Here is a 113431-nt window from a genome sequence, read left to right as displayed (position 1 = left end):
GAGATCGCGGAAGCCGAATTGGCCGCGGCCGGACACCAGGCCAAGCCCTCCGGCACCCTGGCGATCACCGCGCCGGTGCTCTTCGGCCAGCTGCACGTGCTGCCCCTGGTGCTGGAATTCCTGGCGCGCCATCCGCAGATGCGCGTCCGCACCCTGTTCCTCGATCGTCAGGTGAATCTGCTGGACGAAGGCCTGGACGTCGCCCTGCGCATCGGCCAGTTGCCGGACTCGGGCTTCACCGCCGTCCAGGTCGGCAGCATGCGCCGGGTAGTCTGCGCCGCTCCGGGCTATCTGCAGGCCCAGGGTACGCCCACCACCCCGGCTGCCTTGCGGGAACATCGCATCCTCGCCTGCCAGAGTGCCTGGGCCTCGGCCGAATGGCGCTTCGCCCGCGGCCAGCGGGTGGTGGTGGATCCCCTGCTGCAGTGCAATACCAACGAGGCCGCCATCACCGCCGCCAAGGCCGGCTGGGGACTGACCCGGGCGCTGCACTACCAGATCGCCCCGGCCCTCGCCGAAGGCGCCCTGCAGCTGGTGCTCGAAGACCACGAGGAGGCGCCGCTCCCGGTGCACCTGGTCTATCCCCAGGGCCGCCAGGCGGCGGCCAAGGTCCGGGCCTTCGTCGAACTGGCGGTGACGGCGCTGCGCGGCAATCCGCTGTTCGGCAACGGCTGAGCGTCCCGCCCGGCTGCCGCACAAACTGCGGTCTCGTCACGCCGAACGCGTTCGGCAGCCGCTGGGAGCGGGCCAATTCGGCATTGGCCACCGCCACCGCTCCCTAGACTCAGGGCCTGACCTGCCACTGGGAGCGCCACCATGCCGCTGCACCTCGATCTGCGTGATCCTCGCCTGTTCAAACAAGCCGCCTATGTCGACGGCCGCTGGATAGGCGCCGATAACGGCGCTACCTTCGCCGTGGACAACCCCGCCACCGGTGCGGTGATCGCCCAGGTCGCCGCGCTGGACGCCGCGGAAACCGCCCGCGCCATCGCCGCCGCGGAGGCGGCCTGGCCGGCCTGGCGCGAGCGACCGGCAGCCGAACGCGCGGCACTGCTGGAACGCTGGCACGCCCTGATGCTGGAACACCAGGATGATCTGGCTCTGCTGATGACCCTGGAACAGGGCAAGCCGCTGGCCGAGGCGCGCGGCGAGATCGCCTATGGCGCCAGCTTCGTCAAATGGTTCGCCGAAGAAGCCCGGCGCAGCTACGGCGATATCCTGCCCGCCCCCGCGCGGGATCGCCGGGTGCTGGTGCTCAAGCAGCCGGTTGGCGTCGCTGCCGCCATCACCCCGTGGAATTTTCCCAATGCCATGATCACCCGCAAGGCCGCACCGGCGCTGGCGGCCGGTTGCCCGGTGCTGATCAAGCCCTCGGACCTCACCCCACTGTCGGCCCTGGCGCTGGCCGAGCTGGCCGATCGAGCCGGTTTTCCGCCGGGGATCTTCAACGTGGTCACCGGCATGCCCACCGGTATCGGTGGCGAGCTGACCGGCAATCCGGCGGTACGCAAGCTGTCCTTTACCGGCTCCACGCGGATCGGCCAGTTGCTGCTGGCGCAGTGCGCCGCCACGGTGAAGCGCACCAGCATGGAGCTGGGTGGCAATGCGCCCTTCATCGTCTTCGACGACGCCGACCTGGACCTGGCCATCGCCGGGGTGCTGCAAAGCAAATTCCGCAACGCCGGCCAGACCTGCGTCTGCGCCAACCGCATCCTGGTGCAGGACGGCATCCATGACCGCTTCGCCGAGCGGCTGGCTGCCGAGGTGGCCAAGTTCAAGGTGGGCAACGGCCTGGAGGCCGGGGTGACCCTGGGCCCGCTGATCAATCGCCTGGCGGTGGACAAGGTCGCCCGCCATGTCGACGACGCCCTGACCCAGGGCGCCAAGGCCCTGTTCGGCGGCCTGCCCAGCGGCCGCGACCCGTTCGTCGCGCCCACGGTGCTGACCGGTTCCACGGCGGACATGCTGCTGGCTCGCGAGGAGACCTTCGGCCCGGTGGCGCCGCTGTTCCGCTTCCGGGACGAAGCCGAGGCCCTGGCCCTGGCCAATGCCACGCCCTATGGCCTGGGCGCCTACTACTACACCCAGGACCTGCGCCGCGCCTGGCGGGTCGGCGAGCGCCTGGAGTTCGGCATGGTGGCGCTCAATACCGGGACCCTGTCGATGGAAGTCGCGCCCTTTGGCGGTGTGAAGCAGTCCGGGCTGGGCCGCGAGGGCTCGCACCTGGGGCTGGACGAGTACCTGGAGGTCAAGGCCTGGCACCTGGGCGGGCTGGACTGATCGTCTCCGGCTCCGGGCAACCGAAAATGCCGCCACTCCCGGGCAAAACAGCCGATCGCGATGCCAGGCCCGGCAACTTCAGCGTTACCGACCCCGGCCTTTGCTTAGGCTGAAAGCCTCGCCCCTGCCTGGAGATAGCTGCATGAATTCCGCTGCCAAAGCCACCGACCGCCTGCTGGGTCTTCGCGAACAGAGCGTGCCGCGCGGCATCATCACCGCCCACCCCGTCGTAGTGGCCCGCGCCCAGGGCAGCGAAGTCTGGGACGTGGACGGTCGCCGCTACCTGGATTTCGTCGGCGGTATCGGCGTACTCAACGTCGGGCACAACCACCCCCGCGTGGTGGAGGCCGTGCGCCGCCAGGTCGGGGAAATCTCCCACGCCAGTTTCCAGGTGATGGCCTACGAGCCCTACCTGGAACTGGCCAGTCGCCTCAACACCCTGATCGGCAACGGCGACGCCTACAAGACGCTGCTGCTCACCTCGGGCGCCGAGGCGGTGGAAAACGCCATCAAGATCGCCCGCGCCCATACCAAACGGCCGGGGGTGATCGCCTTCCGCGGGGGCTTCCACGGCCGCACCCTGCTGGGTGTGACCCTGACCGGCTTCGCCCAGCCCTACAAGCAGAACTTCGGTCCCTTCCCCGGCGACATCCACCACGCGCCCTATCCCGATCCCTTCCGTGGCGTGGATACGCAACAGGCGCTGGCCGGTCTGCGCGAGGTCTTCGCCACCCAGATCGCCCCCGACCAGGTCGCCGCCCTCCTCATCGAGCCGGTGCAGGGCGATGGCGGCTTCCGCCCGGCACCCGTGGAATTCCTCCAGGCGCTGCGCGCCCTCTGCGACCAGCACGGCATCGTGCTGATCGCCGACGAGATCCAGACCGGTTTCGGCCGTACCGGCAGCCTGTTCGCCTTCCAGCAGACCGGCATCCAGCCGGACCTGGTGACGGTGGCCAAGAGCCTGGCCGGCGGCCTGCCGCTCTCCGGCGTGGTCGGCCGCGCGGCCATCATGGACGCGCCGCTGCCCGGCGGCCTCGGCGGTACCTATGGCGGCAACGCCCTGGCCTGCGCCGCCGCCCTGGCGGTGCTGGACGTGTTCGCGGAAGAGGACCTGGTCGCCCGCGGCGTCGCCCTCGGCGAGCAACTGCGCAGCGGTCTGCTCGACCTGCAGCGGCGTCACCCCCGCATCGGCGAGGTGCGCGGTCGCGGCTTCATGCTGGCGGTGGAGATGGTCGGTGCCGATGGTCACAGCCCCGACGCCGGCCTCGCCCAGCAGGTCATCGACGCGGCTCGCCAGGCCGGCCTGCTGGTGATCAAGTGCGGCGTCGAGCGCAACGTCATCCGCTTCCTGGCACCGCTGGTGACCACCGAGGCACAACTGGCCGAAGCCTTGCAGATGTTCGGCCACGCCCTCGCCCAGGCCGGTGCCTGAGGTCGAACGCAACGCCGCCAGGACCCACCGGAGCGGCGCCCAGGGGAAACCGATCATGAGAATAACGCGCTACCAAGCCATTGGCTTTTCCTGCTACGGCACCCTTATCGACCGCGAAGGCGGGATCGTGGAAGCCCTGCGCCCCATCGTGGCGCAGGCCGGACTGAGCACCCATCCCGACTGGCTGCTCGGCAGCTATCACCGCCTGGCCCGCGAGTTGCGCCAGGCGGCTCCGGCCGCCAGCCAGGCCAGCCTGCACCTGCGGATCCATCAGCGCCTGGCGCAGGAGTTGCAGCAGGAGGAAGACCTGGATGCCAGCGTGGCCTTTGGAAACGCCACGGCGTGCTGGCCGGTGTTCGAGGATGCCCCCGGGGCGCTGCAGTACCTGAGCAAGTTCTATCGGTTGGTGCTGCTGGCCTCGCCGGATGACGGCGAAGCGGCAGCGGTCACGGCGCGGTTGCCGGAGGTCTTCGCTGCCGTGGTACCCAACCGGGGCGGTGATCTGCGCCAGGCGCTGGATGCCACCCTCGATACGCTGGGCCTGGCGCGCGAGGACCTGCTACCGGTAAGGGGCAGTGAACCGGACGACCCCTGGAACCCCCTGGTGGATTTTCCCCTGTGTACCTTGCGCCGTGATCGCTCGCGGCCCTGGAACCTTTCGCGGCAGGCCCTGGATGGCACGCGGTGCGAGTACGCGAGTCTCGCCGATCTGGTGCATGCGCATCAGACCGCCCTGCGTGCCTAGCCTGCCGTTCACGACTGCGAGGAACGACGATGGACGCCGCAACGAAACTGGACCGCATCGATATCAACATCCTGGTGCAACTGCAGAAGGACGGCCGGATGACCAACGTCAGCCTCGCCGAAGCCGTGGGGCTCTCGCCCAGCCCCTGCCTGCAGCGCGTCAAGCGGCTGGAGGCGGCCGGCTACATCAGCGGCTACGAGGCCCACGTCAACCTGGCCAAGATCGCCAACTCGGTGACGGTGTTCACCGAAGTCACCCTCTCCGACCACAAGCGCGCCGACTTCGTGAAATTCGAATCCTTCATTCGTGGGGTCGACGAGATCCTCGAATGCCACCTGATCAGCGGCGGCTACGACTACCTGCTGCGCTTCATGTGCAGCAGCATCGGCCACTACCAGGAGCTGATGGAGTCCATCCTCGACCGCAACGTCGGCATCGAGAAGTACTTCAGCTACATCGTCATCAAGTCGCCGGTGGTGAAGAATGCCCTGCCGCTGCGCAGCCTGATCAAGGCGGGCTGAGCCCAGTCGCGCCAACCCTAGGCTGGCGCGGCGGCCAGCCCCTTCAGCGCAGGATGCAATAGAGCTTGCGCACCGTCTCCCGGCTGTCCCAGGCCATCGCGGTGTCCGCCGGCACCAAGACCGCCTCGCCCGCCCTGACCTGACAGGGCGCCTCACCCGCGACCGTCAGGGTCACCGCACCGGCATAGAGCAACATCAGTTCGCAGTGGGGATTGCTCACGGCCTTGCGCGTGTACGCCGTACACTCCCACATCCCCACCCGCAGGGCGCCGCCACCGCTCTCGAACAGGTCGCAGCCGGTGGCGCTGGGCTCTGGGCTCAGCAGCACGCTGGCGGCAGGCGGCGGCGAGGGTTCGCGTGGGGCCGCGGGATCCAGCAGCAGCGGCGCCGCGGGCATGGGGCCTGCGCTGGCACGACCGGGAAAGGCCATGAACAGGCGGCGCAACTCACCGCTGTGACGCCAACGGCAACTCAGGCCACGCGGCAGCACGAAGGCATCACCGGCCGCGAGCTGCAAGGCGCCACCGTTCCATTCGAGCTGCAACTCACCGGCTTCGATGACGCTCACTTCCACCCAGGGATAGTCATCCAGCTGGCAATCGGCAAAATGGCTGACGGCACTGCCCATGACATAGCCCAGCCGTCCATCGTGGTGGTGCAGGTCGCGCCCCGCGGGGAGCGGGTCGTCGTGCAGGGCATGCAGCGCCCAAGGGAGGCGGCGGTCACTGGGCGGCTGGCAATAATGCAGCAGGGGCATGGCGGATCCTCGCGATCAGAGGCGCGGCAAGCGGGCCGCGGACGAGGCCAGTATCGACCGCCGCGGCACCCGGGTTATGGCGTTTCGGGCGGCAGGCAGCACAGAAGCTGCCGTTTTTCGAAGGTGCGGCGCAGTTTCCACCGCACCACCGATCATGGCGGCGACGCCCGAAATTTCAGGACAAACTATCGCCCCGCTACGCCATGCTTGGGCTTTACCGGAGACCTCACCATGACGCTGCTATACAAGGCCGATCCCGCACGGGGCCAGGCGTGGCGACGCCTGTTCAAGGAGCGCGCGCCCGACATCGAATTCCGCCAATGGCCGGAGGTGGGCAACCCCGAAGAGATCCGCTACCTGGCCTGCTGGCAGCCGCCGGAAGACCTGGCCGGGCGCTTTCCCAACCTGGAGGTGCTGTTCGCCACCTCGGCCGGGGTGGACCAGTTCGACCTGAATCTGCTGCCCCCAGAGTTGCCCGTGGTGCGCATGCTCGATCCCGGCATCGTCGCCGGTATGGTGGAATACGCGACGCTCATGGTGCTGGCGCTGCATCGCCAGTTGCCGCTTTACCTCGACCAGCAAGGTGCGGGGCGCTGGCAGGAGCATGCCCTGGTGCCGGCGGCGAACAGACGCATCGGGGTGCTCGGCCTCGGCCAGATCGGCCAGGCGGTGCTGGAGCGGCTCGCCACCTTCGGCTTCCAGCTCTCGGGCTGGTCACGCTCGCCCCGTGAGCTACCCGGTGTACGCTGCCATGCGGGTATGCAGCAACTACCGGCGTTCCTGGCCGATTGCGAGATCCTCATCTGCCTGCTGCCCCTGACCCAGGACACCCGCGGTATTCTCGACGCCCGCCTCTTCGCCGGCTTGCCCCGCGGTGCCAGCCTGATCAATCTCGGCCGTGGCGCCCAGCTGGTGGAGGCCGACCTGCTGGCGGCGCTGGACAGCGGCCAGCTGAGCCAGGCGGTACTGGACGTGCTGGAGCCGGAACCCCCGACCGCCGACCATCCCTTCTGGCAACACCGCCGCGTCTGGCTGACGCCTCACGTGGGTGCCATGACGGTGCCGGAAACGGCGTTCACCGTGCTGCTGGAGAACATCCGGCGCCATCAGCGCGGTCAGCCCATGCGGGGGTTGGTGGATCGCCAGCGGGGGTACTGACGTTCGGCTGCGACGTCGACGCGCCGACTACCGCCGGCGAGGACAGCCCATCAGGAAAGGCCACACCGGTACTACCCAAGACCAAGCTGCCGACTACCTCGGCAGCTTGGTCTCTCCTCGCGGGCTATTTCATCCAGGCATCGACCACGGCTTTGTTGGCCTCGATCCAGATCTTCGCACCCTTTTCCGGGGTATTGGGGCCGTTCTCGTTTATCGTCGCCATCAGCTCTCCCAGCGACTTGTCGTCCATCTTCCATTGTTGCAACCACCGTTCTACCTGGGAATTCTCGGCCTTGAACGTCTGGCTGGCTATCGCATAGATGGAGTCGGTGGTTCCGTAGACCTTTTTCGGATCATCGAGGTAGCGGAGGTCTTTCTTGGCCCATACCCAGTGGGGCTTCCACAACGTCACCACGATCGGCTCCTTGCGTTTCATGGCCCGCTCCAGCGATTGGAGCATGGCCGTTTCCGAGGAGGAAACCAGGTTGTAGTCCAGTTTGTATTCACCTATCGCCTTTTCCGTCAGCCCCATGATTCCAGAGCCGGCCTCTATCCCGAACACGGTAGGTCTGCCATGCCATTCGAATTTTTTCTTCTGGGCATTGAGTTCGTCGATGCTCTTGATATCGACGTAGTCCGGCACCGCCAAACCGAGGTTGGCCTCCTTCAACCATGGACCGATAAGCTGGACATGATCCTTTATGCTGTTGTAAGGCGCACTGTCGGTCGTGGGCAGCCAGACTTCGAAGGTCAAGTCGAGCTTGCCCTGGGCCACGCTGTTATACAGGATCATCTTGCTGGCACTTTGCAGTGATACCTGATAATTCTTCTTTTCCAGAAGAATCTTCCAGAGGTTGGCCACGGCGATGTTTTCCGCCCAGTTGTTGACACCGATCTCGATTTTCCTGGTATCCGCCGAACTGCTGGCAGCGTTGAGGAAGACACACAACCCTAACGCCAGCATCTGAAGTTTTTTCATCATAAGAAGTACACCTGCTTTCACGGTGGCGGCAGCCAGGCATTCGCAGAACGCTGATGTCGATGCCTGGCGAGGGATGAAACGCTCGACGGTCCCGCTGCGATCTCGCTCATTGGATCGCAGCTACCCTCGTCACGAGGCCAGCAGTCGCTTATCGAATGGATAGTCGGACAGCAGTTCGATGCCGTTTTCATGGATATAGACCTGCTCTTCGAGCTTCACCCCTTCGCCGCCCTCGTCGTGGCCGATATAACTTTCCACACAGATAGTCATACCCGCTTCGAACACGCCGTCGTAACCCAGCGCATCTATATCTTCGCGATGCACCACATAGGGGTATTCGCCGGTCATCCCTACCCCGTGGACCAGGGCGAAGTAGCGGTTGGCCTTGTAGTTGTCAGGAATCTTCCAGGCCAGCTCGGCATATTCCTTGAAACTGCGGCCCGCCTTCAGCATTTCCATGTTGGTCTGTACCTGGTCGTAGGCGAGCCGGTACAGGTCCTTCTGCTTTTGCGTCGCGGCCTGCTCACCGCAGAGGAAAGTCCGCGAGAAGTCCGCGTAGTAGCCAAAGCGGCCCACCACATCGGTATCCAGCGCCACCAGGTCACCCGCATTGATGGGGCGGGTACTGCACTCCTGGAACCAGGGATTGGTACGCGGACCTGAGGACAGCAGGCGGGTTTCCACGTAGTCACCGTCGGTCGCGATGACGTGCTGATGCAGGTGCGACCACAGCTCGTTTTCGCTGATGCCCGGCACGAGTTTGCTTTCCATCAGGCGCACGCCGGCCTCGGTAGCCCTCAGGCTGGCGCGGATCATCTTCAGCTCGTTCGGCACCTTGATGCAGCGGGCTCTTTCGAGCGGCTCCTGAGCATCGAAAATGTGATAACCGAGCTTTTGCAATTCGAACGCTGCCGCCGAAGTAGCGCTTTCGATCGCAATACGTTTGTTACCACCGCCGCATTGACGGACCAGCTCATCGATTTCGGCAGCCCATTGAGCGGTGACGTTGGTCAGGAAGCTGTCGCAGAAATAGTAGGATATGGCTTTGGCGGGACGGACTTCATCGACCGTATTGAGCTGTTCCGCCAGATGCAGGCAACCACCGAACTCGAAGACGACCACCGGGCCTTCCGCCGGGATGAAGGCGTAACGTGCCGGATTGCGCGCCGAATACACCTGCATGTTGCGCGAGCCCGTGGCATAGCGCATATGGGTGGGATCGAAGAGCACGCAGGCCGCGTAATCGCGCTTTTTCAGCTCGTTGCGTACCCGTCGCAGGCGGTCGAGTTGTATTTGCTGGATTTCGTCGTACGTCGGTTCACAGTCGGACGGATTGCGGTTTGGGCCGGACAGACTCATGGTGAATTCCTCGCAGGGCAAGTACGGTAGGTTTTATCTAGGAATTTTTAGGCTCTGTACGAAAAGTGCCTACGCTCGGTGATGCTTCGTTGAAAAAGGCTTCGGAATGCTCATTTACCGCTCGTAAACTCCGCTTCCTCAGCCTTTTTCGCCTCGCCTGACCTTCGCTCGACGACTTTTCGTACAGAGCGTAGGGATGAATCAGTCGATCAACTGGTCGCTGCGGACGAGACTGCGCTCGGCTTGCAGATGGGCTTCCGACAGGCGCCCATAGAGCTGTTTGGTACGCTGGGCGCGGCCGATGACGCCGGGCTTTTCGGAATAGGCGAAGATGGCGGTGTTGCGTTCGGTGGCGCCTTCGACCCGGGTTACCCGGTGAACGGAAAAGCGGCCCTTGAATATCTGCAAATCACCGGGGTTGATTTCCAACTCCTTCACTCGGCTAAGATCATCGCCCCGCACTACTTTGCCGACGGCCCCGAGATTTTCCTGAGTACGGGTACGAATCATCGGCGCATATTGAAATAGTCCGCCCGCGTCGGGCTTCTGGGTCATCATGCTGACAATGAATTCGTTGGTATCGAAGTGCCAAGGTTGCTCGGTACCCTGGGGCATGACATTAATTACCAATCCGGCGAAGGGATCGGCGTACTCGTAAATCTCCGGCTCGTCCAAACAGGCGCCAATAAAACGCTTCATCATTGGCGACACATAAAGTCGATGGATAACCGCATCGGGCTGGATCATATCCCGGGTCACGAAACCGCTGGTACGCTCCATGAATGTGCGTCGCGGATCATCTTGGGGCAGCGTCGGATCGTCTTCGGTGAAATAGGCATTCACCTTGCGCACGGAATAAAAGGTCTTGCCCGACAGCGCCTGGCCTTCGGCGCGGGCCTGTTCCAAGGCTTCGGGCCGCAGAAAATCCTTTAGCAAACAACAGCCATCTTCGGCGAGCTCGGCTCGAGCGTGCTCGATCAATGCCTGCAGTTGGACATGGCCCGAATCATGAATGGGATACAGGTCGGTATTGATGATATCGCTGATATCTCCCAGCTCGGCATCGGCAAGACGAAGGCTCATGCAATTCTCCTGGAGCGGTCGGTTAATAGTAGTGAGCGCGGAGTTGATAATTGCGTGGCGGGGGGCTGAAATGGAAATTACAAGTTGCGATAGAATCCATCGGCGGGTGCGATAGTCATGGCGGGTGAACTGGATGGAGCACTACTGAAAGTCTTCGTCGCCATCATCGACTGCAATGGGTTTTCCGCGGCGGCCGAGCGCCTGCATAGAACGCAGTCCACCATCAGCCAAAGTTTGCAGCGTCTGGAAGACATCGTCGGCACGCCGCTGGTACAGCGTAATAGCCGTTCGGTGAGTCTGACGCCCGGCGGCGAGACGTTTCTGATCTACGCGAGACAGATCCTCAAGTTGCATGCGAATGCCGTCAACGCCGTGCGCTTGCCCGACGAGCAGGCCTGCATTCACGTCGGCATCCCTGAGGACTATGCGCAGCTCTACCTACCCGCCGTCTTGAAGGACTTCCGGACGCAATTTCCCCAGGTACGCCCGGACATCTGCTGCGAGCGATCGACGGCGCTGGTCGGTCGTCTACAACGCGGCGAGCTGGACCTGGTATTGGGCGTGCAACACGCCGATCTGCAACCCGGAGAGTACCTCTGCGATGAACCGCTGGTGTGGGTCGTGAAGGACGAGTGGGAGGCAGGAAGACACAGCTCGGTACCGCTGGCGGTCTATGCCGAAGGCTGTGCCTTTCGCGCCAATGCCGTCAGCGCCCTGGCCAAGGCCGGGCGTCCCTGGCACGTGGTTTATACCAGCCAGAGCCCGCGGGGCATCGGAATTGCCATCGAGCAAGGTCAGTCGGTCGGCGTCACGGCAAGGCGTCTGGTGCCGGCGGGTTGGCAGGTGCTCGATGAGTCCCAGGGCTTTCCGCCGATAGAGCCGGCGCAGCTGATGATCTGGCGTTCGAAACAGGGGAAGACCCTTACGGTGGACGCCTTCGTCGACATCCTCCTGTACCAGCTGGAAGGTTCACAGCGGCTGCCCGAGCGCGGCACCGCACCTATCACGGCGGGCCATCCACCCCAGTAGCAACAAGCTGGCCGCCAACGAGCAGACGATCCAGCCATGCACCAGGGCAAACTCCGCGGTCGCCTGTAGTAGCCGTCCGCACAGCCAGTTGGCGACAGCGCTGCCCAGGCCATAGCCGACCATGCTCAGGCTCACCACCTGCAGACTATGGATCGGATTCAGACGGGCGCTGAGATAGGCGGCCATCAAACCCCAGATGGGGAAATAAAATAGCCCGAACAGCCCCGCGGCCAGCAAGGTCAGGTTGATGCTCGGCAGCCACAGTAGCGCCAGCATGGCCAGGCCGAAGGCCGCTATGCTCAGGGTCATTACCTTCAGGGTGCCCAGTCGATCCGCCAGGGAGCCCAGCAGCAGGCCCCCGCCGACACCACTGATGCCAATGAGCGTCCACAGCGATCCGGTGATCTGGGCATCGGCCGCCAGTCGCTCGCTGGCAAAGGCCGAGAGGAAGTTCAAAAAGGGCCCGCTGACGCCGCCGATGAGCGCACTGAGTAGCAGGATATGCAGTGCCACGGGTTGTCTCAGGCAGAGGCTACCCCACTGCGCGAGGATGACCCGTAACGAGGGAGCGCTTTCCCGCGCGCTGTGGTGACCCTGCGGCAAAGAGGCCAGGGTCCAGAACGTCAGCAGGGTGACCATCGCGGTCAAGCCGGCGCAGATGAACCAGAAGTGGGCCAGGGAAATGCCTTGCAAGAGGGCGATCAGCACCCCGTTGACGCAGATCGCGAACGCCGCGCCCGATGAAGCCAAGCCCAATACCCGGCTACGGTAGGCGCCAGGGATCACTTCGCTGGCCAGCGCGGCAATGGCATTCCAGTTGGATACCGCACAGGCGGAGACCAGAGCGAGGCACAGGGCGAAGGGTAGGACCCAGGGTGTGACGACGGCCAGGACCAGCAGCACGGGACTCAGGGCCATCGTCAGGCGGACCATGTTGCGCGGGCTGATCCAGGCCGCCGCGATACCACTGACGATGGACGCCGCCATATAGAACAGCTGCAGCAGCGCCGCGATGAAGGCGGCTTGGCTATAGCTCAGCTGAAAGGCCTGGCGGATATCGGGCAGCAAGGCCGAGTACAGGAAAATGCTGAAGCCATGGGTGGTTGCATTGCAGGCGGTAAAGGTCAAAGCCAGTAAGCCGATCGTTTTCGCGGACGAGCGCACCACAGTTTGCATAGCTAGACCCTGTTAGGCGCAACCTTGTCACCTGGATGCCAGGTTGGGCAGCGCGCATTGCGCGAGCCCGGTTTGTTGGCACTTTATGAGTCTGAATAGGTGTGTTCTAGAAAACCGTCTGCAGATCCCCGTTTGTGATTTTTTGTTAAAGACGGCACTAACAGTTACATGGGTGCGACGTGTGAGGTGGCGAAACCGACGCGAACAAAAGGAGCCGAGCCTCCTTCCAGAAGGCGCAGCCGCCCCTATCTCTGAAACATCACACGTACAGCCTCAGCCCAAGGCCATCCGCAAGCGCCCCAGCAAGGCATCACAGGCGTCGAGCTGGCTCAGTTCGACATACTCGTCCGGCTTGTGCGCCTGCTCGATGCTGCCGGGGCCGCAGACCACCACGGGGGTGTCCAGCCGACGGGCGAAGAGGCCGCCCTCGGTGCCGAAGGCCACCTTGAGCTGGCTGGTGCCCGGCTCGACCAGCGTCTGCAGGAAGCGCACGGCCTCGACACTGGGATGGGTGTCCAGGCCCGGATAGGCATTGACCGTCTCGATCTCGATGGCGGCCTTGGCGGACGTTTGCCGTGCCTCCCTGACCAGACGGTCCGCCGTCTCCTGGAGCGCGGCGACCAAAGTGGCGGGATCATCCGCCGGCAGATGGCGGATCTCGAAATCCAGGGTGCAGAGATTGGGCACGATGTTCAGCGCCTTGCCGCCCTCGATCCGCCCGACATGCAGGGTGGTATAGGGAATGTCGTAGGCCGCGTCGTGGGCGCCCTCTTCCGCCAGGCGCCGCTGGCTGGCGCGCAGGGCGCCGACCAGGTCGCTGGCCAGGTGGATAGCGTTGACGTGCAAGGGCGCCAAGGAGGAATGGCCCTCCTGGCCATGGCAGTGGGCGCGCAGCGCGGCCTTGCCCTTGTGGCCGAGGGCGACCTGCAGGTCGGTGGGTTCGCCGACGATGCAGAGAAAGGGCCGCACCGGCGCCAGTTCTAGCACGTCCAGCAGGCGGCGTACGCCGACGCAACCGATCTCTTCGTCGTGGGACAGGGCCAGTTGCAACGGGCGTTTCAAAGGTGCGCCGCGAGCGGCAGCCAGCAGCGCCACCACCGCGCAGGCGACGAAGCCCTTCATGTCGCAGGCGCCGCGGCCATAGATCCGCCCGTCCTTGAGGGTCCCTTCGAAGGGTGGCAGGGTCCAGGCCTGGCCGGCCACCGGCACTACATCGGTATGGCCGGAAAGCAGCACACCGGGCACGTCGCTCGGACCCACGCTGGCGAAGAGATTGGCCTTGCGCCCGCTCTCGTCGAGCACCAGGCGGCAGGCGATGCCGGCGGCTTCCAAAAGGCCCTGCACATGCTGGATCAGCGCCAGGTTGGAATCGGCGGAAATCGTGGGAAAGCCGATCAGGGTACGCAGCAGGTCCTGGCTGTTCATCCGGCAAGGCTCTCGCGGCGGGCGTGGGCGAAGCGGCCGATGTCGAAGGCCGCCAGGGGCGTCTCGGTACTGCCGGTGGCGATGAGTTCGGCCATGGTGTCGCCCACCCCGGGGCCGAGCTGGAAGCCGGCGCCGCAGAAGCCGAAGGCGTAGTAGAGGCCGTCCACCTGGCTGCTGGGCCCCATGATCGGCAGGTCGTCGGCGATATAGCCCTCCACCCCGCTCCAGGTGCGGATCACATTGACCCGCCCCAGGGCCGGCGCCAGCCGCCGCAGCTGGGTGAGTTGATTGAGCAGGCCATGGGGCTCGGCGCGGGCCAGGCGGGTGTCCAGGTCCGGCCGGGTGCGGAAGCAGCCGCCGAAGATGACGTTGCCGCGCGGGATCTGGCGGAAGTAGATGGTCTCGCTCACCAAGGGCGACGACACCCCCACCGCCTCCTTGAAGGCATAGGGCAAGGGCTCGGTGACGCCCATCTGCGGCCCATGGGTCTCGATGGGCACCGGCTCGCCGAACTGGCTCGACAACCGACTGCCCCAGGCGCCGGCGGTGATCAGCAGGCGCGACGCCTGGAAGCGTCGGCCATCGGCGGCCTGCACCTGGAAATCGGCACCCGGCTTGGACACCTGGGTGATTTCCACCCCTTCCTGTAGCTCGACGCCCTCGCGCACCGCCGCGCGGGCGAAGGCCGGCGCGGCCAGGCGCGGATTGGCGTGGCCGTCGTGGGGTGCGTAGGAGCCCGCCACCACCTCGGGGCCGAGGTAGGGAAATTTCTCGTGCAGGGCCGCGCCTTCGAGCACCTGCAGGTCCAGGGCGGCGGTCTCCGGCGCCCGGGCGTAATCATGCAGCATGGCGATGCGGCCGGGATCGTAGACCACCCGCAGATGACCGCCGGGGATGAACTCCAGGTCGTCACCGATGAGCTCGGGCAGTCGGCCCCAGATGCCCCGGGAGCGGTTGGACAGCGCCACCTGGGTCAGGTAGCGCCCCTGGCGGCGGACGTTGCCGAAATTGGTGCCACTGGCGAAGCGTCCGACCTGGTCGCGCTCCAGCAAGAGTACCGAGAGGCCGCGACGGCGCAGGAAAAAGGCACTGGCGCTACCCATGATGCCAGCACCGACGACGATGACATCCGCCCGATTGGCGACGATCTGACTCATGACGAAACCTCTTCTTCGCAGGCGACGATGCCCAATGGCAAGGGCCGGACCGGTGCCTGGCCGCGCAGGCGGCCGACGGTCTCCACCGGCACCCCGGATTCGGCGGCGATGATCTCGGCCCCGGCCTGGGCGCAATAGCGTCCCTGGCAGCGCCCCATGCCGACCCGGCTGAAGGCCTTGGCGCGGTTGGCTTCGCGGGCACCCTTCTCCCGCACCACGGCGCGCAGTTCACCGGCGGTGATGCCCTCGCAGCGGCAGACCACCGCGCTGTCCGGCAGGCTGGCCATCTGCCTGGCCGGCCAGGGAAAGGCTTCGGCCAGCCCCAGGCGAAAACGCTCCTGCACTGCCAGTGCTTCGCGGCAACGTTCGGCGAGGCCGGTGGGCGGCGTGCGGCCGAGATCGGTCAAGACCGCGCAGGCGGCCAGCCGCCCGGCCAGTTCGGCGCCGTCGGCACCGCGCACCCGGGCGCCATCCCCGGCGGCATAGACGCCCGGGGTGGATGTGCGTCCCACGGCATCCAGCTGCAGCACCCATTGCCCGGTCGCCCGTTCGAATTCGAAGGCGCAGCGGGCCAGGTCCGCCAGCTGGGTTTCCGGGCGCAGGTGATAGCCCAGGCCCAGGGCATCGCCGACCACCTCCTGCCGCAGGCCGCGGGCATCGGCGAAGACTACGCCGCGCACGCCCTGCTCGGCGTCGCCAAGGATTTCCAGCGGGGTGACGCCGAAGTGCAACGGCACCCCGGCGCGCTGGAGCGAGGCCATGAGTTGCACGCCCTTCCAGGCGACACCCGGCCGCGCCAGCAGCTTGGGCGCCGCCAGGGCGCGCAGCCGCAGCGGCGCGGTATCGAGAACCGCGGCCACGGTGGCCCCGGCCTGCTGGTACTGGCTGGCGACCAGGTACAGCAAGGGCCCGCTGCCCAGGAAGATCACCCGCCGGCCGATGGATACCGCCTGGGTTTTGAGGGCGATCTGGGCGCCGCCGAGGGTATAGGTGCCCGCCAGGTTCCAGCCCGGCACCGGCAGCAACCGGTCGCTGGCGCCGGTGCAGAGCACCAGGGCATCGAAGTCCAGGGTGCGCTGGCGGTTACCCTGCACGGTGTAGAGGGTGCGTTCGTGCAGGTGCCAGGCCAGCGTCTCCGGGCGGTAGTCCAGTTGCCCGCGCAGGCGGTCGAAGGTCCGGTGCAGGTCCTCGGCCTTGGTCGCCTCGCTGCCATAGAGGATGGCATAGGGACGCTGGAAGCCGTCGGGCTGGCGGCGATAGATCTGGCCACCGTCGCGGCGGTTCTCGTCGATCACCACGGGGGTGATACCCGCCGCCAGCAGGGTTTCGGCGCAGCGCACGCCGGCCGGCCCGGCACCGACGATGACCACCCGCGGCGCCTTCGAATCAGCGGGTGCTAGGCCAGATTCCATACCGCCTCCGGTTGCGCCGTGAGGATCTGCAGCCCTTCGCGGACCTCGGTGCCGCAGGCGCGCAGGCGCTCGCCCGCGGCGGTCCACACCCAGCAATCCTGGCAGGCGCCCATCAGGCAGAAACCGGCGCGGCGTTCCTCGCCGAACTCGGAGCGCCGCAGCGCCGGGCCATTGGCAAGCAAGGCGACCATCAGGGTATCGCCGGCCAGGGCCGTGACCGGCAGGCCATCGACCGTGAGGCTGACCTGCGACCGACCGGTTTCGGCGAGGCGCTGGAAGCGGGACGTCATGCGCGAACTCCTTGGGTGTGTAGCACGGCGCCGCCTTGCAGGCGTTGCAAGGTCTCGCCGTCGTGGTGACAAAGAATGAGGTTGCCGCCTGGCAGCCGCTGCTGGGGCGGCGCTGCGCGCTCGCAGCGGCCCTCGACACGCACCGGGCAGCGGCGCAGGAAGCTGCACAGCGCACCCGTCGCCTGGGGCTCGGCAGCCAGGGGCACCACCGTGCGGACCGGCTGCTCCTCCAGCCAGCCCTGGCGCAGCGCCGGCACCGAAGCGGTGAGCAGGTCGGTGTAGGGATGCAGCGGCGGATGCTGCAGCGTGGCCGGCGTACCCAGCTCCACCGGCTGACCGGCATAGAGCACCAGCACCTCGTCGCAGAGGCTGCGTACCGTGGAGATGTCGTGGCTTATGAACAGATAGGCCAGCCCCAGCTCGCGGCGCAGTTCCACCAGCAGGTCGAGGATGGCCGCGCCGACCACGGTATCCAGTGCCGAGGTCACCTCGTCGCAGAGGATCAACTCGGGTTCGGCCGCCAGGGCCCGCGCCAGGTTGACCCGCTGCTTCTGGCCACCGGACAGTTCGCCCGGACGCCGGTTGGCGAGACTCGCCGGCAGCTGCACCCGATCGAGCAACTCGCGGACCTTGCGCTGGCGGGTGGCCTTGTCGAAGGCGTGGTAGGTCTGCAGCGGGCGCATCAGGATGCGCTCCACGCTATGCGCCGGATTCAGCGCCGTGTCGGCATTCTGGTAGACCAGCTGCACCCGGCGGAACTGCTCGCGGGTGCGGCCGTCGAGGCCCGGCGGCAAGGGCTCGCCACCCAGTTGCACGCTGCCCCTGGCCGGCGGCAGCAGGCCGGCGATGACCCGCGCCAGGGTCGACTTGCCGGAGCCGGATTCACCGATCACCCCCAGCGCCTGGCCTGGCGCGATGCTCAGATTGATGTGTTCCAGCACCCGATAGCGCGGCAGACCCTCGGCGTTCATGGGCCCGTAGCCGGCCACCAGGTCGCGCACCTCCAACACCGGGGGACGTGTCTCGACCGCCGGCAGGCCGCGCTCGGCCAATGGCTCGGGCTGCGCGGCGGCCAGCAGGCTGCGGGTATAGGGATGGCGGGCACTGGCCAGCAGGCGCTCGGTGCGGCGATTCTCGTACACTTCGCCCCCATTGAGCACCAGGATGCGATCGGCCATCTGGGCTACCACCGCCAGGTCATGGGAGACATAGATGGCGGTCACGCCGCGGTCGCGGACCACCTGCTTGAACACCCGCAGCACCTCGATCTGGGTGGTGACGTCCAGCGCCGTGGTGGGTTCGTCGAGGATCACCAGGGTCGGATCGGTGATCAGCGCCATGGCCGCCATCAGCCGCTGCAGCTGGCCGCCGGACACCTGGTGCGGATAACGCTCGCCGATGTGCTCGGGATCCGGCAGTGCCAGTTCGCGGAACAGCTCCAGGGCGCGTGCCTCGGCTTCGCGCCGCGTCAGCACGCCGTGGATCAGCGCGCTTTCGATGATCTGTTCCATCAGCCGGCGCGACGGATTGAAGGCCGCCGCGGCGCTCTGGGCGATGTAGGCCACGGTCCGCCCGCGCAACTGGCGCAGGCCGGCCGCATCCAGTTCCAGCACCTGGGTGTCGCCGACGCGGATCGAGCCCCCGGCCAGGCGGCAGCCGGCGCGGGCATAGCCCAGCAGCGACAGCGCTATGGTGGTCTTGCCCGAGCCGGACTCGCCGATCAGCGCCAGCACCTCGCCCTTGGCCAGGCTGAAGCCGACGTCCTTGACGATGGGGGTTTCATTGCCGTCTTCGGCCTGGGCGACCACGCGCAGGTCCTTGACCTCTACCAGCGTCGTCATCTCAGCGCCCTCCCCGGCGGCGCGCGCCGAACCGGTCGATGAGCAGGTTGACGCCCACGGTCAGGGTACCGATGGCCAGGGCCGGCATCAGCACCGCCGGGGCGCCATCGGCCAGGCCGCCGATGTTTTCCCGCACCAGCGAACCCAGGTCGGCATTCGGCGGTTGCACGCCGAGGCCGAGAAAGCTCATGCCGCTGAGCAACAGCACGATGTAGACGAACCTCAGGCCCAGGTCGGTGAGCAGCGGCAGGCGCATGTTCGGCAGCATTTCCACCAGCGCGATGTACAGCCGACCCTCGCCACGGGTGCGGGCGACCTGGACGTATTCCAGCTCGGTGAGGTTCATCGCCAGGCTGCGGGCGATGCGATAGCAGCCCGGGCCATAGCCCACCACCGCCATGACCACCAGCAAGGGCACCGAAGAGCCGAAGGCCGAGACCATCACCAGCGCCAGCATCTTGCTCGGCAGGGAGATCAGCGCATCGATCAGCCGCGACAGCGGCTCGTCCACCCAACGCCCGGAGAGCGCGGCGAGCAGGCCGAGGCCGGTGCCCAGGGCGCAGGACAGCACCGCGGCGATCAGCGCCAGGCCCACGGTGAAGCGGGCCCCGTCGAGGATGCGGCTGAGCACGTCGCGGCCCAGGTAGTCGGTCCCCAGCGGATGGGCGACGCTGTAGCTGGCCAGCACCGCGCTATCGCCCAGGGCACCCGGGTCGTAGGGCGCGAGCCAGACGCCGAACACGGCGATGAACAGCCAGAAGGCCACCAGGCTGCCGCCGAGCACGCCGGTCAGCGACCAGCGTGCCGGCCGGCGGCTACGGGGTGGGGACAACTGGGCGTCGAGCGTCTTGCCGTCCACCGGCAGGACGGCGGTGCTGCGCACGGGCGTCACGGGTCGGGTCATAGCGTTCTCAGCCTCGGGTTGGACAGGATGGCGCAGAGGTCGGCCAGGGTCATGAGGACCAGGTAGGCGCTGCAGAACAGCATGGCGCAGGCCTGGATCAGCGGCAGGTCGCGACTGGCGACGCCGTCCACCATCAGCTGGGCGATGCCGGGATAGTTGAAGATGGTCTCGACGATCACCACCCCGCCCATCAGGTAGGAAAGGCTCAGGGCCACAGCGTTGGCGATGGGCCCCACGGCGTTGGGCAAGGCGTGGCGCAGCACGGCGCGCACCGGGCCGACGCCCTTCAGCCGCGCCATCTCCACATAGGGGCTCTGCAGTTGCTCAACCAGGGCTGCGCGGGTCATCCGCGCCATCTGCGCCACGATCACGCAGCACAGGGTCCCCACCGGCAGCGCATAGGCGCGGAGGAAATCCAGGGGACCGGAAATGTCATGGGCGAAGGTCAGCGCCGAGGTCCAGTGCAGGTGCACGGCGAAGACCAGCACCGCCAGGGTCGCCACCAGGAATTCCGGTACCGCGACGATGCCCAGGGTGAAGAGGTTGAGCACCCGGTCCAGCCGCCCGCCCGCGTTCATCGCCGAGGCGATGCCGAGCACCAGGGCCAGCGGCACCGACACCAGGGCGGTCACCCCGGCCAGCATCAGCGAACCGCCGAGGCGATCCCCGATCAGGCTGGTGATGGGCATCTGGCTGGCCAGCGACTGGCCGAGATCACCGTGCAGGAGGCCGGCCAGCCAGTGGAAGTAGCGCACCGGCGCGGGTTGGTCGAGCCCCATCTGGGCGCGCAGGGCCGCCACCTGCTCGGGCAGCGCGAACTGGCCCAGGGCCTGCTGGGCGGCGTCGCCCGGCAACAGCGCGGAGACGAAGAACACCAGCAGCGAGACGATGAACAGGGTCAGCACCCCGCCGCCGAGGCGCCGGGTGATGAGGGAAAACACGGAAAGATCCAAGGTCACCTCCTGCTTGGGCGTGGCGCGGCGAAGGGTCCCTGCTGACGCCTTCGCCACCGGGCGGCGAGCGTCAGGCCTCCAGCCAGACGTGTTCGGCGAACATGTAGCCCATGAATCCCCCGATGGGGATGATGCCGTAGCCGCCGAGCTTGGGCGAATGGGCATCGATAGAGCTGGTGAAGATCGGCAAGCCGATGCCGGAGTGCTGGTGGATCAGCAGCTGCATGTCGGCATACATCTGCTTGCGCTTGGCCAGGTCGGTCTCGCCACGGGACGCCACCAGCAACTGGTCGAACTGCTCGTTCTTCCAGCCCGATTCGTTCCAGGGCGCGTCGGACTTGAAGAACTGCGACAGCAGGATGTTGGCGGTGGGCCGGGCATTGATATTGCCGAAGCCCAGCGGGTCCTTCATCCAGTGGTTATCCCAGTAGCCGTCGGCACTGACCCGGTTGACCATCAGATTGAGGCCCGCCTGGCGCGCGGACTGCTGCAGCACCAGGGCCATCTCGTTGGCGTTGTCGGCGGCGGTGGAGGTCACCAGCGGCATCCGCGCGCCGGCGATGCCGGCCTTCTGGAAGAGGAACTTGGCCTTGTCCGGGTCATAGGGCCGCTGGGGCAGGTCCGCCGCATAGTAAGGCGAGCCCGGCATGATCGGCTGATCGTTGCCGATGGTGCCGTAGCCGAGGAACACCGACTTGAGGATCTGCTCGCGATCGAACAGCAGCTTCATGCCTTCGACCACGTTGGGGTCGTTGAACGGCCGGTTGGGGATGCGCATGATCAGGTCGGTGTAGGCACCCGAGGTGTTGGCCACAACCTTGAGCTTGCCGCTCTGCTTGAGGCGTTCGGCCGAGCGTGGGTCCACCGAGACGGTGAGCTGCACGTCGCCGGCCAGCAGCGCGTTGACCCGCGAGGGCTCGTCGCCGATGCCGATCAGTTCGATCTCGTCCAGGTAGGGCCTGCCGGACTTCCAGTAGTTCTCGTTGCGCACGCCCACGGTGCGCACGCCGGGCTTGAATTCCTTGACCTTGAAGGGGCCCGTGCCGTTGGCGGTGGAGAAGTCCTTGGTGCCGTCGGCGATGATCAGGAACGGCGAGATGGCCAGCACCGCCGGCAATTCGGAATTCGGCGATACCAGGCGGATGCGGACCTCGTCCGCTGCCACCGCGGTGACCTCGGCGAACTGATCGGCCAGCGCCTTGACCTTGGAGCCCACCGCCGGGTCCTTGTGGCGCAGCAGCGAGTAGACGACATCGGCGCTGTCGAAGGTCTTGCCGTTGTGGAACTGCACGCCCTGGCGCAGCTTGATGGTCCAGGTCGTGGCGTCCTGGGTCTCGACGCTGGTGGCCAGGGCCATCTGCGGCTCGAGATGGCTGTCGAACACCGTCAGGCCGTTGTAAAAGAAATACTGGCGCGCATAGTCGCCGGAGAAGGAGCCACGCGCCGGATCGAGGGTGTCGGCGGTGGACGAGCCGGCGGCCGCGGCGCGAATCCGCCCCCCCCGCCGTGGCGTACCGGTACCGGCGTCCTCGGCGGCGAAGGCGCGGCCATCGCTACCCAGCAGGCTGCCCACGCCCGTCGCCATCAGCCCGGCGGCACCCAGCAGGCGCAAGGCGTCGCGCCGTGACAAGCCACGGTGCAAGGCCTCGAAGGCCCGCACGCTCTCGGCTGCACCTATCAGGGGACTTCCAGTCTTTTTCTCGGTCATGTCGGCTCGCTCGTTGGGGGCTCGGTCGCCAGTCCATGCGCCCCTCCCCGGGCGCACGAAGCTGTCCTCGTGGCCGCCCTGTCTGGCGGCCGGTTTCATTACAGCACCGGCCCTGCACCCATTACCGTCGAATTGGCCCTGTGGCGAGATAGAAAAGACCGTTTTGCCCGACCCGCTCAGCATTGTTTGCGGTGTGCTTCGCGACGGCGCACCAGGGCCGCCGATGCCCGGCTTTGGCGCGTCTGGCTGGCGTTTCGCTTGGCCGGCGCAATGCACGGCCAAGGCCCTCCGGGCGTCTGGCCAGGGTGGCCAAGGCGGTCGCCGCAGCAGTTTCTGCCTGGCCCGGACCAACATGCAAAAACCGCCCACCGGGGCGTTTCCGTCTGGCGGAATCCCGGTGGGCGGTTTGCAAGGCGGAGGGCTTAGTGCAGGCAGTCCTGGACCCGGTAATAGAGCCCCACCAGCGGCAGGAACCAGGGCTTGCCAAAGTGGCCGGGAATGGCCGGCCACTCCAGCACCCGCCAGGGATTGGCCTGGTTGCGGCCTTCCAGCACCTCGGCCATCACCCGGCCCATGTGCACCGACATCTGCACGCCGTGGCCGCTGTAGCCCATGGCGTAGAACAGGCCATCCTGCTCGCCGGCCCGGGGCAGGCGGTCGGCGGTCATGTCCACCAGGCCACCCCAGCAATAGTCGATGGGCGCCTGGGCCAGGCCGGGAAACAGCTGGCCTAGCGCGGCGCGCAGCACGGCGCCGCTCTTGGCGTCCTGGCGCGGATCGGACAGGGCGAAGCGTGCCCGCCCGCCGAAGATCAGCCGCTGATCCGGCGTGGTACGGAAATAGTTGCCGATGATGCGGCTGGTCACGTAGGTCCGCCGATTGGGCAGAAGTTCGTCCAGCTGCGCCTTGGGTAGCGGCGCGGTGGCGATGATGAAGCTGCCCACCGAGGCGATGCGCCGGCGAAACCACTGGAAGGGCCCGACTTGGGCATTGCCGGTGGCCACCAGCACCTGGCGGGCGCGCAACTCGCCCCTGGCACTGGTCACCCGGAAGCTGCCATCGGGCAGCCGCCGCAGATCGCTGACCGCCGCTCCTTCGTAGACCTGGGCACCGCGGCGTACCGCGGCCTCGGCCAGGCCAACGCCGAAGCGCCCCATGTGCATCTGGGCGCCATTGCGTTGCAGCAGGCCGCCATGGAAGCCCGCCGACGCGACCTCGGTCCGTACCTGGGCGGGACTGAGCAGCTCCACCTCCGGATCCACCTCCTGGCGAATCAGCTCGCAGGTGCGCGCCAGGCTGTCGTAGTGCTGCGGCTTGGCGGCCAGCTTGAGCTTGCCGGCCTTGAGGAAATCGCAGGCGATGCCCTCCTCGGCGATCACCGCCTCGACGCTGGCCACTGCATCGGCATAGGCCTGGTAGAAGGCCCGGGCGCGCTCGGCGCCGAGGCTGGCGCGCAGAGCCGCGTAGTCCTGGGCGACCCCGGTATTGCAGTGGCCCCCGTTACGGCCGGAGGCTTCGCCGATCACCCGGCCGGCCTCCAGCACCGCCACGCTGGCCCCGCGCTGGCGCAGCGCCACGGCCGCCGACAGCCCGGTGAAGCCGCCACCGATGACGGCGACGTCCACCTCGCCCGCCACCGGACCGGGAGTGCCCCCGGTAAAGCTCGGCGCGGTCGCGAGCCAATAGGATTCGGACGACTCTTGGCCGTGACGCATGGGCGGCGCTCCTGAGCGGGGGTTTATTCGAGACCGACCACGGCGGCCAGGCCGCCGATGTCCTTGATCTCGGTGTTGCTGTAGTAAGGGGTGCTCGGCTCATGACCGCGATTCACGAACACCTTGTGCTTGATGTTCATGTAGTCGGCCGGGATCAGGTCGTAGCGGAAGCTCGAGGAGACGTGCAGCACGTCTTCCGGACCGCAGCCGAGGTTGTCCAGCATGTATTCGAAGGCCTGCAGGCGCGGCTTGTAGGCCTGGCCCTGCTCGGCGGTGAAGACCCGGTGGAAGGGCACGCCCAGCTTGTCGACGTTGGACATGATCTGCTCGTCGGCGGCATTGGAGTAGATCACCAGCGGGATCTTGTCGGCGATCTTGGCCAGGCCCGCGGTCACGTCCGGATGGGGCCCCCAGCTCGGCACCGCCTCGTAGTAGGCATTGGCCTCGGCGTCGGTGAAGGAGATGCCCCAGCGCTTGCAGGTCCGCTCCACCGCCGAATACAGCACCTCCGCATAGGGTTTCCAGGCGCCGAGCACCTCGTCGAAGCGATAGCCGTTGAAGTCCTTGCAGAACTGGTCCATGGCTTCGGCCGGGATGCGGTCGGCGAACATCTCGCGGGCCATGTCGGACATGCGGAATCGGGTCAGGGTGCCGTAGCAGTCGAAGGTGATGTACTTGGGCCGAAAGGCGGTCATGGCAAGGATCCTTTGACGGGGTCGTGGGTGGAGGCCGGAACGCCGGTGGCGTTCCTGGCAAGCATTACAGCATCGGCGGGCCCGGGGGTTGTCCGCTTTCAGGCGCCGCGGGAAACAGAAAAAACCGTTTTGGGGGTGGGGCCCAGCATTGTTTGCGGAAGCCTCAGGAATGCTCCAGATCGATCAGCACGCTCTTGCTGCGCAGGTTGGCCTCGAAGGCCGCGCGGCCCAGGTCCTTGCCGATGCCGGAGCGCTTGTAGCCGCCGGTGGGGATGATCCAGTCGTGGCTGCGGCCGTAGCGATTGACCCAGACGGTGCCGACTTCCAGCGCCCGGGTCAAACGCAGGGCCCGACCCAGATCGGCCGTATGCACCCCGGCCGCCAGACCATAGGTGGGGTGCTCGGCCAGCGCTAGGGCCTCGGCTTCGTCATCGAACACCTGCACAGTCAGCACCGGGCCGAAGATCTCTTCGCGGACCGCGGGATTTTCCGCGTCGACGCCGGCGATCAGGGTCGGCTGATAGTAGGCGCCGCCCAGCCCCTCCTCCAGCGCGCCACCGACCATGAGCTCCGCCCCGGCCGCCTGGCTGCGGGAGACGATGTCGTGGATGCGCTGGCCCTGGCGGTGGGAAATGATCGGCGCCAGCGTCGCCGCGGCCGACCAGGTCGGCCCCGGGCGCAATTCGGCGAAGGCGGCGCGGATGCCCTCCAGCATAGGCTCCAGGACGGCACGCTGCACCAGCAGGCGCGATCCCGACACGCACACCTGGCCAGCGTTGCCGGTGATGGCGGCAGCCACGCTGCGCGCGGTGCGGGCCAGATGCGGCGCATCGGCGAACACCAGCTGCGGGCTCTTGCCACCCAGTTCGAGGGTCACCGGCTTGGGCCCGCTCTGGGCGCAGGCGGTCATGATGGCGCTGCCGGTGCCGGTGGAGCCGGTGAAGGTCACCTTGCCGATCCGCGGGTGTCGACAGAGGGCATCGCCGGTGACCCGACCATCGCCCTGGACCACGCTGAGGATGCCCGACGGCAGCCCGGCCAGGGTGGCGAGTTCGGCCAGACGCAGGATGGAGAACGGGGTCAGCTCCGATGGCTTGATCACCACGGCATTGCCCGCGGCCAGCGCCGGGGCGATCTTCCAGCCGGCCATGCTCAGTGGAAAATTCCACGGGGCGATGGCGCCCACCACGCCATAGGGCTCGGTGATCTGCATACCCAGATGGGAGGTAGCGGTCGCGGCCACCTCGCCGCCGTGCTTGTCGGCGAATTCGGCGAAGAAGCGGATGCCTTCGGCCACATAGGGGATGTCCCAGGCCAGCACGTCGCGCAGCGGGCGGGTCGAGCCCACCGCTTCCAGGGGGCCGAGCACCTCGCCATCAGCTTCCACCAGGTCGGCCCAGCGGCGCATCACCCGGGCGCGTTCGCGTGGCGGGCGGGTCGCCCAGTCGCTGGCCTTCCAGGCGCGCCAGGTGCTCTCCACCACCTCGTCCACCAGGTCGGCCGAGGCGCAGGGCAGCCCGCTTTGCAGCTGACCGTCGGAGGGCCGGAACACCTCCAGCTCGGCCACGGCATCGCGGCTGCGGCCACCGATGAAATGAGCACAACGAACCTTAATATCTCTGGGGTCGAACGAGGCCATGGCGCGCTCCGCTAGGGCTGTGGGCTTGGCCCCATGCTAGGCGCGCGGGTCATCATCTTTTGCCGAACTGGCGCGGACCTTCGGCGCCCCGCGACGGAACGCCCCGCTTCCGGCAACCGAATCTGCCGTCGCTTCTTGCTAGGCTGCTGCCTGAATCTGTCAGTCCCGAACCGGAGCCTTGCCGTGTCCAACGTCACCCTGAGACCCCTGCGCGAAACCGACCTCGCCACCGCCCACCGCCTGTCCCAGGCGCTGCAGTGGCCCCATCGCCTGGAAGACTGGCAATGCCTGTTCCATACCGGCGAAGGCCTGGTGCTGGAGGACGACCAGGGGGTGTTCGGCACCGGTTTCTGCGTGCCCCAGGGCGACTACGCCACCATCGGCCTGGTGATCGTCGCCGACAGCCACCAGGGTCAGGGCCACGGGCGCCGTCTCATGGACGGCCTGCTGCAGCTGGCCGGTAGCCGCACGCCGCTGCTGGTCGCTACCCTGCGCGGTGCCCCGCTCTATCGCAGCCAGGGCTTCGACTCCTACGAACGCATCTTCCAGCACCAGGTGGCGGCCCTGCCGACCCTGGGTGAACGACACCCGCTGGAGAGCCAGATCCGCACCCTGAGCCTGGTGGACGCGCCCCACCTGGAAGCCCTTGCCCAGGCGGCTACCGGGCTGGACCGCACCACCCTGTTGCGGGAGCTGCTGCCGCAGGCCGAGCGCATCGTCGGCCTGGAGCGCGACGGCCAGCTCCGCGGCTTCGCCCTGCTCCGCCCCTATGGCCGCGGTCTCTCGGTCGGCCCGGTGATCGCCGAATCCACCGAGCAGTCCCAGGCGCTCAGCCTGGCGCTGCTGCGCCACGCCGAGGGGCGTTACGTGAGATTCGACGTGACCGGACGCAGTGGTCTCAATCCCTGGCTCAGCGAACTGGGCATCCCCCAGGTCGACGAGGTCGAGCAGATGGCCAAGGGCACCGCCCCGACCGCCCGTGACGGGGTGGATCAGTTCGCCTTGCTGACCCAGGCGCTGGGTTGAACACACCCACGCCCTAGGAGTACCGCTGGATATTGAGCCGAATAGCGGCCAAAATCGGCTCATATAAAGAGCCGATTAGTAGCGATAATCGACTCATCAGCGGAGCGCGCCCATGCAGGACAGGCAGTGGATTTGGCAACACCCGAACTGGCCCGCCTTCGCCTGGAAGGCTGAACCGCTAGCCCCCCTGCTTCGGCGCTGCACGCTGCTCCAGGGGCAATTGCTGGGAATGGCCGGAGTCGTGGGACAGGATGCCGAAGCGCAGAATGCCCTGGACGCCCTCCTGCAGAACGTCCTCACCTCCTCGGCCATCGAGGGCGAGCAGCTCAACGTCGGCTCGCTGAGGTCATCGCTCGCTCGGCGCCTGGGCCTGGCCGACCCAGGCCGCCCAAGCCCACGGAGTGAAGGCCTGGCGGCCCTGTCCCTGGACAGTACGGGCACCTTAGATGCACCCCTGGATCAGGACCGGCTCTGCAAATGGCATCGCTGGTTGTTTGCCGAGGAAGCAGCCTTGCTGGGTAATCAGCCAAGGATCGGCCAGTGGCGCGGCGAGGAGCCCATGCAGGTGGTCTCGGGGCGTCTCGACCAGCCCCGGGTGCACTTCGAAGCCCCACCCCGGGACGGCCTTGAGCGACAGATCGACACATTCCTCGAATGGTTTGCCGTCAGCCGGGACGACGCGAGCCTGGACCCCTTGCTGCGTGCAGGTATCGCCCACCTCTGGTTCGTTACCCTGCACCCCTTCGACGACGGCAACGGCCGCATCACCCGGGCTCTCACCGACCTTGCCCTGGCCCAGGCCGAGGGCCAGGCAAATCGCCTCTATGCCATGTCGGCGAGCATCCTCGAGGACCGCAGCGGTTACTACCAGATCCTGGAGGCCAGCCAGCGCGGCGATCTGGACGTCACCGCTTGGCTGCTCTGGTTTCTCGCGACCTTGGCACGCAGTCTGGAACAGGCCCGGCAGCGCATCGACCGCGTGCTAACCAAGGCGCGCTTCTGGCAGGACCACCGGACGGACGAGTTGTCCCCCGAACAGACCAAGGTCCTGAATCGCCTGCTCGACGGCGGCGAGCGCGGCTTCACGGAGGGCATCAGCGCGGCCCAGTACCAGGCAGTGGCCAAGGTCTCCAAGGCCACGGCGACCCGCCACCTGGCGGATCTGCTGGCCAAGGGCTGCCTGGTGAAACTGCCCGGCGGCGGTCGCAGCACCCGCTATCGGGTCGCCGGCTAACGCCACTCGCACCCGGCGACGCGGTTGCAGCTGGTGCGGCCACGGTCGCCTTGGGAGGTGGAAAAGCGACTGATCACGTTCCAGCCCAGCTGGCGGGTACGGCCTAGCCAGAGGTTGCCGTCGCTGGTCAGGCCGCTGAAGAATTGCAGCCGTCCCAGACGGGTGCTGGTCTGGGCCCAGGACAGGCCCGAGACCGGATCGTAGCCGCGCATCAGGGTGTCGTTGCCCTGCACCGCCACCCCGTACCAGCCACCCCGCCCGTCCTGGCAGCGCAGCACGAAGGCGCTGCGCACGCAGGTGTTGGCGGGGGTGAGACTGGGAATGGCCGCCTGGACGAAAGACGCCGGCATCAGCAGCAGAGCACTGGAAATCAGGCCGGTACGCAGGATGGCAGACGGGATCATCGCGGCAGTCGGTCGGGGGCGGGACGCCCAGCATGAGGCAAATCCTGCGGGCCGGCCAGCCTGACTGCGCTAGAGCGCCTTGGTACCCAGTGCAGGCAGGCCCGGTTCCGCCGCCACGCCACGCTCCGGCGCCTCGGACTCCGGTGCGGGCGTAGCCTTGCCATCCAGCGCGGCCTTGAGCCGCTGCCTGTCCAGCGCCCCGACCCAGCGGGCGATGGCCAGGGTCGCTACGCCATTGCCGATGGTATTGGTGATGGCCCGCGCCTCCGACATGAAGCGATCCACCCCCAGCAGCAAGACCATGCCCGCCACCGGAATGGTGCCGAGGCTGGCCAGGGTTGCCGCGAGGGTGATGAAGCCCGATCCCGTGACCCCGGCCGAGCCCTTGGAAGTGAGCATGAGCACGGCCATGATGATGAGCTGGTCGGTCAGGCTCAGGGGCGTATTGGTGGCCTGGGCGATGAAGGTGGCGGCAGCGGTGTAATAGATGGCCTGGCCATCCGGATTGAAGGTCAGGCCCGAAGGGATGACCATGCCGGCTACCGGCTTGGAACAGCCCGCGTTCTCCATCTTGCGGATCATCTGCGGCAACACCGACTCGGACGAACTGGTACCCAGCACGGTGAACAGTTCTTCCTTGAGGTACTTGAGCAGCTTCCACAGGCTGAAGCCGGCGACGCGGCAGATCGGCCCCAGCACCAGGGCGACGAAAAGAATGCAGGTGAGGTAGAAACAGGCCATCAGCTTGCCCAGCGAGAACAGCGAGCCGAAGCCGTACTTGCCGATGGTGAAGGCGATGGCGCCAAAGGCCCCCAGCGGGGCCAGGCGCATCACGATGTTGACGATGCCGAACATGCCGTGCATCAGGCTATCGAGGGTGCGGATGATCGGCTTGCCCTTGTCGCCACAGCGCGCCAGGGCCACCCCGAGCAGGATGGAGAACAACAGGATCTGCAGGATGTTGCCCTTGGCGAAGGCGTCCCCCAGGGTGTTGGGGATGATCTGCATCATGAAGGCGATGAAGGACTCGTGCTTGGCCGCCTCGGTGTAGCTGGCGATGGCGGAGCTGTCGAGGGTGGCCGGATCGATGTTCATGCCGGCGCCGGGCTTGAAGGTATCGACCACCACCAGGCCGACGATCAGCGCCAGGGTCGAGACCACCTCGAAGTAGAGGAAGGCACGGATGCCCACCCGGCCCAGTTCCCTCATGTCGTTCATCTTGGCGATGCCGGTGACCACGGTGAGGAAGATCACCGGCGCCAGCAGCATCTTGATCAGCTTGATGAAGGCGTCGCCGATGGGTTTGAGCGAGGTGGCGAAATCCGGGTAAAAGACGCCGAGCAAGGCGCCGGCGATGACCGCGATGACGACCTGGACGTAGAGTTTTCCGAGTAGGCGCTTCATGGGATATCCATTGTTGTTCTTGTAATGGAAGCGACCGCGCGGGCGGTCGCCCGTGAACGTGCAGACCCTGGCCACCCGCGCCGCCTGGCCGCGGGTGGCGCCGCCGGTCTAGCGGGCAATTAGCTCCAGCAGGGCGTCGGTGACCTGGCGCGTGGTGGCCGTGCCGCCTAGGTCCGGCGTGTGCAGGCCGCTGGCGGTGACCTCCTCGATGGCACTCATCAGGTGGGCGCTGGCCTCGCGCTCGCCGAGGTGGTCCAGCATCAGCGCCGCGGTCCAGAAGGTGGCGATGGGGTTGGCCACGCCCTTGCCGGTGATGTCGAAGGCCGAGCCGTGGATGGGTTCGAACATCGACGGGAAGCTGCGCTCGGGATTGAGATTGGCGGTGGGCGCGATGCCCAGGCTGCCAGACAGCGCCGCGGCCAGGTCCGAGAGGATATCGGCGTGCAGGTTGGTCGCGACGATCACGTCCAGGTTGCCCGGCTTGAGCACCATGGTGGTGGTCACGGCGTCCACCAGTTCGCGGGTGGTGCGCACGTCCGGATAGTCCTTGGCCACTTCGGCGAACACCTCGTCCCACAGCACCATGCCGTGGCGCTGGGCATTGGACTTGGTCACCAGGGTCAGGTGCTTGGCCGGGCGGCTGCGGGCCAGCTCGAAGGCAAACCTATGGATGCGCTCGACGCCGACACGGGTGAAGGTCGAGACCTCGGTGGCCACCTCGATGGGCAACCCCTGGTGGACCCGCCCGCCGCTGCCGGAATACTCGCCTTCGGAGTTTTCCCGGACGATCACCCAGTCGATGGCCTGGCCGTTGGTGAGCGGACTCTTCACCCCTGGCAGCACCCGCGCTGGACGGACGTTGGCGTATTGGTCGAAGCCTTGGCAGATCGGCAGGCGCAGGCCCCAGAGGGAAATATGGTCCGGCACCTTCTGGCTGCCCACCGCGCCGAAGAAGATGGCGTCGGCCTGCTTGATCTCCTCCAATCCCCCTGCGGGGATGTAGTGGCCATGCTCCAGGTAGTACTCCGAATCCCAGGGGTAGTGGCTGACCTCGAACGCGAAACCGCCCAGGCGCTTGGCCAGGCCCTCGAGGACCTCGAGGCCGGCGGCTATGACTTCGACCCCGATACCGTCTCCGGGAATGGCAGCGATCTTGTAGTTCTTCATGACGTGGCCCTGTGCTCTTGTTCGTTGGGGGAACGCCGGCTGGCAGCGTAGGGCCGAGTATAGGTAGTGAAATCCAGGCTAAGATTCACCTCAAATCATCACATAAGTGAATTGAGGTTAATAATGAGCCGTCCCCAGGACCTCAGCTTCTTCCACCTGCTGGCCCAGCAAGGCAACCTCGCGGCCACGGCGCGCGAGCTGGGTATCACCCCGCCGGCGGTGAGCAAGCGATTGGCCGCCCTGGAACGGCGCCTGGGGGTGCGGCTGGTCAATCGCACCACCCGCTCGCTGGGACTGACGCCCGAGGGCGAACTGTATTTCCGCCATGCCGGACGCATCCTCGGCGACATCGAAGCGGTGGAGGACATGGTTGCCAGCCGCCGTGGCCAGCCCAAGGGACTGCTGCGGGTCAACGCCTCCCTGGGCTTCGGTCGGCGCTACATAGGGCCGGCGCTGGCGGCCTTCATCGACCGCTATCCCGAAGTGGAAACCCAGCTGCTGCTCAGCGACCATCCCATGGAGCTGGCCGCCCATGGCCTGGACCTGGGCATCCGTTTCGGCGTGGCCCCGGATGCCGGCTATCACGCGCGGCGCATCGCCAGCAATCGCCGGCTACTGTGCGCCTCGCCGCTCTACCTGGAACGTCATGGCACCCCGGAGCGGCTGCAGGAGCTGGCCGCGCACAACTGCATCTTCCTGCGCCAGAACGACAGCATTCACGGGGTCTGGGAGTTCCTCGAAGGCTCGCGCACCCGCAGCGTCAAGGTGCGCAGCAACCTGAGCTGCAACGACGGCGAGGTGGCGCTGAACTGGGCCCTGGAAGGCCGCGGTATCCTGCTGCGCGCGGAATGGGACATCGCCCGCTACGTCCGCAGCGGGCGGCTACGCCGGGTGCTGGAAGACGCCCGCCCGCCCTCGGCGGACGTCTATGCGGTCTATTCCGAGCATCATCACCTGTCGGCCAAGGTGCGGCACTTCATCGACTTCCTGGTGGAGCGCTTCCAGCGCATCGACCACCTCGACGACCCGGCCAGCGCGGCGGACTGAGCGCGCTCAGGCCTTGGCCGTTGCCCACAGCCGTCCGATATCCCGCGCGGTACGTTCCAGCAGCACCTCGGCCTGGGTCAGGGCCTCGTCCAGGCTGAGCGGACCCGGCACCAGGCTGAAGGCCGCCGCCAGGCCCTGTTCGTAGAGAGCGTCGTAGCCCTCTCCCAGGGAGCCGGCCACGGCCACCACCGGCACGCCCACTCGCCGGGCCAGGCGCAGCACCCCGGCGGGGGTCTTGCCTCTCAGGGTCTGGCCGTCCAGCCGCCCTTCCCCGGTCAGTGCCAGGTCGGCACCGCGCAGTGCCGCCTCCAGCCCCACCAGCTCGGCCACCACCTCGATGCCCGGGCGGAAGGTCGCCTGGAGAAACGCCAGGGCGGCGAAGCCGACGCCACCGGCCGCGCCGGCACCCGGCTGCCCGCGGACGTCGCGGCCCAGGGTCGTGGCGGTGACCGACGCGAAGTGCCCCAGCGCCTCGTCGAGCTGGCGGACCTGCTCGGCCGAGGCGCCCTTCTGCGGACCGAAGACGTGGCTGGCGCCCTGGGGACCGCAGAGTGGGTTGTCGACGTCGGCGGCGATGATCACGTCCACCGCGGCCAGGCGCGGATGCAGCTGCGCCAGCTCGATCCGCGCCAGCCCGGCGAGGGCGGCGCCACCTGCCGCCAGCGCCTGCCCCTGCCGGTCCAGCAACCCCACGCCCAGGGCCTGGAGCAGACCCGCGCCGCCATCGTTGGTGGCGCTGCCACCGATGGCCAGTACCAGGCGCTCGGCGCCGGCGTCCAGGGCCGCGCGCAGCAACTCGCCGGTGCCGCGGGAAGTGGCGGCCAGCACCTCGCGCCGGGCCCTGGGTACCAGCTCCAGGCCACTGGCACTGGCCATCTCGACGAAGGCGGTGCGCTGCTCGGCCAGCCAGCCCCAGCGGGCGCTCACCGACTCGCCCAGCGGCCCGGTCACCTGCGCCTGGCGCACCTCGCCGCCGGTGGCGGCCAGCACGGCGTCCAGGGTGCCCTCACCGCCGTCGCCCAGCGGGCATTCGATCAGCTCGGCCGCCGGCAAGGCCTGGCGCAGGCCGCGCGCCAGGGCGCGGGCGACGCCTGCGGCGGACAGGCTCTCCTTGAAGGAATCGGGAGCGATGACGATCTTCATGGGCGATTCTCCGTTGTTGTACGCCGAGTGTTTCCCGGATCAGCGAGAACGACAACAGGACATTTGCCCAGCAAGGTGCCATCAAGACTGTGGAATCGCCTAGCTGGCATCCAGCAGCTGAAGTGCGCAATACAGCTCGGCGGCCTCGGCGAAGCGCCGCGGATCGCGGCCCGTCACTGCCTGGATACGTTCCAGCCGATGCCGCAGGCCATTGCGGTGCAGCCCCAGGGCCGCGGCACAGGCCTGGGGGCTGGCATCCTGGGCGAACCAGCTGCGCAGCGTCGCCAGCAGCTGGCCATCGCCATCGGCCTGGCGCAGCCGTTCGAGGGGCTCCAGCAGCCAGGCGCTGTCCGGGCGCCCGGCCTGGCCGTGCAGCCAGGTGGGCAGCGCCAGCTCGTCCAGCATCACCTGGTCGGGTGCCGGTCGCAGACGCCTGGCCACGGCCAGCAGGTCCAGCGCCCGCCGGGTCGTCTCGGCCAGCCCACGCCAGGGACGCGCCTGCGGCACCCAGGCACTGCGCGCCAGTGACCAACCCTGGGCGGGTAGTTCGTCCAGCAGGACCGACGGGGAGAGCGTGCCAGGGCGGTACCAGAGCCACTGGCACTCCTCCCGTGGCAGGCACCAGCTGTCGGCAATGCGCCCCTGTGCCCAGTCGCCAAAGGTCGGCGCTGGCGCGGCGAATTCCAGCAGCAGCACATCCCGCGGCAGCTCCGGCCGCAAGCCGAGCAGGCTGGCGTGGCGACTCAGCTCGGGCGTCGCGGCGGGTGCCAGCAGCTGGCGCAGCAAGGGAGGAGTCATGCCGGCGCTCGCAGACGGCTGGCCGGCCGCCTGTTCGATGAGCATTTCCGCCGTCAGGCGCAGGAGTTCGGCGGGCAAGCGCAGCTGTTCGGCATCCTCGCCGCTCACCCCGAGTACCCCGACCAGCTCACCCTGACGATACAGCGGCAGGTTGATCCCGGCCTGGACGCCCGGCAATCGGGCGGCGGCCGCGGCATCCAGCGCCACCGCCCGGCTTTCGGCGATCACCTGCCGCGCGCCGGCATGGCGGGTGAACAGCCGCGTCGGGTCACCCGAGCCGATGATCAGCCCGGCGGCGTCCATGACGTTCACGTTGCCCGGCAGGATGCGCATGGCGCGCTCGACGATTTCCTGTGCCAGGCGCTGGCTCAGCTCCAAGGCCACCTCCGCGGTTGAAGAGCGCCGGCATGGCGCGTCGTCACCTTAGAGACGTCCCCCGCGCCAGGCAAGCCGGCGTATATGCCAACCCGCTGCCCGAGGAAATCGGCAAGGCCTCTCCGCCTCCCGCGCCGGTCAAAGGCTTCCGCCGGAGGCTTGAAGTCAGCCTTTTGACGGGTCACCAGCAGGCGCTGCGACCGCCCGACCACTGAGCGGAGCTCGGCGACGGACGTTGCCCCGGTCTAGACAGGGGCATCCACTCCGCTGGGTCCTTCCCAAGCTCCATTCGGCTAAAGGATCACCCAGGCTGGCCGTTTGCCATTAAGCTTATTATTTAGCGCGTTTATCATTGGCGCACGGTTTTCCGGTGACCCTTCATGACAGCTCTTTCCTATCGCGACCGCCACCAGGCCCTGAACCATTCCCTGGAACGCTTCTGGGAGGTCGCCAAACCCGTGGTCCAGGCCGCCATGGGTATCCATCTGGTCCTGCTGGTGATCTTCGCCCTCCTCGACCAGACGGCGATGGTCTGGGCCAACGTGGCCAGCGTGGCCCTGTACCTGGGTTGCCTGGCCGCCCTGCGCCAGCGTCGCTACCGCATCGCCAGCCTAACCATGAGCTGCGAAATCGTCGGCCACGCCTGCTTCGCCACCTGGCAACTCGGCTGGGACAGCAACTTCCATTTCTACGTGCTGTGCATCCTGCCGATCATCATCTACAACTACCGCACCGCGCCCCGTCGCCATCTGCTGCTGGTCCTCGGCATCCTGGTCACCCTGGCCGGCGGCTACCTGCTGCATCCACCGGCGACGCTGCCACCGCTGGCGATGAAGCTGTTCGGTACCGGCAACATCATCAGTGCCCTGCTGCTGCTCCTCTATGGCACCGGGGCCTCCTTCTACCACAGCACCCAGATGCAGCTGGACCTGCTGCACTCCGCCAGCCACGACAGCCTCACCAACCTGTACAACCGCCGGCGGATCCTCGACCAGGCCGACCAGGACCAGTGCCTCAGCGGCAGCCTGATCCTGTTCGACATCGATCACTTCAAGCACATCAACGATAGATTCGGCCATGACTGCGGCGACCTGGTACTGCAGCGGATCGCCGACGTCATCCGCCGCGAAGTCCGGCATTCGGACCTCGCGGCGCGCTGGGGCGGCGAAGAATTCCTCGTGCTGCTGCCCCAGGCCCGCACCGAGGTGGCCTGGGGCGTGGCGGAGCGGATCCGCCAGCGCCTGGGCGAGGTGACCCAGTCCCTGGAACGTGGGCCGGCGCGGGTCACGGCGACCCTGGCGGTCTGCGAGATCCGTGATTGCGAAGCCTTCGCCAGCGCCCTGGAACGTGCCGACCAGGCGCTCTACCGCGGCAAGCAGGAAGGCCGCGACCGGGTGATGTTGGCCGCTTGAGCCCTGATCGGCCCGGTCGCGCTAGACCTCGAAGCGTTGCAGGGCGCCATGCAGGTCCGCGGCCAGGCGGGAGAGTTGCTGGCTGCTGGCGCTGGTCTGCTGCGCGCCCGCGGCGGTCTGGGTGGCGGCGTCGCGGATCAGCGTGAGATTGCGGTCGACCGCGGCGGTGGTGGCGGTCTGCTCTTCGGTGGCGGCGGCGATGGCATCGTTGCGCTGGCCGATGGCGGTGATGGCCTGGGTGATGCCCTCCAGCACCTGCCAGGTCGCCTGCGCCTGGTCACGGGTATGGCTGGCCTGCAGGCGACTCTGGTCGAGCGCCGCCACGGTCTTCTCGCTGACCTGCTGCACCCCGTCGATCAGCCCTTCGATCTCCCGGGTGGAATCGCCGGTCCGCCGGGCCAGGCCGCGTACCTCGTCCGCTACCACGGCGAAGCCACGCCCCGCATCCCCCGCGCGGGCTGCCTCGATGGCGGCGTTGAGCGCCAACAGGTTGGTCTGCTCGGCCACGGTACGGATCACGTCGAGCATCTTGCTGATGCCCTTGGACTGCGCGGCCAGGTGGTCCGCCTGGGTGGCGGCCTCGTCGACGTTGCCGACCAGCTGGGTGATGGCGACCAGCGTCTGCTGGACCTGCGCCTGGCCCTGCTTGGCCTGGTCGACGCAGCGGCGCGACTCGGCGGAGGTGGACGTCGCGTGCTCGCATACCGCCTGCACCGCCTGGTTGAGCTGGGTCACCGCGGTGGCCGCCTGCTGGATGTCGGCCGTCTGGCGTTCCAGGTTGCGGCAGCTGTCATCCATCACCGCGCTCATCTGGGTCGAGGCCGAGGCCAGTTGCTCGGACGCATTGCCGGTATGGGCCAACACCTCGCGCAGGTTGCCCTGCATGCGCTCGAGGGCCAGCAGCAGCATGGCCGCTTCGTCGCGACCCCGGGCCTGGATCGCCTTCCGCAGGTCGCCCGCGGCGATGCCGGTGGAAATGTCCAGCGCCTGGCGCAGGGGCTGCACCACGCTGCGGGTCAGTCGCCAGGCCAGCAGCAGCAACAGCACGATGGCGCCGCCGATGGCCGACCAGACGATGGCCCGGGCCTGGGCGAACTGGGTTTCCGCCCGCGCCTTGGCCTGGGCCGCGCCCTGCTTGTTCAGTTCACGTAGCAACTGGACCTGCATGTCCATCAGGTCACCCTGCAGGGTCACCACGGTATCCAGCTGCACCCGCGCCGCCGCGAGCTGTTGCTGCTCGATCAGCTGCACTTCCTGGCGCAGTCCGGCGACGAAGGGCTGGTAGGCACCGTGCAGCGCCTTGACCGAATCGCCTTCGGTGGCCTCGGCGATCACCGGTTCGTAGTCGCGGAACAGTTGATCGGTCTCGTTGACCAGCTGTTCCAGGGTGATCCGGCTCATGGCCACGGCGCCCGGATCCTCGGCGTTGAGCAGGACCACCGACGCCTGATTGCGCAACTTGCCGAGGTTGATCGCCAAGGCGTCGGCGATGGCCATGCTCGGCAGGGAATGCTGCTCCATGATCAGCGCCTGGCGCCGCAGCTGTTGCATCTCCCAGAGGGAAAAGAGGCCGAGTCCGGCCAGCAGCACCGCGGCGAAGGTAAAGGCGCAGAGCATCCGTGGGCCGGTCTTGAGCGATCTAAGCCAGGAACGATCCAGGGAACGGCGTAACGGAGCGAGGAAACGGAGCATGGAGACGTCACTACAGGAAGACGGTCGAGCGGACGAGACTAGGCAGGTAAAATGTCGGCTTGATGACAAAAGGCCAGCGCCAGAAAAAGACCTGGCCATTGCAGTGAGGGTCGCCAGGGGCTAACGTCCGCAGCCTTCACTGAGCCGTCGACCTCCACCACCATGGCCTCCGCTCCACCCAAGGCATCCCCGTTCCAGATCCTGCTGCTCGGCATCGGCCAGATTCTCGTCTGGGGCGGCTCCTTCTTCATTCTCGCCGTACTCGCCGACCCTGTGGTGCAGGAGACCGGTTGGTCCCGCCAGTGGGTCTATGGCGGACTTTCCCTCGGCGTGCTGGTGTCCGGGCTGCTCGCGCCGGCATGCGGGCGGCTGATCGCCCGCCAGGGCGGCCGTACCCTGTTGTCCCTCAGCGGTCTGGGTGTGGCGGCGGGGCTGACCTTGATGGCCAGTGCCCAGCACCTGCCGTTGTTCCTGCTGGCCTGGGTGATCATGGGGATCGGCATGGCCGCCGGGCTCTACGATGCCCTGTTCGCGACCTTGGGTACCTGCTACGGCACCCAGGCCCGTTCGGCGATCACCGGCATCACCCTGGTGTCGGGCTTCTGCACCGCCATCACCTGGCCGATTGCCGCGCTGCTGGTCAACCACCTCGGCTGGCGCGGTGCCTGCCTGGCCTATGCCGCGGTCCTGCTGCTGACGATCTGGCCGCTGTACCGCCACGCCTTGCCCGCGCCGGCCCTCGCTACCCAGACGCCGCGTCCGGTCCAGCCAGCGCCCACGGTCCCGGTCAATCGCACGCTCTATGGGGTGCTGTGCGCCCTCTTCACCCTGGGCGCCGTGCTGATGACGGCGATCTCCATCCAGCTGATCACCCTGCTGCAAAGCCTGGGCTACGGACTGGCGACGGCAGTCGCCCTGAGTGCCTGCCTGGGTCCCAGCCAGGTGGGTTCGCGGCTCATCGACCTGGTCAATCGCAATGGCCATCCGCTCTGGACGGCACTGGCCTCGGTGGTCTGCACGGCGGCCGGGCTGCTGCTGGTGACGCTGGGGCCCAGTGTCGTCTGGGTCACGGTGGTGGGCCTGGTGGTCTTCGGCGCGGGCAACGGCCTGCGGGCGATCATTCGCGGCACCCTGCCGTTGGCGCTCTGGAGTCCGACGGAGTACGCGGCGATCCTCGGCCGCATGGCGCGGCCCGCGCTGCTGGGCCAGGCCGCCACGCCGCTGCTGTGCGGCTATGTGCTGGAGCACCAGGGTCCCCAGGCGGTGCTGGGATTGCTCTGCCTACTGGCCCTGGTCAACGTGGCGCTGGTCGCCTGGCTGTTCAGGGCACTCTTCGGCGGTGGTGCCGCGCGGTCCTGAGCCGCTAGTCGCAGGCGACGGCCATGGGCACCAGGCGCAGTTCGATGCCGGTCCGGCGCAAGGTGAGGATATCGCCCTGGCGCCGCCCGACCTCGTCACCGAGGGTACTGCATAGCGTCTCGTCCAGCAGTCGCGCGTAGGTGCGCGGATCTTCACCCTTGCAGCTGTCGGCGATGTGCAATTCACCCTGCAGCAACTTGCCGGCGGTGCGACCGCTATCGAGATCCACGAGCAGGTAATCCTGGTCGGGTTGGTAGGTGAAGGTCATACGTATTCCCCGGCGGCTGTAGCCATGGGAACCGCCTGGCCGGCGATGGTTCAGGAACTCGCGCCTTCCTCGTCCAGGCGGCTGCGCAGCATCACCAGGGTTTCCCGCAGGTCGTCCAGTCCGGCATCGCCCAGGGCGCAGACCTCGCGGACGCGGCTGTTGACGCCATTGGCCTGTTCGCGCAGGGCGCGGCCGGCCGGGGTGAGTTCGATGGACAGGTTGCGCTCGTCCTCCGCACTGCGCCGACGCGTGACCAGGCCGCCCGCCTCGAGTCGCTTGACCACCGGGGTCAGGGCGCCCGAGTCCTGCCGCAGGCGGTTGGACAATTCCTTTAGGGTGAGGCCATCGTGCTCCCAGAGCACCAGCATGATCAGGTACTGCGGAAAGGTCAGGCCCATGCTTTCCAGTAACGGCTTGTACAGCTGCGTCATGGCGAGCGACGCCGAATACAGGGAAAAGCACAGTTGCTGGTCGAGGAGCAGTGGATCTTTGGCTGTCATGGGGTCTGCCATTGCGAGAGGCGTTAACAAGGTCATCGGTGCCATCGATCCCCCGCCGGCCTAGGGTCGGGGTGATGAGCTGGATTGCCGGAAACATCCGGTAACTGGCACTGGATTCCGATGACACAGGATGCCACAGTGAGCGGCTGGACATAAATAATAAGGGTAATAGCTACATGGCCGTTTCCTCTGCCTCTCCCGTCACCCCGGGGGAGACACCCCTCCCCGCTGCCGCCTCGCCACTGGTGGCCGGAGTCCTCGCCTCCTGCGCCCTCGCCCACCTGATCAACGATCTGATCCAGTCGGTCCTGCCTTCCATCTATCCGCTACTCAAGGATAGCTATGGTCTGACCTTTACCCAGATCGGCCTCATCACCCTGGCCTTCCAGATCACCGCGTCGCTGCTCCAGCCCTGGATCGGCTTCCACACCGACCGCCATCCTAAACCCTATCTGCTGCCCGCCGGCATGGTCTGCACCCTGTTCGGCGTCCTGCTGCTGGCCTTCGTCGGCAGCTTCCCGGCGATCCTCGCTGCCTCGGCTTTGATCGGCGTCGGCTCCTCGACCTTCCATCCCGAGACTTCGAGGGTCGCGCGCCTGGCGTCGGGAGGCCGCTTCGGCCTGGCCCAGTCGACCTTCCAGGTGGGTGGCAACGCCGGTACCGCCATCGGCCCGCTGCTGGCCGCCGCCCTCGTCATTCCCTACGGCCAGACCCACGTCGCCTGGTTCGCGCTGTTCGCGCTGTTCGCCATCGCCGTGCAATACGGGCTGTCCCGCTGGTATCGCCAGCACCTGCGCAGCGCCAAAGGGCGCAAGCCCGCCATGGTGAGCCATGGACTGTCGCCGCGGCGCGTGACCTTCGCCCTGATCGTGCTCGCGCTGCTGGTGTTCTCCAAGTACATCTACATGGCCAGCCTCACCAGCTATTTCACCTTCTACCTGATCGAGCGCTTCGGCCTGTCGGTGGCCAGCTCCCAGCTGCACCTGTTCCTCTTCCTCGGCGCCGTCGCCGCCGGCACCTTCCTGGGCGGCCCCATCGGCGATCGCATCGGCCGCAAGGCGGTCATCTGGTTCTCGATCCTCGGCGCGGCGCCCTTCACCCTGGCCCTGCCCTACGTCGACCTGTTCTGGACCAGCGTGCTCAGCGTCATCATCGGCTTCGTGCTGGCGTCGGCCTTCTCGGCCATCGTGGTCTACGCCCAGGAGCTGGTACCGGGCAACGTCGGCATGATCGCGGGTGTCTTCTTCGGCCTGATGTTCGGCGTCAGCGCCATCGCCGCCGCCGGCCTGGGCAATCTCGCCGACCATCATGGCATCCAGTACGTCTACCAACTCTGTTCCTACATGCCCCTGCTGGGCGTACTGACCGTGCTATTGCCCTCCACCCGCCGCAAGGGCGCCTGAGACCGCCGCCACGGGGTGCCAAGGCGCCCGTGGCGCAGCCTCCCACCAACCGCTACGCTTGCCGCCCCAGAACCCGCCCCGAGCCCCGATGAAGACCCCGCTGCATTACCTGGTCCGCTACCCGTCCGCCAACCTGCTGTTCATCCAGCTGCTCGGCCTGCTGCTCTACCCCTTCGTCGAACAGGAAGAGCATGGCCGCGCCATCATCGGCGCCTTCGGCATCATCGTGCTGGCCACGGCGCTGCGCATGGTACGGCGCAGCCCGACCATCCAGTGGCTGGGCTTCATTCTCGCCGGCTGCATCCTGGTGCTCACGGTGCTGGTGGAATGGCACGGCGACCCGCACCTGGTGGTCTCCCTCGCCGTGCTCGAGGCGATCTTCTACTTCTATGCCGCCGGCAGCCTGATCGCCTACATGATGGAAGACCAGCGCGCGACCACCGACGAACTCTTCGCGGTGGGCGCGACCTTCACCCTGCTGGCCTGGGCCTTCGCCCACGCCTATTCGGCCTGCCAGATCCTGCAGCCGAACAGCTTCACCGCCGCCAACGATCCCCTGGCTGCCCGTACCTGGACGGAGCTGCTCTACGTCAGCTTCGCGATCCTCTCCGGCGTCGGCCTCAGCGACATCTATCCGATCAAGCCCATGGCCCGCTCGTTGGTCATGCTCGGCCAGTTCTCCGGGGTGATGTACATCGCGCTGGTGGTGACCCGCCTGGTCACCCTGACGGTGCGCAGCCGCTAGCCGAACCGCGCCAGGGCGAAGCTGCTCAGGTCGATGTCGCTGCGCCCGGTCGTCACCTGCTGGGCCAGCGCCTCGCCCAGTGCCGCCGAATGCTTGAAGCCATGCCCCGAACAGGCACTGACCACGGTCACGCCTGGCAGCCTCGGGTGGGTATCGACGATGAAGCCGAAATCCGGCGTGACTGTATAGGCACAGACCGCGCTGCGCACCACCCGCGGCGAGAGGCCCGCGACCCACCTGCCTACTTGTTGACTAAACAGCTGGCTCGATTCTTCAGGATGGAGTGATCGGTCAATTTCTATAGGGGTGGTATTATCCAGATACTGCTCGGTAGCGACTTTCACCGCGCCCTCCCCGGGCAGCGGCGGGAAACCGTAGAAGAGGTCACTGTCACCACGGCCGTGAGCCAGGATGAAGCTGGGCGAATCGGCCGGAAACAGCTCGGGCTGGGTCTGCTCGAACCAGTGCAGCGTCTGGCGACAGACGCGCAACAGCCCGGTGAAGGGCGCCCCCAGCAGCTCGGCACTCCACATGCCGGCGGCGACGATCACCCGCTCGGCACGCCAGCTGTCCTGGGCCGAATGCAGGCGCACGCCCTGCCCGGCCTGTTCCAGACGCTCGATGCAGGTGCCGGTGATGATCTGGGCACCATGCGCCTGGGCGGCTTCCAGCTGGGCCTGGATGCAGGCTTCCGGATAGAGGTAGCCGCCCCCGGGTTCGAAATAGCCAAGGGCGTCGTCCCCCACGCGAAACTGCGGGAAGCGCTGGCGAAGGGTGGCACCGTCCCATTCCTCATGGGGGATGCCGTACTGGCGCGCCAGCTCCAGGGTGGTCTGGGTGAAATCCGCGCGGCCGTGATGGGAGGTGGCGGTCGCGGTTGCGTTCATGATCAGCACGCCGCTTTGCTCGAACAGCCTGACGCCCTGCTCGGCTTCCAGCTCCCGCCAGAGCTGCTGGGAGCGGATCGCCAGGGGCACGTAGGCCGCACCCTCGCCCACTGCCTGGCGAGTGATGCGCGTGGCGCCGTGACTGGAGCCCAGCTCATGGGGCGGCTTATATCGGTCGATTCCCGCGACCTTGACGCCGCGCTTGGCCAATTGATGGAGCGTCGCCGCGCCCATGGCGCCCAGCCCCAGAACGATCACCTCGAAGGTCGATTCCGGCACCTTTCTCTCCTCACCGTTGCCCATGGAGCGGGCACTCTAGCAGAGGCACGGAACCGGCCAGCTACTCTCGGCTTCGCGTTATTAGCTCGGCTAGGCAGGAGGTCGAGTGTCGGGCGAAACCCATATAGGGGTGGTATTACCATGGCAGGCTGTAGGCGCAGGGCCGGTCGATCTTCGCCAGTGGCCGGACGGGAGCGCCGGCTTCCGGATGCAGGGGCGCATCCACCGCCTGCCAGGCGAAACGCCGGCCCAGCTCGCGATAGCCCGTGAAGACGAAATGCCCGCTGCGCACCCGATAGGCATGGCGCCTGGCCCGATAGACGCGGGGAATGAGGTACCAGGGCAAGCCCGGCAGGTCGTGGTGAACCAGGTGCAGGGTGTTGTTGAGGAACAGCCAGCGCAACGGCCCGCCGCTTTCGTTGAGCACGCAGCGCTGCGCGGGATCCCGCGCAGGCCGATGCTCGTAGAAGGACCTGACCAGCGCCAGCGCCAGGGCGGGCCAGGCGACGCCCAGCACATAGACCGGCCAGGGCAGGCCCGCAAAATGCTGGATGGCCAGCAGCAGCCCGGCGACCAGACCGAGGTGAAGGCACCAGAGGCGCCCTACGCCCTGCTCGCCGCGCCGCCAGCGGCGAAACTCATGGCTGAGCATGGCCTGCAGGGCCAGCACCGGCCCCAGCAGCACCCGGCCGATCAGGGTCTTGTCCAGCCAGAGCACCCCACGCCCGGCAGGCCCCCTCCTCTCCCAGAGCTCGCCATCGACGTAGCGGCTTTCGGGATCGAGGGCCGGGTCGGTCAGTGTCTCGCGGCGATGGTGAGCCAGGTGGCTGTCGCGATAGAGCGGAAAGGGAAACCAGAGGCCCAGCGGCGGATAGGCGAGGACCGCATTGACCCGCGACGACCCGGTGGGATGGCCATGGATCAGCTCGTGTTGCAGCGACTGGTGGAGTACCACGACCAGCGCCAGCGGTGGCAGCGCCCAATAGCCGAGCACCGGCCAGGCGGCAACCAGGCCCAGCCAGCTCCCATAGACGCCGGCTACCAGCGCCCAGGTCGGCCATTCGCTGCGGGCCGCGAAGGTTCGCGATAGCAATTTCACCTGGCGGCGCTGCCGCGGATCCAGATAGACAGTCACAACCTTGCCCTGACGTTCATCGACATGGCGCGACACTAGGGAAATAAGCGAAGACCGCCAAATACTATTCGGGCATTACCTCATAGCCAGGCGAAAAACCTACTGTTGTTTCGGATACGCAACTGTTTGGCAGCGGGCAGTTGCCGTCTGGAATGTTCGAGATAGAGCGACATCCCATTAAAAAATGTTGCTAATCAACAGCTTAAAAATAGTCTTCGATCAGTCGAACATTACCGGTGTTGCCCAGCAAACACTTCGCCAATGGCTGTCACACAAGCATATGCTTAGTCGCATTGAAGATTAGAAACTTCGCAAAACACACTTCTACACTCCAGCGACTTCTCATCCCGCCCGGAGTGTAGCCATGTCTCTCGTTATCGAACCCCTCACCGGTCGTATCGGCGCGCAGATTTCCGGCGTGAAGCTGTCCGCCGACCTCGACGACGCGACCTTCGCCGCCTTGCATCGGGCACTGCTCGACTACAAGGTCGTGTTCCTGCGTGATCAACATCTGAACGACGACGAGCACGAGGCCTTTTCCCGCCGCTTCGGCGAGCAGGTGCCCCACCCCACCGTGCGCTCGGCCGAGCGCAGCGCGGCCATCCTCAATCTGGATTCACGGCACAGCCGGGCCAACTCCTGGCACACCGATGTGACCTTCGTGGTGGACTACCCGAAGATTTCCATCCTGCGCGGCGTGGTGATCCCGAGCCAGGGCGGCGACACCGTCTGGGCCAATACCGCGGCGGCCTACGCCGATCTGCCCGATCCCCTGAAGGCGCTGGCCGACGGCCTGCGAGCGCTGCACACCAATCTCTACGACTACGCCCCATCGCGCCATGCCGAGGCCAATGGCCTGCGTCGCTATCGCGAGGAATTCACCGCCGAGGTGTACGAGACCGAGCATCCGCTGGTCCGGGTCCATCCGGAAACCGGCGAGCGGGCGCTGGTGCTGGGCCATTTCGTCAAGCAGATCCAGGGCGTCAGTGGCAACGACTCCCGGCAGCTGTTGCGGCTCTTCCAGGACCGGGTCACGGCCCTGGAGAACACCGTGCGCTGGCGCTGGCAGACCGGCGACGTGGTGCTCTGGGACAACCGCGCCACCCAGCACATCGCCGTCGACGACTATGGCAGCGCCGAACGGGTCGTCCGCCGCACCACCATCGCCGGCGAGGTGCCCTTCGGCGTCGACGGCCGCCCCAGCCAGGCCATCAAGCCCACCGCCGAGGCCCGCTCGCCGCGTACCGAAGCCGACAAGAAACACCTGGCCGCCTGACGGCCACGCAAGGAGCCAGACATGGGGAGCTTTCGTACCTGGGGCAGCCGCTTCGTCGCGGCCGTCACCCTGATCGGCACCACCGGTGCCGCCCACGCCGAAGTGCTGCGCATCGGCATCGCCCAGGCCGGGGGTGGCGATCCGCTGACCTTCGGCGGCACCCCGCTCGGGGTGGTCCGTAATCAACAATTGCTGGAAAAGGCGTTCGCCGGCTCTGACACGGAAGTGCAGTGGTTCTTCTTCAAGGGTGCCGGGCCGGCGGTCAATGAAGCCTTGTCGAACCGGCAGATCGACTTCGCCTATCAGGGCGACCTGCCCCAGGTCGTCGCCCGCGCCAACGGCCTCGATACCAAGCTGCTGGCGACCCTGGGGACACGCTCCAACGTCTATGTGGCGGTACCCAAAGGCTCGCCGATCAAGACCATCGCGGACCTGAAGGACAAGCAGGTCGCCATCTTCCGCGGTACCAATGGCCACCTGGTCGCCATCAACGTGCTGGCCGAACAGGGCCTGACCGAGCGTGATCTCAAGGTCATCAACCTGGATACCGGCAGCGCCCAGGCGGCCCTGGCCGCCAAGGGCGTGGACGCCGCCTTCGGCGGTCTGGAGCTGTTCAAGCTGCGCGACCAGGGGCTGGTGGACATCATCTACAGCACCCAGGGCCAGGATCCGCGGCTGACCCGCCAGGTGGCCCTGACGGTACGCGGTGAATACGAACGCGAGCACCCGGCGCAGACGCAGAAAGTGGTGGACGTCCTGGTCCAGGCCGCTCGCTGGGCCTCCGAGGAAAGCAATCGCCAGGCACTGCTGGAGGAATGGGCGAAGTCCGGTGCTCCCCTCAGTTCCTGGCAGGCGGAATACGAAGGGCAGTCGCTGAAGGACCGCAACTCGCCACTGGTCGATACCTTCATCCGCGGTCGCTACCAGGCCGTCGCCGAACAGGCCAAGACGGAGAAGCTGATCCGGCGTCCGGTACAGCTCGACGGCTGGTTCGATACCCGCTACCTCGAGCAGGCCTTGCAGCGGCAGAACCTGCAGCAGTTCTGGATCGCCTATGGCGCCGATGGCCGCACCCCGGGCCCCGTGGCGAGCAGCGGTGGCGTCGCGCCGACGGAGGTCGCCCAGCATGAGTCGCGCTAACGCCCTGCCCTTGCCCGTCACGCCCACCGTCGCCGCCTCCTCATTGCCAGCTTCCCGTACGGCTGCGCGCTCGCGCTGGCGGGAAGCAGCGCTGCCCTGGTTGCTGCCGCTGGCGCTGCTGGGCGTCTGGCAGCTCGGCGTGGTGCAGGGCTGGGTGTCACCCCAGGTCCTGCCGCCCCTGGCCTATGTCTATGACACCCTGGTCGAACTCGGCCACAGCGGCGATCTCTGGCTGAATGCCAGTGCCAGCCTGCAGCGGGTGCTGGTGGGTTTTCTGCTCGGCGCCGGCCTGGGTCTGCTACTCGGCGCGGCGATGGGCCTTTCGCCGCGCCTCAAGGGCCTGCTGCTGCCTACCTTCAACGCCCTGGTGCAGATCCCGGTACTGGGCTGGCTGCCCTTCGCGCTGCTGCTCTTCGGGATCGGCGAGCCACTCAAGTACGTGCTCATCGCCAAGGCCGCCCTGGTCCCCGTGACCCTGGCCACCGTACAGCTCTTCCAGGAGGCGCCGCAGCGCCTGGTGGAGGTCGCGCGGGTCAACGGCTTTTCGCAGCGCCAGATCGTCACCAACGTCATCCTGCCCGCCGGGATACCGGCGCTGTTCACCGGTCTGCGGCTGGGTTTCACCAAGGCCTGGCTGTCGCTGGTGGTAGTGGAGCTGGTGGCGTCCAGCGAGGGCCTCGGCTACCTCATCGTCTACGGCCGGCAGCTGTTCCAGCTTGACCTGGTGATGGCGGCAGTGGTGATCGTCGGCGCCGTCGGCTACGCCATCGACCGCCTGTTCGACACCTTCGAACGCCGCCTGCAGCGCGGCTGGCCAACTGGGGGCAACCGATGACCACCGTTGCCGCACCGACGTGGAGCAGCGCCACCCGGGGTGCCTGGGTGCCCGTTCTCGCACTGGCTGGCTGGGGGCTGTGGGCCGCGCTGGACGAGACGCCTTCGCCGCTGCTGGTCAGCCCGGCGCAGGTAGCGGCAACCGCCTGGGACCTGCTGGCCTCCGGGCAACTCTGGCGCATGCTGGCTGCCAGCCTGGCACGCAACCTCAGCGGCTTCGCCATCGGCACGCTGGGCGGCCTGGTCCTGGGGTATCTGCTCAGTCAGTCGCGGCTGTTCGAGCGCCTGGTCGGGCCGAGCTTCAACACCTTCAAGCAGGTATCGCTGTTCGCCTGGATCCCTCTGATCTCGGTCTGGTTCGGTCTGGGTGACGTGGCCAAGGTGGTCTTCCTCTCGCTCGCCGCCCTGGTGCCGGTCACCGTCCATACCTGCGACGGCCTGCGCGGGGTGCCACCCAGCCTGCTGGAGGTCGCCCGCGTCTATGGCTACAGCCGGCGGCAGACGCTGTGGGAGGTGATGGTGCCCGCCGCCCTGCCCACGCTGTTCACCGGCGTCTATCTCGCCTTGATCTATTCCTGGCTCGCCACCATCGGCGCCGAGTACCTGCTGGTGTCCGGTGAGGGCATCGGCAATGCCCTGATCGACGGCAGCGAGCATTTCCGCATGGATCTGGTGCTGGTCGGCATGCTGGTGATCGGCCTGGTCGGCGGATTGCTCAACCTCTTCACCCGCCGCCTCGAACGGCGCCTGCTGCGGCGCTACGGCCGCTAGTCGCAAGGAGACGTCATGACCCTCGCCATCGACCACGTCAGCAAGGCCTTCGTCGATCCCAGCCGTCCCGCCAGCACCTTCCAGGTCCTGCAGGACATCCGCCTGGACGTCGCTCCCGGCGAATTCATCAGCATCGTCGGCGCCAGTGGCTGTGGCAAGTCCACCCTATTGCGGCTGATCCTCGGCCTCGACGGCGACTATCAGGGCAGCATCCGGCTCGACGGCCAGGCCATCATCGGTACCGGTCTCGAACGCGGCATTGTCTTCCAGGATCACCGCTTGTTTCCCTGGCTCACCGTGGAGCAGAACGTGGCGGTGGGTTTGAAGAATGCCCCGCTCAGCGCAGCGGAAAAGGCCGAGCGGGTCTGGGACCACCTCGTCCTGGTCGGCCTGGAAAGCTTCGCCGCCGCTTATCCGCACCAGCTTTCCGGTGGCATGGCGCAACGCGTCGCCATCGCCCGGGGCCTGGTGAATCGCCCCCGGGTGCTGTTGCTGGACGAGCCCCTCGGCGCCCTGGACGCCCTCACCCGCACCCGCCTGCAGCACGAGTTACAACGGATCTGGCAGCGCGAAGGCACCACCATGCTGCTGGTCACCCACGATGTGGACGAGGCGGTCTTCCTCGGCGACCGGGTGGTCGTGATGGAACCCCATCCGGGGCGCATCCGCCGCATCGTCGAGGTCGACCTGCCGCGCCCCCGGCGCCGCAGCGACGCGGCCTTCATCGCCTTGCGCGATGACGTCCTCGCCGACTTCATCGATCCCATCCTGCTTTGAACCCCAAGCAACCCTGAACCACCAGAAGGAATTCCTTGCGCATGACCGTCATAACCTCAGGCTGGGGCGCCGGCCCATCCACTCGCCACGCCGACCTTTCGGCGCGGTTCCAGCCACTGTTCCAGCGCATTCGCGCCGGCGCCATCGAGCGCGAGGTACAGCGCCGCCTGCCCGTGGAAGAATTGGGCTGGCTCAAGGCAGCCGGCTTCACCGCCCTGCGCCTGCCGGTAGAGCACGGTGGTGCCGGGGTGACGCTGCCGGAATTGTTCGCCTTGCTCATCGAGCTGGGCGAAGCCGATTCGAATCTGGTGCAGGCGCTGCGCGGCCACATGGGCTTCGTCGAGGGACTGCTCAACAGTGACGACGAGGCACGCCGCGCGCTGTGGTTCGGCCGGATCGCCGCGGGTGAGACCCTGGGGCCGGCGTCCAGCGAAGTCGGGGATGCCCGGCGCGCCGAGTTCAGCACCCGCCTGCGCCGGGAAGGCGAGGCCCTGCTGCTGTCCGGCACCAAGTTCTACACCACCGGCTCCCTCTATGCGGACTGGATCGACGTGGGCGCCACCGACGACGCCGGCAACCGGGTCATGGCCACGGTCCGCCGCGATGCGCCCGGGGTGGAGGTGGTGGACGACTGGAACGGTTTCGGCCAGACCCTCACCGCCAGCGGCACCGCCACCTTCACCAACGTGCGGGTGGCGCCGGCGGACGTGGTCGCGGTGGGCGAGCGCTTCCGCTATTCACCGGGGTTCTTCCAGGTGTTCCACCTGGCCAACCTCGCCGGCCTGGGGCGCGCCATGAGCGGCGAAGTCGCGGCGGCGGTGGCCGCCCGCACCCGCACCTTCACCATCGGCAATGCCGACCGGGTGAGCCAGGATCCCCAGGTCCTGGCGGTGGTGGGCCAGGTACGCAGCGCCGCCTACTGCGCCGGCGTCATCACCCTCAAGAACGCCGAGGCACTGCAGCGGGTATACGACCTCAGGTACGCGGACGACCAGGCCGCCGAGGACACCGCCGTGGCGCTCGCCGAGTTGGAGGTCTGCCAGTCGCTGAATGTGGTCACCGACCTCATCATCGACGCCTCCGGTCGCCTGTTCGATGCCCTGGGGGCCTCGGCGACCCTGAAAACCCAAGGGCTGGACCGCTTCTGGCGCAACGCCCGCACCCTCGCCTCCCACAACCCACGCATCTACAAGGATCGTATCGTCGGCGACTTCGCGGTCAACGGCACCCCGCCGCCACCGCAGTGGAAGATCGGGGTGGCGTGAAGGACGCGGGAACTCCTCCAGGTAGGTTGGGCTGAGCACAGCGAAGCCCAACACCGCCAAGCCCCGCCAGTGGGGCCGCCCAGAGCGTCGACGGCCCTGCCCGCTAGATCCAACCTCGCCGGCCTCCCCCTGTCCGAGCCACAGGTTCGCGCATTCGCCTGGAAAAGCCGGAGACCGGGCGACGGCCCGGGCAACGCCGCTATCCCCCTCCCCCGGCGATGCTTTAAGCTCCTGGGCTTTCTCCAGGGAGAGGTGGCATGGACAAGTCACGCAGCAATCGGCAGGTCATGTGGAAGGCGATCAAGGATCCGCGCTTCATTCCGGTCGTCGTCGCGGTGGTATGCATCGTGCTCTTCTTCGTCCTCGGCCTGATGGACGTCCTGGGCGACTGACCGGGTTGGTAGTCTTTCGCAAGCGCATCCCGCGCCTCAGGTGGCCGCGCCCGGTCCCCGGGGCCGATCGCCGAGGATGGTCGCCCGGTGCATCACGCGGCGCTGGGGACGGTAGTCGTCACAGGCGTAGTGCTGGGTGATGCGGTTGTCCCAGAAGGCCAGGTCGCCCGCCTGCCAGTGCCAGCGCACCTGGAATTCCGGCCGCGCCGCGTGGGCGAACAGCAGCTGCAGCAGGGCATCGCTCTCGGCCTCTTCCAGCTCGACGATCCGCGTGGTGAAGCCCGCGCTGACGAAGAGTCCCTTCTGCCCGGTCTCCGGGTGCACCCTGACGACCGGATGGACTACCGGCGGATTGGCCGCCCGCGCCGCATTGAAACGCGCCAGCCCTTCCGCGGTCTGGCCGAAGCGCTCCAGCGGAAAGGACTTGCTCAGGTCGTGCCAGGCGGTCAGCCCGTCCAGCAGCTCGCGCAGCGGGGCCGACAAGGCGGCATAGGCCGCCGAGTTGCTCGCCCACAGGGTGTCGCCGCCATAGGCGGGTACCTGGCGCGCGCTCAGCAACGACCCCAGCGGCGGGGTCTGGATGAAGGTGACATCGGTGTGCCAGAGGGCGTTGTCCCTGAGGTCGTTCAGCTCGGTGTCCAGCACCAGGATTTCCGGCTGCTCCGGGTGCTTGGGATAGATCGGATGGATGTGCAGGTCGCCGAACCGCGCCGCGGCGTCGCGCTGCTGGCGCGGCGTCAGTAGCTGGTCACGGAAGAACAACACCTGGTGCTCCAGCAGCCCCTGCTGCAGGACGGCATGACGGGCGGTGTCCAGCGGCTCGCGCAGGTCCAGGCCATGGACGCGGGCGCCCAGGGCGGGGCTCAGGCGCTCGAAGGTAATGGTCATCCTGGCTCTCCTCAGTTCCAGCCGGCATAGCGCCGCTGCAGCGCGCGCAGGCCGAGTTCGATGGACAGGGCGATGCTGGCGATCAGCAGGATGCCCACCACCACCACGTCGGTGGCCATGAACTGGGCCGCCGATTGCACCATGAAGCCGAGGCCGCGGTTGGCGGCGATCAACTCGGCCGCTACCAGCGTCGACCAGCCCACGCCCAGGGCGATGCGCAGGCCGGTGAGGATGTCGGGCAAGGCGCTGGGCAGGATGACGTGGCGCACCACCTGCACCCGCGTAGCGCCCAGGCAGCGCACCGCCTGGATTCGCGCCCGATCGACGCGGCGCACCCCGCCCACGGTGGCGATCAGCAGGGGCGCGAACAGCGCCAGGTAGATCAGCAGCACCTTGGACAGCTCACCGATGCCGAACCAGATCACCATCAACGGCAGATAGGCCAGCGGTGGGATCGGCCGGTAGAACTCCACCAGCGGATCCAGGGCGGCATTCAGCGTCGGGTTGAGGCCCATGGCGATGCCCAGGGGCACCGCCGTGAGCACCGCCGCCAGCAGCGCGGCGAGCACCCGCAGCAGGCTGGTGCCGAGATGCTGCCAGAGGCTGGCGTCCAGGTAGCCATCGCTGAGCAGGCCCTGCAGCGCGACCAGCAACTGCTCGGGAGATGGCAGGAACAGGGTGTCCACCCAACCGAGGTGGGTCGCGCTCCACCAGAGCGTCGCCACGCCGGCGAGGGTGCCGAAGGCGGCGACGCGGCGGCGATCCAGCCGCGGTACCCGGCTGTCACCGGGCGCTCGGTTCGGCGTGGAGAGGGTTTCAGCGGACATGATCGGGGGTCTCCTGGAGGAAGAGATCGAGCAGCTCCTGGCGCAACTCGGCGAAACGGGGATCGGCCTTGATCTCCCGGACCGGCTCACCGGCCAGATAGCGACGCGCGAAGGGCACGTCGAGGCGACGGACGATGCGTGCGGGCGGACCATCCAGCACCAGCAGGTCGGTTGCCAGGAACAGGGCTTCATCGACGCTGTGGGTGATGAGGAACAGCCCCTTGCCGGTACGCTTCCACACCTCGAGCAGCAGCACTTGCATGCGCTCGCGGGTCAGGGCGTCCAGGGCGCCAAAGGGTTCGTCCAGCAGCAGGAAATCCGGATCCACCGCCAGGGCGCGGGCCAGCCCCAGGCGCTGGCGCTGGCCACCGGACAGTTCCCCGATGGCATGCTCACCGTGCTGGGCCAGACCGACCAGCTCCAGCATCTCCTGTGCCCTGCGCTCGCGCTCGCGGCGCGGCAGGCCCCGCAGGCGCAGGCCGAGGGCGACGTTGTCCCGGGCGTTGAGCCAGGGCATCAGGGCATCATCCTGGAACACCACGCCACGCTCACCGCCGGGTCCCTCCAGGGTGCGGCCGTCGAGGTGCACCCGGCCGCCGTCGAGCGGCTGGAAACCCGCCAGGACATTGAGCAGGCTGGACTTGCCGCAGCCGGAAGGGCCGAGCACCACCACCGCGGCGCCCTTCTCCACCGCCAGATCGAGATCCTGCAGTATCGGCTGGGTCCGGCCGCGACGGACGAAGCCCAGACGGGCCTGTTCCAAGCTAAGTCGACTCATGAGCGGCTCCTGTCGGGAGGGGAAAAAAAGCCCCTCCGAAGAGGGGCGAGTCGTGGCGTGAAGAACGCGGGTTCACTGGGCCTTGCGGACGTACTCGGCGCTCACGTAGGGCGAGTAGTCATCGAGCACCGTGGGAATACGTTTCTGTTCCTTGAGGAATTCGGCCGTGCGGGCGATGGCCTTGGCGGTACCACCGCCGAGCAGGTCCGGGCCGAGCTGGGCCTGGGCAGCCGGGTAACGCGAGCCGGCCAGCAGCTCGGGAATGTCGGCGGCATCCGCACCGGTGAGGCGGGCGATTTTCTTCGCCTGGTCCGACGTGGGGCCCCACTCCTTGCCATGGGCCTGGTAGTCGGCGAAGGCCGCCAGGGTGACCTTGGCGAACTGGCTGACGATCTCGGGATGCTTCTCGGCGAAATCCTTGCGGGCGACCCAGACTTCGAAGGTCGGCGCGCCCCAGGTACCCACCTGGGCGGCATCGGCCAGCACCTTGCCGTTCTTCTTGATCTCGCCCAGCGCCGGCGACCAGACGAAGGCGCCGTCGATATCGCCGCGCCGCCAGGCGGCCGCGATCTCGGTGGGATTGAGGTTGACGATCTTGACGGTGGTCGGATCCACGCCCCAGTGCTTGAGCGCCCCGAGCAGGCTGTAGTGGGAGGTGGAGACGAAGGGCGTGGCGATGGTCTTGCCCACCAGTTGCGCGGGCTGGTCGATGCCACTGCCGTTGCGCACCACCAGGGCTTCGGCGGAATCGATCTGCGCCGAGACGATGAAGGTCACCAGCGGCAACTTGCGCGAGGTGGCGGCGGCCAGCGGACTGGAGCCGAGATTGCCGATCTGGACGTCACCCGACGCCAACGCCGCCACCACCTCGGGACCGCTGTTGAAACGGCGCCAGTCGAGCTTCTGGCCGATGGCCTTTTCGTACAGGCCATCGGCCTGGGCGACCTTGGAGGGATCGACCCCGGTCTGGTAGCCGATCACCAGCTCCTCGGCGGTTGCCTGTCCAGCGAGCGCGGCGACGCCTATCGCCAGCACCAGAGTCTTGATCAGGGATTTCACGCTTGGCCTCCTTGTCGATGAACGCCCGGTAGCGAGCGCTCGGCGCCGGTTGGCGCCTGCTGGAGGCAAAGCTAAACGATCTAAAGATCGGTGAATAAATAACGAAATGGAATCAGCTTAGGCGCGGCGTTCAGCCGGCTCCCGGCCTTGACCGGCGATTGGCTACCGCGGCGGACCCGCCAGGGTGACCCGCCGGATGGCGCCGATAGCGCTCAGCCTTTGCGCTGATTGAGGAAGCGGAAGCAGCCTGCCAGCAGGTCGTCGAACCGCCAGGGCTTGGGCAGGTAGTGGATGTCCGGCGCCCGCTCCGGTTGCAGCTCTTCGAAATAACCCGACGAGACGATGATCGGCAGGCCGGGCAGTTGCTGCTTCACCCGCCGCGCCAGTTCCAGGCCATCGATGGCACCGGGCATGCGGACGTCGGTGATCAGCAGATCCGGCATCGGACGGGCGCTCGCCAGGTATTCCCAGGCTTGGTCCGCGGTACCGAAGGTATGCACCTGGAAGCCTTCACCTTCGAGCACCTCTTCCATCAGCCCGAGCAACATGTTCTCGTCTTCGACGACCACTACCACTGGTTTCATAAATCCGTCTCGATCTCCGCAGGTCCGCCATCTGACTGGACGTATCTCGTTGGGGCGCGAATTCTACCCCTATTCTCACGCGCCCTGCGCAGTTTCCTCTGAGCTTAGACGCGCAATGCGACACCTTGTCCCACCCGGCGACCAGCAGGCACGGGGCGACGTCGAATACCCCTTTTCTCTAGGGGTGGTATTAATCCTGGCGCAGCTTTCCGCTCGATGCGGGGAACCGGGCAGGAGCCGTCCAGTCGGAATTCAGGTATCTCGAAGGGCTTCCCGCGATTCAGGCGCGTCAGCTCTCAGGATCAGGGGAAGCCGTCTGCCGAAGGAGAAAGCGCATGACGGCCATCGATTGGACGGGTTGGCTCGACGCCCCCTGGATTGCCACGCTGATCGCCGCCGCGGTCGCCTTGTTGATCACTGCGATCGCCGTGACCCTGGCCTTCGCCGCCATCCGCCGCCTGGCCAATCCCTTCCTGCTGGCGCGCAACCTGGTGAAGTACGTGGAAAAGCCGGCGCGGCTCGCCGTGCCGCTGGTGGTGTTGCAAGGTGTCTGGAATTCCGCACCCGATGCCCTGCCACTGTTGCGTGCGGTACAGCACCTCACCGGTCTGCTGAGCATCGCCGCCTTCACCTGGCTGGGGCTGCGCGCGGTCAAGGCAGTGGGCGCCACCATCGCCCTGCGCAATCCGGTGGACGTGGCGGACAACCTGCGGGCCCGGCGCATCCAGACGCAGAATCGGGTGCTGGTACGCAGCCTCAGCTTCGTGGTGCTGCTGGTCGGTATCGCGCTGATGCTGATGACCTTCCCGGCGGTTCGCCAGGTCGGCGCCAGCCTGCTGGCCTCGGCCGGGGTTGCCGGCCTGGTCGCCGGTATCGCCGCGCGCCCGGTGCTGGGCAACCTCATCGCCGGCCTGCAGATCGCCGTGACCCAACCGATCCGCCTGGATGACGTGGTCATTGTCGAGGGGGAATGGGGCCGGGTCGAAGAGATCACCGGCACCTACGTAATGGTGCGCATCTGGGACGACCGCCGCCTGGTGGTGCCCCTGCAGTATTTCATCGAGACGCCCTTCCAGAACTGGACGCGCTCCTCCTCCAGCCTGATCGGCTCGGTGTTCATCTGGGTGGACTACTCCCTGCCGCTGGCCCCGCTGCGCACCGAATTGGAACGCGCCTGCGCCGAGGTGCCCCATTTATGGGATGGCCGCGTATGCGTGCTCCAGGTGACCGACGCCTCCAGCGAATCCATCCAGGTTCGGGTGCTGGTCAGCTCCGATGACTCCTCGAAGAACTGGGACCTGCGCTGCTTCGTGCGGGAACGTCTGATCACCTATATCAACCGCGAATTTCCCCTCTGCCTGCCCAAGCTGCGGACCGAACTGGGGCGTCGCGAAGACCTGCCAAAAATACATTCCGACGAAAGGCAAGAGCCGGTCGCCCGGCAGCCAGAAGTTTGATTCTGCGGCCATTTTCTTCGATCTGGTAGCCATCAAGCGATTCATCACCGACTTATTCCTTAGCGCACCAGGAGTGAGCGGTAGCGATCAGGCACGCATCTGGCAATAGGACATAAGCGCGCAACCTTCACGCGGGAAACTTGTGACGTCGTCCAAGAGTCAGTGCGAGAGCAATCTGGAAATCCGCGAAGCAGTTCTCGCCCATCTCCAGACATCTCAGAAGAGGTGACCGGCAAAAAGGCTGTAGCAGCTCGGCTGTAGGCATTTTTGAACCAGGAGCATCGAGCTTCAGGAAAGAAGCAACTAGGTAACCCTCAGTCTCGAACTTGCTGCATTGGGAGCGCACCATGGCAAATGCCGTCGTGGGGAAATTTGGGGCCTTGGAGCCCGTTGAAACTGCCATTCGCACCACCAGATCCAGCTCTCCTCGCAAGCGTACCGACGAGCCCCAGCTGACGCTGAGCTCGGTTGTCGAAAGCCGTAAGCGTATTCTCTTCGTGACGCCGGAAATCTCCGACTTCGTCAAGGCCGGTGGCCTGGGCGAGGTGTCCGGCGCCCTGCCCCGCGCCCTCGCCGCCTCCCACGACGTCCGGGTGTTGATCCCCGGCTACCGCCAGGTCATGGCCGCGATCAAGGATCGCGTGCAGATGGTCGGTCGCATCGCCGCGCGCGCCGCGATGCCGGCCTGCGACATCGGCCGGGTCAATCTGGAAGACGGCCTGGTCGTCTACGTCCTGATCTGCCCGGAACTCTATGAGCGGCCGGGCAACCCCTACGGCGACCTGAACAATGCCGACTGGGCCGACAACCACATCCGCTTCGGCCGTCTGGCCAGTGCCGCGGCCGACTTCGCCCTGGGCGACGCCTCCATCCGCTGGGTGCCGGACCTGCTGCACCTCAACGACTGGCAGACCGGTCTCGCCGCGGGCTATCTGCGCTGGAAGGGTTCCAGCACGCCCTGCCTGACCACCATTCACAACCTGGCCTACCAGGGCTTGTTCCCGGCCTCGGTGCTGGCCGAGCTGGACATCCCCGAGCATGCCTTCCAGATGGAAGGGCTGGAGTTCTGGGGCAAGGTGTCCTTCCTCAAGGCCGGCCTGGTCTACGCCGACCACATCACCACCGTCAGCCATACCTATGCCCAGGAAATCACCACGCCGGAATTCGGCTATGGGCTGGAAGGGCTGCTGCAGGTCAAGGCGCGCCAGGGCAAGCTCACCGGGCTGCTCAATGGCATCGATGACAACTGGAGCGCCTGCAGCGATCCGCACCTGACCCAGAGCTTCGCGGAAGAGGACTGGGACGGCAAGGCGGTCAACGCGGCCCACATCCGCGAGGAATTCGGCCTCGAGCCGTCCAACGGCCCGCTGTTCGCGGTGGTGTCCCGTCTGGTGCAGCAAAAGGGCATCGACCTGACCATCGAGGCCGCCGACCACATTGTCGCCCGTGGCGGTCAGCTGATGATCATCGGTTGCGGCGAGCCGCACATCGAGCGGCAGGTACGCGCGCTGGCGCTGCGTCATCCCGGTCGCGTTAGTGCCCACATCGGCTTCTGCGAGACCGAAGCGCGGCGCATGTACGCCGGTAGCGACTTCCTGCTGATGCCGTCGCGTTTCGAGCCGTGCGGCCTGAGCCAGATGTATGCCCAGCGCTTCGCCTCCCTGCCGATCGCCACCCGCACGGGCGGCCTGGCCGACAGCATCGAAGATGGCACCACCGGCTTCCTGTTCAGCCCATTGTCGCTGGACAACTACCTCAGCGCCATCGACCGTGCCCTGGGGGTTTTCGAGCGCCAGGACCTGCTCAACGCCATGCGTCGCCGGGCCATGCAGGGTCCCTTCTTCTGGTCCGCCTGCGCCAAGCCCTATGCCGAGCTGTACCTCGATCTGCTCCAGGCCACCGCTCAGCAGGAGCGGCACGTCGGCGCCTGACGCCAGACGTGGCTAACAAGCGCTTTTCCCTCGCCAAAAGACCGACGAAAAGCGCTTGTCCCGCTCAACTTTGAGCAACTCTCACCGGTCATAACAGCAACTGCGGCCACCTGGGCCGCAGTGCCTTTTCTGCCGTCCGGTTTCGGGAGTTCTCCATCCATGACTGATATTTCGCGCGACGCAGCCGCGGTGACCGGGGGCTACGCCTGGCAGACCCGTGCCGGTGCCACTCTGGTGAGCAAGGACCGCACCCTGTTCCATTTCTGGGCGCCCAGCGCCGATGCCGTGTCGGTGGCGCTGGAAGGCGGCATGACCCTGCCGCTGGAGCGCCAGGCCGATGGCTGGTTCGCCGTCGAGGCTCAATGTGGTGCCGGTACCCGCTACCGCTACCAGATCGGCGACCTGCTGGTGCCGGATCCGGCCTCCCGCGCCCAGGCCGGCGACGTGCACGAGCCGAGCATCGTCATCGACCCCACCACCTACCACTGGCAGACCGTGGAGTGGAGCGGCCGGCCCTGGCACGAGAGCGTCATCTACGAATTGCACGTCGGCACCCTCGGCGGCTTTTCCGGAGTCGAAAAGCTGGTGCCGCGCCTGGCTGCGCTGGGCATCACCGCCATCGAACTGATGCCGTTGTCCGAATTCCCCGGTGGTCGCAACTGGGGCTACGACGGCGTCCTGCCCTACGCGGTGGAAGCCTCCTACGGCACCCCGGACGACCTCAAGTCGCTGATCGACACCGCCCACGCCCATGGCGTGATGGTCTACCTGGACGTGGTCTACAACCACTTCGGCCCGGACGGCAACTACCTGCATGCCTACGCCGAGCGCTTCTTCCGCGAAGACATCCATACGCCCTGGGGCGCCGCCATCGACTTCCGCCAGGACGCGGTGCGCCGCTACTTCATCGACAACGCCCTGATGTGGCTGATGGAGTACCGCTTCGACGGCCTGAGATTCGACGCCGTGCACGCCATCAACGACAAGGGCTTCCTCGAAGAGATGGCCGAGGAGATCCGCGCCACCGTGGAGTCCGGCCGCCACGTGCACCTGATGCTGGAGAACGAGGACAACACCGCCACCCTGCTCGGCGGCAAGCACTACAACGCCCAGTGGACGGACGATTGGCACAATGTCATCCACCCGCTGCTGACCGGCGAAGACGAAGGCTATTACAAGGACTTCACCCAGGATGCCACCACCAAGCTGGTGCGCTGCCTGGGCGAAGGCTTCATCTACCAGGGTGAACAGACTCGCCATGGCAAGGCGCGCGGAGAACCGAGCGCCGAGCTGCCCGCCTCGGCCTTCATCGTCTTCCTGCAGAACCACGACCAGGTCGGCAACCGGGCCTTCGGCGAACGCCTGACCCGCCTCGCCCCGGAGCCGGCCCTGCGCGCGGCCACCGCCCTGCTGCTGCTCAGCCCCATGATCCCACTGCTGTTCATCGGCGAGGAATGGGGTAGTCGCCAGCCCTTCCTGTTCTTCACCAGCCACAACGACGAACTGGCGGAACTGGTGCGCGACGGACGTCGTAACGAGTTCAAGGATTTCGATTTCTTCACCAGCGAAGAACATCGCCAGCAGATCCCTGACCCGAACGCGCCGAAGACCTTCGAGGATTCCAAGCCCAACTTCGGCGAAGCCGACCAGCCCGACCATGCGGCCTGGCTGGGGCTCTATCGGGAATTGCTGGAGATCCGCCGCAAGGAACTCTTCCCGCGCCTGGAAGGTGCCCGCGCGGCCGGCGCCGAGGCACTGGCCGACCGTGCGGTGCGCGCCCGCTGGACCCTGGCCGATGGCAGTCACCTGACCATCGAACTCAACCTCAGCGAAGAGGCGGTCGCGGTGACCGAGCCATCCGCTGGCGAGCTGCTGCATGGCAGCGCCACCGACGCCCTCGCGCAACGCCAGGACGGGCAGTTGCCCGCCCACACGGCCCTGGTCTGGCTGGAGAAAAAGGCATGAGCGAGGATCGCCTGGAACAGCTGGCCAAGGCGGCCGGCATCGCCATCGAATGGACCGCCTACGATGGCCAACGTCAGCGGGTTAGCCCTGAGGCACTGCGCAACCTGCTCAAGGCCATCGACCTGCCGGCCGACAGCGAAGCCGACATCGACGCCAGTCTGCGCAAGCTGGCCGAGGTCGGCGACAAGCACCACCTGCCACCGCTGATCACCGCGGTGGTGGGCAAGCCGGTGGGAACACCGGATCAGTTCAAGAGCGGCGTGCGCTACCAGGTGCACCTGGAAGACGGCCAGCGCCTCGACGGTACCGTCGATGCCCAGGGCCAGCTCGCCGCCATCGCGGCGCCCGGTTACCACCAGGCGGAGATCGACGGCCAGCGCCTGACCCTGGCCGTGGCACCGGAGCGCTGCTACACCATCGCCGACGCCACGGGCGACGACCAGGCTCGGCTGTGGGGTCTCGCGGTACAGCTCTATAGCTTGAGACGTACCGGTGGTAGCGGCGCGGGGGATCTGCAGGGTCTGGTGCAGTTGGCCAAGGCCGCGGCCGCCAAGGGCGCCGATGCCCTGGCCATCAGTCCGCTGCACGCCATGTTCAGCGCAGATGGCAGTCGCTACAGTCCCTACTCGCCTTCCAGCCGGGTCTTCTTCAACGTGCTCTATGCCGCGCCCGAGCTGGTCTTCGGCGCCGAGCGCGTGCAGCAGGCGATGCAACGTGCCGGCCTGGAGACGGAAGCCGAGCGCCTGGAGCAGCTGGAACTGATCGATTGGCCGGCATTGGCCAGGCTGCGGCTGCGCCTGTTGCGCACCCTGCACCTGGACTTCCGCACCGCCGCCGGCGATCTGCGCGAGCGCTTCGAAGCCTTCCGCCGCGAGGGCGGAGAAGCCCTGGAGAACCACTGCCGCTTCGAGGCCCTGCATGCCTCCTTCACCCAGGGCGAGGCCTCGCCCAGCTGGCAGCATTGGCCGCAGCAGTATCGCGACCCGCGCAACCCGGCCGTGGCCGAATTCGCCGAGCGCCATGCCCAGGACGTGGAGTTCTATGCCTTCACCCAGTGGCTGGCCAGCGAAGGCCTGTCCGCCGCCCAGGCGCAGTGCCGCGACTCCGGGATGCGCATCGGCCTGATCGCCGACATCGCCGTGGGCGCGGACGGCGGTGGCAGCCAGGCCTGGAGTCGCCAGGAAGAGTTGCTGGCCTCGGTGACCGTCGGTTGCCCGCCGGACCTGCTCAACCAGAAGGGCCAGGGCTGGGGCATTTCCGCCTTCTCGCCCACCGGCATGGTCAAGCATGGCTTCCGCGCCTTCATCGAGATGCTCCGGGCCAACTTCGCCCATGCCGGTGGCGTGCGCATCGATCACGTCATGGGCCTGCAACGGCTGTGGCTGGTGCCCGAAGGCGCCTCCCCGGCCGATGGCGCCTATCTCTCCTACCCCATCGACGACCTGCTGCGCCTGGTCGCCCTGGAGTCCTGGCGCCATCGCTGCGTGGTCATGGGCGAAGACCTGGGCACGGTGCCGGAAGGCTTCCGTGAACGCCTGGCCGAGCGCGCCATCATGGGCATGCAGGTGCTGCTGTTCGAGCGCGACGGCAAGGCCTTCAAGCCGGCGGCGCAATGGTCGGACTCCGCCATGGGCATGCCCACCACCCACGACCTGCCGACCCTCACCGGTTGGTGGCAGGGCCGCGACGCCGACTGGCAGGAAGAGCTCGGCCTGCTGCCGGACGGCACTAGCCGCGAAGACCAGCTGACCGAACGCGCCGAGGATCGCCAGCACCTGGCCAAGGTGCTGCACCTGGACGACACCAGCGTCGACAACGTCGAGGCCGCGGTGGACGCCGCCATCGACTTCATCGGCCGCACCCCGGCGCCCCTGATCATCCTGCCGGTGGAGGACGCCCTGGGCCAACTGGAACAGGCCAACCTGCCCGGCACCACCAACGAACACCCCAATTGGCTGCGCCGCTGGGACGCTCCGGCGGACCGCCTGCTGGACGCTGCCACCCCTGACCGTCGCCTAAGCGTGCTGAGCACTGCTCGTAACAACCCGGAGAACACTCGATGAGTCGCTTGCGCGCTACCGTACGCCTGCAGTTCCACAAGGACTTCACCTTCGACGATGCCCTGCCCCTGGTGGCGTACTACGCCAAGCTGGGTATCAGTCATTTCTACGCTTCCCCCATCACCACCGCCCGCGCCGGCTCCGTGCACGGCTACGACGTGGTCGACCCGACCCGGGTCAACCCGGAGCTGGGCGGCGAGGAGGCGCTGCGGCGCCTGGTCGCCCGCCTGCGCGAGCACGGCATGGGCCTGATCGCCGACTTCGTGCCCAACCACACTAACGTGGGCGGCTCGGAGAACGCCTGGTGGCTGGACATCCTCGAATGGGGCCGCCAGAGCCGCTATGCGGGCTTCTACGATATCAACTGGTACGGTCCGGACCCCGATCTGCAGGGCCAGGTGCTGCTGCCCTTCCTGGGCGATGCCTATGGCAACGTGCTGCAGGCCGGTGAACTCAAGCTGGTGTTCGATGCGGAGAAAGGTGCCTTCCGCGTGGAGTACTACGCCCATCACTTCCCGATCAACCCTGGTACCTATGGCCAGATTCTGCGCGAGAGCGACCTGCCGCAGCTGAGCCTGTTCGCCGACGCCTTCTCGGCCCGTGCCAAGGACCTGGACGAAGCCCGCGGCGCCCAGCGCCAGCTGGCGGATGCCGCCAAGGACCCGGCCGTCGCCGCCGCCATCGACAAGGCCATCGCCGCATTCGACGGCAGCCAGGCAGCCAACCAGGAACGCCTGCACGCCCTGCTGGAAAGCCAGCACTACCGCCTGGCCAGCTGGCGCACCGCCTCGGACGACATCAACTGGCGGCGCTTCTTCGACATCACCGAGCTGGGTGGCCTGCGCATGGAGCGCCACGAGGTCTTCGAGGAGACCCATTCGCTGATCTTCCGCCTAATCGGCGAAGGCCTGCTCGACGGCCTGCGCCTGGACCACATCGACGGCCTGGCCAATCCGCGTGCTTACTGCCGCAAGCTGCGCCGCCGCGTCGACGAGCTGTGCGCCAGCCGCAGCGGTGGCGCGCCGGAAGATGGCTTCCCCATCTACATCGAGAAGATCCTCGCCGAAGGCGAACAGCTGCGCGAAGGCTGGGGCATCGACGGCACCACCGGCTACGAATTCATGAACGAGGTCTCGGCGGTCCAGCACGATGCCCGTGGCGAAGCGCCGCTGCGGACGTTCTGGGCGGAGACCACCGGGCGCACCGAGGACTTCCTCGAAGAGGTGCGGGAAGCGCGGCGCCTGGTGCTCACCACGGCGCTGAACAGCGAATTCGAGTCGGCGGTGCATACCTTGCACCTGCTGGCCCAACAGGACTGGCGCACCCGTGACACCAGCCAGGGCGCCATTCGCCGGGTACTGCTGGAGCTGATCGTGCAGTTCAAGGTCTACCGCACCTACGCTGGCGCGGCCGGATTCGTCGGTCACGATGCCCAGTGGTTCGACACCGCCCTGGAGGCGGCGCGGCCCCACGTCAGCGAGGCAGAGCAACCGCTGCTCGAGCAGCTGCGGGCCTGGCTCGGCGGCGAGGCTCCCCGCCACAAGCCGGTGGGTAGCCTGGCCCGTCGCGAGCAGCGCCGCGCCATCACCAAGTTCCAGCAGCTCACCTCGCCGATCGCCGCCAAGGCCGTGGAGGACACCGCCTGCTACCGCTCCGCGCCGCTGCTGTCGCGCAATGACGTGGGCTTCGATCCCCAGCATTTCGCCCAGCCGGTCAGCGCCTTCCACGAGGCCAGCGGCTGGCGTGCCGAGCACTTCCCGCGCAACATGCTGACCACCGCGACCCACGACCACAAGCGTGGCGAGGACACCCGCGCGCGCCTGGCGGTGGTCTCGGAGCGCCCGGACGCCTACATCGCCCAGGTCCGTCGCTGGATGGAACAGGCCGCGCCCCTGCGCGGCGAATGGAACGAGGCACCGGCCCCTACCTCGGGTGATGAACTCATGCTGTACCAGACCCTGCTGGCCAGCTGGCCGCTGGCGCTGGAAGCCGATGACCAGCAGGGCCTGCAAGCCTATCTGGAGCGCCTGCAGCAGTGGCAGGAAAAGGCCCTGCGCGAAGAGAAGCTGGAGTCGGATTGGTGGGCGCCGAACGGCGACTACGAAGCCGCCTGCAAGGCCTTCCTTGAAGGTCTGCTCACCGATGACCAGTATCGCTCGCTGCGCAGCGAGATCATCGCCGCCGTGCGCGAGCTGGCCCCGGCGGGCGCCTTGAATGGCTTGGTCCAGCTGCTGTTGCGCAACACCGCACCCGGCGTCCCGGATCTCTATCAGGGCGGCGAATTCTGGGACTTCAGTCTGGTGGAGCCGGACAACCGCCGTGCGGTGGACTACGCGCCCCGCCAGCGCGCGCTGGAGAACTCCACCTCCGTGTCCGCGGCCCTGGCCGACTGGCAGAGCGGCGAGGTCAAGCAGCAGGTACTGGCCAGCGTGCTGCAGCTGCGCAAGCAGCTGCCCCAGCTGTTCACCGCCGGCCGCTACCTGCCGCTCAGCGTGGTGGGCGCCAAGGCCGACCAGGTCCTCGCCTTCGCGCGGACCTGGGAGCAAGAGGCGGTGATCGTCATCGTCCCGGTGCATGCCTCCGACCTGCTGGCAGACGCCGGCTCTCTCGGTTTTTCTGCGGATGCCTGGCAGGACACCCGGATAAAACTTCCGGAAACCTTGTCCATGTACCGTTTCGGGGAAACTTTTGCCCCCGCATCTGTCCATCACCAGAAGAAAGAGCTTTCTGTCGGCGAGGTTCTGGCACGTTTTCCGCTTGGATTGCTCAGCACACAAGACATCACTCAAGGAGCCGCACCGCAATGACCCAAAAAGACGAACGCATTCAGCAGCTCGCCTATCAGATCTGGGAGTCCGAAGGACGGCCGGCCCACGAACACGACCGCCACTGGGAGCTGGCCACCCGTCTCTACGAAGCCGAGCAGGAAGGCGTGGCGAAGAAGACCGCCACCAAGAAGCCGCGGGCGACCAAGGCCGGCGCTGCTACCGGCAAGGCTGCGGCACCCAAGGCCAGCACCACCGGCAAGACCAAGAGTGGCAGCGAGAAGGCCGCCACCGAAGCCGCGGCTGCCGGTGAGTCGGTGACCGAGAAGGTCGAGTCGGCGGCCAAGAAGGTGGTGTCCAAGGCCAAGCAGGCGGTGAAGCCCAGCGCCAGCAAGCCCGCCGCCAGCAAGGCCTCGGCGAGCAAGGCCCCGGCAAGCAAGGCCAAGCAGGAGGCTACGGTCGAAGCGACTGGCGTAGGTGCAGCGCCGGCCACGCCGAAGAAGCCCCGGGCCTCGCGGGCCAAGGCCACCGCCGCCAAGCCCGCCGCCAGCGAGTGATCTGAGTGTTCGGCCTGGCCGCTCGGCCAGGCCTTCCCCCTGCCGCCCCGTGCGGTCTCTGCGTTACCCCGCCATTTTCTGATTTTTCCTGCAAAAACAACGCTTTGTCGGCTCGCTCCCAGGGCTCGGAACTGCGCTGCGTCGGGCCTTTCATATGCAAGTAGCCGGATCTGTATCGATTCAGCCACCGGCAGGTAATGAGAGCCACCACAGAGCGACTTCCTTCCTAGCTATCCCGAGAGCGTCGAAATGACTTCAACTGATTCCAACAAGCCGTTAACCGAAGCGACCACTTTCATCAGTAAGTCCAAGTCTCGTGTTCGTGAAGGCCTGCCCTACCCACTGGGTGCCACCTGGGACGGCTCCGGCGTGAACTTCGCCATCTTCTCCGCCAACGCCACCAAGGTGGAACTGTGCCTGTTCGACGACGAAGGCAAGGAAGAGATCGAGCGCATCGAACTCCCGGAATTCACCAATGAGATCTGGCACGGCTACCTCCCCGACGCTCGCCCGGGCACCCTCTATGGCTACCGGGTACACGGCCCCTACGAGCCGCAGAACGGCCACCGCTTCAACCACAACAAGCTGCTGATCGATCCCTATGCCAAGCAGATCGTCGGCGAGCTGGAGTGGAACGACGCCCTGTTCGGCTACACCATCGGCCACCCCGATGGCGACCTGTCCTTCGACGAGCGCGACAGCGCGCCCTTCATGCCGCGCTGCCGGGTGATCGACCCCGCCTTCACCTGGGGCAACACCACCCATCCGCGCGTCCCGCGCGATCGCACGGTGTTCTACGAGACCCACGTGCGTGGCTACACCATGCAGCATCCCGCGGTACCCGAGGGCGCCCGCGGCACCTTCTCCGGGCTGCAGGAAAGCGAGGTCATCGACTACATCAAGTCGCTCGGCATCACCTCCGTCGAACTGATGCCGATCCACTACTTCCTGGATGACAACCACCTACTGGAAAAGGGCCTGAGAAACTTCTGGGGCTACAACACCCTGGCCTTCTTCGCCCCGCACTCGCGCTACATGGCCAGCCAGTCCATCGGCGAATTCAAGGTGATGGTCGCGCGCATGCACAATGCCGGCCTCGAGGTGATCCTCGACGTGGTGTACAACCACACCGCCGAAGGTAACGAGATGGGCCCGACCCTCTCGCTGAAGGGCATCGACAATGCCAACTACTACCGCCTGATGCCCGATGATGCGCGCTACTACATCAACGATACCGGCACCGGCAACACCCTGAACATGAGCCATCCCTGCGTGCTGCAGATGGTCACCGACTCGCTGCGCTACTGGGCCACCGAAATGGGCGTGGACGGTTTCCGCTTCGACCTCGCCACCATCCTCGGCCGCGAGCCGGACGGCTTCGACGAAGGCGGCGGCTTCCTCCATGCCTGCCGCCAGGATCCGATCCTGGCCGAGACCAAGCTCATCGCCGAACCCTGGGACTGCGGCCCCGGTGGCTATCAGGTGGGCAACTTCCCGCCCGGCTGGATGGAGTGGAACGACACCTTCCGCGACACCGCCCGTGCCTTCTGGAAGGGTGACGAAGACAAGATCGGCGACTTCGCGAAGATCTTCCTGGGCTCCGGGGACAAGTTCAATCGCCGCGGTCGCAAGCCCTACTCGTCGGTGAATTTCGTGACCGCCCACGATGGCTTCACCCTGGCCGACACCGTGTCGTATAACGACAAGCACAACGAGGCCAACGGCGAAGACAACAACGATGGTCACTCCCACAACCTGTCGTGGAACTGTGGCGCCGAAGGCGAGACCGACGACCCGGAAATCATCGAGCTGCGCTACCGCCAGATGCGCAACCTGCTGGCCACCCTCTTCCTCGCCCAGGGCACGCCGATGCTGCTAGCCGGTGACGAGTTCGCCCGCACCCAGGGCGGCAACAACAACGCCTATTGCCAGGACAGCGAGATCGGCTGGGTCAACTGGGAAATCAGCGAGAAGAGCGCCGAACTGCAGGAGTACGTGCGCAACCTGATCGACCTGCGCCGACGCTATCCGCTGCTGCGTCGCAGCCGCTTCTTCACCGGCGCCTACAACGAGGAGCTGGGCGTCAAGGACGTCACCTGGCTGCAGCCCGGCGGCACCGAGATGGGTGACGAGCAATGGCAGGACGGCAGCAACAAGTGCATGGGCATCCTGCTCGACGGCCGCGCGCAACCAACCGGTATTCGTCGCAAGGGTGCGGATACCTCGCTGCTGATTCTGGTCAATGCTCATTATGACGTGGTGGATTTCACCCTGCCCGAGGTTCCCCAAGGCGAGCATTGGTCCCTGCAACTGGACACCAACCAGCCTGACCTCGACAGCGGCGACATCTTCCAATTCGGAGACACCTATCAGGTCACCGGTCGCTCGGTATTGCTGTTCGAGCTGACCCAGACCAAGCGGAGGAAGCGCCAGGCATGACGACTGCGCAACAGGGTTTTTCGTTCAAGGTCCTGACCATCAACACGCACAAGGGCTTCACGTCCTTCAACCGCAAGTTCATCTTGCCGGAGTTGCGGGAGGCGGTGCGGACGGTGTCGGCCGACATCGTCTTCCTGCAGGAGGTATTGGGTACCCACGAAAAACACCCGTTGCGCTTCGAGAACTGGCCGGCGGCGCCGCAGTACGAGTTCCTGGCCGATTCGATGTGGACCGACTTCGCCTACGGGCGCAATGCGGTCTACCCGGACGGCCATCACGGTAATGCGGTGCTGTCGAAGTTTCCCATCGTCAGCTACGACAACTTCGACATCTCCATCGCCGGGCCGGAAAAACGCGGGATGCTGCATTGCGTCCTGCGGGTTCCCGACCCGCAGGTCGATCTGCACGTCATCTGCGTGCACCTCGGGCTGCGGGAGAAACACCGGCAGATGCAGATGAAGCTGATCTGCGAGCACATCAACTCCCTGCCCAGCGACGCCCCCGTCGTGGTGGCGGGGGATTTCAACGACTGGCGGCAGAAGGCCAACGACATCCTCGGCCAGGGTGCCGGGCTCGAGGAGGTGTTCATGAAGACCGCTGGCCGCTTGCCTAAGACCTTCCCGGCCAAGCGCCCCCTGCTCTGCCTGGATCGCATCTACACGCGCAACGTCAGCGTCGGCCGACCCCAGGTACTGGGCAACCAGCCGTGGTCGCACCTGTCCGACCATGCGCCCCTGGCTGCGGACTTCCACCTATGAACTTCGAATGGCGGGACGGAAACCGCATCGCCTTGCTGGAAAACGGCGAGGACTTCTTTCCACGCGTCTTCGAGGTGATCCGCACCGCCGAGCGCGAGGTCATCATCGAGACCTTCATCCTGTTCTACGACAAGGTCGGCCAGGAGCTGCAACGGGAACTGGTGGCGGCGGCCAAGCGCGGCGTCCGGGTGGACATCACCGTGGATGCCTACGGCTCGCCCGACCTGCCCCGCGAGTTCCTCGACGAGATGGTCCAGGCCGGCGTGCGCTTTCGCTACTACGACCCGCGCCCCCTGGTAATGGGCATGAGGACCAACCTCTTCCGCCGCCTGCACCGCAAGATCGTGGTGGTGGATGGTCGGCTGGGTTTCATCGGCGGCATCAACTACTCCGCCGAGCACCTCGGCGATTTCGGGCCCGAGGCCAAGCAGGACTATGCCGTGGAGGTCGAGGGCCCCATCGTCGACGACATCCACCGCTTCGCCCGCGATGCCATCGACTCGCCCGAGGAGACTCATCGCTGGTGGGGCAAGCGTTCGCAGAAGCCGGCCGACAACCGCAATCCGGGCAATGCCCAGGCGCTGCTGGTGTTCCGCGACAACGACGAACACCGCGCCGATATCGAACAGCACTATCTGGAGATGCTGCGCACCGCCAAGCGCGAGGTGGTGATCGCCAACGCCTATTTCTTCCCGGGCTATCGCCTGCTGCGGGAGATGCGCAATGCGGCGCAACGGGGCGTCCGGGTGGTGCTGATCGTTCAGGGCGAGCCGGACATGGCCATCGTCAAGGTCGGCGCCCAGATGCTCTACAACTACCTGGTCAAGGCCGGCGTCGAGATCTACGAATACTGCCTGAGACCCCTGCATGGCAAGGTGGCGACCATGGACGAGCACTGGTCCACCGTGGGGTCGAGCAACCTTGATCCGCTCAGCCTTTCGCTCAACCTGGAATGCAACCTGATCTTCCACGACCATGCCTTCAACCGTGAATTGCGCGGTCGCCTGGAAAGCCTGATCCAGAATCACTGCGAGCACGTCGACAGCAGCAAGGTGCCCAAGCGCACCTATTGGCACCTGGCGAAGACGATGCTGGTCTTTCACTTCCTGCGCCACTTTCCCGCCTGGGTCGGCTGGCTGCCCGGTCATACCCCCAAGATCGAACTGGTGAGTCCGCCGGTGCAGCCCGAGCTCGAAACCCAGGACCGGGTCGATTCCTCGATTTCAAGGTATCCGCAACGATGAGTAGCCACAGCGACACCCTGGACCACGCCGACGACGAGGCGGACCAGCAGGCCGCCGACCAGCCGCAGAACAAGCACTGGGTCCTCGCCAAGAAGATCCTGACCTGGGTGTTCCTGATCGCGGTGGTGGTGCTGCTGGTGATCTACGCCCGCAAGGTGGACTGGGGCGAGGTCTGGAAGGTCTTCACCGGCTACAAATGGACGACGCTGGCCATGGCCGGCGGCCTGGTGGTGCTGTCCTACATCATGTACGGCTGCTACGACCTCATCGGCCGCGCCTATTGCGGTCACAAGCTGGTCAAGCGCCAGGTGTTCCTGGTGTCCTTCATCTGCTATGCCTTCACCCTGACCCTGAGTACCTGGGTCGGCGGCATCGGCATGAGGTATCGCCTCTATTCGCGGCTGGGGCTGTCCAGCGGCACCATCACCCGGATCTTCTCGCTGAGCATTGCCACCAACTGGCTGGGCTACGTACTGCTGGCGGGCGGCATCTTCGTCAGTGGCGTGGTGGACATGCCACCCAACTGGTTCGTCGGCGATACCACCCTGCGGCTTATCGGCGTCGGCCTGCTGGCGTTCATCGTCTTCTACCTGGCCGTCTGCACCTTCGCCAAGCAGCGCGAGTGGACCGTGCGCAAGCAGCGCCTGGCCCTGCCCTCGCTGCGTATGGCCTGCCTGCAGTTGCTGGTGTCCTCGGTCAACTGGATGGCCATGGCGGCCATCGTCTACCTCTTCCTCGGCCGCCAGGTGGACTACCTGCACGTGCTCGGCGTGCTGCTGCTGTCCAGCATCGCCATGGTCATCGTGCACATTCCCGCCGGGGTCGGCGTGCTGGAGACGGTGTTCATCGCCCTGTTGGCCAACGATGGCCTCTCCCACGGCAAGATCATCGCCGCCCTGCTCGGCTACCGGACACTGTATTTCATCGTCCCGCTGCTGATCGCCGCCGTGCTCTATTTCGCCCTGGAGAGCCGCGCCAAGAAGCTCAAGGTGAGCAACGACCGGCGCGAAGAACGCAAGAAAGGCGAACGCGAGAGCCACGCCGGCTGACCGGCTCAGACGGTCAACGGTTGTTCGGCTGGTGCATGGAGATCAGCCGATAGAACAGCACCCGCCCCCCTTCGCTGGTGGGCCCTTCCCCATCCCGCAGTCGCGCGCCCGCCTTGAAGTAGAGGTGGTGGCTGCTCCAGGCACTGTCCAGTTGCAGGCCCAGGTCGCTAGTACGGGAACCTGACCCATGGGCGCGCACGGTCAGGACGCCCGTGCGCGCCAGCTTGATGTCGTAGCTGAAGCGACTATTGAGCGGCAGGCGCTCCAGCAGGGTCACGTCCTTGGGGCTGTCGCTGGGGCTCTCCCGCAGCCGGGCGAGCAGCGTGCCCTGGGGCGTTTCGCCCTTGCCATCGGTCACGCTCTCGACCCGGTAGACCAGCTGCAGCAGCGCCTGGGAGCCAGTGGCTACCTGGGGCTGATCCTCGATCTGGCTGATGATGACCTCGGGTCGCGAGGGCACCTGCTGCACCGCCACCTCGGCCTGCAGCAGGGCATCGGCCTCGCGGTATTTCCAGGAATAGGCGCTGCCGTCTGGGCGCGTCTCGCGCAGCTCGGTGGCGGGAAACTCATCGGCAGGCTGCGGGGTGCCGGTCACGGGCACCCAGAACAGCAGCGAGCCGCCCTCGCCCCGTGATAGATAGGGGCTGCGGAAGGCGTTGCTGTTGAGTTGGGCGGTCTGTACCTGGGCCGCGGGCTCGGGCACAGGTAGCGTCAGATTCCATTCGGCGAGGTCGATCATGGCGTTCTCGGTGACCAGCGGCCCGACAAGCATCGCCTAAACCGGCGATGCTTGTCAGCGGTCGGCCGCCGCCCTGAACCTTGCGGCTCAGTCCTGTGGCTTGAAGACCAGCAAGCCGAGCGGCGGCAGGGTCAGGCTGACGGAGGCCGGCTGGCCGTGGGCGGCGATCTCCTCGGCGGTCACGCCACCGCCATTGCCCAGGTTCGAGCCGCCATAGCGCTCGGCATCGCTGTTGAAGATTTCCTTCCAGTGACCCAGCGCGGGCACGCCCAGGCGATAGCCCTGACGGGGCACCGGGGTGAAGTTGGCGACCACCAGCAGGGGCCGCTGCTGGGCATCGCGGCGCAACCAGGCGAAGACGCTGTTGCCGTTGTCGTCGCCCACCACCCAGTCGAAGCCCTCGGGCAGGTGGTCACGCTCGTGCAAGGCGGGCTCGTGGCGGTACAGGCGGTTGAGGTCCGCCAGCAACAGTTGCACGCCGCGGTGGGTGCCGTGCTCGAGCAGGAACCAGTCCAGCTCGCGGTCATGGCTCCATTCACGCCACTGGCCGATCTCGCAACCCATGAACAGTAGCTTCTTGCCCGGGTGGGTCCACATGAAGCTGAGGTAGTTGCGCAGGTTGGCGAACTTCTGCCAGACGTCGCCCGGCATCTTTTCGATCAGGGAGCCCTTGCCATGCACCACCTCGTCATGGGAGATGGGCAGCACGAAGCGTTCGGACCAGGCGTACACCAGGCCGAAGGTCATCTGGTGGTGGTGGTACTGGCGATACACCGGGTCTTCTTCCACGTAGTGGAGGGTGTCGTTCATCCAGCCCATGTTCCATTTGAAGTCGAAGCCCAGGCCGCCTTCGCTGACCGGCGCACTGACGCCCGGCCAGGAGGTGGACTCCTCGGCGATCACCAGGGCACCCGGCGCCTCCTCGTGGACCACCTCGTTGAGGTGGCGCAGGAAGGCGATGGTCTCGAGGTTCTCGCGGCCGCCGTGGATGTTGGGGATCCATTCGCCATGCTTGCGCGAATAGTCGCGGTAGAGCATGGATGCCACCGCATCGACGCGCAGGCCGTCGATGTGGAAGTGCTTCAGCCAGTGCATGGCCGACGCCAGCATGAAGCCATGGACCTCGTGGCGCCCCAGGTTGTAGATATAGGTGTTCCAGTCCTGGTGGAAGCCCTCGAAGGGGTGCTCGTATTCGTAGAGCGCGGTGCCGTCGAAGCGCGCCAGGCCGTGTTCGTCGGTTGGGAAATGCGCCGGTACCCAGTCGAGGATCACGCCGATGTCGGCCTGGTGGCAGGCGTCAACGAAGGCGGCGAAGTCGGCCGGGGTGCCAAAGCGCGAGGTCGGCGCGAATTGCCCCAGCGGCTGGTAGCCCCAGGAGCCACTGAAAGGATGCTCCATGATCGGCAACAGCTCGATATGGGTGAAGCCCATCTCGTGGACGTAGGGAATCAGGTGCTCGGCCAGTTCGCGCCAGTTGTACAGCCGCCCCTCGTCCCCGCCCTCGCGGCGCCAGGAGCCGGCATGCAGCTCATAGACCGAAATGGGCGCTTCCACGCCCTGCCGCTCGCGGCGGCGGGCCATCCATTCCTGGTCGTGCCAGCTGAAAGGTTTGTTGTCGGCCACCACCGAGGCGGTACGCGGCGGCAATTCCGCCGCCAGGGCGATGGGATCGGCCTTGAGCGGCAGCACGCCATGCTGGCCGAGGATCTCGTACTTGTAAGAGGTGCCAACCGGCAGGCGCGGCACGAACAGCTCCCAGACACCGCTATTGGCGCGTAGGCGCATGGGCAGGCGGCGCCCGTCCCAGCTGTTGAAGTCGCCCACCACCGAGACCCGGCGGGCATTGGGGGCCCAGACGGCGAAGCGCACGCCGTCCACACCGTCCACCTGGCAGCGCTGGGCGCCGAAGGTCTCGCCGAGGTTGCGATGGCGGCCTTCGTTGAACAGGTAGAGGTCGGTCTCCCCCAGCAGCAGGCCGAAGGAATAGGGATCCTCGGTTTCCTGCACGCCGCTGGGCCAGCGGATCACCAGCTTGTAGGGCGCGGCATAGTCCAGCCGCGCGATGAACAGCCCGGGCACCCGCCCGGGCTGCATCTGGGCCAGCGGCCGACCGCTGACGCGATCGACCAGTTCGACCCCCAGGGCGCTGGGCAGGAAGGCGCGGACGATCAGGCCCTCGCCGTCCGGGTGGGGACCGAGGATGGCGAAGGGATTACCGTGCTCGCCGCGGGCCAGCGACTCGGCCTCGGCGGCGGATAGCCGGGCGTCGTCCAGCGGGGCGACGGCGGCTGGGGTGTGATCGGTCATGCGCGGGCTCCAGACAAGAGGGTCTCGACGATGGCAGCGAGGCCACGTAGCGGGATGTTGATCCAGGTGGGTCGATTGGCAGCCTCATAGCCTATCTCATAGACCGCCTTCTCCAGGCTGTAGAGATCCAGCGCCGCCTGCTCGCCGCGCTCGCCCCACTGGTGGCCGATACCGGCCGCCGCGGCGCGATAGCCTTCCAGGAAGGCGGCATAGGAGGCATTGCGATAGGTCTCTGCCGCCTTGGCACGCAGTTGCAGGTGCTCTTCCGAGGTATCCGCGCCGGCGTTGCTCGACTGGGTGACCATGGCCGCCGCGTAGTCGAAGGACCGCAGCACCCCGGCGACGTCCTTGTGCGGACCGTACTTGCCACGGCGCTCTTCCAGCGACCGCGCCGGCTCGCCTTCGAAGTCGATGAGGATGGCGTCGTCCTGGGCGACCAGCACCTGGCCCAGGTGCAGGTCGCCGTGCACACGGATGCGCAGACCGCCTTCGACATCCGCGGCCAGGGCCTCGATGCGCTTGGCCAGGGCCTCGCGCTTGCCGACCAGGCCCTGCAGCAGCTCCTTGCCAGTGGCGTCGAGCTTGTCGCTCAGGCCTTGCAGGGTGTCCAGGGCACCGTCCACCTGGAGGCGAACGCGATGCGCCAGGTCCTTGGCCGCCTGGGCGTCCACGGTTTCGGGCGCGAAGGCCGCGTCTTCGGTGGGCTGTGCCAGCACCAGGTGCATCTCGCCAAGGCGCTTGCCCAGCACGCCGGCGAAGGCCGCCAGATCGCCCATGGCGGTGAACTCGTTCTCCACGGCGGAAATGCCGCCGCTGAGCAGGTCACGGGTGACGCGATCCAGTCCGTCCAGACTCCAGGTCCAGGCATCGCCCTGGTTGTGAATGTGCTGCTGGACCAGCATCAGCACGTGCGGTGTGCCATCCGCGCCGATGCGCTGGGCCACGGCATGGGTTGCGGCGATGTTGGCGAACCCGGCCTGAGCCAGGTAACGACCCATTTCCACTTCCGGATGGATCCCCGGCGCCACCTTGCGGATCAGCTTGAGCATCAGGTGATCGCCGACGATCAACGAGCTGTTGGACTGCTCGACGCCCAGGTGCTTGATCTCGATGTCCGGATCCAGCGCGAAGTCCTCGGGCTGGTCGTAGACCTCGAAGCTCAGCTCGCCGGAAGGCGAAGCGATCCTGGCGCCCTTGCGGAAGGCGTCGAACACGCCATGCACGAAGCTGGTCAGGGCGAAGGCATCGGTCACCAGGCCCACGCGCCGCACGTGGCGGATGCGCGACAGCGCCAGCTGGGTGGCCAGCGGACTGCAGTGCTGATCTTCCTCGGCAAGGAAGCCCAGGGGCAGCGCATAGCGCTCTTCGCCCTTGGCATTGGTCACCACCACTTCGCTGAACATCACCGGCAGCTTGGGCGTGTTGATCTGGGCCGCATAGTCCAGGCGCACGCTGGTGATGGCTTCGTCCTTGGAACCGAACCAGCGACGCTTGGGCAGGTAGACCGGCAGCACCTCTTCGAAGATGCGGCGCGGCTCGCCCTCCAGCAGTTCCTGCAGGTGGCGCTTGATGACCACCGTCTGGTAGTCGGGCATGGGCGCCGGCGGCTCGGTGTGCCAGGCGGGCATCTGCTCGTTGCCGGCCAGGAAGAACCAATAGAAGCCATAGGGCGGCAGGGTCAGCATGTAGGGCAGTTGGCCGATGGGCGGGAAGGCGCTGCCACCGATCATCTCCACCGGCACCTGGCCGGCGAAGCTGGATAGGTCCAGTTCCACCGCCTGGGCGGCACGCGACACGTTGGCCACGCAGAGAATGGTCTCGTGCTCGCCCTGGGCGTTGGTGAAGTCGCGCAGGTAGGCCAGGATGCGTCTGTTGGTGGGCGACAGCATCTTCAGGGTGCCGCGGCCGAAGGCCTTCTGCTGCTTGCGCACGGCCAGCATGCGCCGGGTCCAGTTGAGCAGCGAATGCGGATCGCGGGACTGGGCCTCGACGTTGATCGCCTGGTAGCCATAGAGCGGATCCATGATCGACGGCAGCACCAGGCTGGCTGGGTCGGCGCGGGAGAAGCCGCCGTTGCGGTCGACCGACCATTGCATCGGGGTGCGCACGCCATCGCGGTCGCCCAGGTGGATGTTGTCGCCCATGCCGATTTCGTCGCCGTAATACATCGTCGGCGTACCGGGCATCGACAGCAGCAGGCTGTTGAGCAGTTCGATCCGACGGCGGTCGCGCTCCAGCAGGGGCGCCAGGCGGCGGCGGATGCCCAGGTTGATGCGCGCGCGGCGATCCGAGGCGTAATAGTTCCAGAGATAGTCCCGCTCGCGGTCGGTCACCATCTCCAGGGTCAGTTCGTCGTGGTTGCGCAGGAAGATCGACCACTGGCAGTTGGCCGGGATCTCCGGGGTCTGGCGCAGGATGTCGGTGATGGGGAAGCGGTCTTCCTGGGCGATGGCCATGTACATGCGCGGCATCAGCGGGAAGTGGAAGGCCATGTGGCACTCGTCGCCATCGCCGAAGTACAGCTGGGTGTCTTCCGGCCACTGGTTGGCCTCGGCCAGCAGCATGCGGTCGGGATAGTTGGCGTCGATCTCGGCACGGATCTCCTTGAGCACCGCGTGGGTCTCGGGCAGGTTCTCGTTGTTGGTGCCGTCGCGTTCCACCAGGTAGGGAATGGCGTCCAGGCGCAGGCCATCGACGCCCATGTCCAGCCAGTACCTCATGATGGAGATCACCGCCTTCATCACCTGGGGATTGTCGAAATTCAGGTCCGGCTGGTGCGAATAGAAGCGGTGCCAGAAGTACTGGCCGGCCACCGGGTCCCAGGTCCAGTTGGACTTCTCGGTATCGAGGAAGATGATGCGGGTGCCATCGTATTTCTGGTCGTCATCGGACCAGACGTAGAAGTTGCGCGCGGCCGAGCCCTTCTTGGCGCGGCGGGCACGCTGGAACCAGGGGTGCTGGTCGGAGGTGTGGTTGATGACCAGCTCGGTGATCACCCGCAGGCCACGGGCATGGGCTTCGGCGATGAAGCGCTTGGCGTCGGCCATGGTGCCGTAGTCGGGGTGGATACCCCGGTATTCGGCGATGTCGTAGCCGTCGTCGCGACGCGGCGAGGGATAGAACGGCAGCAGCCAGATGGTGTTCACGCCCAGGCTGGCGATGTAGTCCAGCTTGTCGATCAGGCCGGGGAAGTCACCGATGCCATCGTTGTTGGAGTCGAAGAACGACTTCACGTGCACCTGGTAGATGACCGCATCCTTGTACCACAGGGGATCGTCGATGAAGGCAGCGGGCTTGCGGGAACGAGCTTTGTTGGGTTTTGCCATGTCGTCGGGTCCTTAACAGGGCGTCTGAATCGGAGACGTATACCGGTCGTCCATGCCGCCCGGTGGTGGTGACGGGTCTCGCATCTGGGCGGGAAAGGCTGTCCCCTCCCGCCCAGGCGCGGCCGCTCTGCAGATAGCGTCAGTGGGCCGGCTGGATGCGCCAGATGCCGAAGGGCATCGAGGGTTCCAGGCGGGTCCACTGGGTCTTGCCGTGCCAGGCCCAGCGGTGGCCGGTCATCAGGTCCTCACCATGGGTGGTGGCGTGATCCTCGAGGCCGAGCTCCCACAGGGGCAGCTCGAAATGGCCTTCCTGGGCATTGAAGGGATCGAGGTTGATGGCGACCAGGATGAAGTTGCCCAGGTCGTCGGTACGCTTGCCGAAGTACAGGATCTGGTCGTTCCAGCAGTTGTAGAACTCCAGGCCCAGATGGGTCTGCAGCGCCGGATTCTGGCGGCGGATACGGTTCAGCTGGGCGATCTCGCCCATGATGTTGCCCGGCGCATAGAAGTCGCGCGGCCGCAGCTCGTACTTCTCCGAGTCCAGATACTCTTCCTTGCCGGGGGTGAGGGGCGCGCCCTCGCAGAGTTCGAAGCCGGCGTACATGCCCCAGAGGCCGGAGCCCATGGTGGCCAGCGCGGCACGGATCAGGAAGCCCGGGCGGCCGCTGGTCTGCAGAAAGGTCGGGTTGATATCCGGGGTGTTGACGAAGAAGTTCGGCCGATAGCAATCACGCAGGGGCGCCTCGTTGAGCTGGGTGAAGTACTCGGTCAGCTCGGCCTTGGTATTGCGCCAGGTGAAGTAGGTGTAGCTCTGGCTGTAGCCGACCTTGCCCAGGCGCGCCATCATCGCCGGCTTGGTGAAGGCCTCGGCAAGGAACATGACGTCGGCATCGCGCCCGCGGATGTCCGCGATCAGCCATTCCCAGAAGGGCAGCGGCTTGGTGTGGGGATTGTCGACGCGGAAGATCTTCACACCCTGCTCCACCCAATGCCAGACCACGTCGCGCAGCGCCAGCCAGAGGTCCGGCACGGCGTCCTTGGCGTAGAAGTCGACGTTGACGATGTCCTGGTACTTCTTCGGCGGATTTTCGGCATAGCGCATGGAGCCGTCCGGACGCCAGGAGAACCAGCCCGGGTGCTCGCTGAGCCAGGGATGATCGGGCGAGCATTGGATGGCGAAGTCCAGGGCGATCTCCAGGCCGTGGTCGGCGGCCGCTGCCACCAGGGCGCGGAAGTCTTCCAGGGTTCCCAGCTCGGGGTGCACGGCATCGTGGCCACCCTCGGGGCTGCCGATGGCATAGGGGCTGCCCGGTTGGTCGGCGCCTGCGCCCAGGGTGTTGTTCTTGCCCTTGCGATGCGCCAGGCCGATCGGGTGGATCGGCGGGAAGTAGAGCACGTCGAAGCCCATGTCGCGTACGCGCGGCAACTCGCCGATCACGTTGCGGAAGGTCCCGTGGCGCTGGGGATCGTCGGTGATGGACCGTGGGAAGAGTTCGTACCAGCTGGCGAATTCGGCGCGCAGCCGTTCAATGTCCAGCGGGTATTCGATGCTATGGGTGAGGTGCTCGTAGGCATCCGCCGGCGCCATGGCCTGGCTCGCGTCGGCCGCCAGTAGCACGGCGACCTTGTCACCCTCGCTGCTCGCCTGGTCCAGGCGCTGCAGCAGCGCCTCCAGCGGACCACGCTGCTCGCCTTCGGCGCGGGACAGCGCCTGTTCAACGTGTATGCGACCTTCCTGCAATTCCAGATGCAGCGGTACGCCCGCGGCGTACTTCTTCTCGATCTCGTACCTGTAGGTACCCCAGACATCCCACCAGGCCTGGACCACGAATTCATAGCGGCCCACCACCGGCGGCGTGAAGCGGCCGCGCCAGAGGTCATTGGTTTCCAGCAGCAGCGGCACCTGTTGCCAGTTCTCATCACCTTCCTGGCGCCAGAGGATGGCCGCGGCCAACTTGTCGTGGCCATCGGCGAAGATCTTGGCGGTGACTTCGACGGCCCGGCCAGCGATGCCCTTGGCGGCGAACTGGCCATTGTCGACAGCCGGGGTCACCGCCTCGATGGCGATGCGCGGCGTCTGGGCGGCAGTGGCGGGATCGAGGGAAAGCGTGGAAAACGAACCGGGGAGATCGGTGTTCGACATCGAGCCTGACTCCATCTTGAGACGCGTGAAAGGCCGCAGCGCCCGAGCGCTACGACCTTGGTCTTGAACCCGCTACTGCCTGGCGTACCGCCGGGGGTGGTCTGGCTGACGGGTCCGAAGCCTTGGCCTGGACCCGGAAACCTGGCCGTTCGAACCCTCTCGGATCGCCCCGGCCGCACCGCTACCGGCGTCGCTCGTGCGGGTCTGTCTGAAAGAGTCTGAACGCTGCCGCTGCGCAAAAGTTCAGCCGCCAAGCAACCGACAGCGCCACGCCAAATCGAATCTTATTCGTTTATTTTCAATTATTTATAATAGATATCTAAAGTTGTTTATCACACGCTCGCCCGTGAGACTTGGAACCTCATCCCAAGTCTCAAGAGCGGCTCACCGCTCCTCCCTCATCGCCTTTTTATTTTATAAATAACCTTACCTAATAATCCTAAGCTACTGTTTTATATCGCTAAGGCGTATAGGGAAGATCGCGCTTGTGCGCGCTGCGGCGATAGGTGTTGAGGATGATCTCCAGCGTTGCCGGGTTCACCGGCTTGCCTTCCAGGAAGTCGTCGATCTCGGCGTAGGTGATGCCAAAGGCATCTTCATCGGCCTTGCCGGGAGACAGGGATTCGAGGTCGGCGGTGGGTACCTTGTGCACCAGCGCATCCGGCGCGCCCAGCCACTCGGCCACGGCTCGCACCCGTCTCTTGTTGAGGCCATGCAGGGGGGTGAGATCGCAGGCACCGTCGCCGAACTTGGTATAGAAGCCCATCAGCGCCTCGGCGGCATGGTCGGTACCTATCACCAGGCCGCGCCGGGCTCCCGCCACGGCGTACTGGGCGATCATGCGCTGACGCGCCTTGATGTTTCCCAGGGTGAAGTCCTCGTGCAGCTCGTCGTCGAAGGCCACCTTGGCCTCGCGTACCGAGGCGAGCATGGCGTCGCTGGCCGGCTTCACATTGACGGTATGGGTCTCGTCGGGCTGGATGAATTGCAACGCCCGCTGGGCGTCCTCTTCGTCCCGCTGCACGCCATAGGGCAGGCGCATGGCGATGAATCTCAGCCGGGCATTGCCGCTCTCCTCCCGCGCCCGCTCCACCGCGAGCTGTGCCAGGCGGCCGGCGGTGGACGAATCCACTCCGCCGCTGATGCCGAGGACGTAGCTCTCCTGGCGACTGCCGAGCAGGTAATCCTTGAGGAACTGGATCCGACGTTCAGCCTCCGCGGCCGGGTCGAAATGCTCGGGCACCTGCAGGGCCTGGATGATCTCGCGCTGCTGGACGTCGGTCATCGGGCGTTCTCCTCGCGTTCGCGTTCAAGACGTTGATGGTAGGGGACCACGCCTGCCAGGCTGTGCCGGGCCGCCGCCAGCTGGACGGCTTCGCGGTCACCGGAAAAGTGTCGGGTTTCAGCATAGAGCACGATGTCGTCGGCCACCCGATAGCCCCAGGCGAAACAGACGGTGCCCTGGGGGATACCGTCGGCACCTCCCGGCCCGGCCAAGCCGGTGTTGGCGATGGCGACCTGGGCCGGGCTGTCGCGCAAGGCTCCGGCAGCCATCTCCCGCGCGACTTCCTCGCTGGTGAGGTTGTAGCGCTCGATGGTCTCCGCCTTCACCCCCAGCAGGCGCTGCTTGGCTTCCGGGGAGTAGACGACGTAACCGGATTCGATGCAGCTGCCGCTGCCCTGCACTTCGGACAGCAGCCCCACGACCTTGCCGGCGGTACAGGATTCCGCCGTGGTCAATTGCAGTTCCTGGGCCTTGAGATAGTCCAGCATGGATTCGATGAGGTTCATGGACGTCTTCCACCACACAGCTTTCACCCCCCTTGGAAGAGCGGTGAATTGGGGAAGTTCTCGCCCCGTCGCAGCGGTTTTCTCCAGGTCGGCCGGGGTGTCGATGTCGAGCTGGATGCCAGCGTCGGCGACCTCCAGCTCTAGCACCGGCGCCTCGCGCAGCAGCCGTTTCGCTCCCTCGTCGCCACCCAGGTCACCCAGCGCAGCGGCAAAATTCCGACCAAAGAGCACGGGATGGCCGCGCCGGCCGGCGTGCATCGGCACGACGATGCGCTCGGCCTGGTAGTGCTCCAGCAACAGCTGCGCCGTGGCGGGCTGCACGAACGGCATGTCCCCCAGGGCCACCAACCACCCCGCGGCACTAGACGTCGCCCGTACCGCGGCGGCCAGGCTGTCGCCAATGCCGGTCGTGGGCAGGCTCAGGACCGGCAGCCCTTCCCGGCGCGCCAATTCCGCGCGCCAGGGGAAATCACTGGAGACCACCGCCAGGCAAGGCAACCCGAGACCGCGCCAGAGGCGAAAGGTCGCCTGCAAGACACCGAGGTCGGAACAGCCCGGGAGTGCCGCCTGCAACTTGTCGCCCCCACCCGCCGCGCGGAACCGGCGACCGGCACCGGCCGCCAGGATGAGGATCTGTACCGGTGCCACCCTCAGGCGACCTGCTCCACGGCCACCAGGGCCCGCTTCTTCTGGGTCAGGGCGATGCCGTTCTTTACCGCCACCACTTCGGCCAGCAAGGACAGGGCAATTTCCGGCGGCGTATGGCTGCCGATGTGCAGGCCGATGGGTCCGTGCAGGCGATTGATGGCCGCCACCGGCACGTCCAGCTGCAGCAGCCGCTCGCGGCGCTTGTCGTTGTTGCGCAGCGAACCCAAGGCACCGACATAGAAGGCAGCGGATTGCAGCGCGGTCAGCAGGGCCAGGTCGTCCAGCCGCGGGTCATGGGTCAGGGCCACCACGGCGGTGCGCTCGTCCGGGCGGATCGCCAGCACGGCATCGTCCGGCATGCCGGGAATGAAGCGCGCCGGGCGGTTCGCCCAGTCCTGGCGGAATTCCTCGCGGGGATCGCAGACCAGCACCTCGAAGTCGAGCATGGCCGCCATGTCGGCGACATACAGCGACAGCTGCCCGGCACCGATCAGCAACAGGCGCCAACGCGGGCCATGCACCAGGCGCAGGCACTGCTCGTCCAGGCTGACGGGCTGGTCCTGGGTCGCCGGCGAGATCCGCACCCGGCCGGTGGCCAGGTCCAGCTCGCGCAGCGCCAGCTCATGGCTCTCGCACCGTTCCAGCAACAGCGCCACCCACTGCCAGTCGTCCACCCGCTCCTGCACCAGGCGCAGGGTACCCCCGCAAGGCAAGCCGAACCGGGCGGCTTCGTCGCCGGAGACGCCATAGGTGATCACCTCGGGGCGCTCGCCCGCGAATTGGCCGGCGTGCAGCCGGGCGATCAGGTCGTCCTCGATGCAGCCGCCGGACACGGAGCCGCAGACCTGGCCGTCGCCGCGCAGCGCCAGCATGGCACCCGGCGGCCGTGGCGAGCTGCCCCAGGTCTGGACCACGGTGAACAGGCTCACCCGGTGTCCCGCCTGACGCCAGGCCACCGTCGTGCGCAAAACTTCTTGATCGACACTGTCCACGCCTCTTCCCCTCTACCCTGCGCCTGCGGCGGCAAAATCGTCGTTCGGGGGTAGAACCCAACAACGGAGCGGGGTTCCCCGGGGCGGAACCCCGTGGATCGCCGGCCTATCCATAGGGGACACCCCTCCTGGAGAACGCCCATGCCCCGCTCGATCTGGAAAGGCGCCGTCAGCTTCGGCCTGGTGCACATCCCCGTCTCGGTCGTCTCGGCGACCCGGCAGTCGGTCATCGACTTCGATTGGCTGGACGACCGCAGCCTGGATCCGGTGGGCTACAAGCGCATCAACAAGACCACCGGCAAGGAAGTGCCCAGCGAGCACATCGTCAAGGGCGTCGAACATGGCAAGGGCCAGTACGTGGTGCTCAGCGACGAGGAGATCCACAACGCGCTGCCCGAGGCCACGCGCACCATCGATATCCTGACCTTCGTCGAGGCACGGGAGATTTCCATCCTGCATTTCGAAAAACCCTACTACCTGGCGCCGGACAAGAACGGCGAGAAGGTCTATGCGCTGCTGCGCGACACCCTGAGCGCCGCCGGCAAGGTCGGCGTGGCCAACGTGGTCATGCATACCAAGCAGCACCTGGCGGTGATCATGCCGCTGGGCGACGCCCTGGTGATGAACACCCTGCGCTGGGCCGACGAGGTGCGCTCCGCCGAAGACGTGGGGCTGGAAGGCCTGGACGCCAAGGTTACCAAGAAGGAAGTGGACATGGCGCAGCGCCTGGTCGAGGACATGACCGAGCAATGGGACCCAAGCCAGTACCACGACACCTTCAAGGACAATGTCATGGCCCTGGTCGAACGCAAGCTCAAGGACGGTAAGCTCGAAGCCGTCGCCGAGGAAACCGCGGACGAAGACAGCGGTGCGGAGGTCATCGACCTCACCGAGCTGCTGCGGCGCAGTCTCGGCGGCAAGCGCAAGGATAAGGAGCCGGAGCCGCCCAAGAGCAAGGGCGCCAGTCGCCGGCGCAGCGCGAGTTCCAGTCGCACCCGTAAGGCCAAGTGAGGAGCGCCGCCATGGCCAGCTCGACCAGCGAGTACAACCGGAAACGCAACTTCGCCATCACCGCCGAGCCCCGCGACGACGACCGTCCGCGCACGCGTAAGGCCAAGGGCGCCCTGGGCTTCGTCATCCAGAAGCACGACGCCCGCCGCCTGCACTACGACTTCCGCCTGGAACTGGAAGGCACCCTCAAGAGCTGGGCGGTGCCCAAGGGCCCCAGCCTCGACCCCGGGGAGAAACGCCTGGCGGTGCAGGTGGAGGATCACCCGCTCGCCTACGGCAGCTTCGAGGGCAACATTCCCGAGGGCCAATACGGTGCGGGCGACGTCATTGTCTGGGACCGCGGCGAGTGGCAGGCCGACGGCGACCCGGCGGCAGGCTATGCCGCCGGCAAGCTCAAGTTCGAACTGCGGGGCGAAAAGCTGCGCGGCCACTGGACCCTGGTGCGTACCCGGCTGCAAGGCCACAGCGACAAGCCCCAGTGGCTGCTGATCAAGGAGCGCGACGACGCGGCCCGGGATACCGCGGACTACGAGGTGACCGCGGCCGAACCCGACAGCGTGCTGAGCGACAAGACCCTGCCCCGCCTGGCCTCTGCCAAGGCCAAGACCCCGGCCACAGCCAAGGCAGCCAAGGCAGCCAAGGCGCCGGCGTCCAAGAGCAGCGCCAAGGCACGCAAGGCCAAGCTGCCCGAGACCCTGGACGTCGAGTTGGCGACCCTGGTCGATGGCCCTCCCGCCGGCGACTGGCTCTACGAGGTGAAATACGACGGCTATCGCCTGCTCGCCCGGCTGGACGGCGACGAAGTCCGCCTCTTCACCCGCAGCGGCAACGACTGGACCGCGCGCCTGCCGGAACAGGCCGCGGCCCTGGCGGCTCTCGGCCTGGACAACGCCTGGCTGGATGGCGAGATCGTGGTGAACGACGCCCGGGGCGTGTCGAGCTTCCAGGCCTTGCAGAACGCCTTCGAAACCGGCAAGGCCACGCGAATCACCTATTACCTCTTCGACCTGCCCTACCTCAATGGCGCGGATCTGCGCGACGTCCCGGTCGAGCAGCGTCGCGAGCTGCTGGGCAAACTCCTGGAAGAACGTAACGACAGTGACCTGCTGCGCTTCTCCGCGGCCTTCGAGGTGCCGGCCGACCACATCCTCGCCAGCGCCTGCGAACTCGGCCTGGAAGGGGTGATCGGCAAGCGCCTCGGCAGTCCCTATCGCTCCCGGCGCAGCAAGGACTGGATCAAGCTCAAGTGCGCCCATCGCCAGGAATTCATCATCGTCGGCTACACCCCGCCCAAGGGTGGCCGCCAGCACCTGGGCGCCCTGCTGGTGGCGTTACATGATGACCAAGGCCAGCTGCATTACGCCGGCAAGGTCGGCACCGGCTTCACCGCGGCGCAGCTCAAGCAGCTGCACGAGCGCTTCCAGCCGCTGATCAGCGACCAGCCACCGGTGGTGGATCCGCCAAAGGGCGCGGCCTACCGCCAGGTGACCTGGCTCAGGCCCGAGCAGCTGTGCGAGATCGCCTATGCCGAGATGACCCAGGATCGCATCGTGCGCCAGGGCGTCTTCCACGGCCTGCGCGAAGACAAGCCGGGCCAGGAGATCGGCCTGGAACAGGCGCAGCCGGCCCAGGCAGCCGAGGCGTCCAGCGCTACCGCCACGCGTAGACCTAGTAGCAAGCAAAGAGACGCCGAGGTGGCCGGCGTCCGCATCAGTCATCCGGAGCGGGTGATAGACGCGGCCAGCGGCGCGCGCAAGCTCGATGTGGCGGGCTATTACGCGGCCGTCGCCGATTGGATCCTGCCGCACCTTGCCGATCGGCCGGTGGCCCTGGTGCGTACCCCGGAAGGCATCGCGGGCGAGCAGATATTCCAAAAGCACAAGCAGACCCTGGCCATCCCCCACATCCGCGAACTCGACCCGGCGCTGGATCCCGGCCATGCGCCGCTGATGGTCATCGACAGTCGCGACGCCCTCATCGGCGCGGCCCAGATGGGTACCGTGGAATTGCACACCTGGAACGCCACCGCCGACCGCATCGAGCGTCCTGATCGTTTCATCCTCGATCTCGACCCCGATCCCGCCCTGCCCTGGTCGCGCATGGTGGAGGCGGCGGAACTCACGCTCACCCTGCTCGACGAACTGGACCTGCAGGCCTTCGTCAAGACCAGCGGCGGCCGTGGCCTGCACTTGGTAGTACCGCTGGATCGCCGCCAGGACTGGGACACCGTCAAGGCCTTCGCCCAGGCGGCGGCCCAGCACCTGGCCAACACCCTGCCCAAGCTGTTCGCCGCCAAGATGGGTGCCCAGAATCGCCAGGGGCGGATCTTCGTCGACTACCTGCGCAACCGCCATGGCGCCACCACGGTTAGCGCCTTCTCCCTGCGCGCCCGTCCGCAGCTGGGTGTTTCCGTACCCGTAGCCCGCGGCGAGCTGGCTGCGCTGGAGCGAAGCGACCAGTGGCGCTTCGACACCCTGCTGCAACGGCTCGAAGGGCTCAAGGACGATCCCTGGCAAGGTTATGCCAAGGTCCGGCAGGGCCTGACGGCAGCCCGCCGCAAGCGACTCGGCGCCCCCTAGGGCGGCGCCTGCCGTCGGCAGCGCAGTGGCGCTGCGAAACCCGGTGTCCTCGCCCGTGGTCTGCACTTACGAGCGTTGTCGTGGACAGCGCCGTCGCCAGCCACGGGATGGAGCCGATGTCGATCGATCTGGATAGCCTTCAGGACACCCTGGACGAGTGGGCCTATGACGAGGTCACTCCCGCACTGCTGCACCAGCGTCTGCAACTGCTCAACCAACGCGGTCTCGACCGCCTGCCCCTGCCTGGCCAGGGGCAGACCCTGGAGCGCTGGCGTGCCCTGGCCAAGGTGGCCAACCACGACCTGGGCCTGGTCAAGCTGTACGAAGGCCATACCGATGCCCTGGCGATCCTCGCCGAGCTGGATGGCTTCAACGCTCTCCCCGACAGCCTCTGGGGCGTCTGGGCCGCCGAGCCGCCGGACGCCCGCCTGCTGGTGAGGTACAGCATCGACAGCATGGTGACCCTGCACGGCCGCAAGTCCTGGTGCTCGGGCGCGGCCCTGGTCAGTCATGCCTTGGTCACGGCCTGGATGGACGACCATCCGATGCTGGTGGCGGTGGAAATGAACCAACCCGGCGTCGAGGTCACCCAGGACGGCTGGCGCGCCATCGGCATGCAGGCCACCGGCAGCGTCGATGTGGTCTTCGACGGTGCCGCCGCTGTGCTGGTCGGCGCCCCTGGGCGCTATCTGCATCGCCCCGGTTTCTGGCACGGCGGTGGCGGTATCGCCGCCTGCTGGTATGGCTCGGCGACGGCCCTGGCCAATACCCTGCGCGCCTATTGCAAGCGCCATCGCGAACCCCATGCCCTGGCCCACCTCGGCCACGTGGACGCTGCCCTGCTCGGCGCCGCCACCGCCCTGCGCCAGGCCGCCGACTGGATCGATCGTAACCCCACCGCCGATGCCCGCTATCCCATCTGCCAGCTCCGCGCGCTGGTCGAGCAATGCGCCGAGATCGTCGTGCGCCACACCGGACGAGCCTTCGGCGCTGCCCCCCTGTGCCGCGACGCCTATTGCGCCCGCCATATGGCGGACCTCCCCGTCTACCTGCGCCAGAGCCACGCCGAGCGCGACCTGGCGGTCCTGGGTGATCTCAATCTGCTGGAGGGTGCCCCTTGGCAACTGTAGGTGATCGTCAGATTCAAGGCGCGGGCACCTCGCCCGAGGCCTGGGCCCAATGGGCCGGCTTCAAGAGCATGCCGACGGTGGCTGCCGCCCAGCTCGTCCCGCCCGGCCAACGGGCCGTGGTCGTCGCCCCGCACCCGGACGACGAGATCCTCGGCTGTGGCGGCCTGCTGTGCCTGCTCGGTGAACTGGGGCGCCGCCTGGCCCTGGTGGCGGTGACCGATGGCGATGGCAGCCATCCGGACTCCAGCCTCTGGCCGGCTAGTCGCCTGCGCAACACCCGGCCCCTGGAAACCCGCGAGGCCCTGCGCCGCTTGCACCTGGAGCGTGCCACGGTTACCCGGCTGGCGATTCCCGATGGCCAGGTGAGCGAGCAGGAAACGCTCCTCCAGCAACGGTTGCTCGATTTCATCACGCCGGATGACGTGGTCTTCGTCACCTGGCGGCTGGACGGCCATCCGGACCATGAGGCGACCGGTCGGGCGGCAGTGAAGGCCTGCCAAGAGCGCGGCGCCCGCTGCATCGAGGTGCCCATCTGGACCTGGCACTGGGCGGCGCCCGGTGATCCCCGGGTGCCCTGGGAGCGCGCCTGCCGGCTGGAGCTGAACGAGGACGTGCTGGCACTCAAGAAGCAGGCAGTGAACGCCTTCGGCAGCCAGCTCAACGCGGACACCAGCACCGGTCAGGGCCCCATCCTGCCGCCCACGGTGGTCGCCCGGCTGACCCGCGCCTGGGAGGTCTACCTGACGTGACGGTCTCCATGAGCTACTTCGACTCCCTCTATGCCAACAATGCCGATCCCTGGGACTACCGTCATCGCTGGTACGAAGCACGCAAGCGCGACCTTACCCTAGCCATGCTGCCCCATCGGCGCTATGCCCGGGGCTATGAGCCGGGCTGCTCCACGGGTGAGCTGTCCCGTCGCCTGGCCGAGCGCTGCGATCGCCTGCTGGTCAGCGACGGCAATGCCTCGGCGGTGGCTACCGCCAGCGCCCGGCTGGCCGACCAGCCACAGGTCGAAGTCCGCCACCTGCTGCTCCCCGCGGCCTGGCCGGAGGGAGCCTTCGACCTCATCGTCATCAGCGAGATCGGCTACTACCTCGGCGAAGCCGGCCTCGCGGCCCTGCTCGACCATGCCTACAGCGCCCTGGCACCGGGCGGGGTCCTGCTCGGCTGCCACTGGCGGCACCCCATCGAGGGCTGCGCCCTGACCGGTGACCAGGTCCACGAGCGCCTCGCCGCCCTGCCCGGCCTGCACCGCCTCAGCCACCTCGAAGAATCCGATTTCCTCCTCACCCTCTGGTCTTCCGACCCCACCTCCGTCGCCCGCCGGGAGCAGCTTCTATGATAGGTGCCGTGATACCTGCCCATAACGAAGAGCAACATGTGGAACGCTGCCTGCAGTCGGTACTGCGCGCCGCCAGGCATCCGGCGTTGCTGGGTGAAGACGTCGAGATCGTCATCGTGCTGGACAGCTGCACCGATGGCACCGCCGATATCGTCCGGCGGCTGCCGGTGACGGCGCTGGAAGTCTGGGCCTGCAACGTGGGACTGACCCGCGCCACCGGGGCCGCCCATCTGATTCAACGCGGCGCGCGCTGGCTCGCCTGCACCGACGCCGACTCCGAAGTGGCGCCGGACTGGTTAGCCGCGCAGCTCGCCTACGGCGCCGATGCGGTTTGCGGGGTGGTCGAGGTGGACGACTGGACGGTGCACTCCCCCGGCCTGAGGGCCCGCTACGAGGCGGCCTACCATGACCGCGAGGGACACCAGCACATCCACGGCGCCAACTTCGGCATCTCCGCCGCGGCCTATCTGCAAGCGGGTGGCTTCCCCGCCATGACGGTGGACGAAGACGTCAGCCTGGTCACGGCGCTCCAGACCCAGGGGGCCCGCATTGCCTGGAGCAACAGTGTCCGGGTGCGGACCAGCTCGCGTCTGGATTGCCGCGCCCGCGGCGGCTTCGGCGACTACCTGAGCCTGCTCGGCGCCACCGCCTGAGGCCTAGACGTCCTGCGCGAAGGTCCCAGGGGTAGTGCCGAACTGCCGGCGGAAGGCGGCGATGAAGGCCGATGGCGAGTTGTAGCCGCAATCCAGGGCCACCTCGGTGACCGAGACTCCCTGCTCCAGCCGCTCCAGGGCGCTGATCAGGCGCAGCCGTTGCCGCCAGCTGCGAAAGGTCAGCTCGGTGTCGCGCAGAAAGGCCCGGCTTAGGGTCTTTTCCGAGGCGCCTACCACCTTCGACCACTGTGCCAGGGTGCGGTCATCCGCGGGGCTGGCCGCCAGCGCCTCGCACAGCTGGCGCAAACGGGCATCCTGCGGCGCCGGCAGCGACAGCCCTACCTCGGGCGCCGCCTGCAGCTGATCCAGCATCACCGACACCAGCCGTCCTTCGGCGCCTTGCTCGTCGTATTCCCGCGCGAAGCCGCTGAAGGTCTTGATCAGCTCGCGGATGAGGCCGCTGACGACCACCACCCGGCAACGCTCCCCGACGTAGGGCGCCGCCTCGGCGCTCACATAGAGGCTGCGCATCTCCGCCTTTGGTGAGGACCGCACCTGGTGCTCCACATCGGCGGCGATCCATACCGCACGCTGGGGCGGCGCCACGTAGCTGCCCTCGGCGGTGGTCACGGTGAGTACACCGCGGATGGCATAGGACAGCTGCCCCCAGGGATGGCGATGCCAGGGGGTCCAGGCAGGTTGCACCAGGGATTCGACGCGGGCATAGAGCCGGCGTGGCAGGCTGGCGAGGGCGGGGACGGAGCGTTCGACCGCACTCTGTCCGTTCGACGACATCATTGGGGCTTTTCGCGTTAGTCGGCTAGATTAGGGAACGATAGCCTTGTGGCTATCCCACGACAACCCGAGAGAGACCATGGCTCGTCCCCGCCTGATGCCCGACAATTTCACCCTGCTGCTGGTGGCCACGGTGATCCTCGCCAGCCTGCTGCCCTGCCGCGGCCTCGCGGCCCAGGTCGCCAACGTGGTGACCAACATCGCCATCGGCCTGCTGTTCTTCCTGCACGGGGCGAAGCTGTCGCGCCAGGCGCTGGTGGCCGGCATCACCCACTGGCGGCTGCACCTGCTGGTGTTCGCCTTCACCTTCATCACCTTCCCGCTGCTAGGGTGGGCCCTGCGGCCGCTGCTGGCGCCCCTGGTCACCCCGGAACTCTACCTGGGCGTGCTGTTCATGTGCGCCCTGCCGGCCACGGTGCAGTCGTCCATCGCCTTCGTCTCCATGGCGCGCGGTAACGTCTCGGCCGCGGTCTGCAGTGCTTCGCTGTCCAGTCTGATCGGTATCTTCCTCACGCCGCTGCTGGTGCGCTTGCTGCTCGATGCCCATGGCGCGTCGGACGGCCAGAGCACCCTCGACGCCATCGTCAAGATCTGCGTCCAGCTGCTGCTGCCCTTCATCGCCGGCCAGTTGCTACGCCCGGTGATTGGCACCTGGGTGGACCGGCACAAGGGCAAGCTGAAGTTCGTCGACCAGGGGTCGATCCTAATGGTGGTCTACACCGCCTTCAGCGCGGCTGTGATCGAAGGCCTCTGGCGGCAGACGCCGATCCTGTCCCTGGTCGGCCTGGTGTTCATCTGCGCCACCCTGCTCACCCTGGTGCTGCTGGCCACCCGCTACAGTGCGCGGCTGCTGGGCATGAGCAAGGAAGACGAGATCACCGTGGTGTTCTGCGGCTCCAAGAAGAGCCTGGCCACCGGCGTGCCCATGGCCAAGGTGCTGTTCGCCGGCAGCACCATGGGGCCGGTGCTGCTGCCGATCATGCTGTTCCACCAGATCCAGCTGATGGTCTGCGCGGTGCTGGCCCAGCGTTACGCCCGGCGCGAGGCGGTCGCCGCCACCCCGGTCGCCGCGCCGCTGGCCAAGTGATACCCGCGCGGACGCGAGCGCGGCGCTAAGGCGCCGCGTCCTCGTGGACCGGCTTGCGCATCGTCACCCATTCCTCCGCCGCCGTGGGGTGGATCCCCAGGGTGTCGTCGAAGCAGGCCTTGGTCGCGCCGGCCTTGAGAGCGATGGCCAGGCACTGGATCTGCTCGCCCGCATCCGGGCCGACCATGTGGCAGCCCAGCACCTGGTCACTGTCGGCATCCACCACCAACTTCATCAGGGTACGCTCGGTGACGTCGGTCAGGCTCAGCTTGGTCGGCCGGAAGCTGCTCTGGAAGATCTTCAGCCGATGGCCGCGCTCTCGCGCCTGCTCCTCGCTCAGGCCGATGCTGGCCAGGTTGGGCAGGCTGAAGACGGCGCTGGCGATGAGGTCGTAATTCAGCGGGCGGTAGCTTTCCGGATCGAACAGATGGCGCGCCAGGGTCATGCCCTCGGCCAGGGCCACCGGGGTCAGCTGTACCCGGCCGATGACATCGCCGATGGCGAAGATCGACGGCTCGGCGGTCTGGAAGGTCTCGCCGACCTCGATGAAGCCGCGTTCGTCCAGGGCGACCGCGGTGTTTTCCAGGCCCAGGTCGTCCAGCATCGGCCGCCGCCCGGTGGCATAGAAGACACAATCGGCTTCCAGGACGCGACCATCCTTCAGGGTCACCTGCAGGGTGCCGTCCGCGGCCTTGTCGATCCGGGCGACGTCGGCATTGAACTGCAGGTCGTGACCGCGCTTCTGCATCTCGTCGCGCAGGTGCTCACGCACGCCCCGGTCGAAGCCGCGCAGGAACAGCTCGCGGCGATACAGCAGGGTGGTCTTGGCGCCAAGGCCCTGGAAGATCGAGGCGAATTCCACGGCGATGTAGCCACCGCCCACCACCACCACCCGCTTGGGCAGCTCCGGCAGGTAGAAGGCCTCGTTCGAGGTGATGGCGTGCTCGCGGCCGGGGAAGTCCGGTACGTCCGGCCAGCCGCCGGTGGCGATGAGGATACGCTCGCAGCGGTAGCGCCGACCCTCGACCTCGACGGTATGGGCATCGAGGATGCGCGCATGGGCTTCCAGCAGGGTGACCCCGCTGTTGACCAGTAGCGCCCGGTAGATGCCGTTCAGGCGGCGGATCTCGTGATCCTTGCTCGCCACCAGGGTGTTCCAGTCGAATGCCGGTACCTCGGCATCCCAGCCATAGCCACGCGCCTGGCGGAATTCGTCGCGGAAGGAAGCGCCGTAGATGAAGTATTTCTTGGGCATGCAGCCCACATTGACGCAGGTGCCACCGAGGTAGCGGCTTTCCGCCACCGCCACCCGGGCACCGAAGTCGGCGGCGAAGCGCGCGGCGCGCACCCCGCCCGAGCCGGCGCCGATCACGAAGAGGTCGAAATCATAGGTCGTCATGGAACACTCTCTTGGTTTCTGCTGGCGCCAGCATAACGCAAGCCGTCGCCCGCCACGGCCGCCGGAAGTCGAACGCCGAAAACGACAAGGCCACCCGTAGGTGGCCTCGTCGACTGTACGAGGGGCTTACAGCGCCTTGTACAGGTTCTCGAAGCAGAAGTTGGTGGCTTCGACGAAGCCTTCCGCGCTACCGCAATCGAAACGCTGGCCCTTGAACTTGTACGCCAGCACGCAACCGTCCTGGGCCTGCTTCATCAGGGCGTCGGTGATCTGGATCTCGCCACCCTTGCCCGGCTCGGTCTGCTCGATCAGGTCGAAGATGTCTGGGGTCAGGATGTAGCGACCGATGATCGCCAGGTTGGAAGGGGCATCTTCCGGCTTGGGCTTCTCGACCATGTTGTTCACGCGGTAGATGTCGTCGCGGATCATCTCGCCGGCGATCACGCCGTACTTGTTGGTCTCGTTGGCCGGGACTTCCTGGATGGCCACAATGGAGCAGCGGAACTGGTTGTAGAGCTTGACCATCTGCTTGAGGACGCTGTCGCCTTCCAGGTTCAGGCAGAGGTCGTCCGCCAGCACCACGGCGAAGGGCTCGTCACCGATCAGCGGGCGGCCGGTCAGGATGGCGTGGCCCAGGCCCTTCATCTCCACCTGGCGGGTGTAGGAGAAGGTGCAGTTGTCGATCAGCTTGCGGATGCCGACCAGGTACTTTTCCTTGTCGGTGTTCTTGATCTGGCTTTCCAGCTCATAGCTGATATCGAAGTGGTCTTCCAGCGAACGCTTGCCACGACCGGTCACGATCCCGATCTGATGCAGGCCCGCCTCCAGCGCTTCCTCCACGGCGTACTGCACCAGAGGCTTGTTCACGATGGGCAGCATTTCCTTGGGCATGGCCTTGGTCGCTGGGAGAAAACGAGTGCCATAGCCGGCTGCCGGAAACAGACATTTGGTGATCATGGGAGTCCTTTGATCTGTACGTGAAGGCAAAACGAACGGCGGTCTATCCAGCCGCTTGTCGCATACAATGCCCGAAGCGCGCGATGCTGGAAATAGCCAGGCATGGGCGCTCAGTGGACGTGCGGATACGACTCCAGGATTACCCTCCGGTTCTGCGCAAAGCGCCAAAGAACTGCTATCGTCCAAAGTTTGGAAACAGCGTCACGACTCCGCGGATAGATCTCGACATGAAGAAATGGATGCTCCCCCTGCTGTGTGTCTCCCTCGCTGGCTGTTCCCTCGGGGGTCAGCACGAGGTCGCGGACAGGGACCCGCTCAGCGCGGAGCAGACCACCCTGCTGCGCCAGAACGACCTCCTGCAGGCCAAGCTGCTGGTCTTGGGCGGTAGCGAAGAACAGCTCAAGCTCGCGGATGCCCTGCTGCTGCGCAACGGCGGCAGCAGCGCCGATGGCGAGGTGGAGTTCTACCGGGCGGTGGTGGCCATCAAGCAGGGCCCCCAGACCGATGACGTGCTGGAACTGCTCCACGCCTCGGCCAGCCGCCGCTATCCCCTGGCCTTCGCCATGCTCTATCGCCTCTACACCGATCCCTTCCTGGTGACCGAGGCCGATCCCATCCAGGCGCAGACCTACAAGAGCGCCTATGCCGATCTCGCGGTGGCCAAGAGCGGCTACCCGTCCTTCGACAAGGCCGTGGAAGTCACCCGTCAACTGGCGCCCTGATCCGTCCTCTCTGGCCGGCGCCTTTGCGTCCGGTCACACTCTGGAACGGGTAAATGAGCAGCCGTTGACCTTTCATTCATCCGAATGATGTCAATTGGCCGCCTGACGGTAGCATCGAGGCTCTCCTGCCCTACCGCCAGAGCCCTTTCCATGTCGACGCTTGGAAAAAACCTGTCACCCGAGCTGGTCGCCGTCCGGACGGTCACCCAGCGTCTCGTCCTGCTGCTGATCGGGTTCTTCGCGCTGGCCATCCTGCTGACGCGGCTGCCCACCTTCATCAATGCTTCCAGTGGCCAGACCTGGGAAATCCGCGGCGGCCAGATTCCGCTGATGCAGAACCCGGCGATGCCCGAACGTAGCGTGGTGGCCAACCGTCAGCTGATCGCCCTGCTGAGGCCGGGTGATCGCATCATCGTCCTGGACAGCGCCCCCTTCCGCCCCTGGAAGAAGGTCATGCTGGTCGGTGAAGACAGCCGGGTCGGCTGGATCCGGGTCACGCCGGCGCTGGGGGCGATCCGTCTGCAGTGACGCCTTGACCGGCGCGGCTCGACAGCAGGCGCATGACCCGGGTCTCGTGCCAGCGATACCAGCACGCCTGGCCCAGCCGCTGCGCCTGCCGATGTTCCGGATGGGCACCCCAGGCCGCCACCGCGGCCTGGTCGGTCCAGTAGGACAGGGTGATGCCCAGGCCATCGGCGCCCCGCACCGATTCCATGCCCAGAAAGCCTGGCTGCGCCTGCGCCAGCTCCACCATTCGCGCAGCCATGGACTCATAGTCGGGATCGTCGTCTGCGCGTTGCGAGATGAAGGCGATCACCACACAGTCCTCGGGCAACTCCGGCGGCTTCATGTCCCCAGGCTACGCGCCGCGCCCACGGCTTCCAGCCAAGCGCGCACCGCCGTGGGGACCCGACCGGCAAGCGCCTCGCGCTCGGGCTGATAGAGGGTGCCGAAATAGCAGGGATGGGTCGTCAGTTCGAAGGCCGCGGGTAGTCCTTCTTCATCCCAGGCGAGTACTCGCCAGCCAGCGGCGAGCAAAGCCGGCAGATAGACGGGATTCACCCCGAAGCGACAGCGATAGGTGGCCTCGACCCATTCGGCGCCGGCCGCCTCCGTCAGGCGCGACCCTGGCAGCAGTCGGAGTTGATTCTGCACCTCGATGCGGGCGCAGCTCAGCGGCGTGAGCACCGCGCAGCTGGCCAGCGGATCGTCTTCACCGTGGGCGGCGTCCGCCCAGCCCAGCGCGGACTGGACGTATTCCAGCAGCGCGTACTGCAGTCCGCCACAGGTCCCCAGAAAGGGAATCCCCTGTTCGCGGGCCGTGCGCAGGGTCGCCAGCACCCCTTCACGATGGCGATAGGGACTCCCGGGCACGCACCAGAGGCCGTCGCAGTCGCCAAGGGCGCCATCGGCCGCTACCGTCGGCAGCCAGCGTGTCCGCAGCGTGACCCCCAGCGCCGTGGCGGCTAGCGCTAGGGCCTGGGGGATGGCTTGGTGGGCCACGATGAAAGGGTCCTGGTCACCCAGGAGCACGAGTTCGTACGACGTCATGACGGACACCTGCAAGCGTGGAAGGTCCGACCGACTCTAGGCCCTTGGGGCCAGGGTTTTAATAGGCGTCGCGGACAGCAGCGCTTGCGTCCCTGCGCTGTCGGTTATGGCCGCCTTGCGCCAGGCGCCAGGAAACGCCCGGTACCGCGACTGTACCGGGCGCCGGCTACCACGCGATCAGGGCGCCGGATTGGGCTGGCCGAGATGGATCGCCTCGATGGCGCCCAGCGTTTCATCGTCGAGCTCCAGCTCGCTGCTCGCCAGGTTGCTTTCCAACTGGGCCAGCGAGGTGGCGCCGATGATGTTGCTGGTCACGAAGGGCCGGCTGGTGACGAAGGCCAGGGCCATCTGCGCCGGATCCAGGCCGCGTTCGCGCGCCAGCTCGACATAGGCCTGGGCGGCCCGCTGCGCCTGGGGATTGCTGTAGCGCTGGAAGCGCTCGAACAGGGTCAGCCGCGCACCGGCCGGACGCGCGCCATCCAGATACTTGCCGGCCAGGACGCCGAACGCCAGCGGCGAATAGGCCAGCAGCCCGACCTGCTCGCGAATGGCCTGCTCGGCCAGCCCGACCTCGAAGCTGCGATTGAGCAGGTTGTAGGGATTCTGGATCGACACCACGCGCGGCCAGCCACGGGTCTCGCTCAGGTGCAGGAATTGCTGCACGCCCCAGGGCGTTTCGTTGGACAGCCCCACATGGCGGACCTTGCCCGACCGCACCAGGTCGTCGAGCGCCTCCAGGGTCTCCTCGATGGGGGTGAAGGCCTTGTCATCGTGCACATAGCCCAGTTGGCCGAAGAAATTGGTCCGTCGATCAGGCCAGTGCAGCTGGTAGAGATCCAGGTAATCGGTGTTCAGCCGCTTGAGACTGGCCTCCAGCGCCGCGGTGAGATTGGCCTTGGTGAAGGCCAGCCCGCCCTCGCGGATGTAGTCCATGTCGCGGCCGGGGCCAGCCGCCTTGCTCGCCAGCACCCAATCGGCGCGATCCCCATGCCGGCGGAAATAATTGCCGATGATGGTCTCGGTGCGGGTATAGGTCCCGGCCCGCGGCGGGACCGGGTACATCTCGGCGGTATCCAGCAGATTGACGCCGGCCGCCTTGGCCGCGCGAATCTGTTCGAAGGCTTCTGCCTCGGTATTCTGCTCGCCCCAGGTCATGGTACCCAGGGAAATGGCGCTCACCTTCAGCTCGGTTCGGCCCAGGGATCGATAGTGCATGGCAAGCCTCTTGGTTGGTGAAAAAGCGCAACGTTAGCAGGACTCCCAAGCGCAGCCCAACTCGTCTGACGATTTGAACTCCCATCCGCTTGACGCTGCCCTCCCCTTGAGGCGACAGCTCAAGCCGCTCTCTCCTAGGGACGATTTCCATCAACCCAAGCGGGTGCCCGTAGCGGACCAGCGTGGCACTCCGGAGTGCACATCATGAAAGCTGTGGTTTACCAGGGCCCGCGCGACGTCGCGGTCAAGAACGTAGCCGATCCCCGCATCGAAAAACCCACCGACGTCATCGTCAGGATCACCACCACCAACATCTGCGGCTCGGACCTGCACATGTACGAAGGGCGCACCAGCTTCGAAAGCGGCCGGGTCTTCGGCCACGAGAACCTCGGCGAGGTGGTGGAGGTCGGCCTCGGCGTCGACCGCATCAAGGTCGGCGACCGGGTCTGCCTGCCCTTCAACATCGGCTGCGGCTTCTGCGAGAACTGCGAGCGCGGCTTGACCGGCTTCTGCCTCACCGCCAACCCGGGTGTAGCCGGCGCGGCCTACGGCTTCGCCGACATGGGCCCCTACCAGGGCGGCCAGGCGGAGTTGCTGCGGGTGCCCTATGCCGACTTCAACTGCCTGGTCCTGCCCGAGGACGCCGCGGAACGCGAAGACGACTACGTGATGCTCTCCGACATCTTCCCCACCGGCTGGCATGCCACCGAACTGGCCGGACTGCGTCCGGGCGAGTCCATCGCCATCTATGGCGCGGGGCCGGTTGGCCTGATGGCCACCCACGCCGCCATGATCCGCGGCGCCTCCGAGGTCTATGTGGTGGACGACCAACCGGATCGCCTGGCCCTGGCGGAAAAGCTCGGGGCCAAGGCCATCCATGCCAAGGAGGCCGATGCGGTGGAGCAGATCCTCAATCTCACCCATGGGCGGGGTACCGACCGTGGCTGCGAGTGCGTCGGCTACCAGTGCTGCGACCACCATGGGCGCGAGGCCAATCACCTCACCATGAACAACCTGGTGGCCTCGACGCGGGCTACCGGCGGTATCGGCGTGGTCGGGGTGTTCGTGCCCCAGGACCCGGGCGGCCAGAACGACTTGGCCAAGCAAGGCAAGATGGCCTTCGATTTCGGCAACTTCTGGTTCAAGGGCCAGCAGATCCGTACCGGCCAGGCCAACGTCAAGAACTACAACCGCGAGCTGGCGCGGCTGATCCACGTCGGTAAGGCGCGACCCTCGCAGATCATCTCCCACCGCCTGAGCCTGGCCGAGGCGCCGGACGCCTATCGGCATTTCGATGCGCGGGACGACGGCTGGACCAAGGTGGTACTCAAGCCGGCCGCCTGAGTCCGTTCAGCCTCACCGGGAGCGCTCCGGGAGGAGCGACTCCCTTCAATGCCCGGACGCTCGCTGGTGAGCAGCGCCCGGTTTAGGCTAGGATGGCGCCGCCCCGGATTCCGGGGCCTGGGTTCCCTCACCCCAGGCACCTCCAAAAAGGCCCTTTCATGCTCGCACCTCGTCCATCCACGCGCCGTACGGCGGTCGCCGCGCTGGTCGCCTTCCACGTCCTGATCATCATCGCCAGCAACTACCTGGTGCAGCTACCCCTGCAGCTGCTCGGCTGGCACACCACCTGGGGCGCCTTCAGCTTCCCCTTCATCTTCCTCGCCACCGACCTCACCGTCCGCCTGATGGGCAAAGCCGCGGCGCGCCAGGTCATCGCGCGGGTGATGATTCCGGCGCTGGTGGCCTCCTACGGCGTCTCCGTGCTGTTCCAGGACGGCAGCTTCCAGGGCTGGGCGGCGCTGGCCGCGCTCAATGTCTTCGTCCTGCGCATCTCCCTGGCCAGCTTCTGCGCCTATGTGCTGGGCCAGTTGCTCGACATCCAGGTCTTCGATCGCCTGCGCCGTTCCCGTCACTGGTGGCTGGCGCCCACCGTCTCGACCCTGTTCGGCAATGCCCTCGACACCCTGGCCTTCTTCGCCGTGGCCTTCTGGCGCAGCCCCAACCCCTTCATGGCGGCCCATTGGCCAGAGATCGCGCTGGTCGACTACGGCGTGAAGCTGACGGTCAGCCTGATCCTCTTCGTACCGCTCTACGGCCTGCTGCTGCGTTCGCTGATACCCCAGGCCTGGGCGCACCGGACCGATCCGGCCTGAGACGAGGATTGCTGGTGGGTACGGCTTCGGCCTAGAGTGACGCCACCCTCACCAGGCCAGGTCCCGCCATGCTCGCCACCGCCCTCGCCCGCTTTCCACGCCTGACGCTGCAGGCCTCCGCCACGCCACTGGACTTCCTGCCACGGCTGTCGGCGGAGCTCGGGCGACCGGTCTATTGCAAACGCGACGACACCACCAGCCTCGCCCTGGGCGGCAACAAGGTGCGCAAGCTGGAGTATCTCGTCGCCGAGGCCCTGGCGGCAGGCGCCGACACCCTGGTAACCGCGGGCGCCATCCAGTCCAACCACGTGCGCCAGACCGCCGCGGTCGCCGCGCAGCAGGGACTCGCCTGCGTCGCCCTGCTGGAGAATCCCCTCGGCACGACCGACCCCGGCTACCTGCAGGGTGGCAATAGATTGCTGCTCGAGCTTTTCGGTGCCCAGGTCATCCCCGTCGCCGCGCTCCAGGATCCGCCCAGCCAGCTGGAGGCCGAGGCCGAGCGCCTGCGCCAGCAGGGACGCACGCCCCGGGTGATCCCCGTCGGAGGTTCCAGCGCCTTGGGCGCCCTCGGCTATGTCCGCGCCGGCATCGAGCTGAATGCGCAACTGGAGGCGCTCGACCTGCACCCGGCCGCCGTCATCCTCGCCTCGGGCAGCGCCGGTACCCAGGCGGGCCTGGATCTCGCCTTCCAGCACCTGCGCCCCGAGGTACCGGTGATAGGCGTCACCGTGTCTCGCCGCAACGCTGACCAGCTGCCGAAGGTGACGCTACTGCGGCAGCAACTGGCCGAGCTGCTCGGCGTGCCGGTCCCCCTGGCGCCACCCCAGCTGCGCGACGCCTACCACGGGCCGCGCTATGGCGAACCCAACCCCGCCACCCTGGCCGCCATCCGCCGCCTGGGCCGGCTGGAAGGCCTGGTGCTGGATCCGGTCTATACCGGCAAGGCCATGGCCGGGCTACTGGACCTGGCGGCCCACGCCGCGTTGCCGCCTGGCCCCCTGGTGTTCCTGCACACCGGCGGCGCCCCGGGCACCTTCGCCTATGGCGACTGGCTAGCCTGACCAGGCCCTGCGCACGGGATGCTGGCATAAGGTCAGCAGTTTTCGAACTAAGGTGGTCTGATCAGACACCTTCATAGTGGCGCACCTCTACCAACAAGGATCACCTCCATGCGTAAACCTCTCTCCCAGCGTCTCTTCCGTAGCGCCGCCCTGCTGCTGGCCCTGGGTCTGGCCCACCAGGCCACCGCCCAGGCCGAGGACCTGCTGCAGACCGTCAAGCAGCGCGGCGAACTGGTCGTCGGCCTGGAGGGCACCTACCCGCCTTTCAGCTTCCAGGACGAACAGGGCCAGTTGACCGGCTTCGAGGTCGACTTCGCCAAGGCGCTTGCCAAGGAGCTGGGCGTGAAGGCGAAGATCGAGCCGGGCAAGTGGGATGGCCTGCTGGCCGCCCTGGAATCCCGGCGCCTGGACGTGGTGATCAACCAGGTGACGATCAGCGACGAGCGCAAGAAGAAGTACGATTTCTCCACCCCCTACACCGTTTCCGGCCTCCAGGCCCTGGTGCGCAAGGATGACGCCGCCACCATCAAGACAGCCGCCGACCTCGCCGGCAAGAAGGTCGGTGTCGGCCTGGGGACCAACTACGAGCAGTGGCTGCGCAAGAACGTCCCCCAGGCGGACGTCCGCACCTACGAAGACGACCCGACCAAGTACCAGGACCTGCGCGTCGGCCGTATCGACGCCATCCTCGTCGACCGCCTGGCCGCCCTGGAACTGCTGGCCAAGACCAAGGACCGCCTGGCCCTCGCCGGCGAGCCCTTCAGTCGCCAGGAATCAGGCATCGCCGAACGCAAGGGTGATCCGGAATTCCACGCTGCCATCGACCAGGCCATCGCCAAGCTGCGCGCCGACGGCACCCTGGCGAAGATCTCGGAGAAGTGGTTCAAGGCCGACGTCACCCAATGAGCGACACGCTACAGCTCCTGCTCGATTCGCTGCCCTTCCTGCTGAAGGGCGCGATCTGGACCGTGGTCCTGAGCCTCGGGGGCATGTTCTTCGGCCTGCTGCTGGGCTTCGGCCTGGCGCTGCTGCGCCGCTCGGCCCATGTCCTGCCGCGCAGCCTCGCGCGGCTGTACATCTCCTTCTTCCGCGGCACTCCGCTACTGGTCCAACTGTTCGTCATCTACTACGGGCTGCCCGAGCTCGGCGTGCAACTCGATCCGCTGCCGGCGGCGCTGATCGGCTTTTCGCTGAACATGGCCGCCTACACGGCCGAGATCATCCGCGCGGCCATCGGCGCCATCGACCGGGGCCAGTGGGAAGCCGCGGCCAGCATCGGCATGACCCCGCTGCAGACCCTGAGGCGCGCCATCCTGCCCCAGGCCCTGCGCATCGCCCTGCCGCCACTGGGCAACAGCTTCATCGCGCTGGTGAAGGACACCTCGCTGGCGGCCACCATCCAGGTGCCGGAGCTGTTCCGCCAGGCCCAGCTGATCACCGCCCGCACCTTCGAGATCTTCAGCCTCTACCTGGCGGCGGCACTGCTCTACTGGATCCTGGCCAGCCTGCTGTCCACGCTGCAGGAACGCCTGGAACGCCACTACGGGCGGCACATCAACGAAAGGGGCTCGTCATGATCGAGGTGCAGGGACTGTCCAAGTCCTTCCAGCGGCAGCCCGTCCTCCAGGCCATCGACCTGGAGGTGGCCCAGGGCGAGGTGGTGGCCATCATCGGTCCGAGCGGCTCCGGCAAGACCACCCTGCTGCGCTGCCTGAACCTGCTGGAAACCCCGGACGCCGGCACCATCCGCCTGGGCGAGCTGCGTATCGACGCGGCCAAGCCGTTGAAAACCCAGCAGGGGGTCATCCGCCAGGTGCGCCAGCGCATGGGCTTCGTCTTCCAGAACTTCAATCTGTTTCCCCATCGCACCGCGCTGGAGAACGTGATCGAGGGGCCCATCGTCGTCCAGGGCGAGGACCGCGCCAGCGCCCTCGCCCACGGTCGCGAGCTGCTGGCCAAGGTCGGCCTGGCCGACAAGGCCGACAGCTATCCGGGGCAGCTGTCCGGCGGCCAGCAGCAGAGGGTCGCCATCGCCCGGGCGCTGGCCATGCGCCCCCAGGCGATCCTCTTCGACGAACCCACCTCGGCGCTGGACCCCGAGCGGGTCGGCGAGGTGCTGGCGACCATTCGCGAGCTGGCCCAGGAGGGGCGCACCCTGCTCATCGTCACCCACGAGATGGCCTTCGCCCGTGACGTCGCCCACCGGGTGCTGTTCATGGACGGCGGCCGCATCGTCGAGCAAGGCAGCGCCGCCGAGGTCTTCAACCAGCCGCGCGAAGAACGAACCCGGCGCTTCCTCGCCAAGTTCGTCCGCGACCAGGCGGCCGACTACTCCTGAGCCAGACCGGCGCAGCCTTGCAGGCTGGCCTGGCTGACGTTGCTGTTGGCCGGGACGCCGTGGGTCAGCCAGACATTGCCACCGATGGTCGAGCCCTGGCCGATGGTGATGCGGCCAAGGATGGTCGCCCCGGCATAGATCACCACGTCGTCCTCGACAATGGGATGGCGCGGGTGACCCTTCTTGAGATTGCCCTCGGCATCGGCCGGGAAGCGCTTGGCGCCCAGGGTGACCGCCTGGTAGATGCGCACCCGGTCGCCGATGATGCAGGTCTCGCCGATGACCACGCCGGTGCCATGGTCGATGAAGAAGCCTTCGCCGATCTGGGCGCCGGGATGGATGTCGATCCCGGTCGCCGAGTGCGCCCGCTCGCTGACCATCCGCGCCAGCAACGGCAGGCCGCTGCGATAGAAGTGATGGGCGATGCGGTGATGGATCATGGCGTAGATGCCCGGATAGCAGAGCAGCACCTCGTCCACGCTGCGCGCGGCCGGGTCGCCCTGGTAGGCGGCGATCACATCGGTGTCCAGCAGGCGCCGCAGGTCCGGGAGCGCCAGGGCGAAGCCCTGCACCAGCTGGCGGGCCTCGTCGGCGCGATTGCTGCCGTTCTCGCCGCGTTGCTTGGCGAAATAGTCGAGTTCCAACCTGGCCTGGATCACCAGGGCGTTGAGCGCGCGCTCCAGCTCGAAACCGACGTAGAAGTCCTCGCTCTCCTGACGCAGCTGATCCGGTCCGAGTCGCAGCGGAAAGAGCGCGCCGCTCAAGGATTCGATCACGCTGGCCATCACGCTGCGCGAGGGCAGCTCACGGCCGCTGAATTCACGGAAGCGCCCATGCGTTTCACGCCAATGGCTGCGTGCGGCATGGAGTTCGCCGACGATACGACTAAGTTGCCAGTCGTTGCCACCCGTGGAGTGCCCGTTGTTGTCGCTCATAAGTCTTCTACCCAGTTGCCAGATCGTCGAGGATAAAGTATCCGCTGCTCTCTGACAGCCCACGCCGCACCGGGCGCGGTAAGCTGTTCGACCTTCGCCAACCCAGGAGCGCCCACCATGATCGCCTCCCCCCTGGTCACCGCCGCCTGGCTGCAGGCGCAACTCGGCCGCGCCGAGCTGCTGATCCTCGATGCCAGCCTCTACCTGCCGAACGAGCCGCAGGTAGCCGACGAGACCTATCGCCAGCAGCACATCCCTGGCGCCCTGCGCTTCGATATCGAGCACTTCTCCGATCCGGATACCTCCCTCCCGCACATGGTCCCCAGCGCGGGGCGCTTCGCCCGGCTCGCCGGCGAACTGGGGCTGACGCCGGACACCCTCGTGGTGGTCTATGACCAGAAGGGGCTGTTCTCCGCCGCCCGTGCCTGGTGGCTGTTCCGGCTGTTCGGTCATGACCAGGTGGTGGTGCTGGATGGCGGCCTGCCACTCTGGCGGGAGCTGGGCCTGCCCCTGGAGGCCGGCGTCAATCGGCGCGAAGCTCAGCCACCCTATCCGACCACCCTGAACAACCGCCTGCTGTGCGGCCTGGGCGATGTCCAGACCGCCCTCACCGTGGGCCAGACCCAGGTGCTCGATGCCCGGAGCGCCAAGCGCTTCACCGGCGAGTTAGCGGAGCCGCGCCCGGGCGTGGCGTCCGGCCATATGCCCGGCAGCCAGAATCTGCCCTACGACAGTCTGTTCACCGCGGACGGCACCCTGTTGCCGGCGCAGGAGCTACGCCAGCGCTTCCAGGCCCTGGGGGTCGACGGCCTCCATCCGGTGATCACCAGCTGCGGCAGCGGCGTCACCGCGGCGGTCCTGCTGCTGGCCCTGAACGTCGCCGGTTTGCCCGATGGGCGCCTCTACGACGGCTCCTGGAGCGAGTGGGGCCAGCACCCGACCACCACCAAGGTATTAGGCCCGGCGTGAGCCGAGCTAAGGTACTGATTTCACTCGATCCCTGTAGTATCCGATAGAGGCGCCTAATCACCGACATCGCCTTTAACAATGAGGCAAATCGTCAAAAGGCGATTAGTATGCGTCCTATCGAATTCAACCCTTATCTTCAAACCCCTCAAGGAGTCATCAATGTCCCTGATCAACACCGAAGTGAAGCCCTTCACCGCGACTGCCTACCACAACGGCAAATTCGTCCAGGTGACCGAGGCCGATCTGAAGGGCAAGTGGTCCGCCATCGTCTTCTACCCGGCCGACTTCACCTTCGTGTGCCCCACCGAGCTGGAAGACCTTGCTGACCTGTACCCCGAGTTCCAGAAGCTGGGCGTCGAGATCTACGGCGTGTCCTGCGACACCCATTTCGCCCACAAGGCCTGGCACGACACCTCGGACGCCATCAAGAAGGTCAACTACCCGCTGGTCGGCGACCCCACCGCTCGCCTGGCGCGCAACTTCGAAGTCCTGATCGAAGAAGAAGGCCTGGCCCTGCGCGGCACCTTCCTGATCAACCCCGAAGGCCAGATCAAGCTGTGCGAAATCCACGACAACGGCATCGGCCGTGACGCCAGCGAACTGCTGCGCAAGGTCCGCGCTGCCCAGTACGTCGCCAACCACCCGGGCGAAGTCTGCCCCGCCAAGTGGAAAGAAGGCGAAGCGACCCTGACCCCCTCGCTGGACCTGGTCGGCAAGATCTAACGCCCGCCTGATCTAGCCCGAGCGCCCGGGCGCCTTGCCCGCGCGCTCTTTTTTTGCCCATTTTTTACGGAAGCCACGTCGCCATGTTGGACGCCAATCTGCAAGCCCAGCTCAAGACCTACCTCGAACGCGTCACGCGCCCCATCGAGATCGTCGCGTCCCTCGACGATGGCGCGAAATCCCGTGAAATGCTCAGCCTGCTGCAGGACATTGCCAGCCTGTCCGACCAGGTCAGCCTGAGCACCGACGGCAGCGATGAGCGCCGTCCCTCCTTCGCCCTGCTGACCCCTGGTCAGAACATCGACCTGCGCTTCGCCGGTCTGCCCATGGGCCACGAATTCACCTCCCTGGTACTCGCCCTGCTGCAGGTCGGCGGTCATCCGTCCAAGGCCAGCCAGGACGTCATCGAACAGGTCAAGGCCCTCGATGGCGATTACCAGTTCGAAACCTATTTCTCGCTGTCCTGCCAGAATTGCCCTGACGTGGTCCAGGCACTGAACCTGATGGCCGTGCTCAACCCCCGGGTCAAGCACGTCGCCGTCGACGGTGCCCTGTTCCAGGACGAAGTCGAGCGCCGCCAGATCATGGCCGTGCCCAGCGTCTATCTGAACGGTGAGCCCTTCGGCCAGGGCCGCATGGGCCTGGAAGAAATCGTCGCCAAGCTCGACACCGGCGCCGCTGCCCGCTCCGCCGACAAGCTCAAGGCCAAGGACGCCTTCGACGTCCTGGTCATCGGCGGTGGCCCGGCCGGCGCCGCAGCGGCTGTCTATGCCGCGCGTAAGGGCATCCGTACCGGCGTCGCGGCCGAGCGTTTCGGCGGCCAGGTGCTGGACACCCTGGCGATCGAGAACTTCATCTCCATCAAGGAGACCGAAGGCCCGAAGCTCGCCATGGCCCTGGAAGAGCACGTCAAGCAGTACGAAGTCGACATCATGAACCTGCAGCGCGCCGAGCAGCTGATTCCGGCCCACGAAGCCGGCGGCCTGCACGAAGTACGCTTCACCGACGGTGGCTCGCTCAAGGCCAAGACGCTGATCCTGGCCACCGGTGCCCGCTGGCGGGAAATGAACGTGCCGGGTGAGCAGGAATACCGCAACCGCGGCGTCGCCTACTGCCCGCACTGCGACGGCCCCCTGTTCAAGGGCAAGCGCGTCGCCGTCATCGGTGGCGGTAACTCGGGCGTCGAGGCCGCCATCGACCTGGCTGGCATCGTCGCCCACGTCACCCTGATCGAGTACGACGGCCAGCTGCGTGCCGATGCCGTACTGCAGCGCAAGCTGTTCAGCCTGCCCAACGTGACCGTCGTCACCAGCGCCCTCACCAGCGAAGTCAAGGGTGATGGCCAGAAGGTCAATGGCCTGGTCTACAAGGATCGCAACTCCAGCGAGTTCCACCACATCGACCTGGAAGGCGTCTTCGTCCAGATCGGCCTGGTACCCAACACCGATTGGCTCAAGGGGACCGTGGAGCTGTCGCCGCGTGGCGAGATCGAAGTGGACGCCCGTTGCCAGACCTCCCTGCCCGGCGTCTTCGCTGCCGGCGACGTCACCACCGTGCCCTACAAGCAGATCATCATCGCCCTAGGCGAAGGCGCCAAGGCATCACTGGCCGCCTTCGATCATCTGATCCGCACCAGCGCCTGATCCGCGCTGCCATGAACAGCCCGGCACCTGCCGGGCTTTTTTTCGCCCGCCGAATTGCCCAGGTCCTGGCATGCTTCTCGCTGCGCTCTAACCAAGCGTCATAAAGATGGGCACGAACGGTCTATGGGTTCCCGGCATACTTTCGTTAGGATCTTATGACCGGGCTCCTAAAGGCTCGGCAGCTTTTGCGGTTGAGGACCAGGCACTCATGCATAGACAGATTTCCCAGAGTACTCTCGCTTGCTACCCGCCCAAGCTCGCACCTGCCACGCCCCTCACCCACCCCGAACTCGTCGCCTCCCTCGAAGCGACCCTGGCGCAACGCCAGCCCGGCCCGGTCTGGCTGTTCGCCTACGGCTCGCTGATCTGGCGCCCCGAGTGCCCCGCGGTCGCCGTCCGCCGGGCACGCGTCCATGGCTACCACCGCGGGCTCTATCTCTGGTCCCAACTGCACCGTGGTACCCCCGAGCAACCCGGACTGGTGCTGGGGCTGGATCGCGGCGGCTCCTGCGCAGGCTTCGCCTACCAGCTGCCCGAGGAGCAGCTGGACGACCACCTGCTGGCCCTGTGGAAACGCGAGATGCCCGACGGCTCCTACCGGCCCCGCTGGCTACACTGCCACCTGGAGGACGGCAGCAAGGTCCAGGCGCTCGGCTTCGTCCTGAAGCGCAACCTGCCCTGCTACGCCGGCAGTCTCCCGGACGACGTCCTCAACCGCGTCCTGACCGAAGCCTGCGGCCATTTCGGCACCACCCTGGAATACGTCGAGCGCACCATCTCGGCGCTCCGTGCCCACGCCATGCCCGATCGCAACCTGGAAGCCCTGCTGCAGCGCTATCGCAGCGCCCCGCTGCTGGAGGCCCTGCAGGGATGAAGCAGCGTCAGATCAACCCCCACAAGCTGCTGCTCAGCAAATGGACGGCCGTCCAGCCACGCGAGCGCCAAAAGCACTTCATCGTGACCCGGGTCCATGCCCCGGAAGTCGAGACCGACCCCATCTCCCAGATAGATCTGCAAGCCGTTCTCACTCGCCGTACCTGGACGCTGGACTGGCACGAGTTGCTGGATGCAGAATGCTGGCTGCAAGGCTGGCAATGAAACTCCGAACGCAAGGCCGGGATTTTGCGACTAGCATCGCGATATGGCGGCACTTCTCTGCAAAGGTGAAACCCTGTAGCAGCCAATGCTGTCACAGTGCCACCTTTGAACAGGAAGCTTTATCGGATGACCCTCTATGTGGAACTCGCCAGCGCCTTCAACACCCTCAAGGGCGGGTTCGAGCCGTTGCGCTGCGTGATCTCGACACGAGACCAGCGCGCCTACGACGTGGAAGTTTTTTCCCGTAGCGGCCAGTCGGTACTCAAACGCCCCATTGCCCGTACCGAGCTGCTGGACGCCGCCATGCTCGAAGCCTTCATTCTCGACAGCCGCTCCCGCATCGAGCGCGACGCGGACGAGACGCCCTACTGGACGATCCCCTCCTGAACGAAAAAGGCCACTCATGCATGAGTGGCCTTTTGCTTTGATTGGTGCCCGAGGCCGGAATCGAACCGGCACGACCGCGAAGTCGAGGGATTTTAAGTCCCTTGTGTCTACCAGTTTCACCACTCGGGCAGAAGCGAATCCTCAGATGCCGGATTCTTAACACCTGATCCAGTATTTACGCATCCCTGGATGATGAAAAGCCCCGTAGACCTGGATCTACGGGGCTTTCAATAGTGGAGGCCGAGGTCGGAATCGAACCGGCGTACACGGATTTGCAATCCGCTGCATGACCACTCTGCCACCCGGCCTCAAACCTGAATGTCTTGCGACACTCACGTAAACATGGAGCGGGAAACGAGACTCGAACTCGCGACCCCGACCTTGGCAAGGTCGTGCTCTACCAACTGAGCTATTCCCGCTTGGTGACGGGCGCCATTCTATATCAGCCGCCCTGCATGTCAAGCTATTGATTCAAAAAACTTATTTCTTTTTCTCGGCGCTCATCAAGTGGGGCCAGGCCGCCATCAGGTAGGTGCACATCGACCACAGCGTCAGGGCAGCGGCGACCATGAGCAGGCCGTAGCCACTGATGACCCAGAAGGTCAGGTGCGGCGGATTGGCCAGCAGGATCACCAGCGCCAGCATCTGCGCCGCCGTCTTCCACTTGCCGAGATTGGAGACCGCCACCTGGGCCCGCGCGCCTAACTCCGCCATCCACTCGCGCAAGGCGGATACTACGATTTCCCGCCCGACGATGATGACGGCAGGCAACGTCAGCCAGGCACTGGCGTGCTCCTGCACGAGCAGGACCAGGGCCACGGCGACGATCAACTTGTCCGCCACCGGATCCAGGAAGGCTCCGAAGGGCGTGCTCTGGCCCAACCGGCGGGCGAGATAGCCATCCAGCCAGTCGGTCGCACAGGCGATGGCGAAGACGGTGCTGGCCGTCCAGTAGCTCCAGTGGACCGGCAGGTAGAACAGGATGACGAAAAGCGGAATGAGGAAGACGCGCAGTACGGTAAGCAGATTTGGAATATTCATTGGCGCGGCTGTTGATGAACGTGGGGCGATTCTACTCGCTGTGCAAGGCGGCATAAATCTGCTCGGCCAGCTTTTTGCTGATGCTGGGCGCCTTGGCTATTTCCTCTATGCTCGCACGTTGCAGCTCTCGTAGCCCACCGAAGTGCTTGAGCAGCTCCTGCCGGCGCTTGGGACCGATGCCCGCCACCTCTTCCAGGGAGGACGTCCGACGCGCCTTGCCGCGGCGCGCCCGATGTCCGGTGATGGCGAAGCGGTGGGCCTCATCGCGAATCTGCTGGATCAGATGCAGCGCGGGCGAATGCGCCGGCAGAGTGAACTCGTTCGACGGATCGTCCAGATACAGCACCTCGAGGCCGGGCTTGCGCGTGACACCCTTGGCGACACCGAGCAAGACCAGATCCGGCACCGCCAGCTCCCTGAGCACCTCCCGCGCCATGGCCAGCTGGCCCTTGCCACCATCGACCAGCAGGATATCGGGCAGCTTGCCCTCCCCAGCCTTCAATCGACTGAAGCGGCGAGTGAGCGCCTGATGCATGGCGGCGTAGTCGTCGCCAGGCGTCACGCCGTCGATGTTGTAGCGGCGATAATCCGACTTGAGCGGTCCTTCCGGCCCGAAGACCACGCAGGAAGCCACCGTCGCCTCGCCACTGGAGTGACTGATATCGAAGCATTCCAGCCGCTGGGGCGGCTCCGGAAGATCCAGGGCCTGCACCAGGGCATCGAACCGCACGCCCATGTGCTGCCGGTTGGCCAGCCGCGTATTCAGCGCCTGCTCCGCGTTGGTCACCGCGAGCTGCTGCCAGCGTGCCCTGGTACCCCGCACCCGATGGGCAATGACCAGCTGCCGCTTGTGTACCTCGGCAAAGGCATCGACCAGGGTGGGGAAATCCTCGTGCACGGAATTGACGATGATTTCGTCAGGCAGATCCCGCTCCAGATAGGCCAGGTAGTACTGCTCCAAGAAGGCGGCGAGGACCTCGCTGGAATCTTCCTCGATCCCGACTTCCGGGAAGAAGTTCTTGCTGCCCAGCACCCGGCCAGCGCGCACGGTGACCAGATGGACGCAGGCTCCACCCGGATTGACCAGGGCCGCGATGACATCGACGTCGCCGCTCCCGCCTTCGATGCTCTGTTGATCCTGGACGCGCCTGACCAGGGCAACCTGGTCACGCAATTCGGCGGCCCGCTCGAATTGCAGATTGATCGAGGCGCTTTCCATCTTGGCTTGCAGCTCTTCGGCCAAGGCGTTGCTACGGCCTTCGAGAAACATCGCGGAATGGCGAACATCCTCGGCATATTCCTGTTCGCTTACCAAGGCGACACAGGGTCCCTTGCACCTCTTGATCTGATACTGCAGGCAAGGACGGGTGCGATTGCGGAAATAGTTGTCGTCGCATTGCCGGACCTGAAAGGCCTTCTGCAAGAGATTGAGGCTTTCGCGTATCGCCCCCGCGCTTGGGTAGGGCCCGAAATAACGGCCCTTCCCTCTCTTCTCGCCACGATGGATGGTCAGTCGCGGATACTGATCTTCCGTGGAGAGATACACGTAAGGATAGGACTTGTCGTCGCGCAGCAGGATGTTATAGGGCGGACGCCACTGCTTGATGAGATTCTGCTCGAGCAACAGCGCTTCGGTCTCGTTACCGGTGATGGTGGTCTCGATCTGCGCGATCTTCGACACCATGGATGCGGTCTTGGGGGCGAGACCGGTCTTTCTAAAATAACTTGAAAGCCGGTTCTTTAGATTCTTGGCCTTACCTACATATAAGAGCTTACCGCCCTCATCGAACATCCGGTAAACACCCGGACGTCCACTGCAGCCAGCGAGAAAAGCCGCAGCATCGAAAGATTGACTCATATCAACTCGTTGCATCTACCATGCCGTGGCGAACGGCCAACATGGCCAGTTCGACATCGCTGGTAATCGATAATTTCTCGAAGATCCGGTAGCGGTAGGTATTGACGGTCTTGGGTGACAAACACAGTTTGTCGGAGATGACCTGAACCTTCTGACAGCCCGCGATCATCAAGGCGATCTGGATCTCCCGCTCGGACAATTGATCGAACGGCGAGGCTTCGGCCTTGGACTGGAAGGGTTTCAACGCCAGCTGCTGGGCGATCTGCGCACTGATATAGCGGCGACCGGCAAAGGCCTGCTTGATGGCGGTGATCATCTCCTCGATGTCCGCCCCCTTGGTCAGGTAGCCTGCGGCTCCCGCCTGCAGCAGACGGGTGGGAAACGGATCTTCCTCACACGCGGTGACCACGACGACCTTTAGATCGGAGCGACTGCGCAGGAGTTTGCGGGTAGCTTCGAGCCCACCGATACCGGGCATCCGGACGTCCATCAAGACCACGTCCGGCTCGAGCTCACGAGCCAACCGGAGCGCGTTCTCACCACTATCTGCCTGGCCAACGACCTGGATCCCTGCAACGTCCGACAGCATCCTGACGATACCGGTACGGACAAGGTCATGATCGTCGACAACCAGCACCTTGATCAAAATCGAATCCCCTTCGCTTGCGCTTTCATCGCCTGCGTCACCTGACTGAACGATCCCACAGCCCTAAACCTTAACGAACCAAGATCCTGGACTGAGCTATAAATTGTGCCGATCCCATAAAGAAAAAAGGGGTACGACGTCCGCACCCCCTTGGCTACCGGCCTTAGGCCATTGATCATTGTATACCGAAAAAACGCAGGAAAATGAAGCGGATCCAGCAACCTGCCTGGGTATGGGGGGTGCGATCTTACCAGCGGTACTCCAGCGCCCGCCCCTGCTCCGGTCACTTACGAGATAGGGGACAGGCCCGAGCAGAATACCGAGCTACAGCGGCTCAGGAGCGTTCTCGCCCTGATCGTATATCCGCCTTGGTAGGTTGGGCTGAGCGCAGCGAAGCCCAACATAGGGTCTCCACCTTAAAGCCCGTATCCCACGGAGCTCGAACGTTGGGCTTCGCCGGCTCAACCCAACCTACAGCGATCTGATCGCGCTGATCGCGGCCATGGGCCGCTCCTACGAGGGGCCGTCTGTACATCAGTGGATCGCCAAGACAGCCATGGCCCGGCGCAGCCGGGCTGTGGCTGCTCCTGCTCTTGGAGGCTTCAACGGGTACATGGGGCCATCAGGCCACACGCAAGCCCCCCGCAGCACCGCTCCTAGCCCCCTCTCCCCCTGGGAGAGGGTTGGGGTGAGGGCAAACCTGAGCCACCTGACCTGCCGGCGTCGACTCAAGCACTCCTAGCGCCCCAGCCAAACTTTTACCCGCCACAAAGACAACACCCCCGTCAGAATGAACTGAGCGGGGGTGCTGGGTGTTAGGCGCTTGACGAT

Annotated in this window: 100 protein-coding genes and 3 tRNA genes (1 of these 103 cut by a window edge); 52 read left to right on the top strand and 51 right to left on the bottom strand. The window is 66.4% G+C overall.

Translation table 11 applies throughout. The features are described from left to right. From FSV73_RS00510 to FSV73_RS00490, 5 genes are all read left to right on the top strand, one after another. A protein-coding gene (locus tag FSV73_RS00510; protein WP_145002346.1) for a LysR family transcriptional regulator crosses the window boundary here: on the top strand, positions 1 to 675 show its 3' portion. It extends 222 nt beyond the left edge of the window; the window shows 675 of its 897 coding nt (coding positions 223-897); its start codon lies off the left edge, out of view; its stop codon occupies positions 673 to 675. 141 nt (positions 676 to 816) lie between these two features. After that, entirely contained in the window at positions 817 to 2280 is a 1464-nt protein-coding gene (locus FSV73_RS00505; protein WP_145002344.1) for an NAD-dependent succinate-semialdehyde dehydrogenase, read from the top strand. 142 nt (positions 2281 to 2422) lie between these two features. After that, positions 2423 to 3712, top strand: coding sequence for a 4-aminobutyrate--2-oxoglutarate transaminase (gene gabT, locus FSV73_RS00500; RefSeq protein ID WP_145002342.1), 1290 nt, complete (start codon positions 2423 to 2425; stop codon positions 3710 to 3712). 55 nt (positions 3713 to 3767) lie between these two features. Next, a complete protein-coding gene (locus FSV73_RS00495) occupies positions 3768 to 4457 on the top strand; it encodes a haloacid dehalogenase (protein WP_145002340.1) in 690 nt (229 codons plus the stop codon). A gap of 29 nt (positions 4458 to 4486) precedes the next feature. Next, positions 4487 to 4978, top strand: coding sequence for an Lrp/AsnC family transcriptional regulator (locus FSV73_RS00490; protein ID WP_007161776.1), 492 nt, complete (start codon positions 4487 to 4489; stop codon positions 4976 to 4978). Positions 4979 to 5021: 43 nt separating this feature from the next. On the opposite strand, the gene FSV73_RS00485 is transcribed toward FSV73_RS00490, so the two are convergent. Next, positions 5022 to 5735 carry a cupin domain-containing protein gene (locus FSV73_RS00485; RefSeq protein ID WP_145002338.1) on the bottom strand — a complete coding sequence of 238 codons (714 nt, stop codon included), beginning with the start codon at positions 5733 to 5735 and terminating at the stop codon, positions 5022 to 5024. A gap of 231 nt (positions 5736 to 5966) precedes the next feature. On the opposite strand from FSV73_RS00485, the gene FSV73_RS00480 reads away from it, so the two are divergent. Continuing rightward, positions 5967 to 6893: a 2-hydroxyacid dehydrogenase gene (locus FSV73_RS00480; protein WP_145002336.1), complete on the top strand. Its 927-nt coding sequence runs from the start codon at positions 5967 to 5969 to the stop codon at positions 6891 to 6893. Positions 6894 to 7017: 124 nt separating this feature from the next. Here the strand turns inward: FSV73_RS00480 and FSV73_RS00475 are convergent, their stop codons facing one another. The 3 genes from FSV73_RS00475 to FSV73_RS00465 form a co-directional block, all read right to left on the bottom strand. After that, a complete protein-coding gene (locus FSV73_RS00475; RefSeq protein ID WP_145002334.1) occupies positions 7018 to 7875 on the bottom strand; it encodes a glycine betaine ABC transporter substrate-binding protein in 858 nt (285 codons plus the stop codon). Positions 7876 to 8004: 129 nt separating this feature from the next. Continuing rightward, the gene (locus FSV73_RS00470; RefSeq protein WP_145002332.1) at positions 8005 to 9234 is read right to left on the bottom strand and encodes a M24 family metallopeptidase; all 1230 of its coding nucleotides are present in this window, start codon (positions 9232 to 9234) and stop codon (positions 8005 to 8007) included. Positions 9235 to 9435: 201 nt separating this feature from the next. Continuing rightward, on the bottom strand, positions 9436 to 10317 hold the full coding sequence (locus tag FSV73_RS00465; RefSeq protein ID WP_145002331.1) for a HalD/BesD family halogenase: 882 nt from the start codon (positions 10315 to 10317) through the stop codon (positions 9436 to 9438). A 117-nt stretch (positions 10318 to 10434) separates the two neighbouring features. On the opposite strand from FSV73_RS00465, the gene FSV73_RS00460 reads away from it, so the two are divergent. Continuing rightward, positions 10435 to 11346, top strand: coding sequence for a LysR substrate-binding domain-containing protein (locus tag FSV73_RS00460; RefSeq protein WP_145002329.1), 912 nt, complete (start codon positions 10435 to 10437; stop codon positions 11344 to 11346). Here FSV73_RS00460 and FSV73_RS00455 read toward each other — a convergent pair. From FSV73_RS00455 to FSV73_RS00400, 12 genes are all read right to left on the bottom strand, one after another. Beyond that, positions 11287 to 12522 (bottom strand): MFS transporter, encoded by a 1236-nt coding sequence (locus FSV73_RS00455; RefSeq protein WP_145002327.1) that lies wholly within the window; start codon positions 12520 to 12522, stop codon positions 11287 to 11289. The two genes, FSV73_RS00460 and FSV73_RS00455, sit on opposite strands and share 60 nt — an antisense overlap. A 273-nt stretch (positions 12523 to 12795) precedes the next feature. Continuing rightward, entirely contained in the window at positions 12796 to 13947 is a 1152-nt protein-coding gene (gene argE, locus FSV73_RS00450) for an acetylornithine deacetylase (protein WP_145002325.1), read from the bottom strand. Beyond that, on the bottom strand, positions 13944 to 15095 hold the full coding sequence (locus FSV73_RS00445; RefSeq protein WP_186309145.1) for an NAD(P)/FAD-dependent oxidoreductase: 1152 nt from the start codon (positions 15093 to 15095) through the stop codon (positions 13944 to 13946). The genes argE and FSV73_RS00445 overlap by 4 nt, the downstream gene beginning before the upstream one ends. 5 nt (positions 15096 to 15100) lie before the next feature. Further along, positions 15101 to 16516: an NAD(P)/FAD-dependent oxidoreductase gene (locus tag FSV73_RS00440; RefSeq protein ID WP_145002321.1), complete on the bottom strand. Its 1416-nt coding sequence runs from the start codon at positions 16514 to 16516 to the stop codon at positions 15101 to 15103. Then, complete coding sequence (locus FSV73_RS00435) at positions 16501 to 16806, bottom strand: (2Fe-2S)-binding protein (RefSeq protein WP_145002319.1); 306 nt, start codon at positions 16804 to 16806, stop codon at positions 16501 to 16503. The genes FSV73_RS00440 and FSV73_RS00435 overlap by 16 nt, the downstream gene beginning before the upstream one ends. Continuing rightward, positions 16803 to 18647, bottom strand: a complete 1845-nt coding sequence (locus tag FSV73_RS00430) for an ABC transporter ATP-binding protein (RefSeq protein WP_145002317.1) — start codon at positions 18645 to 18647, stop codon at positions 16803 to 16805. The genes FSV73_RS00435 and FSV73_RS00430 overlap by 4 nt, the downstream gene beginning before the upstream one ends. Before the next feature lies 1 nt (position 18648). Then, complete coding sequence (locus FSV73_RS00425) at positions 18649 to 19551, bottom strand: ABC transporter permease (protein WP_145002315.1); 903 nt, start codon at positions 19549 to 19551, stop codon at positions 18649 to 18651. Beyond that, the gene (locus FSV73_RS00420; protein ID WP_145002313.1) at positions 19548 to 20504 is read right to left on the bottom strand and encodes an ABC transporter permease; all 957 of its coding nucleotides are present in this window, start codon (positions 20502 to 20504) and stop codon (positions 19548 to 19550) included. Before FSV73_RS00420 ends, FSV73_RS00425 begins: the two co-directional genes overlap by 4 nt. Before the next feature lie 70 nt (positions 20505 to 20574). Further along, a complete protein-coding gene (locus FSV73_RS00415) occupies positions 20575 to 22212 on the bottom strand; it encodes an ABC transporter substrate-binding protein (protein WP_145002311.1) in 1638 nt (545 codons plus the stop codon). Positions 22213 to 22634: 422 nt separating this feature from the next. Then, positions 22635 to 23927 (bottom strand): NAD(P)/FAD-dependent oxidoreductase, encoded by a 1293-nt coding sequence (locus tag FSV73_RS00410; protein ID WP_145002309.1) that lies wholly within the window; start codon positions 23925 to 23927, stop codon positions 22635 to 22637. 23 nt (positions 23928 to 23950) lie between these two features. After that, complete coding sequence (locus tag FSV73_RS00405) at positions 23951 to 24622, bottom strand: haloacid dehalogenase type II (RefSeq protein WP_145002307.1); 672 nt, start codon at positions 24620 to 24622, stop codon at positions 23951 to 23953. 163 nt (positions 24623 to 24785) lie between these two features. Continuing rightward, positions 24786 to 26261 (bottom strand): aldehyde dehydrogenase family protein, encoded by a 1476-nt coding sequence (locus tag FSV73_RS00400; RefSeq protein WP_145002305.1) that lies wholly within the window; start codon positions 26259 to 26261, stop codon positions 24786 to 24788. A gap of 183 nt (positions 26262 to 26444) precedes the next feature. On the opposite strand from FSV73_RS00400, the gene FSV73_RS00395 reads away from it, so the two are divergent. Continuing rightward, positions 26445 to 27287: a GNAT family N-acetyltransferase gene (locus FSV73_RS00395; RefSeq protein ID WP_145002303.1), complete on the top strand. Its 843-nt coding sequence runs from the start codon at positions 26445 to 26447 to the stop codon at positions 27285 to 27287. A gap of 112 nt (positions 27288 to 27399) precedes the next feature. Further along, entirely contained in the window at positions 27400 to 28521 is a 1122-nt protein-coding gene (locus FSV73_RS00390; protein ID WP_145002301.1) for a Fic family protein, read from the top strand. On the opposite strand, the gene FSV73_RS00385 is transcribed toward FSV73_RS00390, so the two are convergent. The 3 genes from FSV73_RS00385 to FSV73_RS00375 form a co-directional block, all read right to left on the bottom strand. Beyond that, positions 28518 to 28925 (bottom strand): hypothetical protein, encoded by a 408-nt coding sequence (locus FSV73_RS00385; protein WP_145002299.1) that lies wholly within the window; start codon positions 28923 to 28925, stop codon positions 28518 to 28520. The two genes, FSV73_RS00390 and FSV73_RS00385, sit on opposite strands and share 4 nt — an antisense overlap. A 69-nt stretch (positions 28926 to 28994) precedes the next feature. After that, complete coding sequence (locus tag FSV73_RS00380; protein WP_145002297.1) at positions 28995 to 30329, bottom strand: dicarboxylate/amino acid:cation symporter; 1335 nt, start codon at positions 30327 to 30329, stop codon at positions 28995 to 28997. Between the two features lie 108 nt (positions 30330 to 30437). Further along, complete coding sequence (locus tag FSV73_RS00375) at positions 30438 to 31496, bottom strand: tartrate dehydrogenase (RefSeq protein WP_145002295.1); 1059 nt, start codon at positions 31494 to 31496, stop codon at positions 30438 to 30440. Positions 31497 to 31619: 123 nt separating this feature from the next. On the opposite strand from FSV73_RS00375, the gene FSV73_RS00370 reads away from it, so the two are divergent. Continuing rightward, a complete protein-coding gene (locus FSV73_RS00370; protein WP_145002293.1) occupies positions 31620 to 32543 on the top strand; it encodes a LysR family transcriptional regulator in 924 nt (307 codons plus the stop codon). 6 nt (positions 32544 to 32549) lie between these two features. On the opposite strand, the gene FSV73_RS00365 is transcribed toward FSV73_RS00370, so the two are convergent. After that, on the bottom strand, positions 32550 to 33686 hold the full coding sequence (locus FSV73_RS00365) for a glycerate kinase (RefSeq protein WP_145002291.1): 1137 nt from the start codon (positions 33684 to 33686) through the stop codon (positions 32550 to 32552). Positions 33687 to 33785: 99 nt separating this feature from the next. Then, complete coding sequence (locus FSV73_RS00360) at positions 33786 to 34862, bottom strand: sugar diacid recognition domain-containing protein (protein ID WP_145002289.1); 1077 nt, start codon at positions 34860 to 34862, stop codon at positions 33786 to 33788. Between the two features lie 377 nt (positions 34863 to 35239). On the opposite strand from FSV73_RS00360, the gene FSV73_RS00355 reads away from it, so the two are divergent. Then, on the top strand, positions 35240 to 36271 hold the full coding sequence (locus tag FSV73_RS00355; RefSeq protein WP_145002287.1) for a GGDEF domain-containing protein: 1032 nt from the start codon (positions 35240 to 35242) through the stop codon (positions 36269 to 36271). 21 nt (positions 36272 to 36292) lie between these two features. On the opposite strand, the gene FSV73_RS00350 is transcribed toward FSV73_RS00355, so the two are convergent. After that, a complete protein-coding gene (locus FSV73_RS00350) occupies positions 36293 to 37963 on the bottom strand; it encodes a methyl-accepting chemotaxis protein (RefSeq protein WP_145002285.1) in 1671 nt (556 codons plus the stop codon). A 162-nt stretch (positions 37964 to 38125) separates the two neighbouring features. Between FSV73_RS00350 and FSV73_RS00345 the strand changes: the two genes are divergently transcribed. Beyond that, positions 38126 to 39322: an MFS transporter gene (locus FSV73_RS00345; RefSeq protein WP_145002283.1), complete on the top strand. Its 1197-nt coding sequence runs from the start codon at positions 38126 to 38128 to the stop codon at positions 39320 to 39322. A 4-nt stretch (positions 39323 to 39326) separates the two neighbouring features. Here the strand turns inward: FSV73_RS00345 and FSV73_RS00340 are convergent, their stop codons facing one another. Both FSV73_RS00340 and FSV73_RS00335 read right to left on the bottom strand, forming a co-directional pair. Beyond that, on the bottom strand, positions 39327 to 39590 hold the full coding sequence (locus tag FSV73_RS00340; protein ID WP_145002281.1) for a hypothetical protein: 264 nt from the start codon (positions 39588 to 39590) through the stop codon (positions 39327 to 39329). Between the two features lie 50 nt (positions 39591 to 39640). Next, positions 39641 to 40090, bottom strand: a complete 450-nt coding sequence (locus FSV73_RS00335) for a MarR family winged helix-turn-helix transcriptional regulator (RefSeq protein WP_145002279.1) — start codon at positions 40088 to 40090, stop codon at positions 39641 to 39643. A 176-nt stretch (positions 40091 to 40266) separates the two neighbouring features. On the opposite strand from FSV73_RS00335, the gene FSV73_RS00330 reads away from it, so the two are divergent. Both FSV73_RS00330 and FSV73_RS00325 read left to right on the top strand, forming a co-directional pair. Next, complete coding sequence (locus FSV73_RS00330; protein ID WP_145002277.1) at positions 40267 to 41493, top strand: MFS transporter; 1227 nt, start codon at positions 40267 to 40269, stop codon at positions 41491 to 41493. Positions 41494 to 41581: 88 nt separating this feature from the next. Continuing rightward, positions 41582 to 42238, top strand: a complete 657-nt coding sequence (locus tag FSV73_RS00325) for an ion channel (RefSeq protein ID WP_145002275.1) — start codon at positions 41582 to 41584, stop codon at positions 42236 to 42238. Here the strand turns inward: FSV73_RS00325 and solA are convergent. Beyond that, positions 42235 to 43428: an N-methyl-L-tryptophan oxidase gene (gene solA / locus FSV73_RS00320; RefSeq protein ID WP_145002273.1), complete on the bottom strand. Its 1194-nt coding sequence runs from the start codon at positions 43426 to 43428 to the stop codon at positions 42235 to 42237. The genes FSV73_RS00325 and solA overlap by 4 nt on opposite strands. Positions 43429 to 43540: 112 nt before the next feature. Beyond that, positions 43541 to 44539: a fatty acid desaturase gene (locus FSV73_RS00315; protein ID WP_145002271.1), complete on the bottom strand. Its 999-nt coding sequence runs from the start codon at positions 44537 to 44539 to the stop codon at positions 43541 to 43543. Between the two features lie 364 nt (positions 44540 to 44903). On the opposite strand from FSV73_RS00315, the gene FSV73_RS00310 reads away from it, so the two are divergent. The 7 genes from FSV73_RS00310 to FSV73_RS25715 all read left to right on the top strand — a co-directional run bounded on the left by FSV73_RS00310 (position 44904) and on the right by FSV73_RS25715 (position 50994). Next, positions 44904 to 45815 (top strand): TauD/TfdA dioxygenase family protein, encoded by a 912-nt coding sequence (locus tag FSV73_RS00310; protein WP_145002269.1) that lies wholly within the window; start codon positions 44904 to 44906, stop codon positions 45813 to 45815. A gap of 21 nt (positions 45816 to 45836) precedes the next feature. Then, positions 45837 to 46955 (top strand): ABC transporter substrate-binding protein, encoded by a 1119-nt coding sequence (locus FSV73_RS00305; protein WP_145002267.1) that lies wholly within the window; start codon positions 45837 to 45839, stop codon positions 46953 to 46955. Beyond that, the gene (locus FSV73_RS00300; protein WP_145002265.1) at positions 46942 to 47790 is read left to right on the top strand and encodes an ABC transporter permease; all 849 of its coding nucleotides are present in this window, start codon (positions 46942 to 46944) and stop codon (positions 47788 to 47790) included. Before FSV73_RS00305 ends, FSV73_RS00300 begins: the two co-directional genes overlap by 14 nt. After that, entirely contained in the window at positions 47787 to 48560 is a 774-nt protein-coding gene (locus tag FSV73_RS00295) for an ABC transporter permease (RefSeq protein WP_145002263.1), read from the top strand. Before FSV73_RS00300 ends, FSV73_RS00295 begins: the two co-directional genes overlap by 4 nt. 15 nt (positions 48561 to 48575) lie before the next feature. Continuing rightward, positions 48576 to 49337, top strand: a complete 762-nt coding sequence (locus FSV73_RS00290) for an ABC transporter ATP-binding protein (RefSeq protein ID WP_145002261.1) — start codon at positions 48576 to 48578, stop codon at positions 49335 to 49337. A 41-nt stretch (positions 49338 to 49378) separates the two neighbouring features. Further along, positions 49379 to 50602, top strand: coding sequence for an acyl-CoA dehydrogenase family protein (locus tag FSV73_RS00285; RefSeq protein ID WP_145002260.1), 1224 nt, complete (start codon positions 49379 to 49381; stop codon positions 50600 to 50602). A gap of 257 nt (positions 50603 to 50859) precedes the next feature. Next, positions 50860 to 50994 (top strand): hypothetical protein, encoded by a 135-nt coding sequence (locus tag FSV73_RS25715; protein ID WP_260856002.1) that lies wholly within the window; start codon positions 50860 to 50862, stop codon positions 50992 to 50994. Positions 50995 to 51030: 36 nt separating this feature from the next. Here the strand turns inward: FSV73_RS25715 and tauD are convergent, their stop codons facing one another. The 5 genes from tauD to FSV73_RS00260 all read right to left on the bottom strand — a co-directional run bounded on the left by tauD (position 51031) and on the right by FSV73_RS00260 (position 55130). Beyond that, the gene (gene tauD / locus FSV73_RS00280; RefSeq protein ID WP_145002258.1) at positions 51031 to 51882 is read right to left on the bottom strand and encodes a taurine dioxygenase; all 852 of its coding nucleotides are present in this window, start codon (positions 51880 to 51882) and stop codon (positions 51031 to 51033) included. Positions 51883 to 51893: 11 nt separating this feature from the next. Beyond that, positions 51894 to 52709: a taurine ABC transporter permease TauC gene (gene tauC, locus FSV73_RS00275; RefSeq protein WP_145002256.1), complete on the bottom strand. Its 816-nt coding sequence runs from the start codon at positions 52707 to 52709 to the stop codon at positions 51894 to 51896. Continuing rightward, a complete protein-coding gene (locus FSV73_RS00270) occupies positions 52699 to 53487 on the bottom strand; it encodes a taurine ABC transporter ATP-binding protein (protein ID WP_145002254.1) in 789 nt (262 codons plus the stop codon). The genes tauC and FSV73_RS00270 overlap by 11 nt, the downstream gene beginning before the upstream one ends. Positions 53488 to 53559: 72 nt before the next feature. Then, positions 53560 to 54615, bottom strand: a complete 1056-nt coding sequence (tauA, locus tag FSV73_RS00265) for a taurine ABC transporter substrate-binding protein (RefSeq protein ID WP_437179248.1) — start codon at positions 54613 to 54615, stop codon at positions 53560 to 53562. A gap of 143 nt (positions 54616 to 54758) precedes the next feature. After that, complete coding sequence (locus FSV73_RS00260) at positions 54759 to 55130, bottom strand: response regulator (protein WP_145002249.1); 372 nt, start codon at positions 55128 to 55130, stop codon at positions 54759 to 54761. A 335-nt stretch (positions 55131 to 55465) separates the two neighbouring features. Between FSV73_RS00260 and FSV73_RS00255 the strand changes: the two genes are divergently transcribed. The 10 genes from FSV73_RS00255 to FSV73_RS00210 all read left to right on the top strand — a co-directional run bounded on the left by FSV73_RS00255 (position 55466) and on the right by FSV73_RS00210 (position 71355). Next, a complete protein-coding gene (locus FSV73_RS00255) occupies positions 55466 to 56587 on the top strand; it encodes a mechanosensitive ion channel family protein (RefSeq protein ID WP_145002247.1) in 1122 nt (373 codons plus the stop codon). A 347-nt stretch (positions 56588 to 56934) separates the two neighbouring features. After that, positions 56935 to 58518, top strand: coding sequence for a glycogen synthase GlgA (glgA, locus tag FSV73_RS00250; protein WP_260856001.1), 1584 nt, complete (start codon positions 56935 to 56937; stop codon positions 58516 to 58518). Between the two features lie 159 nt (positions 58519 to 58677). Beyond that, positions 58678 to 60483, top strand: a complete 1806-nt coding sequence (treZ, locus tag FSV73_RS00245) for a malto-oligosyltrehalose trehalohydrolase (protein WP_145002245.1) — start codon at positions 58678 to 58680, stop codon at positions 60481 to 60483. After that, positions 60480 to 62546 carry a 4-alpha-glucanotransferase gene (gene malQ / locus FSV73_RS00240; RefSeq protein ID WP_145002243.1) on the top strand — a complete coding sequence of 689 codons (2067 nt, stop codon included), beginning with the start codon at positions 60480 to 60482 and terminating at the stop codon, positions 62544 to 62546. Before treZ ends, malQ begins: the two co-directional genes overlap by 4 nt. Continuing rightward, on the top strand, positions 62543 to 65350 hold the full coding sequence (treY, locus tag FSV73_RS00235; protein ID WP_145002241.1) for a malto-oligosyltrehalose synthase: 2808 nt from the start codon (positions 62543 to 62545) through the stop codon (positions 65348 to 65350). Before malQ ends, treY begins: the two co-directional genes overlap by 4 nt. Further along, a complete protein-coding gene (locus tag FSV73_RS00230; RefSeq protein WP_145002239.1) occupies positions 65347 to 65865 on the top strand; it encodes a DUF2934 domain-containing protein in 519 nt (172 codons plus the stop codon). Before treY ends, FSV73_RS00230 begins: the two co-directional genes overlap by 4 nt. 249 nt (positions 65866 to 66114) lie before the next feature. Continuing rightward, positions 66115 to 68304 carry a glycogen debranching protein GlgX gene (gene glgX, locus FSV73_RS00225; RefSeq protein ID WP_260856000.1) on the top strand — a complete coding sequence of 730 codons (2190 nt, stop codon included), beginning with the start codon at positions 66115 to 66117 and terminating at the stop codon, positions 68302 to 68304. Next, the gene (locus FSV73_RS00220; RefSeq protein WP_145002238.1) at positions 68301 to 69062 is read left to right on the top strand and encodes an endonuclease/exonuclease/phosphatase family protein; all 762 of its coding nucleotides are present in this window, start codon (positions 68301 to 68303) and stop codon (positions 69060 to 69062) included. Before glgX ends, FSV73_RS00220 begins: the two co-directional genes overlap by 4 nt. Then, a complete protein-coding gene (clsB, locus tag FSV73_RS00215; protein WP_145002236.1) occupies positions 69059 to 70306 on the top strand; it encodes a cardiolipin synthase ClsB in 1248 nt (415 codons plus the stop codon). Before FSV73_RS00220 ends, clsB begins: the two co-directional genes overlap by 4 nt. Beyond that, complete coding sequence (locus FSV73_RS00210; RefSeq protein WP_145002234.1) at positions 70303 to 71355, top strand: lysylphosphatidylglycerol synthase transmembrane domain-containing protein; 1053 nt, start codon at positions 70303 to 70305, stop codon at positions 71353 to 71355. The genes clsB and FSV73_RS00210 overlap by 4 nt, the downstream gene beginning before the upstream one ends. 13 nt (positions 71356 to 71368) lie before the next feature. Here FSV73_RS00210 and FSV73_RS00205 read toward each other — a convergent pair whose 3' ends face one another. The 7 genes from FSV73_RS00205 to FSV73_RS00175 form a co-directional block, all read right to left on the bottom strand. Further along, positions 71369 to 72127 carry a polysaccharide lyase family 7 protein gene (locus FSV73_RS00205; protein ID WP_260855999.1) on the bottom strand — a complete coding sequence of 253 codons (759 nt, stop codon included), beginning with the start codon at positions 72125 to 72127 and terminating at the stop codon, positions 71369 to 71371. 54 nt (positions 72128 to 72181) lie between these two features. Then, on the bottom strand, positions 72182 to 74401 hold the full coding sequence (glgB, locus tag FSV73_RS00200) for a 1,4-alpha-glucan branching protein GlgB (RefSeq protein ID WP_145002232.1): 2220 nt from the start codon (positions 74399 to 74401) through the stop codon (positions 72182 to 72184). Next, positions 74398 to 77727, bottom strand: coding sequence for a maltose alpha-D-glucosyltransferase (treS, locus tag FSV73_RS00195; RefSeq protein WP_145002230.1), 3330 nt, complete (start codon positions 77725 to 77727; stop codon positions 74398 to 74400). The genes glgB and treS overlap by 4 nt, the downstream gene beginning before the upstream one ends. A 139-nt stretch (positions 77728 to 77866) precedes the next feature. Next, positions 77867 to 79870, bottom strand: a complete 2004-nt coding sequence (locus FSV73_RS00190) for an alpha-1,4-glucan--maltose-1-phosphate maltosyltransferase (protein ID WP_145002228.1) — start codon at positions 79868 to 79870, stop codon at positions 77867 to 77869. A 460-nt stretch (positions 79871 to 80330) separates the two neighbouring features. Next, entirely contained in the window at positions 80331 to 81155 is an 825-nt protein-coding gene (nadE, locus tag FSV73_RS00185; protein WP_145002226.1) for an ammonia-dependent NAD(+) synthetase, read from the bottom strand. Further along, positions 81152 to 82309 carry a nicotinamide-nucleotide amidohydrolase family protein gene (locus tag FSV73_RS25910; protein ID WP_145002224.1) on the bottom strand — a complete coding sequence of 386 codons (1158 nt, stop codon included), beginning with the start codon at positions 82307 to 82309 and terminating at the stop codon, positions 81152 to 81154. Before FSV73_RS25910 ends, nadE begins: the two co-directional genes overlap by 4 nt. A gap of 2 nt (positions 82310 to 82311) precedes the next feature. Beyond that, positions 82312 to 83301 (bottom strand): XdhC family protein, encoded by a 990-nt coding sequence (locus FSV73_RS00175; protein ID WP_145002222.1) that lies wholly within the window; start codon positions 83299 to 83301, stop codon positions 82312 to 82314. A gap of 141 nt (positions 83302 to 83442) precedes the next feature. On the opposite strand from FSV73_RS00175, the gene FSV73_RS00170 reads away from it, so the two are divergent. The 6 genes from FSV73_RS00170 (at position 83443) to FSV73_RS00145 (ending at position 90019) form a co-directional block, all read left to right on the top strand. Continuing rightward, positions 83443 to 84312, top strand: coding sequence for a Ku protein (locus FSV73_RS00170; protein WP_145002220.1), 870 nt, complete (start codon positions 83443 to 83445; stop codon positions 84310 to 84312). A gap of 11 nt (positions 84313 to 84323) precedes the next feature. Next, entirely contained in the window at positions 84324 to 86891 is a 2568-nt protein-coding gene (gene ligD / locus FSV73_RS00165) for a DNA ligase D (protein WP_145002218.1), read from the top strand. 116 nt (positions 86892 to 87007) lie between these two features. Next, positions 87008 to 88021, top strand: coding sequence for an acyl-CoA dehydrogenase family protein (locus FSV73_RS00160; protein WP_260855998.1), 1014 nt, complete (start codon positions 87008 to 87010; stop codon positions 88019 to 88021). Beyond that, on the top strand, positions 88009 to 88770 hold the full coding sequence (locus tag FSV73_RS00155) for a PIG-L deacetylase family protein (RefSeq protein ID WP_260855997.1): 762 nt from the start codon (positions 88009 to 88011) through the stop codon (positions 88768 to 88770). The genes FSV73_RS00160 and FSV73_RS00155 overlap by 13 nt, the downstream gene beginning before the upstream one ends. 8 nt (positions 88771 to 88778) lie before the next feature. Beyond that, entirely contained in the window at positions 88779 to 89366 is a 588-nt protein-coding gene (locus FSV73_RS00150) for a class I SAM-dependent methyltransferase (protein ID WP_145002214.1), read from the top strand. Beyond that, positions 89363 to 90019, top strand: coding sequence for a glycosyltransferase (locus tag FSV73_RS00145; RefSeq protein WP_145002212.1), 657 nt, complete (start codon positions 89363 to 89365; stop codon positions 90017 to 90019). Before FSV73_RS00150 ends, FSV73_RS00145 begins: the two co-directional genes overlap by 4 nt. 3 nt (positions 90020 to 90022) lie before the next feature. Here the strand turns inward: FSV73_RS00145 and FSV73_RS00140 are convergent, their stop codons facing one another. Further along, positions 90023 to 90817, bottom strand: a complete 795-nt coding sequence (locus FSV73_RS00140; RefSeq protein WP_145002210.1) for an AraC family transcriptional regulator — start codon at positions 90815 to 90817, stop codon at positions 90023 to 90025. 76 nt (positions 90818 to 90893) lie between these two features. On the opposite strand from FSV73_RS00140, the gene FSV73_RS00135 reads away from it, so the two are divergent. After that, complete coding sequence (locus FSV73_RS00135; protein WP_145002208.1) at positions 90894 to 91901, top strand: bile acid:sodium symporter family protein; 1008 nt, start codon at positions 90894 to 90896, stop codon at positions 91899 to 91901. Between the two features lie 25 nt (positions 91902 to 91926). Here the strand turns inward: FSV73_RS00135 and gorA are convergent, their stop codons facing one another. After that, on the bottom strand, positions 91927 to 93300 hold the full coding sequence (gorA, locus tag FSV73_RS00130; protein WP_145002206.1) for a glutathione-disulfide reductase: 1374 nt from the start codon (positions 93298 to 93300) through the stop codon (positions 91927 to 91929). A 126-nt stretch (positions 93301 to 93426) separates the two neighbouring features. Beyond that, the gene (gene galU, locus FSV73_RS00125) at positions 93427 to 94257 is read right to left on the bottom strand and encodes a UTP--glucose-1-phosphate uridylyltransferase GalU (RefSeq protein ID WP_007161840.1); all 831 of its coding nucleotides are present in this window, start codon (positions 94255 to 94257) and stop codon (positions 93427 to 93429) included. A 227-nt stretch (positions 94258 to 94484) separates the two neighbouring features. On the opposite strand from galU, the gene FSV73_RS00120 reads away from it, so the two are divergent. Together FSV73_RS00120 and FSV73_RS00115 are read left to right on the top strand one after the other, a co-directional pair. After that, positions 94485 to 94979: a hypothetical protein gene (locus tag FSV73_RS00120; protein WP_145002204.1), complete on the top strand. Its 495-nt coding sequence runs from the start codon at positions 94485 to 94487 to the stop codon at positions 94977 to 94979. A 150-nt stretch (positions 94980 to 95129) separates the two neighbouring features. Further along, positions 95130 to 95507, top strand: a complete 378-nt coding sequence (locus FSV73_RS00115; RefSeq protein WP_145002202.1) for a hypothetical protein — start codon at positions 95130 to 95132, stop codon at positions 95505 to 95507. Here FSV73_RS00115 and FSV73_RS00110 read toward each other — a convergent pair. The 3 genes from FSV73_RS00110 to FSV73_RS00100 form a co-directional block, all read right to left on the bottom strand. After that, entirely contained in the window at positions 95473 to 95829 is a 357-nt protein-coding gene (locus FSV73_RS00110; protein ID WP_145002200.1) for an antibiotic biosynthesis monooxygenase family protein, read from the bottom strand. The genes FSV73_RS00115 and FSV73_RS00110 overlap by 35 nt on opposite strands. After that, positions 95826 to 96530, bottom strand: a complete 705-nt coding sequence (locus tag FSV73_RS00105) for a glutamine amidotransferase-related protein (RefSeq protein WP_145002198.1) — start codon at positions 96528 to 96530, stop codon at positions 95826 to 95828. The genes FSV73_RS00110 and FSV73_RS00105 overlap by 4 nt, the downstream gene beginning before the upstream one ends. A 177-nt stretch (positions 96531 to 96707) precedes the next feature. Further along, on the bottom strand, positions 96708 to 97745 hold the full coding sequence (locus FSV73_RS00100; RefSeq protein WP_145002196.1) for an NADP(H)-dependent aldo-keto reductase: 1038 nt from the start codon (positions 97743 to 97745) through the stop codon (positions 96708 to 96710). A gap of 204 nt (positions 97746 to 97949) precedes the next feature. Here FSV73_RS00100 and FSV73_RS00095 point away from each other — a divergent pair, with 204 nt between their 5' ends. The 6 genes from FSV73_RS00095 to tcyN all read left to right on the top strand — a co-directional run bounded on the left by FSV73_RS00095 (position 97950) and on the right by tcyN (position 103300). Continuing rightward, positions 97950 to 99089, top strand: coding sequence for a glutathione-independent formaldehyde dehydrogenase (locus FSV73_RS00095; RefSeq protein WP_145002194.1), 1140 nt, complete (start codon positions 97950 to 97952; stop codon positions 99087 to 99089). Between the two features lie 158 nt (positions 99090 to 99247). Continuing rightward, the gene (locus FSV73_RS00090) at positions 99248 to 99901 is read left to right on the top strand and encodes a 7-cyano-7-deazaguanine/7-aminomethyl-7-deazaguanine transporter (protein ID WP_145002192.1); all 654 of its coding nucleotides are present in this window, start codon (positions 99248 to 99250) and stop codon (positions 99899 to 99901) included. A 68-nt stretch (positions 99902 to 99969) separates the two neighbouring features. Next, positions 99970 to 100962 carry a D-cysteine desulfhydrase gene (locus FSV73_RS00085; protein ID WP_145002190.1) on the top strand — a complete coding sequence of 331 codons (993 nt, stop codon included), beginning with the start codon at positions 99970 to 99972 and terminating at the stop codon, positions 100960 to 100962. A gap of 108 nt (positions 100963 to 101070) precedes the next feature. Beyond that, positions 101071 to 101868: a cystine ABC transporter substrate-binding protein gene (gene tcyJ, locus FSV73_RS00080; protein ID WP_145002188.1), complete on the top strand. Its 798-nt coding sequence runs from the start codon at positions 101071 to 101073 to the stop codon at positions 101866 to 101868. Then, positions 101865 to 102539 carry a cystine ABC transporter permease gene (gene tcyL, locus FSV73_RS00075; RefSeq protein WP_145002186.1) on the top strand — a complete coding sequence of 225 codons (675 nt, stop codon included), beginning with the start codon at positions 101865 to 101867 and terminating at the stop codon, positions 102537 to 102539. The genes tcyJ and tcyL overlap by 4 nt, the downstream gene beginning before the upstream one ends. Beyond that, positions 102536 to 103300, top strand: a complete 765-nt coding sequence (gene tcyN, locus FSV73_RS00070) for an L-cystine ABC transporter ATP-binding protein TcyN (protein ID WP_145002184.1) — start codon at positions 102536 to 102538, stop codon at positions 103298 to 103300. Before tcyL ends, tcyN begins: the two co-directional genes overlap by 4 nt. Here tcyN and epsC read toward each other — a convergent pair. Further along, positions 103291 to 104235, bottom strand: coding sequence for a serine O-acetyltransferase EpsC (epsC, locus tag FSV73_RS00065; RefSeq protein ID WP_145002182.1), 945 nt, complete (start codon positions 104233 to 104235; stop codon positions 103291 to 103293). The two genes, tcyN and epsC, sit on opposite strands and share 10 nt — an antisense overlap. 117 nt (positions 104236 to 104352) lie before the next feature. On the opposite strand from epsC, the gene sseA reads away from it, so the two are divergent. The 6 genes from sseA to FSV73_RS00035 all read left to right on the top strand — a co-directional run bounded on the left by sseA (position 104353) and on the right by FSV73_RS00035 (position 109055). Further along, positions 104353 to 105204: a 3-mercaptopyruvate sulfurtransferase gene (gene sseA / locus FSV73_RS00060; RefSeq protein ID WP_145002180.1), complete on the top strand. Its 852-nt coding sequence runs from the start codon at positions 104353 to 104355 to the stop codon at positions 105202 to 105204. Between the two features lie 159 nt (positions 105205 to 105363). Further along, positions 105364 to 105927, top strand: a complete 564-nt coding sequence (gene ahpC / locus FSV73_RS00055) for an alkyl hydroperoxide reductase subunit C (protein WP_059314743.1) — start codon at positions 105364 to 105366, stop codon at positions 105925 to 105927. An 83-nt stretch (positions 105928 to 106010) separates the two neighbouring features. After that, positions 106011 to 107570 (top strand): alkyl hydroperoxide reductase subunit F, encoded by a 1560-nt coding sequence (ahpF, locus tag FSV73_RS00050; RefSeq protein WP_145002178.1) that lies wholly within the window; start codon positions 106011 to 106013, stop codon positions 107568 to 107570. Positions 107571 to 107778: 208 nt separating this feature from the next. Next, positions 107779 to 108444, top strand: coding sequence for a gamma-glutamylcyclotransferase (locus tag FSV73_RS00045; protein WP_145002176.1), 666 nt, complete (start codon positions 107779 to 107781; stop codon positions 108442 to 108444). After that, complete coding sequence (locus FSV73_RS00040; RefSeq protein ID WP_145002174.1) at positions 108441 to 108668, top strand: TIGR02450 family Trp-rich protein; 228 nt, start codon at positions 108441 to 108443, stop codon at positions 108666 to 108668. The genes FSV73_RS00045 and FSV73_RS00040 overlap by 4 nt, the downstream gene beginning before the upstream one ends. Positions 108669 to 108794: 126 nt before the next feature. Beyond that, a complete protein-coding gene (locus FSV73_RS00035) occupies positions 108795 to 109055 on the top strand; it encodes a hypothetical protein (protein ID WP_059228066.1) in 261 nt (86 codons plus the stop codon). A gap of 42 nt (positions 109056 to 109097) precedes the next feature. Here FSV73_RS00035 and FSV73_RS00030 read toward each other — a convergent pair. The 6 genes from FSV73_RS00030 to gacA form a co-directional block, all read right to left on the bottom strand. Beyond that, a tRNA-Leu gene (locus tag FSV73_RS00030) sits at positions 109098 to 109184 on the bottom strand. 105 nt (positions 109185 to 109289) lie between these two features. Beyond that, positions 109290 to 109363, bottom strand: a tRNA-Cys gene (locus FSV73_RS00025). A 35-nt stretch (positions 109364 to 109398) separates the two neighbouring features. Further along, positions 109399 to 109474: transfer RNA gene (locus FSV73_RS00020), tRNA-Gly, on the bottom strand. 61 nt (positions 109475 to 109535) lie between these two features. After that, positions 109536 to 110096, bottom strand: a complete 561-nt coding sequence (gene pgsA / locus FSV73_RS00015; RefSeq protein WP_145002172.1) for a CDP-diacylglycerol--glycerol-3-phosphate 3-phosphatidyltransferase — start codon at positions 110094 to 110096, stop codon at positions 109536 to 109538. Positions 110097 to 110127: 31 nt separating this feature from the next. Beyond that, positions 110128 to 111954, bottom strand: a complete 1827-nt coding sequence (gene uvrC / locus FSV73_RS00010) for an excinuclease ABC subunit UvrC (protein ID WP_145002170.1) — start codon at positions 111952 to 111954, stop codon at positions 110128 to 110130. Between the two features lies 1 nt (position 111955). Beyond that, positions 111956 to 112600, bottom strand: coding sequence for a response regulator transcription factor GacA (gacA, locus tag FSV73_RS00005; RefSeq protein WP_145002168.1), 645 nt, complete (start codon positions 112598 to 112600; stop codon positions 111956 to 111958). Positions 112601 to 113431: the final 831 nt, after the last annotated feature.

It is taken from the genome of Pseudomonas oryzihabitans (assembly GCF_007665395.1).
Taxonomy (GTDB): Bacteria; Pseudomonadota; Gammaproteobacteria; order Pseudomonadales; family Pseudomonadaceae; genus Chryseomonas; species Chryseomonas psychrotolerans_C.
The sequence above is the reverse complement of the archived record's forward strand: the minus strand, read 5'-3'. Positions and strand labels throughout refer to the sequence as shown.

What these genes read in the sequence shown, in the direction of transcription:
- FSV73_RS00505 (WP_145002344.1), top strand. Translation starts at nt 817, where the DNA reads ATGCCGCTGCACCTCGATCTGCGTGATCCTCGCCTGTTCAAACAAGCC.
- gabT (WP_145002342.1), top strand. Translation starts at nt 2,423, where the DNA reads ATGAATTCCGCTGCCAAAGCCACCGACCGCCTGCTGGGTCTTCGCGAA.
- FSV73_RS00495 (WP_145002340.1), top strand. Translation starts at nt 3,768, where the DNA reads ATGAGAATAACGCGCTACCAAGCCATTGGCTTTTCCTGCTACGGCACC.
- FSV73_RS00490 (WP_007161776.1), top strand. Translation starts at nt 4,487, where the DNA reads ATGGACGCCGCAACGAAACTGGACCGCATCGATATCAACATCCTGGTG.
- FSV73_RS00485 (WP_145002338.1), bottom strand. Translation starts at nt 5,735, where the DNA reads ATGCCCCTGCTGCATTATTGCCAGCCGCCCAGTGACCGCCGCCTCCCT.
- FSV73_RS00480 (WP_145002336.1), top strand. Translation starts at nt 5,967, where the DNA reads ATGACGCTGCTATACAAGGCCGATCCCGCACGGGGCCAGGCGTGGCGA.
- FSV73_RS00475 (WP_145002334.1), bottom strand. Translation starts at nt 7,875, where the DNA reads ATGATGAAAAAACTTCAGATGCTGGCGTTAGGGTTGTGTGTCTTCCTC.
- FSV73_RS00470 (WP_145002332.1), bottom strand. Translation starts at nt 9,234, where the DNA reads ATGAGTCTGTCCGGCCCAAACCGCAATCCGTCCGACTGTGAACCGACG.
- FSV73_RS00465 (WP_145002331.1), bottom strand. Translation starts at nt 10,317, where the DNA reads ATGAGCCTTCGTCTTGCCGATGCCGAGCTGGGAGATATCAGCGATATC.
- FSV73_RS00460 (WP_145002329.1), top strand. Translation starts at nt 10,435, where the DNA reads ATGGCGGGTGAACTGGATGGAGCACTACTGAAAGTCTTCGTCGCCATC.
- FSV73_RS00455 (WP_145002327.1), bottom strand. Translation starts at nt 12,522, where the DNA reads ATGCAAACTGTGGTGCGCTCGTCCGCGAAAACGATCGGCTTACTGGCT.
- argE (WP_145002325.1), bottom strand. Translation starts at nt 13,947, where the DNA reads ATGAACAGCCAGGACCTGCTGCGTACCCTGATCGGCTTTCCCACGATT.
- FSV73_RS00440 (WP_145002321.1), bottom strand. Translation starts at nt 16,516, where the DNA reads ATGGAATCTGGCCTAGCACCCGCTGATTCGAAGGCGCCGCGGGTGGTC.
- FSV73_RS00435 (WP_145002319.1), bottom strand. Translation starts at nt 16,806, where the DNA reads ATGACGTCCCGCTTCCAGCGCCTCGCCGAAACCGGTCGGTCGCAGGTC.
- FSV73_RS00430 (WP_145002317.1), bottom strand. Translation starts at nt 18,647, where the DNA reads ATGACGACGCTGGTAGAGGTCAAGGACCTGCGCGTGGTCGCCCAGGCC.
- FSV73_RS00425 (WP_145002315.1), bottom strand. Translation starts at nt 19,551, where the DNA reads ATGACCCGACCCGTGACGCCCGTGCGCAGCACCGCCGTCCTGCCGGTG.
- FSV73_RS00415 (WP_145002311.1), bottom strand. Translation starts at nt 22,212, where the DNA reads ATGACCGAGAAAAAGACTGGAAGTCCCCTGATAGGTGCAGCCGAGAGC.
- FSV73_RS00410 (WP_145002309.1), bottom strand. Translation starts at nt 23,927, where the DNA reads ATGCGTCACGGCCAAGAGTCGTCCGAATCCTATTGGCTCGCGACCGCG.
- FSV73_RS00405 (WP_145002307.1), bottom strand. Translation starts at nt 24,622, where the DNA reads ATGACCGCCTTTCGGCCCAAGTACATCACCTTCGACTGCTACGGCACC.
- FSV73_RS00400 (WP_145002305.1), bottom strand. Translation starts at nt 26,261, where the DNA reads ATGGCCTCGTTCGACCCCAGAGATATTAAGGTTCGTTGTGCTCATTTC.
- FSV73_RS00390 (WP_145002301.1), top strand. Translation starts at nt 27,400, where the DNA reads ATGCAGGACAGGCAGTGGATTTGGCAACACCCGAACTGGCCCGCCTTC.
- FSV73_RS00385 (WP_145002299.1), bottom strand. Translation starts at nt 28,925, where the DNA reads ATGATCCCGTCTGCCATCCTGCGTACCGGCCTGATTTCCAGTGCTCTG.
- FSV73_RS00380 (WP_145002297.1), bottom strand. Translation starts at nt 30,329, where the DNA reads ATGAAGCGCCTACTCGGAAAACTCTACGTCCAGGTCGTCATCGCGGTC.
- FSV73_RS00375 (WP_145002295.1), bottom strand. Translation starts at nt 31,496, where the DNA reads ATGAAGAACTACAAGATCGCTGCCATTCCCGGAGACGGTATCGGGGTC.
- FSV73_RS00370 (WP_145002293.1), top strand. Translation starts at nt 31,620, where the DNA reads ATGAGCCGTCCCCAGGACCTCAGCTTCTTCCACCTGCTGGCCCAGCAA.
- FSV73_RS00365 (WP_145002291.1), bottom strand. Translation starts at nt 33,686, where the DNA reads ATGAAGATCGTCATCGCTCCCGATTCCTTCAAGGAGAGCCTGTCCGCC.
- FSV73_RS00355 (WP_145002287.1), top strand. Translation starts at nt 35,240, where the DNA reads ATGACAGCTCTTTCCTATCGCGACCGCCACCAGGCCCTGAACCATTCC.
- FSV73_RS00350 (WP_145002285.1), bottom strand. Translation starts at nt 37,963, where the DNA reads ATGCTCCGTTTCCTCGCTCCGTTACGCCGTTCCCTGGATCGTTCCTGG.
- FSV73_RS00345 (WP_145002283.1), top strand. Translation starts at nt 38,126, where the DNA reads ATGGCCTCCGCTCCACCCAAGGCATCCCCGTTCCAGATCCTGCTGCTC.
- FSV73_RS00340 (WP_145002281.1), bottom strand. Translation starts at nt 39,590, where the DNA reads ATGACCTTCACCTACCAACCCGACCAGGATTACCTGCTCGTGGATCTC.
- FSV73_RS00335 (WP_145002279.1), bottom strand. Translation starts at nt 40,090, where the DNA reads ATGACAGCCAAAGATCCACTGCTCCTCGACCAGCAACTGTGCTTTTCC.
- FSV73_RS00330 (WP_145002277.1), top strand. Translation starts at nt 40,267, where the DNA reads ATGGCCGTTTCCTCTGCCTCTCCCGTCACCCCGGGGGAGACACCCCTC.
- FSV73_RS00325 (WP_145002275.1), top strand. Translation starts at nt 41,582, where the DNA reads ATGAAGACCCCGCTGCATTACCTGGTCCGCTACCCGTCCGCCAACCTG.
- solA (WP_145002273.1), bottom strand. Translation starts at nt 43,428, where the DNA reads ATGGGCAACGGTGAGGAGAGAAAGGTGCCGGAATCGACCTTCGAGGTG.
- FSV73_RS00310 (WP_145002269.1), top strand. Translation starts at nt 44,904, where the DNA reads ATGTCTCTCGTTATCGAACCCCTCACCGGTCGTATCGGCGCGCAGATT.
- FSV73_RS00305 (WP_145002267.1), top strand. Translation starts at nt 45,837, where the DNA reads ATGGGGAGCTTTCGTACCTGGGGCAGCCGCTTCGTCGCGGCCGTCACC.
- FSV73_RS00300 (WP_145002265.1), top strand. Translation starts at nt 46,942, where the DNA reads ATGAGTCGCGCTAACGCCCTGCCCTTGCCCGTCACGCCCACCGTCGCC.
- FSV73_RS00295 (WP_145002263.1), top strand. Translation starts at nt 47,787, where the DNA reads ATGACCACCGTTGCCGCACCGACGTGGAGCAGCGCCACCCGGGGTGCC.
- FSV73_RS00290 (WP_145002261.1), top strand. Translation starts at nt 48,576, where the DNA reads ATGACCCTCGCCATCGACCACGTCAGCAAGGCCTTCGTCGATCCCAGC.
- FSV73_RS00285 (WP_145002260.1), top strand. Translation starts at nt 49,379, where the DNA reads ATGACCGTCATAACCTCAGGCTGGGGCGCCGGCCCATCCACTCGCCAC.
- FSV73_RS25715 (WP_260856002.1), top strand. Translation starts at nt 50,860, where the DNA reads ATGGACAAGTCACGCAGCAATCGGCAGGTCATGTGGAAGGCGATCAAG.
- tauD (WP_145002258.1), bottom strand. Translation starts at nt 51,882, where the DNA reads ATGACCATTACCTTCGAGCGCCTGAGCCCCGCCCTGGGCGCCCGCGTC.
- tauC (WP_145002256.1), bottom strand. Translation starts at nt 52,709, where the DNA reads ATGTCCGCTGAAACCCTCTCCACGCCGAACCGAGCGCCCGGTGACAGC.
- FSV73_RS00270 (WP_145002254.1), bottom strand. Translation starts at nt 53,487, where the DNA reads ATGAGTCGACTTAGCTTGGAACAGGCCCGTCTGGGCTTCGTCCGTCGC.
- FSV73_RS00260 (WP_145002249.1), bottom strand. Translation starts at nt 55,130, where the DNA reads ATGAAACCAGTGGTAGTGGTCGTCGAAGACGAGAACATGTTGCTCGGG.
- FSV73_RS00255 (WP_145002247.1), top strand. Translation starts at nt 55,466, where the DNA reads ATGACGGCCATCGATTGGACGGGTTGGCTCGACGCCCCCTGGATTGCC.
- glgA (WP_260856001.1), top strand. Translation starts at nt 56,935, where the DNA reads ATGGCAAATGCCGTCGTGGGGAAATTTGGGGCCTTGGAGCCCGTTGAA.
- treZ (WP_145002245.1), top strand. Translation starts at nt 58,678, where the DNA reads ATGACTGATATTTCGCGCGACGCAGCCGCGGTGACCGGGGGCTACGCC.
- malQ (WP_145002243.1), top strand. Translation starts at nt 60,480, where the DNA reads ATGAGCGAGGATCGCCTGGAACAGCTGGCCAAGGCGGCCGGCATCGCC.
- treY (WP_145002241.1), top strand. Translation starts at nt 62,543, where the DNA reads ATGAGTCGCTTGCGCGCTACCGTACGCCTGCAGTTCCACAAGGACTTC.
- FSV73_RS00230 (WP_145002239.1), top strand. Translation starts at nt 65,347, where the DNA reads ATGACCCAAAAAGACGAACGCATTCAGCAGCTCGCCTATCAGATCTGG.
- glgX (WP_260856000.1), top strand. Translation starts at nt 66,115, where the DNA reads ATGACTTCAACTGATTCCAACAAGCCGTTAACCGAAGCGACCACTTTC.
- FSV73_RS00220 (WP_145002238.1), top strand. Translation starts at nt 68,301, where the DNA reads ATGACGACTGCGCAACAGGGTTTTTCGTTCAAGGTCCTGACCATCAAC.
- clsB (WP_145002236.1), top strand. Translation starts at nt 69,059, where the DNA reads ATGAACTTCGAATGGCGGGACGGAAACCGCATCGCCTTGCTGGAAAAC.
- FSV73_RS00210 (WP_145002234.1), top strand. Translation starts at nt 70,303, where the DNA reads ATGAGTAGCCACAGCGACACCCTGGACCACGCCGACGACGAGGCGGAC.
- FSV73_RS00205 (WP_260855999.1), bottom strand. Translation starts at nt 72,127, where the DNA reads ATGCTTGTCGGGCCGCTGGTCACCGAGAACGCCATGATCGACCTCGCC.
- glgB (WP_145002232.1), bottom strand. Translation starts at nt 74,401, where the DNA reads ATGACCGATCACACCCCAGCCGCCGTCGCCCCGCTGGACGACGCCCGG.
- treS (WP_145002230.1), bottom strand. Translation starts at nt 77,727, where the DNA reads ATGGCAAAACCCAACAAAGCTCGTTCCCGCAAGCCCGCTGCCTTCATC.
- FSV73_RS00190 (WP_145002228.1), bottom strand. Translation starts at nt 79,870, where the DNA reads ATGTCGAACACCGATCTCCCCGGTTCGTTTTCCACGCTTTCCCTCGAT.
- nadE (WP_145002226.1), bottom strand. Translation starts at nt 81,155, where the DNA reads ATGACCGACGTCCAGCAGCGCGAGATCATCCAGGCCCTGCAGGTGCCC.
- FSV73_RS00170 (WP_145002220.1), top strand. Translation starts at nt 83,443, where the DNA reads ATGCCCCGCTCGATCTGGAAAGGCGCCGTCAGCTTCGGCCTGGTGCAC.
- ligD (WP_145002218.1), top strand. Translation starts at nt 84,324, where the DNA reads ATGGCCAGCTCGACCAGCGAGTACAACCGGAAACGCAACTTCGCCATC.
- FSV73_RS00160 (WP_260855998.1), top strand. Translation starts at nt 87,008, where the DNA reads ATGTCGATCGATCTGGATAGCCTTCAGGACACCCTGGACGAGTGGGCC.
- FSV73_RS00150 (WP_145002214.1), top strand. Translation starts at nt 88,779, where the DNA reads ATGAGCTACTTCGACTCCCTCTATGCCAACAATGCCGATCCCTGGGAC.
- FSV73_RS00145 (WP_145002212.1), top strand. Translation starts at nt 89,363, where the DNA reads ATGATAGGTGCCGTGATACCTGCCCATAACGAAGAGCAACATGTGGAA.
- FSV73_RS00140 (WP_145002210.1), bottom strand. Translation starts at nt 90,817, where the DNA reads ATGATGTCGTCGAACGGACAGAGTGCGGTCGAACGCTCCGTCCCCGCC.
- FSV73_RS00135 (WP_145002208.1), top strand. Translation starts at nt 90,894, where the DNA reads ATGGCTCGTCCCCGCCTGATGCCCGACAATTTCACCCTGCTGCTGGTG.
- gorA (WP_145002206.1), bottom strand. Translation starts at nt 93,300, where the DNA reads ATGACGACCTATGATTTCGACCTCTTCGTGATCGGCGCCGGCTCGGGC.
- galU (WP_007161840.1), bottom strand. Translation starts at nt 94,257, where the DNA reads ATGATCACCAAATGTCTGTTTCCGGCAGCCGGCTATGGCACTCGTTTT.
- FSV73_RS00120 (WP_145002204.1), top strand. Translation starts at nt 94,485, where the DNA reads ATGAAGAAATGGATGCTCCCCCTGCTGTGTGTCTCCCTCGCTGGCTGT.
- FSV73_RS00115 (WP_145002202.1), top strand. Translation starts at nt 95,130, where the DNA reads ATGTCGACGCTTGGAAAAAACCTGTCACCCGAGCTGGTCGCCGTCCGG.
- FSV73_RS00110 (WP_145002200.1), bottom strand. Translation starts at nt 95,829, where the DNA reads ATGAAGCCGCCGGAGTTGCCCGAGGACTGTGTGGTGATCGCCTTCATC.
- FSV73_RS00105 (WP_145002198.1), bottom strand. Translation starts at nt 96,530, where the DNA reads ATGACGTCGTACGAACTCGTGCTCCTGGGTGACCAGGACCCTTTCATC.
- FSV73_RS00100 (WP_145002196.1), bottom strand. Translation starts at nt 97,745, where the DNA reads ATGCACTATCGATCCCTGGGCCGAACCGAGCTGAAGGTGAGCGCCATT.
- FSV73_RS00095 (WP_145002194.1), top strand. Translation starts at nt 97,950, where the DNA reads ATGAAAGCTGTGGTTTACCAGGGCCCGCGCGACGTCGCGGTCAAGAAC.
- FSV73_RS00090 (WP_145002192.1), top strand. Translation starts at nt 99,248, where the DNA reads ATGCTCGCACCTCGTCCATCCACGCGCCGTACGGCGGTCGCCGCGCTG.
- FSV73_RS00085 (WP_145002190.1), top strand. Translation starts at nt 99,970, where the DNA reads ATGCTCGCCACCGCCCTCGCCCGCTTTCCACGCCTGACGCTGCAGGCC.
- tcyJ (WP_145002188.1), top strand. Translation starts at nt 101,071, where the DNA reads ATGCGTAAACCTCTCTCCCAGCGTCTCTTCCGTAGCGCCGCCCTGCTG.
- tcyL (WP_145002186.1), top strand. Translation starts at nt 101,865, where the DNA reads ATGAGCGACACGCTACAGCTCCTGCTCGATTCGCTGCCCTTCCTGCTG.
- tcyN (WP_145002184.1), top strand. Translation starts at nt 102,536, where the DNA reads ATGATCGAGGTGCAGGGACTGTCCAAGTCCTTCCAGCGGCAGCCCGTC.
- epsC (WP_145002182.1), bottom strand. Translation starts at nt 104,235, where the DNA reads ATGAGCGACAACAACGGGCACTCCACGGGTGGCAACGACTGGCAACTT.
- sseA (WP_145002180.1), top strand. Translation starts at nt 104,353, where the DNA reads ATGATCGCCTCCCCCCTGGTCACCGCCGCCTGGCTGCAGGCGCAACTC.
- ahpC (WP_059314743.1), top strand. Translation starts at nt 105,364, where the DNA reads ATGTCCCTGATCAACACCGAAGTGAAGCCCTTCACCGCGACTGCCTAC.
- ahpF (WP_145002178.1), top strand. Translation starts at nt 106,011, where the DNA reads ATGTTGGACGCCAATCTGCAAGCCCAGCTCAAGACCTACCTCGAACGC.
- FSV73_RS00045 (WP_145002176.1), top strand. Translation starts at nt 107,779, where the DNA reads ATGCATAGACAGATTTCCCAGAGTACTCTCGCTTGCTACCCGCCCAAG.
- FSV73_RS00040 (WP_145002174.1), top strand. Translation starts at nt 108,441, where the DNA reads ATGAAGCAGCGTCAGATCAACCCCCACAAGCTGCTGCTCAGCAAATGG.
- FSV73_RS00035 (WP_059228066.1), top strand. Translation starts at nt 108,795, where the DNA reads ATGACCCTCTATGTGGAACTCGCCAGCGCCTTCAACACCCTCAAGGGC.
- pgsA (WP_145002172.1), bottom strand. Translation starts at nt 110,096, where the DNA reads ATGAATATTCCAAATCTGCTTACCGTACTGCGCGTCTTCCTCATTCCG.
- uvrC (WP_145002170.1), bottom strand. Translation starts at nt 111,954, where the DNA reads ATGAGTCAATCTTTCGATGCTGCGGCTTTTCTCGCTGGCTGCAGTGGA.